We start from the raw sequence: 98,002 nt of genomic DNA on the forward strand, positions 1-98,002 counted from the left end.
GTGGTTGATCGACCCGGACGGTGCCGTGGTGCGTGCCGGCCTCGTCCGCCAGTACGCGGCCCGGCACGGTCTCGGTCAGCTCGACCCACGCATCGCCTATCTCACCGGTGACACACCGCCGCCCGGAGTACGGGCCTTCCGGGTCCTGGAGCGCGGGCGCTACACCGAGAAGGCCCTTCGCCAGACACTCCGGCGGCACGATGTCGGGCGCCTGGAGATCCTGGCCCGTGGTGTCGACGTCGATCCCGATGCGCTCCGCCGGCGCCTGCGGCCCAGCGGGGTCAACGAGGCGAGCGTCGTGCTGACCCGGATTGGCAGTGCTCCCATGGCATTCCTCTGCACGTCGCACCGCATCCCCGCCTGATCCACCGAACCGGCGACACTGACCCGCAGGACACGCCACCACATCCAGACCAGCAACAAGGGGCTTTACGGAGATCCAGCTCCAGCCGCTCCGGTGCCCGCGGGTGTGAAACGCAGTTCCAGGTCTCAACTCGTCGGCCGCACCTCGTCATGGGCGAGGCCCGGATCGTGGCCGAGGCGTTCACCAGACCGCGCCTCCGTCCCCGACCACGATCCGGTCCATGCGCCGCTCGACCAGCGCGGTCGCGGCAGCGAGGGGTAAGGGGTACCCCGTCGCGCCGGCGGGGAGCGCCGTACCCACCACGGCGCCCCGCGGGCCACGGGCTCGCCCGAGCACGTGACACCTCACCCAGCCACCGCGCCGCCGAGCGGGTGGAACATCCGGGCGTCCTGCCTTCCGGCCGGCAGATTGGCTCGCGGACCGGTTGCGCGGGACACCCTCCGCTCCTTCCCGTGGACGGTGATCACGAACCACGGTAGGAAGTGAGAATTGCTCGCAACAGTCGACCGGTCGGGTAAAACGTGAAAATCACTCGTATGGCTGGTGGTATGCGGTGGGCGTCTCCCTGATCCGGTTATCTCTCGCCACGGGCGGTGATCGTCACGGGTATCCCCGGGGTGGTCGGCTCACCCAGGTGAACGGCGGCGACGCGGCGACCGCCGTCCCACGACACCTCGCAGGGCGTGCTGCAGTTCACCGTTGGCGTCGCGGGGAACGCTCCTCGGGGCAGGAAAAGCTCTGTCGGTCCGGCGACCCCCGACTTCGTTCGAAATTCAATTTTTAGTGTCCCGTCGGCGAATCCCCACCGCACCGGCTCGCCGGCGATGGCCCTCGGGTAGGGGCGGGCGAGGTGGTCGGCCAGGGGAGCCCACCCACCTTCGTTGGATTGCTCGTCTCCGGGCTTCGCTGCGCGTCTCGTCGCCGCGTGGCGATGCTCGCTTCGCCCGTCACCGAGCAGTGTCGGATTGCTCGTCTCCGGGCTTCGCTGCGCACCTTGCTGCTGGCGATGCTCGCTTCGCCCGTCACCGAGCGGTGGCGCATAGGGTCCCCACCCGCCGGGATCGTTGGACCAGTAGAGCCACCCGATGCCCATGCGATCCGTCATCGCCGTCACGTCGTCGACGTAGTCGAGCGCCCCCGGGACCGTGGCGTTCAAGCCGAACTCACCGAGGAGCAGAGGAGCATCGAGCCGGCGTGCCACCTCCTGGTTGGCGCGCCGCCACTTCTCGAGGACGGCGCGGGTGAGCGACCTCGTGGCCCCGGTGTAGGGCTGCCCGACGGTGACGAGGATCGGGTACAGGTGCGGCGAGTACACCAGTCGCGACTCGCCGGGCCGGGGATCGTCCAGCGTGCCCAGGGTGGAGGTCCATCCCCAGTTCCCGCCGAGCGCCTGTGGCTCCACCACGATCCACCGGTGTTGGTCGACCTCGCGGATGGCCGCGATGACCTCCTGGTAGAACGGCGTGAGCCGGTGCCGCTCGAACCACGGCCACACGCTCGTGCCCCCGAAAGGTTCGTTGAACAGGTCGTAGGCAAGTATCGCCGGCTCCCGGGCGAACCGCTGTGCCACGTGTCGCCACATGGCGGCGAACCGTTGTCGTAGCTCGGGATGTTTCCCCGTGGTGCCCCAGAAGTGGTCGAAGGCACGGATGACGCCGGGCTCGAGATAGGTCAGTTCCCACGGCTGCCGCGACGTTGCCGGCAGGCCGTCGAAGAAGGTCGCCCACTCCGGTGCGCCGTTGTTGGGCGAGTGCCCGGCGACGGCCGGTCCCCAGGTGTCCTGGTGCATATCGAGAATGACGTGCATTCCCTGCTCGCCGTACCACCGCGCGCGCTCGGCGAGAGCGCTGAGGTACGACTCGTCGTACCGACCGGGTGCCGGCTCGACCTTGGCCCAGAACATCAGCAGCCGCACCGCGTTCGAGCCGAGCCGGTGTGCTTCGGCCGCGATGTCCTCCCGACCCGTCCAGGGCATCGCGTCGACGGATTCCTTGGAGCTGTGACCGTTGTTGAGGCCGTGCAGCACCAGGGCACGACCTTGCTCGTCGGTCAGGTACCGGAACGGGTTCAGCGGCTCGGCACCGGCCTGCTGGCCACCGGGCGGTGCCAGCAGGCCGACGACGAGTGTCAGCGCGAGGAGGACGTTAGTACGCACGGGACGGGATCCAGTCGTTGTAGCCGTAGCCGCTCAGGCGGGGACGGGTTTCCCATGCCCAGCGTTGGGTGGTCCCGCCTTCGCAGGGCGTCAGCACCACGCCGGATCCACGGCCTGCGTTGGCCGTCAGACACAGCTGCGGGCTGGCCGCGGGCCGCAGCTGCCCGCCGTTCACCAGCCACCGCTGGGCCGCTGTCCCGTTGCAGTTCCACAACTGGACCCGTTGTCCTGGTGCGAAGTTCTGGTTGGGGACGTCAATGCACCGGTCATGGCTCAACTCCACGTGCACGGACTGGCGCTGGGCGTCGTACCAGAACGCCTGGTTCCGACCGCCGTGACAGTCCCAGGACAGCAACTTCGTGTGGTTGCGGCTGTTGTAGCCCTCGCCGTCGGCGCACAGACCGGTCGCCGGGTTCCGTAGCTGACGGAACTCCAGCAGCCCCTCGGTGAGGACCGTGCTCCCGGTGCTGGCCGGGTCGAAACACGTGGCCTGTGGCCACTGTGGACGGTTGTGGAAGGCGGCCATGCACTCCGCGAACGCACCGTGCCCGCGGAAGTTGGGGTGGAACGACTGCCGGACCGCGTTCGGGTCGAGTATGTTGCCGTTCTCGATGTGGAGACCGCGGGCCCAGGTGTTGTCGGTGCAGATCTCGTGCCCGTCGAACAGCCGGCTGGCGTCCAGGTACCGAACGCCGGTGTTCTCGGCAGCCTGCCGAATCGCCTGGGCGAACAGCGGTACCGCCTTGTTGCGTGCGAACGCGGCGTCCTTCAGGTAGGCCAGGCAGCCACCCCGGTACCAACCCGGGAAGTCGGGGTTGTCCTCGACGTCGGGACTGGCCGGGCTGGGGTAGCTCATCAGCACGAGTTCGTAGTCGGTGTCGGTGTAGCCGGCATCGCGCATGGTCTGCCGGATACCGCGGATCACCCGCTCCGCACCGGCGCGGGAGTTGGTCACCCGCTCCTGCCAACCGTTGGTGTAGTCCGGCCAGCAGTTGCCCCGGAAGAACACCCGCCGCTGCACGCAGTCGGTCACGACCGGCCCGAACTCGACGCCGTCGTGGTCGTTGGCGCTGACGACGACCCAGACCAGCTTCAGCCTGGTGTTGCGGGCCTTGATGGCGAGGTTGTCGCCCTGGTTGAGCTCGTTGTACTGGCGCTGCCCGCTGCCGTACACGAGGTGGTCGCTGCGCGCACCGGAACAGGCGAGGTTGAGGGTCAGGTCCACCGGGATACCGGTGCGGTGCACGGCGGCGTCCCGCGAGCGGTCGCACCAGTTGTCCGGGCCGTGCGTGCCGGGCTCGTAGTTCCCGGCGCCCTCGCCGGAAATCTCGCTGTCGCCCAGCGTCGTGATCGCGGTCCTGCGTTGCCCGATCGGCCGGATCTCCGGACTCCCGTACAACGCCGTCGCCTCGGCCCGCCGGATCTCCTCCAGGTCCGGGGGAAGAGGCTTGATCGCGGACGGTTCCGTTACGGCCGCGGCGGTCGACGGCACGGTGGCCAGACCGAACGCGGTGAGGGTGAACGTGGTCAGGACGAGGGCGGCACGTAACCACCCGGGTGCACGGTTCGACATGACGGCAGCCCTTCTGTGGCAGGGGGTAGGGCCGAACGTCGAGTGACCGGCATCACTCGACGTTGGTCGAACCGTAACCGGTTTTCGGATAAATCTGAATACGTTTCATGTTCTGCGGGGTGCTGGACCGGTTCGGTGCCCGGTCGCATCGGGCGTCGTCACCCGGAACCACCGGACGGCGACGATCGGAGCGGCGCCTCCGATCTCCCCGGCACCGAGCCCGCATCGGTGCCGCCAACGCCACGATGTTCGGCGCCTGGCGACTTCCGGCCCCGTTGTCGGGCCGGCTGCCGGAACTCCCTGTGCATGGGTGGTGCGGGGTCGGCCGCTGTACGGTCGGCGCGTCCGATCGCCGTCCGGCGGATGGACAGTGAACGACGGGTGGGTGACGTTGGGGGCGTCCTGTCCACAGTGAAGGAGGTCCCATGCGGCGGTTGCTCATCCTTGCCCTCACGGCACTGGGCATGATCGGACTCGGTGGGGTCGGAATGGCCCAGCAGACAGGAACCCCGACCGCACCTCAGGCCGCCCCGGTGAACGTATCGTGCACCGTCGTTTTGGACGGGCCCACCGCGCGCGCCAACTGCGAGAACCGCCTCACCGTTGCCGTGAAGGTCCGGCTACGCGCCAAGTGCAGCGTGGGGGCCGACGCGGTCGGCCCCTGGACCGGCCTGCCGCCCGGAGGCAAGGTTCAGCTCAGCGTTCGCTGTTCCGCCGGGGTCGCGCTCGCCGCGGTGGTGGAGACCCGCCTGTGACGGGCGTGCTTTCCGAACCGAGCCGTAGCGTGATCCGGGCACGACCAGAGCGGATGGTTTGGAGGCGCCCGGTAGCCGTCCAGACGGCGTGAAACCAGACCGGCGACACGGGCAGGCGCTGTACGGACCGATGAGTCCGACGAGCGCCTGCCCGTTGTGCTCACTCCTTGCCGCAGAGGCGGTGGAGCATGAAGTCGCGGAGGGCGTCGAGGTCGGCGTCGAGTGCGACGTCGATTTCCCTGCCCTCGCGCGACAGGGCCGACCGTCGGCGGTCGCCGATCGTCATCCCGCGGGCCGGTCCCGGGCCGCACTCGACTTCCACGAACATTCGCTGGCAGCGCAGGATTCCCGGCTGGACGGCCTCGGCGAGGGCGACCGCGTCGTGCAGCACCAGTGCGTCCCGGCCCAGGGTCGCCTGGTACTGGGCCCGGTAGGGCGCGGTCAACGCGACGAGGCTGGCACCAACGGGTCCGGAGTCGGCCAGCTCGTCCAGCCATGCCGGCTCCACCGCGCAGCGGTAGGTGACGTCGATCGGGACCAGGACGGTGGGGACGTCCTCCTCGACGAGCACGCGCCGCGCGGCCTCCGGGTCGCTCCAGATGTTGAACTCCGCCGTGGAGGAGATGTTGCCGGTGGCCAGGCCGCCGCCCATGATCACCAGCCGGGCGATCTTCGGCTTCAGTTCGGGGTGGCTGGCCAGCAGGAGCGCGATGTTCGTCAGCGGGCCGATCGGTGCGATCACCACCGGCTGGCTCGCGGCCTGCAACACCTCGGCGAGTAACCCGACGGCACGCCGCGGATCGGGCCCGCGGACGGGGAGGGGAAGCAGCGTCGACCGGCCACCGAGACCGTCTTCCCCGTGCACGTGCGATGCTCGGTGCGGTTGCGGGTGCACCAGCGGGCGGTCCGCGCCCGTGGCCACGGGCACGTTCTCCTTGCCGCACAACGCGAGTACTCGGAGCGCGTTCTGGGTCGTCGTGTCCAGGCCGACGTTGCCGAACACCGTGGTGACGGCGGTCAGCTCCACTTCCGGGCTCGCCGCGGCCAGGGCGATGGCGAACGCGTCGTCGATGCCGGGATCGGTGTCGATCACCAGCGGGGTCGGGCTCATCGCGCGAGCACCTCCTCGACCTCGGCGAGTGTGGGCAATGCCGGCTGGGCACCGTGTCGGGTCGCGGTCAGGGCCCCCACGGCGCACGCGCGGCGCAACGCCTCCTCGTCACCGCGACCCTCCAGCAGGCTCAGCACGAGGGCGGCCGTGAACGCGTCGCCCGCGCCGGTGCCGTCGACCGCGTTGACCTTCGGGGGCATCGCCCGGGCGACCTCCCGGCCGTCCCGCAGCAGTACCGCACCCTCGGCGCCGAGGGTGACCGCGACCGTCCTGGCCCTCTTCACCCCGGGCACGCCCTCGTACTCCGCCCGGTTGACCACGATGAGGTCGGCGCGCTCCAGGACGGCGCGGGGTACCGGCCGGGCCGGCGCGGCGTTGAGGGCGAAGAAGCCCGGCGCGTGCTCGGCGGCCGCGACGATGGCCTCTTCGGGCACCTCCAGCACCGTGAGCACGGCGTCGGCGCCGGAGAGCTGGTCGGGGGTGGCCGTGACGTACGCGTTGGCGCCGGGCACGACCACGATGGTGGTGTCCCCGGCGTCGTCGACCTCGATCAGCGCGACGCCGGTCGAGTCGTCCACAGTAGACACGTGATCCAGGTGGACCCCGGCGTCCCGGAGTAGAGCCAGGGCTGGCGCGGCCAGCGGGTCGTCGCCGACGCGGCCGATCAGGGCGACGTCGGCTCCCAGCCGGCGAGCCGCGAGCGCCTGGTTCGCGCCCTTGCCGCCGGGCGCCCGCTCGAACCGGGTCGCGCTCAACGTCTCCCCGGGCCGCGGGAGGGCGTCCACGCCCGCGACGAGGTCGAGGTTCACACTGCCCACGACGGTGATCGAAGGTGCCACGGCCCCAATCCTGCCTCGACCGTCACGCGCCCGCGTGACCTGCCCCGGACTACTACCCAGGGTAGTTTTGCGAATACTTTTTGTGTTTGGCGGTGTTGGCGGGCCGGCCAACACGAACGGTGCTTACAGTTCTGCGACATGACGAGCATGTGGGGGGCTCCGCTCGCGGACCGGTGGTGGTCCTGGCGGCGAGCCCGGCGGGACCCGCAGCGGGTGCGGTTCCTGACCGTGCGGTCCCTGCGGTGGGTGCTGCGGAACCGGGCGTTCACGCCCTGGTACCTGGTCCGGTACTGGCGGCTGTTCTGGTTCCGGCTGAGGAACCCGCACGTGGTCCTGCGGGGCATGGTGTTCCTCGGCAGGCGGGTGGAGATCCACTGCCGGCCGGGATATGGGCGGCTGGAGATCGGCCGTTGGGTGCACATCGGCGACGGCAACGCCATCCGCTGCCACGAGGGGTCGCTCCGCATCGGCGACAAGGTCGTGTTCGGCAAGGACAACACCGTCAACTGCTACCTGGACGTGGAGATCGGCTCGTCGACCCTGGTCGCGGACTGGGTGTACATCTGCGACTTCGACCACGTCACCGCCGACATCAACCGCCCCATCAAGGACCAGGGCATCGTCAAGACGCCGGTCCGCATCGGCCCGGACTGCTGGCTGGGCACGAAGGTGTCGGTGCTGCGCGGTACCCGCGTCGGCCGCGGCTGCGTGCTGGGCGCGCACGCGGTGGTCCGGGGGGACGTCCCCGACTACAGCATCGCCGTCGGCTCACCGGCCCGCGTCGTGCGCAACCGCAAGGCCGACTACGCCGCCGCTGCCGAAGAACGGGCACGCCGCGACGCCGCGGTCGCCGACATGGCTCGCAAGGCTGCGGAGGCCCTGAACAAGACGCTCGATGACTGAGGACTTCGCGACACCACGACACACTCTTTCGGGTGGGACACCCCGTCGGTACCGTCGGTGCGGGTGTCTCGGCGGAAGGTGAGGGTCGGGATGGACGGGCACGACCAGCACATCGGCCGCAGGCTGCGCCAGATCCGCCAGGCACGCGGAAAGTCCCTCGCCGTGGTCGCGGGTCTGGCCGGGATCTCCACCAGCTACCTCTCCCGGCTGGAGACCGGTGAGCGCGCCCTCGACCGCCGATCCCTGATCGTGGCCCTCGCCCGCGCACTCGACGTCGCCCCGACCGAGATCACCAGCGTGGCTATGGTTCCTCCGGGGGAGCTGGATGAGGACGGCTTGGTCAACGACGTCCGCCTCGCTTTGCTGTCGGTGGCCATGGGGGAACCCAGGGGAAAGGCGCTCCAAGTTTCCGCGCTGTCCGCGCGAGTGGATCAGATCATGGCCGCCCAGCGGGACTGTCGGTATGCCGCTGTCGGTGCGGCGCTGCCCGGATTGATTCGGGACCTCCACACGACCCTGAACGCGGGCCGGGACGAGCGAACGGTATCCCGGTTGCTCGTTCTGACCCACATCCAGGGCACTCAGGCGTGGCTGGGAGATGTCGGAGCCGGCCCTGACCTCGCCTGGCAAGCCGTCAGCCTCGCGCAGCAGGCGGCCGAACGGGCCGAGGATCCACTTGCGCGGGCGGTGAGCGCCTTCGGCACGGCGTTCGGGCTGATGAGCGCCGGCGGTTTCGATCTCGCTGCTGCGACGCTGTCGGCCGCCGAACTGGGAACCAACACCTCCGAGGCGATGCAGGTCAAGGGAATGCTCGCATTGACCTCGTCGCTGGTGGCCGCGGCCAGGGGCGACCGTGCCGAACAGGTGACGGCGCTGGAATTCGCGACCGACCTCGCGGAGCGGACCGGGGAGGGAAATGCCCTCTGGTTCGGGTTCGGCCCGAGCAATGTCGGGGTCTGGCGTATGTCCGTGGCGCTGGAAGTGGGAGAACACGCACAGGCCGCCGAGATCGCACGCATGATCAACCCGGCAGACCTGCCGTCACCGACACGGCGATCAGCCTACTGGCGCGAGTACGGGCGTGCGCTCGCCCGGCTCCCGCGACAGCAGGACGCTGCGGTGGTGGCGTTGCGTAAGGCGGAACAGATCTCCCCGGCGCGCGTTCATCGCCACCCGTTCATGCGATCGGTCCTTGCAGAACTGGTCGCAAAGGCCAGGCGCGACGCCCTGGGACGGGAACTACGGGGAATGGCCTATCGCGCCGGCCTTGCTGTCTAACCCGTCCAGGGGACGTTGCCACAGAGGCAAAACTCGGGCACTGATCGTTTCTAGCGTCACCTCCACCTGATCAGAAGTGGAGGTAACCGCCGTGAATCTGCGCGTTTGGCAGCCGGCCCTCGCCGAGCATGCCCGCCGAGCACTGGAAACCGCGGGTTACCCGGTCACTGTCGTCACCGGCGACGGCGCGAATGGCTACCCGCCACGGGCACCGTTCGATCGCGTCATCGCCACTGCCGCGGTCGCCCTCGGCCGTCTGCCGTATGCCTGGATTGCCCAGACCCGAGCCGGAGGACGCATCGTCACGCCGTTGCGCACCGATCTTGCCCGCGGCGGGCCACTGGTGTCGCTCACCGTCCACACAGACGGCACCGCCACCGGCCGATTCGTGGGCCGGCTTGGATTCATGCCGCTCCGCCAGCACCGGCGCGATCGACCCGAGATCCGCGACATCGAGCTCACCCCGGCCGCCGATACGAGTACCACCACCCTGAAGGTGTGGCGCACGGTCGAAACCTGGGACGCACACTGGGCGGTATCCGTGGCCGTGCCCTCCTGCGCCTGGAACCACATCGAACACGACGGGAAACACGAGCTGTGGTTCGTCGATCCCACCGGCCCGAGCTGGGCGGTGGCCAGCTACGACGCCGAGCCGGGTGCCCGAACCGTCCGCCAGCACGGGCCGCGCCGGCTGTGGGACGAGATCGAGACCGCCTACCGGAACTGGTCCGCGCTGGGTAAGCCTGCCTTCGACAGGTACGGGATCACCGTTACTGCGCGAAGTCAGGCGGTTTGGCTCGACGAACCGGACAACATCGTCGCCGAATCGACAGATCCATAGCCGGTCGCCGAGAGGGAAACCGCCGTCAGACGCCGAAGATGTTGCCGGAGGGGATCTTCGGGCGGGCCAGGGTGGGGGCCGGGTGCCGGCGTGCCGACGCGTAGATGGCCGCGGTGTCCTCCGCGATCGTGTCCCAGTCGAAGTCGGTCGCCAATCGCGCCTTGGCCGCGCGGGCCCGCCGCTTGGCCGCCACCGGGTCATCCAGCACCGCCTGCACCGCCGCGGTCAACGCGGGTACGTCCCCGGGCGGGAACGCCAACCCGGTCTCCCCGTCCACCACCAGGTCACCCAGGCCGCCGGCGGTGGAGGCCACCAGCGGCGCGCCCGCGGCCGCCGCCTCCAGGGCGACGATCCCGAACGGCTCGTAGCGGCTGGGCAGCACGACGGCGTCCGCCGCGGCCAGCAGCGCGGCCAACTCGTGGTCCGAGACGTGCCCGGCGAACTTGACCGCCCGCGCGACCCGGTGCCTGCGGGCCTGCTCGGCCAGCCAACCCGACTGGGTGCCCTTGCCCGCCACCACCACGGTCGTGTCCGGGTGCGTGCGCCGCACCCGCGGCAACGCGGCGATGAGGTCCTGGACCCCCTTCTCCCACTCCAGCCGGCCGAAGAACAACAGCAGCGGACCACCCCGGCCGTATCGGCCGCGCGCCTCGGCCACGTCGGCCGCCCGCACCCGCCACCGCCGGGACTCGATGCCGTTGTGCAGCACGCTGATCGCCTCGGCGTCCACCTCGAACAGGTGGGCGACCTCGTCCCGCATCGCCGCCGAGCAGGTGATCAACGCGTCCGCCCGGTTCGCCAACCACCACTCCACGGAGTGAATCTGCTGGTTGAGCGGGTGCGACAGCCATCCGGAGTGCCGGCCGGCCTCGGTGGCGTGGATCGTGGCGACCAGCGGCACCTCGGCGGCGTCCGCCAGCGCGATCGCCGGATGGGTGACCAGCCAGTCGTGCGCGTGCACCACGTCCGGCCGCCACCCGCGCAGCAGGTCCAGCCCGGCCCGCACCATGGCGTGCCCCATGCCCAGCGTCCAGGCCACCAGGTCCCGCTCGAAGGTCAGGTGCGGCGGGTCCTCGGCGACCCGGATCAGCCGGACGCCCTCGACCATCTCGTCCGACTCCGGGTGCGTGCCCGCGTCGCTCCCGGCCGGCTGCCGGCACAGCACGACCACCTCGTGCCCCTGCCGGACGAGCCGCACCGCCAGGGCGTGCACGTGCCGGCCGAGTCCGCCGACCACGACCGGCGGGTACTCCCACGACAGCATCAAGACGCGCATCAGGAACGCCATCCTCGCAGCACAGCCGCAAAGGTTACTCGTGGGTACCTTTCCAGCCCCACCGGAGTGACCTCTTCGCCTGGCGGGGTGATCCCGGGCCCGACCCCGCGACCGGCCGCTCCCGGCCCTGGCGCCGCGTTGCCGGGGGCCGGCCACCGGCCCAGGCTGGTCCCAGACCCGCCAGCCGGGGAGGAACGATGAGCCTCGACGAGCTGCACCAACGCGGACGCAAGACGTTCGCCCACCTCGTGCCGGACGGCGAGGAACGCCTCGACACGATCTTCCGCGCCGCCCCGGCCCTGGGGGAGCTGGCCGTCGGCACCGTCTACGGGCACCTGCACCACCGTCACGTGCTCGACCCGCGGACCCGGGAGGCCGCCGCGCTGGCCGCCACCATCGCCGCCGGATGCACCGAGACACCCCTGCTCCTGCAGGTGCGCATCGGCCTCGCCGCCGGCCTGGCCCCCGCCGAGGTCGTCGAGTTGTTGGTGGCCAGCGCCGCGTACGCCGGCGTCCCCCGGGCGATGCAGGCGCTCGGCCGGGTGGAGGAGGTGCTGGGCGAGGCCGGCACCCCGCTGCCCACCTTCCCGGCGCCCCGCGCGGCGCTCCTCGGACTCCTCGACCGCCTCCGCGCTGGGGACGACGACGCCATCGCCGAGCACCTCGATCCGGAGTTCACCCGCCGCGCCGCCCTGGCGGAGCTGCGCACGCTCGCCAGCACGCCGGCGAGCGTGCAGGTACTCACCACGAGCCCGGCGACGGCGCTGGCCGTCTTCGCCGAGAACGACGACGACCGCCCGCTCGCCGTCGTGCACGCCATGACCCACGCCGGCCGGATCGCCGACCTGGCCTGTCTGAGACCCGGCGGCTGAGCGACCACGGGCGGGGCCAACCGAGGATCGGCCAGCCCCGTCAGAGCAGCCTGGCATCGAGCTGGCCAAACGGGCCGTCCTCCGTGCGCCAGCGGTGCGCCAGCTCCTCGGCCTCGGCCCGCCGGTCCGCCCACAGCAGGTCGGTGAGCCGCTCGAAACGCGTCGCGTGCCGGGCGGCCCGCTCGCGGGCGTAGCCGGCCGCCGAGTCCTTGGTAACCATGAAGGCCCAGTCGCTGGACAACGCCAGCAACGCCTCCCGAGCCACCTGGTCCAACACCGGATCCCGCAACGGGTGCCGGAACTTGTCCACTGTGGACAACAGGCGGCGCTGCACCTGTTCACCGGCCGCCACCAGTTCGGAGACCTGCTCGCCGTCCCACACCCGCCAGTCCTTGCCCGAACCCCAGGACGACGCCGGCAGGTCGACCGGCGCTCCGAGGTGCCCGGCGGCCAGTGCTCCGGCGAGCGTGGTCACCCGCACGCCCGCCGCGGGAAGCGCGGTCAGCACCGCCTCCAGCCACGCCGGCCCCTCGTACCACCAGTGGCCATACAGCTCGGTGTCGTAAGCCGACACCACGAGACCGGGCCGCCCGTGCCGCTCCGCCAGATCCTTCAGCCGCCGCACCACGACGTCGACGAAATCCGCCACGTGACGGCGCAAAGCCGCCTCGGCCAACGCCGGCTCGTACGGTCTCTTCTGCTCCGGCGGCACCTTCCTGCCGGTCACCCGCGCCGGCTTCAGGCCGGAGGGATGGTCGAACGTGTGGAAGTCGCGATATGCGGGGTCACCCGGATAGCTTGTCTTGGGCGACCAGACGCGATAGGTCACCTCCAGGTCGCGGCCGAAGCACACCACGTCGGAGGAGCCGACGGGACGCGCGAAGGCCGTCTCGCCCCGCAACGCCGGCCCATCGACCAGGAAGCGCCGCACGCCCGCGGCGGCATAACCCCGCTCCATGCCGGGCGCGTAGCCACATTCGGGCGCCCAGATCCCGGCCGGGCGCGTCCCCAGCCGCAGCGTGGTGTCGGCCAAGCCGGTGTGCAGGGCGAACGCGCGCACCCGCTCGTCCAGCAACGGTTGGAACGGGTGTGTCGCCGGCCCGCCCAACAGCTCCACGACCCCGGCGTCCACCAAGGGCCGCAACACCGGCGAGAACCCGTGCCGCCACCGCGACTCGAAGCTCTCCAACGCGGCGGTCGCCCGCCGGTGCTCGGCCGCGGCCAGCTCGCGCAACGCGGGCTCCGCCTTCCACCGGCCACCCCAGCGGGTCGCCGCATAGTGCGAGCGCACCTGCCAGGTGCCGAGCCAGTGGTGGAAGGCGCGCAGGCAGTACGGGTCGTCCATCTGCGCCGCCAGCACCGGGGTGACCCCGAGCGTGAGCACGTCGCGTTGGCCCCGGTCGGCCATTCGCTCCAGCAGTCCGACGACGGGCAGGTAGGAGTTCGCCCACGCCTGGTACAGCCACTCCTCGCCGACCGGCCACGAGCCGTGGTGCGCCAGCCAGGGCAGGTGGCTGTGCAGTACCAGGCAGAAGCTGCCCAGGGGCTCGCGGCTCACCGGCGCACCGCCACGGCGACGAGGTCCAGGCTCGCGTCCAGGTCGCGCTCCTCGATCGCGAAGTCGGCGGCGGTCACCGCGGCCACGTCCGCGAGCAGGTCGGCCGGCCAGTCGCCGCCGGCCACCGCGACCGCGACCTGCGCGTCGATCAGCGAGCCGCCGTGCCGCCCGTCCACCTCGCGCAGCCGCGGGCCGTGGTGCAGGCCCGCCAGCCGCTCGACGGTGAAGCCTGCCGCGCGCAGCAGCTCGTCCAGCTCCGCCGGGGAAAGCTCCCTGGTGTGGAACGGGTTGAGCGGCGTGTCCCGGCCCGGGGAGAACGTGATGCGGTTCGGGGTGGTGACCAGCAGCTTGCCGCCGGGACGGAGCACCCGCGCGCACTCCCGCAGGAAACCTTCCTGGTCCCAGAGGTGCTCGATCACCTGGAGGTTGGCCACCACGTCCACGGCGGCGGCAGGAAGCGGCAACTGGGCCAGGTTGCCGCGTACCACGTGCAGCCGGGGGTACCGGCGGGCCACGTGCCGGGCCGTCAGCTCGTCGTAGTCCAGCGCGAGAACGCTGGAGGCAACCGTGGAGATCAACGCGGCGCCGTAGCCCTCACCGCATCCGGCTTCCAGCACGTCGGCCGCCACGCAGTGCGGGAGCAGCGCTTCGTAGGCCGCCTCGTGCCGGCGGAACCAGTAATTCTCCTCGGGAATCCCGGGCACGGTCCGCTCGCCGGTGAGCGGCAGCCCGGGGGCGCTGTCGGCAGCCGGCCCCATCCCCTCGACCTGGGACATCCGGTCGGACACTTCCTCGGGCGACTGCATCGGACGACCTCGACGGTTGACGACACGACATCGGGGGAGCTGCGGCCCCCCGGTGCGGGGAACCTAACCGCCGGGGCCCGGATGGCGTATCACCCAGGTCTCCTGCTGGCAGTGGCCCACCTGGGGAAACAGTACGTGAGTGTGACCGACCTCATCCGCTCGATGCGTCGGCGCCGGGTGACGCACCCGCGTCACCCGGCGCTCCGGCCTGCCGGACTGTGTCATGAGGCCGTTGTCGGGCCCCTGACGTCGGGCCGCCTCGTCAGGCCGCCTTGTACTCCCGGTCGAGCCGGAAGGTGATGCGGATCTCGCCGTCGGGGGTCTCGAAGCCGATCTCCCCGACGCCACCGTCCTTGAAGGACTTGCCGCGGAACTCCTGGACCTCCACGTCGGAGCCGGCCACGACGTCGTCCACGTCGAAGATGGTGGGGTCGTAGTCCCAGATCCGCGCCTTCAGCTGGAAGGGGTACTTGCTGCCCGGGAAGAAGTACGAGGTGACCGAGCGGTCCTCGGCCAGGCCCGGCAACTCCTGCCCCGCGCCGACCCGCACCGGGTTCGCCTCCGAGACGTGCCAGATCGGCTTGCCGTTCAGCGTGATGCCGCCATAGAGCTGGCCGCTGCCGTCGCTGTCCCCGCCCTTGACGACCCTGGCCTTCAGGATCGTCATGCGCCACACCTCGGGCGGATGCGGGTTGTCGCTGCGCTTGCTCGGCGAGTAGGTGAGCTCGGGCCAGTAGGACTCCTGCGTGATCGGCACCTCCCTGGCCGGGCCGAACAGCCGGACCACCACGTCGACCACCGCGTAGGCCGTCAGCCCCAGGTCGACCAGCTCGCCGACCACCGGCACCGCCTGGCTCACCGCGATCGCGGCGAGGACCACGGCGTTGACCGCGACGGTCTCGGCGTCCCGGTGGGCGATCCCGTCGGCCATGCCCAGCACCTGGCCCGCCACGGGAACGATCTCGCTCACCGTCGCCGCCTTGTCCAGCGTCGTGGCGTTCTTCTCCCGGAACACCCGGGCCATGTCCTCGACCCAGGCCACCGTCGCCAGCGGCATGGCCACCGTGGTCGCGGCCCCGTGGATCTCGTGCAGCGCGCCGCGGCTCTTGGCCAGCACACCGCGCACCTCCTCGTGCGCGTGGCCGGTCGTGGTCCGCCTCGGCAGCTCGCGCCGGAGGTCGCCGTCCTGCGCGAGCTTGCTGATCACCTGCTTGGCACGGGTCTCGATCTTCTTGCGGTCGAGCTTGTCGAGGGTCTTGCGCTCGCAGCCCGCCGACCGGCACGGCCGGATGAGCGGCTTCTGCACCCGGTGCGAGATGTCCTCACCCCGCTGGGAGAACAGCCGCACGCCGTAGTCGAAGGTGCTGCCCTGGTACTTCGGCGCGAACTCCATGAACTGCCTGTTGCCCGAGTTCGCGACGGCGTTGTTCAGTCGCTCCGTCACCTGGGACGGGAGCCCGTACTGCTCCAAATTCTTGGTGTCGACCCGGTAGGCCCGATCCGGGACCCGGTCCCGCTCCGCAACCGCGTTGCCGCGGATCCGGTCGTATTCGGCCTTCGGCACGACGAACTGTCGCAGAACCGTGTTGGCGAAGCGCTCGTCCTTGTTGCGGTGCATAAGGAACGACGCGGCACGATAGGTGTCCCCGAAATTGAGGAAGATGTCGCGCTCCTGCGACAGCCGGACCCCGCGGTCCGGGCTGTAGGTCAGGATCTGGTTCGCGCCTTCCTTCGCCTCCACGCGGAACGCCCGGACATAACCGTCCGGAACCCGCATGACCTCCAGCTCCTGCTGGAGCTCCCAGATCCGGTCGTGTTCGGCCTGGGTGAAGGACTCCTTGGCGACGTCCTTGCCCTGCTGCTCGGTCGCGTAGCAGCCGACGTCGCGCTTGCACGCCTCGCTCGGGCCCGTCGGGGCGGCCAGCGCCTGCCCCGACACTGTGCCGACCAGCACCGACGACGCCAGCAGGAGTGCGGCGCCGCGGGCGGCCTTCCATCGATGGGACACGTACCCTCTTCTCTTCCTGTTTCCTTGCAGCGGCTGGTGTTCGAGTCCTGACGTGGCGGGCTCGGTGCGGTCCGGGACCGGGAAACGCCTGGCGTGCCACGGAACGAGTGGCATGCAAGATCCGCTCGCGCGCGTGGATGCCGGCCGAAACGGATAAAACCACAGGAGGGTGACGAAAACGAGGAAAAACGCCATCCAGATACATATCGCATTCTGATGAATGGATCTCGACCAACGTCCGTATTTATTTCCGCTGGTCGACGTCGGTGGAGGTTGGGTGCCCGTGGCGAGATCGCGTCGCCGAACGTGGTGATCCGCTGTCGGGATCTCCCCGGGTGACGCGGGGCAGTGCGACGGCGTCGGCCGTCGGGTGGGGGTCACGCACCCGGCGGTTCCCGGGCGGGTGGACGCCCGGCTGCCCGATGGGCGCTGCTTCACCCATTCGGGGTTATGTGGCGTGCTGCACGGGCTGCGCCCGTTGCTCCGGATGCCGCCGGACGCCGTCCGGGGAGGGGAGCGAGTAGCGTCCGACCCGGGTGAGGACCATCACGCCGTCTGGGCGCTTGCTGATGTTTGCGCCCCCGCTACTGGTCAGTAACATCGGCGTGGTCGACGCCACCGTGCCCTACCGGCGGCGACGTGGCAGGGTCGACGCAATTCGAGGCCCGTGGCCATGCGCCGCAGTCCGCAGGAGGTCGAAGGGGACCCATGAACATCGTCGTCTTGGTCAAGCAGGTGCCCGACACCTATTCCGAGCGCAAGCTGACCGACTCTGACCACACCCTGGACCGGGAGTCCGCGGACGCCGTGCTCGACGAGATCAACGAGCGTGCCGTGGAGGAGGCCCTGCGCATCCAGGAGGCCCACGGCGGCGAGGTGACCGTCGTCTGCATGGGCCCGGACCGCGCCACCGACGCCATCCGCAAGGCGTTGTCGATGGGCGCCGACAAGGCGGTCCACCTGTCCGACGAGGCGTTGCACGGCTCCTGCGCCGTGCAGACCGCCAAGGCCCTGGCCAGGGTCATCGGCACCGTCGGCGAGGTCGACCTGGTCCTGGCCGGCAACGAGGCCACCGACGGTCGCGTCGGCGCGGTGCCGGCGATGGTGGCCGAGGTGCTGGGCCTGCCCGCGCTGACGCACGCCCGCAAGGTGGAGGTCGCCGACGGCACGGTCCGGATCGAGCGGGAGACCGCCGACGAGGGCATCGCCTTCGTCGAGGCCAACCTGCCCGCCGTGGTGAGCGTCTCGGAGAAGATCAACGAGCCGCGTTACCCGTCCTTCAAGGGAATCATGGCCGCGAAGAAGAAGCCGGTCACCACGCTCACCGTGGCCGACGCCGGCATCGACGCGTCCGAGGTCGGGCTGGCCAACGCCACCACCAAGGTGCTCGAGGCCGCGCCCAAGCCCCCGCGTACCGCCGGTGAGAAGGTCGAGGACGCCGGCGACGGCGGCGTGAAGATCGCCGAGTTCCTGGCCGCGCAGAAGCTCGTCTGACGGGGACGGCGAGAGGGAGAGGAAACCAATGTCCGAGGTCCTGGTCCTCGTCGACCACGTCGACGGTGAGGTTAAGAAGGTCACCTTCGAGCTGCTGTCCGCCGCCCGCCGGCTGGGCGAGCCCGCGGCCGTGGTCGTCGGCGCGCCGGGCACCGCCGCGAAGGTCAAGGAGGCGCTGGCCGCGCACGGCGCCGCCAAGGTGTACGTGGCCGAGTCCGAGCAGGCCAGCTCCGTGCTGGTGACGCCCAAGGTGGACGTGCTGGCCGCGCTGGTCGGCAAGGCCGCCCCGGCCGCGGTGCTGGTCGCCGCCAGCAGCGAGGGCAAGGAGGTCGCCGGCCGGCTCGCCGTCCGGCTCGGCTCCGGCCTGCTCAGCGACGTCGTCGACGTCGATGCCGAAGGGGTCGGCACCCAGTCCGTCTTCGGCGGCGGCTACACCGTCCGCTCGCAGGTGACGACCGGCGTCCCGGTGGTCACCGTGCGCCCGGGCGCGATCGAGGTCGAACCGGCCCAGGGCGCGGCCGTCGAGGAGGCGGTCGAGGTGCCCGCGGTCCAGGAGGCCACGGCGGCCCGGGTCACCGGCCGCGAGCCGGTGCAGGGCGGAGACCGCCCCGAGCTGACCGAGGCGACGGTGGTCGTCTCCGGCGGCCGCGGCGTCGGCAGCGCGGAGAACTTCGCCGTGGTGGAGAAGCTGGCCGATGTGCTCGGTGCCGCGGTCGGCGCCTCCCGCGCGGCCGTGGACTCCGGCTACTACCCGCACCAGTTCCAGGTCGGCCAGACCGGTAAGACGGTGGCCCCGCAGCTGTACATCGCGTTGGGCATCTCCGGCGCGATCCAGCACCGCGCGGGCATGCAGACCTCGAAGACGATCATTGCGGTCAACAAGGATCCGGAGGCGCCGATCTTCGAGATCGCCGACTTCGGCGTCGTGGGCGACCTGTTCCAGGTCGCGCCGCAGCTGACCGAGGAGGTCGCCAAGCGCAAGGGCTGACGCCCCGGTAGCCGAGGCAGGCGAAGGCGGCCACGCGCGATGCGCGTGGCCGCCTTCGCCATGTTTGGTCCGGGGAGGACAACGGGACGGGTCGCCCGAACTGTTCGCGGAACCGATCCGACATGGTCTTGTTCCGGCTTCCGGCTTCCGGCTCGCCGGCAGCCGTTCCGCTGTGGGCAGATGCGGCGGGGCTGGCCTGACGGTTCGGTACACGGCGAGTGAACGGCCCGTGGCCTGCGATCCCCTCCGCGCGCCCGGTGAACGGTTCCGGGGCGCCCGCCGGCGTCGTTGGCAGAACGAGCAGTCGGACGGAAACGAAACGACAGGGAACGGAAAGGAAACTGCCGGGATGACCCGATCGAGGGACTTCACTTACGGACCCGGACGGGCTTTCCCCGATGTTGTGCCCAGGGCTTCACCGAGTTTCCACCGAGGCGTCACGGAAAGGGCTTTCGCCCGTACCGCTCGAACCGGTACACCGAGTCCATGACGCAGTCGCAACTGCTCGTAAGCTCCGTGCCACCCGGTGCGGAGGCGCCGGAGGGCGCGGCCCGGTACTCGTTACTGGTCGCCAGGGAGACCGCAGAGGTCGAGGCGGCACAACGCCTGCGGTACCAGGTCTTCGCCGAGGAGATTGGGGCCACGTTGCACACCCGCCGGCCGGGTGTGGACGAGGACGCGTTCGACGAGTTCTGCGACCACCTGGTGGTCCGGGAGGACAACAGCGGGCAGATCGTCGGAACCTACCGGATGTTGCCGCCGGGCCGCGCCACCGAGGCGGGCCGGCTGTACTCGGAGAACGAGTTCGACCTGAGGGCGCTCGCGTCGCTGCGGGCGTCGCTGGTCGAGACGGGACGCTCCTGCGTCCATCCGGACCACCGCACCGGTGCCGTGGTCAGTCTGGTGTGGGCCGGGATAGCGCGGTACATGCTGCTGTCCGGCCACAGCTATCTGGCCGGCTGCGCCTCGGTGCCGTTGCACGACGGCGGCTCGCTGGCCGCCGGAGTCTGGGACCTGGTGCGCCGCAAGCACTACGCGCCCGAGGAGTACCGGGTGCACCCGCTGCGGGAGTGGAGCGTGGACGGTGTGCCGAGGCCGGACCGCAGGGTTCTCCCCCCGCTGCTGAAGGGATACCTGCGGCTGGGGGCGTGGGTGTGCGGCCGGCCGGCGCACGACCCCGACTTCGGCGTCGCCGACCTGTTCGTGCTGCTTTCCCTGGAGCGGGTGGACAAGCGTTATCTCCGGTTTTTCCTCGGGGAGACGGCGTGAGCCATGGCGACGTGGTGGTGCGACGTTGCGCCACCCATCCCTGGATGCCGGTGTCGCCCTGTGGTGACCACTGCCTGGCACCCGACGCGGGGGAGGCCCGCGTTGGTGTCCCGCGCCGGGCATTCCGGTTGACGGTCGTGGCGGCGTTGATGCTCGTGGCCGTCCCGACCGCCGTGGTGTACCCGTTGCTCGGCAACCGGCTGGGCGGCCGGGTCAGCAAGCTGTGGTTCCGGTCGTTACTCAAGGCATTCGGCGTCCGTCTCGTCCTGCGGGGTGACCGCCGGTTCGCCGTGTCCGGCCAGGGGGCGCTGGTGGTGACCAACCACTGTTCCTGGCTGGACATCGTCGCCCTGGGCGCGGTGCAACCGGTGCGGATGCTGGCCAAGACCGACGTCCGGAAGTGGCCGTTGGTCGGGTGGTTCGCGGCCGTTGCCGGCACGGTGTTCGTCGACCGGGAGCGACTCTCCACATTGCCCGTGACCGTGACCGAACTGGCCACGGTGATGCGGGACGGTGGTGTGGTGGGCGTGTTTCCCGAGGGGACCACGTGGTGCGGCGTCGAGTCCGGCCGTTATCGCTCCGCGCCGTTCCAGGCGGCGCGGGACGCCGATGCCGTGGTGCGGCCGGTGGCACTGCGCTACCTCGTCGCCGGTCGGTTCAGCGCCGCGCCGGCCTTCGTCGGTGACTCCACGCTGTGGGACTCGGTGCGGCGGGTCTCCCGGATGCGCGGTCTCACCCTGGAGATCGAGGTGTTGCCGGAGCTTTCGGCCCGATCCGGGGCGAACCGGCGGGACCTGGCGGCACTGGCCGAAACGGCCGTTGCCACCGCCACCTGGCGGGGCAGCGACCGGGGCGACCGACCGGAGCAGTCGCCGGTCGCCGCCTAGCGGATGCGGAATCCGACCGCTCGGCTCCGGGTTTCGCCGGCGCGTTCGCGCGTTCCTCCCCGGCACCAGGAGCATCCGCGGAATGGGCGCCCACCGGCCGGGGGCTTTCGGCTCGCCACTCCGTTAACCATTGGACCTGCAGGCGGGTCGAGGTTGCAGAGTGTCGGGCGTGAGCACCGCTACCGCGCGCGCCAGCGCGCTCTGGGCACCCGACCGCCGTGCCGTCACCGTCGCGCTCGTCCTGCTCATCACCCTCATCGCGTTCGAGGCCCTGAGCCTGGGCACGGTCCTGCCGACGCTGGTGACCGAGCTGCGCGGCGAGGCGTGGTACTCGTGGCCGTTCACCGTGTTCCTGGCGGCCAGCGTGGTGGGCACCGTCCTTTCCGGACGGTCCTGCGACCGCTGGGGCCCGGTGCCCCCGCTGGCCGGCGGTCCGGCGCTGTTCCTGGCCGGCTTGGTGGTGGCCGGCACCGCCGGGACCATGCAGGTGCTGTTGCTCGGTCGGCTGCTGCAGGGACTCGGCGGCGGCGTGATGATCGTGGCGCTCTACGTCATGATCGCCGTCATCTACCCGGAGGAGGACCGCTCGGCCGCCTTCGGGGCGCTGGCCGCGGCGTGGGTGCTGCCCGCGTTGCTCGGCCCGACCGCCGCCGGCCTGCTCACCCAGCACCTCAGCTGGCGTGCCGCGTTCCTCGGGCTGGCCCCGCTGGTGATGGCCGGGATGGTGCTGCTGGTACCGGCGCTGCGGCGTATCGGGCTGCGGCCAGCCGCCGACCCGAGCCCGTCGCGCCCCGGGCTGCCGGTAGCCGCCCTGGGCGCCGCCCTCGGCATCTCCGCGATCACCTGGGCGGCCCAGCACCCGTCGACCACCTCGCTGCTGCTGGCCGTGGCGAGCCTGGTGTTGCTCGCGCCCGCGCTGCGCCGGCTGCTCCCCGCCGGCACGCTCACCGCCCGGCCCGGGCTGCCGGTCACGATCCTGGCCCGGGGCCTGCTGGCCGGCACGTTCGTCGCCGTCGAGGCGTACGTCCCGCTGACGCTCACCTCCGTGCACGGCTTCTCGCCGGCGCTGGCCGGCGCCCCGCTCACCTTCGGGGCGCTGGGCTGGTCGCTGGCGGCCAACTGGCGGGGCCGGCACGCCATGGACCCGCCCGCCCTGATCCGCCGCGGCTTCCTGGTGCTCTCGGTGGCGTTGGCCGGCACCGTCCTCATCGCCCCGGACTGGGGCTGGGCCTGGGCGGCATTGCCGCTGTGGGGGCTGGCCGGAGCCGGCATGGGGCTGGCCATGCCGGCCGTCAGCGTGCGGACGCTCGCGCTGTCCCCGCCCGCCGAGCGGGGGTTCAACTCGGCCGCACTGCAGGTCTGCGACATGCTCAGCGGCACGTTCCTGGTCGGCGTCGGCGGGGTGCTCATCGCCGCGCTGGCCAGCACCACCCACCCCACCGCCGCGGTGGTCCCGCTGGACCTGCTGATGGCCGGGGTGGCGGTGCTCGGGGCGGTGCTCATCGGCCGGCGATGACCCTCCTCACGCCGGTGGCCGACGGCCGCCCGGCGCGTTCCTCGGCACCGAGGGACAGGACTACCCTGGTCGAGCGATGACCTACCTCGACCACGCGGCCACCACGCCGATGCTGCCGGCGGCGGTGGCGGCGACGAGCGCGGCGTTGACCAGCCCGGGCAACGCCTCGTCACTGCACACCTCGGGGCGGCGGGCGCGCCGGGTCGTCGAGGAGGCGCGCGAGGACATCGCCACGGCGCTGGGTGCCCGCCCCTCGGAGGTGGTGTTCACCGGCGGCGGCACGGAGAGCGACAACCTCGCGGTCAAGGGCATCTTCTGGGGACGCCGCGACGCCGACCCGGGGCGCCGGCGGGTGCTGGCCTCGGCGGTCGAGCACCACGCCGTGCTCGACGCGGTGCAGTGGCTGGCCGACCGGGAGGGTGCCGAGGTCACCTGGCTGGAGGTCGACCGGTACGGGCGGGTGCGGCCGGAGGTGTTGCGCGCGGCGATCGAGCGCGACCCGGACTCGGTGGCCCTGGTCACCGTCATGTGGGCCAACAACGAGATCGGCACGGCCAACCCGATCGCCGAGCTGACCAGCCTCGCCCACGAGCACGGCATTCCGTTCCACACCGACGCCGTGCAGGCGGTCGGCTCGTTGCCCGTGGACTTCGCCGCCAGCGGCGCGGACGCGATGACGTTGACCGGGCACAAGCTGGGCGGGCCCTACGGGGCCGGCGTGCTGCTGCTCGGCCGGGACGTCCCCTGCGTGCCGTTGCTGCACGGCGGTGGCCAGGAACGGGAGGTGCGATCCGGAACGCTGGACGTGCCCGGCATCGTGGGGCTGGCCGCGGCCGTGCGCGAGGTGGTGGAGACCCGGCCCGAGCACGCCGCGCGTATGGCCGACCTGCGGGCGGAGCTGGTCCAGGCGGTGTTGTCGGCGGTGCCCGACGCCGTGCTCAACGGCGCGACGGATCCCGCCGGACGGCTCCCGGGTATCGCGCACTTCACCTTTCCCGGTTGCGAGGGGGACAGCCTGCTGATGTTGTTGGACGCCAAGGGAGTCGAGTGCTCGACCGGATCGGCGTGCACCGCGGGTGTCGCGCGGCCGAGCCACGTGTTGCTGGCCATGGGGGTGGACCCGGCGACCGCCCGCGGCTCGCTGCGGTTCTCGCTCGGGCACACCTCCACCCGTGCCGACGTACAGGCGTTGGCCGCCGTGATCGGCCCGGTGGTGGAGCGGGCCCGTAGCGCGGGGCTGGCCGGGCTGCGCCGGTCGGCGGTGGCATCTTCGGAGAGGGCGTGAGCGCCGTGCGCGTGCTGGCGGCGATGAGCGGTGGGGTGGACTCGGCGGTGGCGGCCGCGCGGGCGGTCGAGGCCGGGCACGAGGTGGTCGGCGTCCACCTGGCCCTGTCGGCCAAGCCCGGGACGTTGCGCACGGGCGCGCGGGGCTGCTGCACGATCGAGGACGCCCGGGACGCGCGGCGCGCCGCCGACGTGCTCGAAATCCCGTTCTACGTCTGGGATTTCGCCGAGCGCTTCACCGAGGACGTGGTGGCGGACTTCGTCGCGGAGTACGCGGCGGGCCGCACGCCCAACCCGTGCCTGCGCTGCAACGAGAAGATCAAGTTCGCGGCCCTGCTGGACAAGGCGGTCGCGTTGGGCTTCGACGCCGTCTGCACCGGGCACTACGCGCGGCTGTCCGTCGTCGATGGGCGGCCCCGGCTGGCGCGTAGCGCCGACGACGGCAAGGACCAGTCCTACGTGCTCGCGTCGCTGGCGCCGGAGCAGCTGCGGCACGCCATGTTCCCGCTGGGGGACTCCACGAAGGCGCAGGTGCGGGCGGAAGCCGCGCGGCGCGGGCTGCAGGTGGCGGAGAAGGCGGACAGCCACGACATCTGTTTCATTCCGGACGGGGACACCCGCCGGTTCCTGGCGAACCGGCTCGGTCCACGGCCGGGCAAGCTGGTGGACGACGCGACCGACGAGGTGCTCGGGGAGCACGACGGCGTGCACGGTTTCACCGTCGGCCAACGCAAGGGGCTGGGCGTGGACCGGCCGGCCGCGGACGGCCGGCCCCGTTACGTGCTGGCGCTGGAGCCGGTGTCCGGCACGGTCCGGGTCGGCTCGGCCGACCGGCTGGCGGTGACTCAGATCATCGGTTCCCGCGCGACCTGGCCCTCGGGCAAGGCCCTGGACGGGCCGGTCGAGTGCGTCGCCCAGGTGCGTGCGCACGGGGGAACCGCACCGGCGGTGGCCGAGTGGCTGCCGGACGAGGAGCGACTGGTCGTCCAGCTCCGGGAGCCGCTGCGCGGTGTTGCGCCCGGCCAGGCCGTGGCGCTCTACTGCCCGGACCCGGACGGTGACGTGGTGCTCGGCAGCGCAACCATCACTGCGACGTCCTGACCAGCTTTCTCCGCGGACGGCGGAGAGAAGCGGTGCGGCGCTCCCGGCTGCCTGGCAGGTCTTGGCGTTTCGGTTACCCCTTGTCCCGTAGCCGGAGGGGTTTCGGGTCAACAACCGGTACCGCTGGCCCGGTACTGGCTCCCGCCCGCACCCATCCCCTGGTTGGCGCGGGCGGGAAGCACCGCTGGTCTACTTCCGACAGCCTGCGATCAGGCGGGCTCCCAGTCGGTGTTGGCGCCGCACAGCACCAGACACGGCGACTCCGCATCCAGCTGACCATTCAGCCAGGCGGCGAACGGCGCTGCCGCCGCCGGCTCGACAGCAACACGCAGCTCTTCCCACAGCCGGTCCCGGGCGGTCAGGATCTCCCGATCAGGCACCAGAACCGACCGCACATCGGCTTTGCCCAGGACCGCGAACGGCACCCTGCCGACCCGGGTCGCACCCAGCGCCGAGGCGGCGACCGAGTCCACCGGGGCGTCAACCGGTCCACCAGCGGCCAGTGCCGCGTGCAGGGCACAGCAGTTCTCCGGCTCCACGGCGAACAGCGGCCTGGTTCCGTCCAGCGCCAGCGCGGTTCCGGCGGCCAGCCCGCCACCGCCCACCGCGACCGCCACCGCATCGACGTCCGGCGCGTCGGCGAGGATCTCCAGGGCGGCCGTGCCCTGCCCGGCCACGACGGCCGGATCGTCGTAGGCGTGCACGTAGCGGGCGCCCAGGTCCGCCGCGGCCGCGCGGGCGGCGGACGCGGCCTCCGCGTACGTCTCGCCACCCCGAACCACCTTCGCGCCGATGGCCGCGATGCGCCGGACCTTCCCCTCCGGTGCCGAGCTCGGCACGAACACCGTGGCGGGAATCCCGAGCACGTGTGCCGCGGTGGCGACGGCCAGCCCGTGGTTACCGCCGGACGCGGTCACCACGTCGAGTGGGGGCTCGCCGGACAGCAGGGCGTTGGTCGCGCCGCGCAGCTTGAACGAGCCGGTGCGCTGGAGGTGTTCCAGCTTCACCACGACGGGGCGGCCGTCGATCTCCGCCCGCAGGAGCGGGGTGCGCCGGACGTGGGGGGCGATCCGCGCGGCGGCCCGGTCCACGTCCGGCGTCGACGGGATGACGACGCTGCTGCTCACCTGCCCAGCCTGGCCCGAACCGGGACGTAGGCTGTAGCCAGACTTGCTGGTCAGCAATTAGGAAAGCTAATGGACTCCGGACGCCTGCGGGTGTTGGTCGAGGTGGCGCACGCGGGCTCGATCGCGGCCGCCGCCCAGCGGATGTCCTTCACCCCCTCGGCGCTCTCCCAGCAGCTGGCCAAGTTGGAGCGCGAGGTCGGCGGCCAACTGCTGGAACGCCGCGCGGACGGCGTGCGCCTCACGCGCGCCGGCCGCGTCCTGGTGGAGCACGGGGAACGCGTCCTCGGCGAGCTGCGCGACGCGGAGGACGCGGTGCGTGCGGCGCTGGGAGCACACCCGCAGCGGCTGTCCATCGGAACCTTCGCCTCGGCTGGCCGGATTTTCGTCCCCGGCGTGCTGGCCACGTTGCGGCGCACCCACCCGACCGTCGAGCTGTCCCTGCTCGACCTCGAGCCCCCGGCCGGCTACGGCCTCGTCGCCGCCCGCGAGCTGGATCTGTTGATCACCCATCGTTACCCGGGCGTGTTCCTGCCCGGAGCGCGCGGGCTCCGGCGCAGCAGGCTGCTGACCGACCCACTCCGTTTGGTCCTCCCCGCCGCGCACCCGCTTGCCCAGACGCGGCGGGTGACGCTGGCCGACCTGACCGGGGAGGAATGGATCTGTGGGCAGCGCGGCGTGCCGAACCGGGTGTTCCTCGACGGTCTGGCCGACCAGGCCGGCGTGCGCCTCCATTTTGCCTACGAAACTCACGATTACGTTGTGACCCTGTCACTTCTGGCCGCCGGTGTGGGTGTGGCACTGGTGCCCGACAGTGTCCTGTGGAGTGGGCTACCGGCGGGCGTGGTGGCTCGGGAGCTGGCTGGTGTGCATCCGGCACGGGAGATCTACGTGGTGCACCGTCGCCGCCCGCCCGAGTTGGTCGCGGAAGTTGTGCGGCTACTTCGGAACGCGGCAGCCGGCTGAGGAGTTGATGGAGCGGCGGTACGGAAGCCGCCACCCAGTGTCCGGGCGTTCCGCGCTTCACCACCACGTGGCTGGCGTTGTTCCGCCAGCAACTCCCTGATCGGGGGCGGACCCACAGCAGTGGGCCAACCGACCACATCGGCAAGGACACGGGACCGCCGGACCAGTACGACCTGCACTTCACAGGCATCAAACATCCACAGTGGATCGTCAACGTTCCGCGGACCAAGGGCTCACATTCCGTGACACCCCCGGCGGTGCGTCACAGTTTCGTAAGGCCCGTCGCGGCCAATTCCCCGGGACGCTGGGACATCATCGGGATGTACCGACCGAAGCGGAACAACCGCCGTCGTACCGGTCGATTTGCCGTCGTCGTGTTAGCCCGAACAGGTTCCCCCGATTGCGATCAACGCGGAGAACTCCGCGGGATCCGGTCCCTGTTGAGTATCCCTGCCTGCCGAAGGGAAAACACCGTGTACCACCACCCGCCCGAGCGGACAGCACCAATGATCGACGCGCTCAATCTTCGTTGCCACGGCCTGCCGCGGTTCAGCTGGGGCACCTTCCAGCCGTTGCCGCATTCCTGCATCCACCACGCGTTCGAACAACAGGCGTTCGCGCGGCCGGACTCCATCGCCGCCGAACACCTCGGTGAGACGATCACCTACGGCGAGCTGAACCGGCAGGCGAACCGGCTCGCCACCCGGCTGGCCAGCCACGGCGTCCGACCCGGTGACGACGTGGCGTTGTTCGCTCGGCGGTCCATCCCCATGCTGGTCGGCCTGCTCGCGGCGTTGAAGGTGGGTGCCGCCTACGTGCCCCAGGACGTCGGTGTGGCCCCGCGGAGCCAGCTCCGTCACGTGATCGACACGGCATCGACCACGGTGATCCTGACCCTTTCCGGGCTGCGCGAAAAGATCCCGGCCCCGCACAACAACTCCACGTGTATCGAGATCGATACCGTGATGGCCGAGCCACTCGAGGAGTCCCACGACGTCGACTTCCGGCCCGAACGCCCTCTCCGCGGCTCGGACGCGTGCTATGTGCTGTTCACCTCCGGCACGACAGGGCGGCCGAACGGTGTCGTGGTCACACACGGAAACGTGTGCAACATCCTGCTCACCAAACCTGGCAACCTCGACATGCGACCCGGACGGCGGGTCGGACAGATTCTCAACATCGCGTTCGACATGGCCGCCTGGGAGATTCTTGGTTGCCTGAGCCATGGCGCGACACTCGTCATTCGCGGTGTGGACATTGCCGCCGCCGTGGAACGGGTGGACGTGGTGATCGCGACCCCAACCATCCTCAGCACCATCGACCCGGCGCGGTGCGAGCGGATCAAGGTCGCGGCCGTCGCCGGGGAACCGTGCCCCCGGACGTTGGCCGACCGATGGGCGAGCTTCTGCACGTTCTACAACGCGTGTGGCCCGACCGAGACGACGATCGTGAACACGATGCAGCGCCACGACCCCACGGCCGAACGGCTGACCATCGGACGCCCCACCCCGAACAACAGCGTCTACGTGCTCGACGAGAACCTGTGCCCGTGCGAGGTCGGTGCGGTTGGTGAGATGTGGGCGGGCGGCGACTGCGTCTCGGCGGGATACCTGAAGAACCCGGAGCTCAATGCCGAGCGGTATGCGCCGGATCCCTTCCTCGGCGGGGGACGGCTGATGTTCCGGACCCGGGATCTCGGCCGCTGGACGCCCGAGGGCGAGCTGGAGCACCTGGGCCGGACCGACGACCAGGTCAAGATCCGGGGCTTCCGCGTCGAACTGGACTCGGTTTCGGCCGTCCTGGAGACCGTTCCGGGGTGTACGCGGGCCGCGACGCTCAAGCTGGACAGCCGGACGCTCGTCTCCTTCGTCGCTCCCGGCCACGTCGACCCGGTGCGGGCGAGGCGGGCCGTCGAGTCGGCGTTGCCCTACTACTGCACACCCGCGGCGGTCCACCCGCTGCCCGCACTTCCCAGGACCAGCCGGGGGAAGATCGACAAGTCCCTGCTCCTGGAGTTGGCCCGCGAGCTGCATACCACGAAGGACCTGGCCAGCCCTCGGCCCGGCAGCACGTTCCCGGAGGGGGTCGCGTCGTGAGGATGGCTCCGACTCCCTGGCCGTTGGCGAAGGTCAGTCGGGCGCGGCACGCCCGGGCCGAGATCGACCTGCCGCCACCGACCCCGCTGTGGCGGAGGGTTTTCAAGCACCCGCTTCTGATGCACCACAACCGGCTGATCGTCGGTGTGCTGACTGCGAACCTGGCGTTGCTCTGGTTCAGCCTGGGCGCCGGCGGATGGTGGGCCCGCGACGGCATCGCACTGACGTCGCTGGCCAATGCGGCCCTGGGCAACTTCGCACTGGCCATCCTGATCCGCCAGCAGCACGTGATCAACCTGTTGTTCTGGCTCGCAACCCGGGCCCCGACCAGATGGCCGCTCAGGGTCCGGTGGACCCTGGCCAAGGTCTACCACTTCGGCGGACTGCATGTCGGCGGAGCCCTGTCCGGCACGTTGTGGTTCCTCGCTTTCGTTGCCGCGATGACCTACCACGCGGTGAAGGACCTCGGCGGCGTGGGTGCGGGAACGATCACGGTTTCCTACCTGCTGGTGGGGCTGCTGGTCGCCATCGTGGTGATGGCACTACCGCCGATTCGGGCGGTGTGGCACGACAACTTCGAGCGGATGCACCGTTTCGGTGGTTGGGCGGCACTGCTGCTCTTCTGGTTGCAGACGGCACTGTTCGTCACCGATCAGCAAGGCCGCGCCTCCTCGATCGCCGCCTTGCTGACGTCGCCAGGCATCTGGGTTCTCGCGGTGCTGACCGTGAGTGTCGCCCTGCCCTGGCTACGGTTGCGCAAGGTCGCTGTCGACATCGAGCGCCCGTCATCCCACGTTGCCCTGGCGCGCTTCGACTACGGCGTGACACCGTTCGCCGGCTCATCCACGGCGATCAGTCGTAGCCCGTTGCTCGAATGGCATTCGTTCGCCAACGTGCCCGCACCCGGCAAGTCCGGATACCGGCTGACCATCTCCCGGGCCGGGGACTGGACCGGATCGTTCATTGACGACGCACCCACCCACGTGTGGGTCAAGGGCGTCCCCACTGCGGGCGTCGCCAACATCGAGACGCTGTTCAGGAGGGTGGTCTACGTGGCCACCGGCAGCGGTATCGGGCCGTGCCTGCCGCACCTGCTCGCCGCGGAGGTGCCGGCCCGGCTGGTCTGGTCGACCCGCAGCCCCCGGGCGACCTACGGCGACGCACTCGTCGACGAGATCCTGAAGGCCGAGCCGGGCGCCATCATCTGGGACACCTCGACGCACGGTAAGCCGGACATGGTCCACCTGGCCCATGCCGCCTACTGGTCCTTCGAGGCCGAGGCCGTCATCTGCATCTCGAACAAGAAGCTCACCTGGCAGGTGGTGCATGGCCTCGAGCGTCGTGGCATCCCGGCGTACGGGGCCATCTGGGACTCCTGACCCGTCCGGAGAACAACACGCGGAGGAGAACACGGTGGGCCTGAAGATCACGCGGGAAGGTCGCGTCGTCACCGTCCAACTGCACCGTCCCGAGGTACTGAACGCACTCGACACCGAGCTGATGACCGAGCTGGTCGCGGCCCTGCAACCGCTCGACCGGGATCCGGAGGTCGGCTGTTTCGTCATCACCGGATCCGACCGGGCGTTCGCGGCCGGCGCCGATATCGGGGAGATGGAGCCGAAGTCCGCCGTCGAGATGTTCCAGGAGGACTTCTTCGCGGGCTGGGATGCGTTCGCCGCGCTACGTACCCCGAGGATCGCGGCGGTCTCCGGCCATGCGCTCGGCGGCGGCTGCGAGCTGGCGATGATGTGCGACCTCATCGTCGCCGGGGAGACGGCCAGATTCGGCCAACCCGAGATCAAGCTGGGGGTGATCCCCGGGATGGGAGGGACACAGCGGCTGACCAAGCTGGTCGGCAAGGCCAAGGCGATGGACCTGATCCTCACCGGCCGGCTCATGGACGCGGTGGAGGCGGAACGCTGCGGCCTGGTCGCGCGCGTGGTTCCGGACGAGAACCTCCTGGCGGAGGCGAAGGCCGCGGCCGCGGTCATCGCCTCCTACGGCAAGCACGCGGTCATGGTGGCCAGGGAGGCCGTGGACCGGGCCCTCGAGGTGGGGCTGCGGGAGGGCATCCTCTTCGAGCGACGCACCTTCCACGCCCTGTTCAACACCCGTGACCAGGCGGAGGGGATGCGGGCCTTCCTGGAGAAGAGAACCGCGAAGTTCGTTGGTCATTAGGGGCCTGTGACACAGGCGATGGCGTTGGTGCCGTGGAGACACGCGGCCGGCGTTTCGCGGGGGCTCCGCCGTGACCCTACCGGAGCCACTTGCCCCGGTCGGCCCGGAGGCGTCGCAGGATTGTCCCTTCCCAACGGAAAATAGTTCCTCCCCGCCCGGGCACGGGCGGGGAGGAACCATTGCGTACCGCTCAGGCCGCGGCTTGTGCCGGTTGTCCGGACGCGGCCGGCGCCGCATCCGGTGCAGGGGCCGACGCGGCGTAGCGACGTGCCAGCACGGCGCACGTCATGAGCTGGATCTGGTGGAACAACATCAGCGGCAGCACGATCAACCCGACCGTCTGGGCCGGGAAGAGCACCGACGCCATGGGCACGCCGCTCGCCAGGCTCTTCTTCGAGCCACAGAAGACGATGGCTATCCGGTCTTCCCGGGAGAAGCCCAGCTTGCGCGAGCCCCACGAGGTCGTGACCAGCACGATGGCCAGCAGGACGACGTTGACCGCCAGCAGCCCGACCATGTCGGTCGCGGACAGCTGGTGCCAGATGCCGTTCACCACGCCCTCGCTGAACGCGGCGTACACCACCAACAGGATGGACCCGCGGTCCACCAGGCCCAGCACCTTGCGGTTGTGGGCCAGCCAACCACCGATCCAGCGCCGCGCGAACTGTCCTGCCAGGAACGGCAGCAGCAGCTGGACCACGATGTCCAACACCGCGCTGGGGGAGAACCCGCCCCCGTCGGTGGTCAGCATGAGCGCGACGAGCACCGGGGTGATGAAGATACCGATCAGGTTCGAGAACGAGGCGCTGACGATCGCGGCGGCAACGTTGCCCCGCGCGATCGAGGTGAACGCGATCGACGACTGCACGGTCGAGGGCAGTGCACAGGTGAACATCACGCCGAGGGCGAGCTGCTTCGTGAGGATCCCGGGCACCAGCAGCTGGGAAGCCAGTCCCAGCAACGGGAACAACGCGAACGTGCTCAGGAAGACCACGAGGTGCAGCCGCCAGTGGCGGACGCCCTCCACGACGGCCTCGGTGGACAGGCGGGCGCCGTAGAGGAAGAACAGCAGCGCGATGGCGACGTCGGTCGCGTAGTCGAAGAAGACCGCTCCGTCACCCCTGGCCGGGAGTAACGAGGCGAGGACCACCGTGGCGAGGATGGCGACGATGTAAAGGTCGACGAACTGGCGGACTCCGTTGAGGATCCGGTTCACCGGCTCTCTCTCCTTACTCACCGTGGGTGGGAGGCCCCCGGACCGACTCGGGGCATCGCCCGGAGGGCCTCCCACGGTGTCAGACCCCGACCAGCTCGTCCTTGGGGTGGTGCCGGGAGATGTTCTTCTCCAGCAGTTCCAGCGACTCCTTCACGCCGATGGCGCCGTCGCGCATCTCCGGCAGCCGGCCGTCGGCGCGCTTGAGCTCCAGCAACGCGGTGTCGATCGCGGACTGCGCCGCGAACAGGCACGGAGTGCTGTAGATCGCCACGTTGACGCCGAGCGCCTCCAGCTCCGGAAGCGACAGCCGCGGCGACTTGCCACCCGCGATCTGGTTGAACAGCAGGGGCTTGTCACCGATCACGTCGCGTGCCTTCTTGATCCAGTCGACGCTGCGGACACCGTCGATCAGGACCACGTCGGCCTGGGTGGAGGCCAACGCCTTGGCCCGGCGAAGGATCTCCTCCTCCTCGGTGGCGTCGGTGCGCGCCACGACCACCAGGTCGCGCCGCGTCTCCAGGACCATCTCCAGCTTCTCCAGGTACTCCTCCAGGGGGAGGATCTGCTTGCCGTCGACGTGGCCGCACTTCCGCGGCCGCTTCTGGTCCTCCAGGATCACGCCGGAGGCGCCGATCGCCTCCAGGTTCTCGATCACGTGGCAGGCAACCTCGGGGTCCACGTACCCGTCGTCGATGTCGACCAGCAGGTGCTGCTTGGGGAACGCCAACCGGAGCCGCTGGACGAAGTTGACGATGTCCGGCCAGGCGATGAACCCGATGTCCGGCAGCCCGTAGTAGGAGGCCGCGAACCCGAATCCGGAGACGAAGAACCCGTTGAAGTGCTGGGCCGCCACCGAAGCCGAGAACATGTCAAAGACTCCGATGAGCGGGGTGATGGGAGTGTCGAGGATATCGTTCCGAAGGCTTTGCCCAGGTCGCATGATCAATCCCGTCAGGTCAAGGTGTTTCCTCGGCCATTGAATAATTAAGGGGGGTTGCACGGTCGGGGCGTGCCCCGTCCGTACCGGGGAGAGAAGATCAAACCGGACGTGGAACGTCCGGTTCGGTTCCTTGTGGGGCGGGTGCAGGGGAGCTAGCGCACGTGGCGCTGCCGGACACGACGCCGTGTTCTTGAAAGACCTGCCCTCACACGTGGGCGCGTGGACAGTTCCCTACACCGCCGGTGGTGCCGTGCCACGGCAGTTTCCTCATGTTGGTCACCCGCTTTCCCGCCGCCCTGCCCACCCGTCCATGATTCTTCGGGCAGCGACTTACGACGGACACGAGCGCACGTCGCCCTTGGTGGGCGCCCCGCGGCGTTGCGGAATGCCATGCGCGGTATGGGGTTGGTTTGCCCGACCGGGCACGACGCATGTTTCCGAGGACATGAGCGCTCTGTCAAGGGGTAAAAAGACCTGGTCTCCAGGATGTGGGAAAAATATTACTCAGCGCTGACCGTCGTCGGCCATGGTCGTTACCCAGCGATATTGTCGATCAGCGTCTCCGCCGCTCATCACCCGTTCGAGTGGCGGGCGGGGCCGCTGTCGGAATTCGACGGTTGTGGGGTTTCCGTCTCATTCGGTCGGCGGCGAAACAATGCCAATGTTGCCGGTGGGTTACCGTCAATTAACCGTGTTCGGATCGCGCTAAAAGATGGCGGCTAAATGTATACAACACGTATGTAAGAGAGCGCCCGCCGGCGGCGAGGGCCGGCGGGCGCTCTCCGGTGATGCCGTCGGTCACCAGGTGGCGTGCTCGCGGATCCAGTCCCGCAGGTGGTCCGCCCGCGCCACTCGCTCCAGCCCCATGTGCGGGCACGGCGGGCCGTCACTCTCCACCCCCACCAACGCGAGGTGCCGGCCCCAGCTGGTGAAGTAGGGCGCACCGGAGTCGTACGGGCACGCGCTGGTGGTGGCCTCCGGTCCCGCCGCCCGGGCCAGCAGGTCCTCGCCCTCGGCCGCGACGATCTTCCACCTCCCGTGCTGCAGCCGGTTGCTGCGGTCCTGCGGCCCGGTCACCGCGGCCTTGGTGGCACCCCAGCCGGCCATGTCCACCTCGAGACCGACCGGCACGTCCAACGGGGGAATCAGCAGCGGTGGGACCCGGATCTCCGACACCGGTTCGGCGAGCTTGGCGATGGCGAAGTCGTTCACCGGGGACTGTTCGACCCAGACGACGTCCAGGTCGAACCCGCCCGGCCCGTCCAGGGTGGCCCGGCCGAAGGTGGCGATGGTGCGGTCGTAGCGCGGCTTCCCGGCGACCCGGACCCGGTGCTCGTCGTGGAAGCAGTGGCCGGCCGTGGCGATCCACTGCGGCCGGATCAACGCGCCGGAACAGGCGCTGTCGTACTTCGTGCCGTCCGCGCGCGGGACACCCTTCATGGTCAACGCCACGACGAACGGGTACTTCCCTTCGGGCGCGTCCTCGCCGCCGCTGATGGCGTCGGCCGTGCTGGGCAGTAGCAGGGACGCAACGGCGGTGACGAGCGCCAGCGCGCCCAGCCGCCGAGCTCGCGACCCCGTCCATGACCGGGGGAACGGTCGTGACCTGGCCAAACGTCTACGCAAGGGAACTCCTCGAGGCTCGGTTTCCCCGCCGGTGGGAGCACCGGGGGCAACGACGCTCTCGACCGGGCCGTTCTGCCCGGTCACCCCGGCCACGACTCCCCATCGAGCCTGGTTCAACCGCCCGGTGTAGCCACCCCCGTGGGGGTGAGAAACGGTCCGGTAGCCGTGCGCACCGTGCCGCGACACGGGCCTTTCCGGCAGAAGCGGCAAATTTCGGCAAATTGATCGGTGGTAGGGGATGGTGGCCAGCGGTTTTCCCACCGGTCCGACACCTCAGCGGGGGTGTTGGACCCTTCCCTTGTCTGGAAAGCCCCGCTGTTCCCGCCTCCCGCTTTCTCTGATCAGTTCGCGAATGCCTTGAAGATGTTGGTGAACTCGTACTCGGACTGCGCGATCCCGCTGCAGGTGGGGGAAACCCCGCCGCCCGGACACCGGCCGTTGTCCCGGCCCACCGACCAGAAGCCGATGAAGCCGATGTCGTGGGAGCGGGCGAAGGACACCAGCTTCCGCGCGTGTGCCTGTGTCGTGGTCATACCGCTGTCATTCCGGCCGATCATCGGTGTGATCCCGAGTATTCTCCGGAGCTCGGTGTCGGACTTGTCCGGCCAAACATCGTTCTTCATCTGCCGTAGCGTGGCCTTGGCGGCCGACACCATGGCCTCGCCCCAGTCACCGGTGTAGCCGAAGTTCATCAACATCGGGTTCACCAGGACATCGACGTTGTGTCGTGCGGCACTCTGCAGGATCTGGACCGAGAAGGGGTCGACCCCGAAGTCCTGCCCCTGCACCCGCAGCGTGTAACTGACGGAGGTACCCCGTTCCCGTTGGACGGTGGCGAGTGCCTGGTTCACCAGGTTGGCGGGAATGGCGGCCTCGACGTCGACATCGAGGTGGTTCGAGCCGGTCGCGTCGAGAATCTTCCGGTACGCCTCCGCCAGGGCCGCCGAGCTGCCGCAGACGTTCTCCAGGTAGGGGCCGAGGGCACCGCCGGTGGCGATGACGACGTCACCGCCCATCGCCCGAAGTTGCCGGATCTGGCCGATGATGCGTGGCTCGGTCAGCTCGATGGTTCCGCCCCACTTCGGGTCGCATCCGGCGCTGCTGCCCAGGACGAACGCGAGCGTGAAGTGCTTCTGCCCGGTTGCCCGAGCGACCTCCGGGAGCGTGGGCTCGTCCATGGTGATGTCGATATAGGGCGCGACCCGCGGGGTGCTTGCCCTGGCCGCCGGATCCTGCTCATGCTTCCACGAGAAGTGGTCGCTCGCTACGGAACCGGCCGTGCCGGAGGTCGCTGATTCCGCGCCCGCGGGTGCGGAAGTCAGCAGCGCACTGAAGGGGAACAGGGCTGCCGCCACGGCGACGGCGGCGAACGTGTTGATGGCGGCCCATGTGGTTGTGCTCGACTTCATGGGGTTCTCCACAGTTTCGATGGGCAGGGGAATGCGGAGAGTTGTCACTGCACGGTGACCGAGCGGATCTGGACGTTCCAGTCACCGGCCTGGTTCCTGGGAAGCCACCCGTTGACGATGTCGCCCTGGATCCATTCGCCGATGTCGGCGGCGAAGCAGTGGCCGTAGCCGGGAACGTGGAACCTCGTGCCCACCGGACATGCCGCGCATCCACTGCGCAGAGCCCAGGTCCCGTGGGGTATCCGGGCGCGTTGGTGCCGACTTCGTTGTAGACGAGTCATCGGGCCGCCTTTCGCTCCGGGGCGGGTCCGGAGCGCGGCGCCGGCCGCCACACCCCGGACCCGCGCTCGCCCCCGTCGGGGCGAGCGGCGCGGGAAGCGCGGCGACGTGGCCACGACCGTATGTGGCCTAGACCACTTGGTCAATGGGTCTAGACCTCTTCCGTGCGTTCGGTGCGGGAAGCTGCCGGGGCGGAGTGGCTCGCAAGCGGTGGGCGGTGACGCGGTTCGCGGTGCTGGGTGTCCCGCCTCGGCCGGGGCCGTCCCGATCCGTCCGGCCACCGGTGATAGTCATGGGGCGTGAGTAACGCATCCTGGCCCGCCGACGCCGCCACCGGCATCGGCTCACTGCCCGGCGTCGACCCGCTTGAGGCGGCCCGTGTCGTGGTCGGCGAGCTGCCCCGGCTCCCGCACCTGCCCGAGCTGCCCGCCCGCGGTGTGGGCGCCGACCTGCTCGGCCGGACCGCCGGCCTGCTGGTTGACCTCGCCGTCGAGGTGGTCCCCTCGAGCTACCGGGTCACCGCCCGGCCCGGCGCCGACCACCGCCGCGCGGTCGATCTCCTGCGCGACGACCTCGACGCGTTCGAGGAGGCGCTGCAAACCACGGGTAGCCAACCGGCCGCGGTCAAGGTGCAGGTGGCCGGGCCGTGGACCCTCGCCGCCGGCGTGGAGGTTCCGCGCGGCCACCGCGTCCTCACCGACCCCGGCGCCGTCCGCGACTTCTCCGAGTCGCTGGCCGAAGGACTCGCCACGCACGTCACCGAGGTCGCCCGCCGAACCGGCGTCCCGGTCCTCGTGCAACTCGACGAACCGACCCTGCCCGCCGTGCTCGCCGGATCCCTGCCCACCGCCTCCGGCTACGGCACGGTGCCTGCTGTCGGCGAATCCGACGCCGTCGACGTGCTCCGCCGGATCGTCGAGGTGGCGCGCTCGGCGTCGGACCAGCCGGTGATCGTGCACTGCTGCGCCGCGCAGCCACCACTGCGGCTGCTCCGGCGCGCCGGAGCGGACGCGCTCGCCTTCGATGTTTCCCTGCTTCGCGGCAACCAGCAGTGGGACGAGGTCGGTGAGGTCTGGGACGGCGGCGCGATCCTGTTCCTCGGCCTGGTTCCGGGCGTCGACCCCGAACAGCCACCCACCCTGCGCGAGGCGGCGAAGCCCGTCCTCGAACTGGTCGACCGGCTGGGCTTTCCCCGCTCCCTGCTGGCCGAACGGGCCGTGCCCACGCCGAGTTGCGGCTTGGCCGGCGCGACCCCGGAGTGGTCCCGCCGGGCCATGACGTTGGTCCGTGATCTCGGCAAGGGCTTCGCCGAACCTCCGGAAAGCTGGGGTGGCTCCGACCGCTGAGGAGCACACCACGGGTCCACTGCGGACCGCCGCGTGTCCATGCTCCTCAGCCGAGCAGGACGATTCCCGACCAGGAGACGGCCATCGCCAGCAGCGTCGAGAGCAGCCCGAGGAGCAGGGCACGCGGGCCGGTGCGGACCAACGCCGCCAGGCGAACCCCGCTGCCAAGGCCGAACAACGCACCGGCCAGGAGCAACGTGGTGAGCGTCTTTGCCACGTCCAGTGCGGCGTCGGGAACGGCACCGGTGCTCCGCACCAGGACCATCGCGAGGAAACCGAGCACGAACAACGGAACCAGCGGCGGCCGCCCACCTTCCGCCGCTGCCCGGCGACGGCGCTCCATCATGCTGACCGCCGCCACCAGCGGGGCCAGCAACACGACCCGGCTCAGCTTCACCACGACCGCGGTGGCGACCGCCATCGCGCCCGCCGGGGACGCGGCCGCGACCACCTGTGCCACCTCGTGCACGCTCGCACCGGACCAGCGTCCGAAGTCCGCACCCGCGAGCCCCACCGGACCGGCGAGCAGCGGCAGCGCGACGATGGCCAGGCTGCCGTAGAGGGTGACCAGCGCGATCGCCGTCGCGACGTCCTCCTCGTCCCGCTCGACCACGCCCTCCATCGCCGCGACAGCGGACGCCCCGCAGATCGCAAACCCCGTCCCCACCAGCATCGACAGCCCCCGGGACAGGCCGAGCGCCCGGCCCAGCAGCAGCGTGCCGGCGAACGTGAGGACCACGGTGGCCAGGACGGTGAGCAACGTGCCGGCACCCAACCCCAGCACCTGGGGGACGGCGAGCTGGAGGCCGAGGAACACCACGCCCACGCGCAACAGGCGGCGAGTCGCCCACGCCAGGCCGGGCCGGGTCGCGGCGGGAAGTACCGGCAGGTTGCCCACGACCACGCCCAGCACGATCGCGACGGTCAACGCGCTGATGGCCGGGGCAACCAGGTTGGCCAGCCAGGCCAGCCCCACGGCCAGGACGACGACGGTGATGCCGGGCCACAGCTGCCGGGGTGTGGCGGTGCTGCGGGAACCGACGGTTGTTGCGGTCACGGCAACGACGTTCCGTGATCACCGGGGTGGCCGGTAGCCCGATCTTGCGACTGGGGTCATAACCTCATCGCATGAGTGGGTTGCCGGACCTGGAGTCGCTGCGCCTGCTCGTGCTGGTGGGGGAGCTGGGCAGCATCGGCCGGGCCGCCACCGAGCTGGGCACCACGCAACCGGCGGCCAGCAAGCGGATGGCGTCCCTGGAGCGCCAGCTGCGGCTCGTCCTGGTCGACCGCACCCGTCGCGGCTCCCGGCTCACCCCGGCCGGCCAGGTCGTCTCGGACTGGGCCCGCAAGGTGCTCGACGAGGTCGACGGGCTGCTCACCGGGGCCGAGGCGTTGCGCTCGGAGCGGGACGCGGAGTTGCGGGTCGCGGCCAGCCTCACGGTGGCCGAGCATTTGGCGCCGGGGTGGATCGGCCAGCTGCGCCGCGCCGAGCCCGGCCTCTACGTCGGGCTGCAGGTCACCAACTCCACCGCCGTGCTCGAGCTGGTGCGCTCCGGCGAGGTCGACCTCGGCTTCGTGGAGTCGCCCAACCTGCCCGCCGACCTGTCCTACCGCCGGGTGGCGGCGGACCGGCTCGCGGTCGTGGTGCCGCCCGGTCACCCCTGGGCGCGTCGCCGGCGACCGGTGCGGATGGTGGAGTTGGCGGCCACCCCGCTGGTCGTCCGCGAGCCGGGATCGGGCACCCGGGAAACGCTGGAGAAGGCGTTGGCACGGGCCGGTGGCGGCCCCGCCCAGCCACTGCTGGAGCTCGGTTCGACCACCGCGGTGCGCAGCGCGGTGGTCGCCGGGGTCGGCCCGGCGGTGCTCAGCGTGCTCGCCGTGGGTGCCGACCTGGCGGACGGCCGGCTCGTCGAGGTCTCCGTCGAGGACATCGACCTACGGCGCGCGTTGTGTGCGGTGTGGCCGGGCGGGCGCCGCCTCGTCGGTCCCGCGGCCGCGCTCCTCGACATCGCCCGCCGCGCCGGCCCCTGAGGTACCCCCGCCGGCGGTCGCCCAACAGGTGCCGGCAACCGGCACCGGCAGCACCACGGTTCGCGAGAGAATCCGGCGCCATGTGGAACTTCCTCCGGCGACACCGCGACGCCGAGCAACCACCCGGCCCGGCGGCCGCGGCGCAGCGCTTCTGGCAGCGCTGGGACAAGCTGCTGCCGCAGATCAGCGCCGCACTCGGCGATCACGAGCCGCACCGGGTGGAGAACGAGCTGTGCGAGCTGGTCGCCGAGCTCCATCCGGACCTGCACTTCGCCCTGGAACGCGGGGAGCACGCGATCTACGCGCTCGTGGTCAGCGCCCAGGGCGACCCCGCGCTGCGGCCCTACACCGACGCCTGGATCGCCCTGGCCCCACCGGACAACCCCACCTGGGAGTTCCACGACTCCGTACCACCGGTGCCCGACCCGGCCGAGGTGACGGTCAGCCTCGGCCCGCACCGCCTGCCGCTGGCCGAGGTCCGGGTCGCCGCCCTGGTCGACGAGCCGGCGGGGCTGGTCGACGTCGCCGTGCACCACCCCCGGCTGGCCGACCTCGACGAACGCTCCCGGCAGGCGATGACCTTCCTGCCGCTGGACGCCGCCCTCGGCGAGCGCCTCGCCGCGGACCGGCTGGGCCGGGTGGAGACCGCACTGGCCGAGCCGGCGAGCTCGATCAGCCTGGGCGAGCTGCGGGAGCTGGTGACCGAGGTGGACCGGCGGGCCCGCGGGGCCGGTCCAGGAGCGAGCTGACACGCTCGGTGACGGGTGAAGCGAGCATCGTCAGCAACAAGGTGCGCAGCGAAGCCCGGAGGCCAGCGATCCGACACTGCGCGGTGACGGCGAAGCGACCATCGCCACGCGGCGACGAGACGCGCAGCGAAGCCCGGAGGCGAGCGATCCAACACGGGGACACCATGACCCGCGACTGTCGGGCATGGTGACTAGTCTCAACGGTGTGACCAGCAGCGACGACCTGATCGAGCGGCCGGTGGAGGAGCGGGGGGCCGAGGGACTCGAGGATGTTCCCGCCGATGTCCGGGAGCGGCACGCGGCGCTGGCCGAGGAGATCCGTGGCCACCAGTTCCGCTACTACGTGCGCGACGCGCCCACCATCTCCGATGCCGAGTTCGACATCCTGCTCCGCGATCTGGAGCGGATGGAGGCCGAGCATCCCGCCCTGGTCACCCCGGACTCCCCGACGCAGACCGTCGGCGGCGTGTTCTCCACCGAGTTCAAGCCGGTCAAGCACAAGGAGCGGATGCTCAGCCTGGACAACGCCTTCACCACCGAGGAGTTCCGGGCCTGGGTGGACCGGGTGGAGAAGGAGGTCGGCTCGGCCGCGCACTACCTGTGCGAGCTGAAGATCGACGGCATCGCGATCAACCTGCGCTACGAGAAGGGCCGGCTGGTGCGGGCCGCCACCCGGGGCGACGGCCGCACCGGCGAGGACGTGACGTTGAACATCCGCACCCTCGACGACGTGCCGGAACGGCTCCAGGGCAGCAAGAAGTACCCGGTGCCGGACTCGGTCGAGGTGCGCGGCGAGGTCTTCTTCGTCGTCTCCGAGTTCACCGAGCTGAACGCCAAGCTGGTCGCCGACGGCAAGCCCCCGTTCGCCAACCCGCGCAACGCCGCCGCCGGCTCGGTCCGGCAGAAGGACCCGAAGGTCACCGCCTCCCGCCCGCTGCGGATGATCTGCCACGGCCTGGGCGCCCGTGACGGCTTCGAGCCGACCCGGCAGTCGGAGTCCTACGCCGCGCTCGCGGCGTGGGGGCTGCCAGTGTCCTCGCACACCAAGGTACTGTCCACTGTGGACGAGGTGCTCGAGCACATCGCCTACTGGGGCGAGCATCGGCACGACGCCGAGCACGAGATCGACGGCGTCGTGGTCAAGGTGGACGAGGTGCCGTTGCAGCGCCGCCTCGGCGCCACCTCCCGCGCACCGCGGTGGGCCATCGCCTACAAGTACCCGCCGGAGGAAGCCACCACGACCCTGCTCGACATCCGGGTCAACGTCGGGCGGACGGGACGCGTCACGCCGTACGCGGTCATGGAGCCGGTCAAGGTCGCTGGCTCCACCGTGGCCATGGCGACCCTGCACAACGCCAACGAGGTTGAGCGCAAGGGCGTGCTGATCGGCGACCGGGTGGTCATCCGCAAGGCCGGCGACGTGATCCCCGAGGTGCTGGGACCGGTCGTAGACGCCCGCGACGGTAACGAGCGCGAGTTCCGGATGCCCACCGAATGCCCGGAATGCGGTGCCGAGCTGCGCCCCGAGAAGGAAGGCGACGTCGACATCCGTTGCCCCAACGCGCAGTTCTGCATGGGACAGCGCAGGGAGCGACTCTTCTACCTGGCCGGCCGTAGCGCCTTCGACATCGAGGTGCTCGGCTACGAGGCCGCCACCGCGCTGCTCAACTCCGGCGTCATCGAGAACGAGGCCGACCTGTTCGACCTCGACGCCGACACTGTGCGCCAGGTCGACCTGTTCCGCACCACCGCTGGCGAGCTGTCCCTCAACGGGCAGAAGCTGCTGGCGAACCTGGCCGAGGCCAGGGACCGTCCGTTGTGGCGGGTGCTGGTGGCCCTGTCCATCCGGCACGTCGGCCCGACCGCGGCCCGCGCGCTGGCCCGCGAGTTCGGCTCGGTGGACCGGATCGCCGAGGCGAGCGAGGAGGAGCTGGCCGCGGTGGACGGTGTCGGCCCCCGCATCGCCACCGCCGTGCGGGAGTGGTTCTCCGTCGCGTGGCACCGCGAGGTGGTCGCGAAGTGGCGGGACGCGGGCGTGCGCATGGAGGAGGAGCGCGACGAGTCGATCCCCCGCCACCTGGAGGGCCTGTCGATCGTGGTGACCGGCACGCTGAACGACTTCTCCCGCGACGACGCCAAGGAGGCGATCATGGCGCGGGGCGGGAAGGCGGCCGGCTCGGTGTCGAAGAAGACCGCCTTCGTCGTGGTGGGCGATTCACCCGGTTCCAAATACGACAAGGCCGTCCAGCTGAAGGTGCCCATTCTCGATGAGGATGGTTTCCGGATCCTGTTGGAGCGCGGGCCGGAAGCGGCCTCCGAAGTCGCACGCACGGAGTAATCCGGCCCGGAGCGGGAGACGCCGGGGCCGTTCCCCGGAATGATCGGTAGGGGTGTCACGAACGCCACCTGTCCCACCGCGGGACGGGTACTGCGACAACTGGGGGACGCAGTGGACATGGTCGATGAGGTCCGACCAGCCGCGATCGACAACCGTCACACGGTGCTGATCCGGCCGGCTTTCGCCCGGGAACACGCCGAAATCGGCGCGCTGACCGTCGCCGCCTACCGGGCGGACGGGCAGCTCACCGCACCCTGCCGCGAGGGGGCGCTGCGGGACGCCGCGGCCCGCGCCGCGCAAGCCGAGCTGCTGGTGGCGGTCGGCCCCGGTGGGATGTTGCTCGGCACGGTCACGCTGTGCCGTGCCGACTCACCGTGGGCGGAGATCAGCCGGGCGGGTGAGTGGGAGTTCCGGGCGCTGGCGGTGCATCCGGACGCCCGCGGCCGCGGTGTCGGGCGCGCGCTGGTGCGTGCGGTGCTCGACGAGGCGTTGCGGCGCCACGGGCGGCGGGTGACGTTGCTGACCAAGGACGAGACGAATGCGGCACGCCTGCTGTTCGAGGGGATGGGGTTCCGTCGGCTGCCCGACCGGGACCGCTCCCACGACCTGGGCCTGATCGCGTTCGGCATGGACCTGCCCCTCGCCCCGCCGGGGCTGGGGGTGCGTCCGGCCGTCCGGGACGACTTCGCGGCGATCGGCGCGCTGGTCACCAAGGTCTACGTGGGCGAGGGCTACGTCGGTGAGGCGGTCATCCCGTTGCTCAACGACGTCGACCGCCAGGCCCGCCACACCGAGCTGCTGGTCGCGGTGGAGGAGGGTCACGTGGTCGGGGTGGTCAGCCTGTGCCGGGCGAACAACCTCTACGCCCGGCTGGCCCGTGTGGACGAGGCGGAGCTCCGGTTGCTCGCGGTGGAGCCGACGGCCCGCGGCCGCGGGGTGGGGGAGTCGTTGGTGCGGGCGGCCGTGGAGCGAGCCGCCGGGATCGGGGCGAGCCGGCTGGTGCTCTCCACCCAGCCACGAATGCACGCGGCGCACCGTTTGTTCGCCCGAATGGGTTTCTGTCGGTACCGGGACCGGGACTGGTACACGTCAATCGGCTTACACATGCTTGCGTTCGCGTATCCGCTGTAGCTGCGACGGTGAACGTGACTGCGGAGGTGACGTGCTCCAGCTCTGCCCGAACGGAGGTCGTGGACCCGACGAGCACCCGGCCGTGCCGTCGACCCCGGACCGGCTGGCCGCCGAGGTGGCGGCGGTGACCTCGCTCGGGGTCACGTCGACCCACCTGCACCCGCGGCTGGCCGGCGGCCCGGAGACGATGGACCCGGACGAGGTGGGGGCGGCGGTGGCCGCGGTGCGCGCGGCCGCCCCGGGCGTGGAGGTGGGGGTGACCACCGGCGCCTGGGTGGAGCCCGACCCCACCCGCCGGGTCGCGCACGTGCTGCGGTGGGGCGCGCTCGGCACCGCACGGCCGGATGTGGCCTCGGTGAACGTGCACGAGGACGGCTGGCTGGAGGTGTTGCAGGCGCTGACCGCCGTCGGGATCGGGGTGGAGCTGGGCGTGTGGTCGCCGGCCGACGCCGCGCGGGCGCGCGCCGCCGGTGTGCCGGACGAGGTCCGGCGGATCCTGGTCGAGGCGCAGCCGGCCGAGCCCGGCCGGGCCGTGGCCGAGGCCGGGCGCATCCTGGCCGAGCTCGGCGAGCCGGCCGTCCCGGTGCTGCTGCACGGCGAGGGCGAGGGCTGCTGGGCGGTGCTGGTGGAGGCGGGCCGGCGCGGGTTGGCCACCCGGATCGGACTGGAGGACACGCTGCAACTGCCGGACGGGCGGGTGGCCACCAGCAACGCCGAGCTGGTCGCCACCGCGCGACGGCTTCTCGGCGGGAACCATCGGGGTGGCGTCGCGGGCACGGCCGAGGCCGAAAGTCGCTGAGCCGGCGCCCCCGGCCCGGCCCGGGGGCGCCGCGCAAAGGCAGGGTCGCTCTCAAACGGCCCGGTGATGCCGACCGTTGGCCCCCGCCCTCCGGGCGGGGCAGTCACCGTGGAGTGACGACCTCGGCGAGGTCAATGTCGAGCGAGAACGGTTCCGTGAGCGTGACGTGGGTGGTGGGGTCGGCCGCCACGTATTCCCCGTTCACCAGATGGGAGGCGACGATGACGGGTTCGCCGGCGATCTGCTCCTCGGTGGGATGTTCGATGCGTTCGCACTGCCTGCTCTGCTCGGCGGGAGCCGGTCAGTCCTCGAGGACGACGGACACTATTCCGGCGAGGTGGGCGAGGCGGGCCACCTCCGCGGCACGGAACATCGGTCCGCCCGGCCGGCCGACCAGCAACACCCGCTCCGGGCTGCCCAGCGGGGTGGCGGCCAGCTCGGTGCCCAGCTCCTGCCAGGTCGGCGGCACCCAGTCCTCGTCGCTGTCCAGGATCGTGGCGCGCTCCAGCGGCAGCCACGGTAGGTGCACCGTCCGGGTCTCCGGCGCGGCCATGCTGCCGGCCAGCCGGTGCAGGCCCTCGCCGTTGCGACTGATCACCACCGCCCAGCCGGAGCGGATGATCTTCGGTACGCCCTCGGTGAACACCTCCAGGCCCTTCTCCGGTGCCGCCGCCACCTCCTCGACCAGCTCGAGCTCGCGGTGGGTGTCCAGCACGCCCGCATACGGGCGCACCGCGTCCACCACGACCCCGTCGATCGACTCGGCCGCGGTGATCAGCACGTCCGGCAGTCGCCCGGACGGCAGCTCGACGACCAGGTCGTCGATGGCCATCCCGGGCGCGCGCTCGACGACATCCAGGCTGAGGATGTCCGCGCCGACCTTTCCCAGCGCGGTGGCCACCGCGCCGAGCATCCCGGGACGGTCCGGGAGCTGCACCCGGATCAGGAAGGACACCGGTGAAACGCCTCCCGAGCCCGTGCGCGGGACCTCGCCGCCCGCGCGTGGAACCGGCGGGCGCTGGGCAGGCAGCGCCCGCTGCCGGTGGGGATTCTCGCAGACCCGCCCCGCCGGCCGACCGCCAGTCCGTATTGCGAGACTGTTTGGTTCTGGTTAATCGGGTCCGGAGCGGCCGTAGCCGTGGAAGGCGGTTCCGGCCACCCCGGCGACGCGCCATAGACTCGCCTGGTCAGGTAGACGCCAGACGTGACCAGGGGGTCATCGCCGCAGTGCCCGCCATCTCCCGCGACGAGGTCGCCCACCTCGCCAGGCTAGCCAGGTTGGCCGTCACCGCCGAAGAGCTCGACGTCTTCGCCGGTCAGCTCGACGACATCCTGCAGGCCGTGGCCCGGGTGGGCGAGGTCGCCGCCGACGACATCCCGCCGACCTCGCACGCCGTCCCGCTGACCAACGTGTTCCGCGAGGACGTGGTCCGGCCGGGGCTGAGCCAGCAGCAGGCGCTCTCCGGGGCGCCGCGTGCCGAGGACGGCCGGTTCCGCGTGCCGCGCATCCTGGGGGAGGAGTGATGGCCGATCTGACCAGGCTCACCGCGGCCGAGCTGGCCGGGCGGATACACGCGCGCGAGGTCAGCGCGGTCGAGGTGGCGCAGGCCCACCTGGACCGCATCGCCGCGGTCGACCCCGCCGTGCACGCCTTCCTGCACGTCGACGCCGAGGGCGCGCTGGCCGCGGCCCGTGCGGTGGACGAGACGCTGGCCGCCGGCCGGCCGCCGGCCTCCCCGCTGGCCGGGGTCCCGCTCGCGCTCAAGGACGTGTTCACCACCGAGGGCGTGCCCACCACCTGCGGCTCCAAGATCCTCGATGGCTGGCTGCCGCCCTACGACGCCACGGTGACCCGCCGGCTGAAGCAGGCCGGCATCGTCGTCCTGGGCAAGACCAACATGGACGAGTTCGCCATGGGCTCGTCCACCGAGAACTCCGCCTACGGCCCGACCCGCAACCCGTGGAACCCGGAGCGGATCCCGGGCGGCTCCGGCGGTGGGTCCGCCGCCGCGCTGGCCGCCTTCCAGGCGCCGCTGGCGATCGGCACCGACACCGGCGGGTCGATCCGCCAGCCGGGCGCCGTGACCGGCACGGTCGGGGTCAAGCCCACCTACGGCGGGGTCTCCCGCTACGGCCTGGTCGCCTTCTCGTCCTCGCTGGACCAGGGCGGGCCGTGCGCCCGGACCGTGCTCGACGCCGCGTTGCTGCACGAGGTCATCGGCGGGCACGACCCGCTGGACTCCACCTCGATCGACGCGCCGGTGCCGCCGGTGGTCGCCGCCGCCCGCCAGGGTGCGGCCGGTGACCTGAGCGGCGTGCGGGTCGGCGTGGTCACCGAGCTGGACGGCGAGGGCTACCAGCCCGGCGTGCTGAGCGCCTTCCACGCCGCGGTCGAGCAGCTGCGCGCGCTGGGTGCGGAGGTCGTCAAGGTCTCCTGCCCGCACTTCGACTACGGGCTGTCGGCCTACTACCTGATCGCGCCGAGCGAGTGCTCGTCGAACCTGGCCCGGTTCGACGCGATGCGCTACGGCCTGCGGGAGGGTGACGACGGCACGCACAGCGCCGAGGAGGTCATGACGCTGACCCGGGAGGCCGGCTTCGGCCCGGAGGTCAAGCGCCGGATCATGCTCGGCACCTACGCGTTGTCCGCGGGCTACTACGACGCCTACTACGGGCAGGCCCAGAAGGTTCGCACCCTGATCGCCCGCGACTTCGCCGCCGCGTACGAGAAGGTCGACGTGCTGGTCTCGCCGACGACGCCGACGACCGCGTTCCGCATCGGCGAGAAGGTGGACGACCCGTTGGCGATGTACCGGTCCGACCTGTGCACGATCCCGGCCAACCTGGCCGGGAACGCCGCCATGAGCGTGCCGTGCGGGCTGGCCGAGGAGGACGGCCTGCCGGTCGGCCTGCAGATCATGGCCCCGACCATGCAGGACCACCGGATGTACCGGGTCGCGGCGGCCTACGAGGTGGCGCGGGACGCCGCCGAGGGTGGACCGCTGATCCACCGGGTGCCGGAGCTGCCGGCCACCGTGGGCCGGGGTGTCGAGGAGGTGGCGCGATGAAGAAGGTGAGTTCGGTGCTGGCGCTGGTGGCATCGGTGGCCGGGCTGGCCGGCGTCCTCCGCGAGCTGCGGTCGGCGCGGACCAGGTCGGACAGGCTGATGCAGGCCAACGCGTTGGCCAACCTGCTCGTCGTGATCACCGGTGCCGCGCTGGCCGTGCGCGGCCTGCGGAAGGACTCGGACCAGTGACCGCCACCGCCGAGCTGATGGACTTCGCCGACGTCGTCGAGCGCTTCGACCCGGTGCTCGGCCTGGAGGTCCACGTCGAGCTGTCCACGGCCACGAAGATGTTCTGCGGCTGCGCCAACGCCTTCGGCGCCGAGCCCAACACCCAGGTGTGCCCGACGTGCCTGGGCCTGCCCGGCTCGCTTCCGGTGGTCAACGGCACCGCCGTGGAGTCGGCCATCCGGATCGGGCTCGCGCTCAACTGCGAGATCGCGCAGTGGTGCCGGTTCGCCCGGAAGAACTACTTCTACCCGGACATGCCGAAGAACTTCCAGACCTCGCAGTACGACGAGCCGATCGCCGTCAACGGGCACCTGGACGTCGTGCTCGAGGACGGTGCGGTGTTCCGGGTGGGCATCGAGCGTGCCCACATGGAGGAGGACACCGGCAAGTCGCTGCACGTGGGTGGGGCGACCGGGCGGATCCGCGGCGCCGAGCACTCGCTGCTGGACTACAACCGGGCGGGCGTGCCGCTGATCGAGATCGTCACCAAGCCGATCGTCGGTGCCGGGGAGCGCGCCCCGGAGGTGGCGCGGGCGTACGTGACCGCGCTACGGGACCTGCTGCGTGCCCTGCGCGTCTCGGACGTGCGGATGGACCAGGGTTCGCTGCGGTGCGACGCCAACGTCTCGCTGATGCCCACGGGCAGCACGGAGTTCGGCACGCGCACCGAGACCAAGAACGTGAACTCGCTGCGTTCGGTGGAGCGCGCGGTGCGGTACGAGATGTGCCGGCAGGCCGCGGTGCTCGCCGCGGGCGAGAAGATCGTGCAGGAGACCCGGCATTTCGACGAGGCTACCGGCAGCACATCCCCGGGGCGGCGCAAGGAGACCGCCGAGGACTACCGGTACTTCCCGGAGCCGGACCTGGTGCCCATCGCACCGTCGCGGGAGTGGGTCGAGCAGCTGCGCACGACGCTGCCCGAGCTGCCGTGGGAGCGGCGCAAGCGGGCCCAGGAGCAGTGGGGCCTGTCCGACGCCGAGCTGCGGGACCTGGTCAACGCCGGGGCGCTGGAGCTGGTGGCCGAGACCGTGGAGGCCGGTGCCGCGCCGGGGGAGGCCCGGTCGTGGTGGGTGTCCTACCTGGCGCAGCAGGCGAACACGCGGGGCGTGGAACTGGCGGACCTGCCGATCACGCCGGAGCAGGTGGCGCGGGTGGTCACCCTGGTGGCCGAGGGGACGCTGACGAACAAGTTGGCACGTCAGGTGGTCGACGGCGTGCTCGACGGCGAGGGCGGGCCGGACGAGGTGGTGGAGAAGCGCGGCCTGAAGGTGGTCTCGGACGACTCGGCGCTGCTCGCCGCGGTGGACGAGGCCCTGGCCGCGAACCCGGACGTGGCGGAGAAGATCCGTGGCGGGAAGGTGGCCGCGGCCGGTGCCATCGTCGGTGCGGTCATGAAGGCGACGAAGGGACAGGCGGACGCGAAGCGGGTCCGCGAACTGATCCTCGAACGCTGCGCCCAGTGAGCCGAATGCGGTAGCGGAGGCATACCCGGCACCCGGTCGCTGCCGGGTATGCCTCAGCACGACCTGGAGGCCCGCGTGGCTGCGTTGGAGACACAGGTCCGCGAGCTGGCCGAGCGCGTCACAGTGAGCAGGATGCGGCGGCCGCCCGCGTGCTGGCAGACGGAGCCGACCGGGACGTCACCGAATTTCGCCAAGAGATTCGTGACTTCCGGCAGGCCACCACGGCCAGCTTCAACGCGATGCGCGACGACCTGACCGACCTCCGGCAGCAGATGAATAGCGGGTTCACCGAGCTGCGTGGCAAACTCGACGCGACAGCGGCCAGGATTGATCAGATTACCGGCCTTCTCAACACGTTCATCCCTCAGCAGGGCGGTCAGCAGTCCGGCTCGTAGTCCGCGCCGGTGCTGTCCTCAGCTACCGCTGCGGTGCCCTGGGTAACCACCAGAGCCGAGAGGACGATGGGCCGACCGAGCCGTTGGCCGAGGACGTTCCGCTGACCCGGTACTTCCCCACCCCGGCCGACCAAGCCACCCGGTTGGAGGCGGCGGGTTTCCGGGTTCGACTGCTCCAGTACGTGGATCGCCCCACCCCGCTGGCCAACTGCGCGGCCGGCGCCGCGGACTGGTGGCGAATGATGGGGCCGTCCGTGTTGTCCGCCTACCCCCGGGACCGCGTCGACGAACTGCTGGCCGAGGTCAACAACGTTCTGCGGGAGACCTGGTCGGTTCGGACAAGGTCTGGACAGCGGACTATGTGCGGCTTCGCTTCGTAGCCGAGGTGATCTGAGCGGGCGTGGCGCGTCGGCTGTTCCTGGCTGCGCGGTCACTGCTCGAAGGTCTTGCGGGTTGTCGTGAAACCGGGCTGTACGCCGACGCCTTGCGATACTTTGGGCGGCAGCCGAGGGGAGGTACCCACCCGTGAACAACGACGTTCAGCAGTGGTCGACGCGTGTGCGCTTTCCCGGGATCAGCCCGCGCGCGTACGAACATCCCGCCGACCGGGGCGCAATGGCGACGTTGCGGGCCGTTCCCGGGGCGACCGAGGTGCTCAAGGCGGTGTCCGGCCTGTTCACCGAGCGCGGTGAACGGCTCATGGCACTGGCCTCCAGTATCCGGGTCGGCCCGAAGCAGTACCCGCGAATCGACATTCTGCGCAACGAGTGCGCCGAGTTACTCGACCTACCGCAGGTACCGAAGCTTTACGTCATGCGCAGCCCGGACGCGACCGCCTACACCATCGGCATCGACGAGCCGTTCGTCGTGCTGAGCACGGGCCTGGTCGAGGCGCTCGACACCGAGAGCCTGCGGTTCGTCATCGGGCACGAGATGGGCCACGTGCTCTCCGGTCACGCCGTGCTGCGCACGATCCTTTTGCGGCTGGTCTCGCTGCAGCAGACCGTGGCCTGGGTGCCGCTCGGCGCGCTCGGCCTGCGCGCCGTCATCGCCGCGCTGCGGGAATGGTTCCGCAAGGCGGAGCTGACCTGTGACCGGGCCGGCCTGCTCACCGTCCAGGACCCCTCGGCGGCGCTGCGCGCGCATCTGTACATGGCCGGCGGCACGGACGCCTCCGAGATCGACATCCCCTCCTTCCTCCAGCAGGCGAAGGAGTACGAGGAAGTCGACGACATCCGCGACAGCATCCTCAAGCTGATGACTGTCGAGAACATGAACCACCCGTTCGCCGTCGTCCGCGCCGCGCAACTCCAGCGGTGGGCGGCATCGGAGGAGTACCGGGCGATCCTGGCCGGCAACTACCAGCGCCGGGAGGACGACAACCCCGCGGAGTCGTTGACCGACGACATCGGCTCGGCGGCCAAGTCCTACAGCGACTCGGTGAACAACTCCACCGACCCGTTGCTCAAGATGTTCAGCGACATCGGGAGTGCCGTGTCCGACGCTGCCGGCAAGGTGTGGAGCAAGGTTCGCCCCAACGCGAGCGACAGCGGCCAGTAACCGGCCGACACCGCCGAGCGGAAGGTCTCCCGCGCGACAGGAACCCCTTCCGCCATATTGCAGCGGGTACCTCCCCTGTGATCGGCGAACGGGCGGCGGCGACTCCTGTCGCGCCACCGGGCGAGCAGGGAGAGTGCCTTGTCCCTGGGGGCTGCGGGGCCCGGTGGGCGGCGATCAGCGGTCGGTATCCGACGCCACCCGGTGGGTGGTGCGCGGTGGGGGAACCACGTGTCAGCCGGAAAAATCCCGTTGCTGGCGTCCTGCGAGCTATGTCGTAATTGACTGGTAAGAATAGAAAGTCTGATTAATTCTGGTTCAGAAAGATCTCTTTCGGGACGGGGTACTGATACGAGGAATCTATGAAAGAAGCCCGGGTCTGGCGCGACCCGTCCGTGCCGTGGATTCTCATCCGGGTGGCAGTGCGTGGTGTCATCGGTTGTTCGCGGCTAAGGTGCAGCGTGCACGGGACACGGTCGGGGTGCCACGGGCGCCGTCCCGAAATGGTGGCCGGTGTTTCAGATCCGTTTCGTCATTTGATCACCAGAACCGCCATGACCACGCCGCGGGGGAGCCGTCGTGAGACTGTCGACCATCCGTCATAGCCGAAGCGAGAAGAGCCCGGTGGACACGATGCTGCCGGTCGGTCAACTGCTCACCCTCGGCCTGCAGCACGTGCTGGCCATGTACGCGGGTGCCGTCGCGGTCCCCTTGATCATCGGTTCCGCCCTCGGCCTCTCCCAGGCCGACATCGGCTACCTGGTGAACGCCGACCTCCTGATATGTGGGGTCGCAACGTTGATCCAGTGTCTCGGTGTGTGGCGGTTCGGTGTCCGGATGCCACTGATGCAGGGCTGCTCGTTCGCCGCCCTGACACCGATGGTCCTGATCGGGACCAAGGGGGGTGGCCTGCCCGCGATCTATGGTGCGGTCATCGCGTCGGGCCTGCTGGTGACGTTGCTCGCCCCGTACTTCAGTCGTCTCGTGCGACTCTTCCCGCCGCTGGTCGTGGGGACCATTGCCGTGCTCATCGGTGTCTCGCTGCTTCCGGTCGCCGTCAACTGGGCGGCCGGCGGGTCGGGTGCGGCAGACTTCGGTGCCCCACGCCATCTGGCGCTGGCGCTCGGAGTACTCGCACTCGTGCTCGCCGCGGGCCGCTACCTTCCCGGCTTCTTCGGGAAGAACGCGGTACTGCTGGGAATAGTCCTTGGCACCCTGGTCGCGATCCCGTTGGGCTTCACGAGCTTCTCCTCGGTGCGTGACGCACCACTCATCGGGATCAGTACCCCGTTTCACTTCGGACTGCCAACCTTCTCCCCGGCCGCAATCGTGTCGCTGGTCGTGGTCATGCTCGTGGTGATGACCGAGACCAGCGGCAGCATCCTGACGATCGGGGAAATGGTGGGTAAGCCGGTCGACCGTCGCGTCCTGGCGGACGGCCTGCGCGCCGACGGGTTGTCCACGCTGCTCGGTGGAGTGTTCAACACCTTTCCGTACACCGCCTACGGCCAGAACATCGGCCTACTCGGATTGACCGGGGTACGCAGCCGATACGTGGTTGCGACAGGCGGAGCCATCCTGGTGGTCCTCGGCCTGACACCCGTGCTCGGCCAGATCGTAGCGGCGATCCCACCTGCCGTGCTCGGCGGTGCCGGCCTCGTCATGTTCGGTAGCGTCGCCGCCGGAGGCATCCGCACGTTGTCGCGGGTGTCGTTCACGGGCAACGCCAATCTGCTCGTCGTTGCGGTCGCACTGGGAGTCGGCCTGGCGCCCATCGGTGCACCACACATCTACGATCAGTTTCCGGCGTGGTTCCAGAACGTCATGCAGTCCGGGATCAGCGCCGGTTCCCTGACGGCGGTCCTGCTGAACCTGCTCTTCAACCGTTTCCGTGTGGCGGCCGATGAGCCGGCACCACCCGCCATGGCGCAGGCCGAAGGCAGTGCGACGTGAGGACAGTCATCGAGGGCGCTGCCGTGGTCACCATGGACGGGCGGGGGAGCGAGTACCCGAACGGGCACGTGGTCGTGGACCATAACCGAATCACCGCCGTCGGCGCTGGCCACGCAACACCGGGAGCGGAACCCGGGGTGGTGGTGGACGGGGAAGGTTGCTTGGTCACCCCGGGACTGGTCAACACGCATCACCACCTCTTCCAAGGAGCTACCCGCGGTTACGCGTCGGACAACGCCCTGTTCGACTGGTTGACCGCGCTGTACCCGATGTGGACGGCTCTGGACGAGGACGTGGTGCACGCCGCGGCCATGGTGGGCCTGGCATGGCTGGCACGCTCGGGATGCACCACCGTCGCCGACCACCACTACCTGTTCCCACGGTGCGGTGGGGACATGCTCGGCGCGGTGGTGAACGCCGCACAGCAGGTGGGGATGCGGTTGCACCTCGTGCGCGGGTCGATGGACCGAGGACGGTCGAGGGGTGGACTGCCGCCGGACGAGCTCGTGGAGGACACCGAGACCGCACTGATCGCGAGCGAGTCCGCGATCACCAGGTACCACGATCCCGCGCCGGACGCGCTGGTGCGGGTCGCTCTCGGTCCGTGCTCGCTGGCCACCGCCAGCGCGGACCTGCTGGGCCGGGCGGCGGACCTGGCGCGTCGGAACGGCGTCCAGCTGCACAGCCATCTCGGCGAAACATGGGACGAACGAGAACGGTGCCGCACGGAGTTCGGCCGGACCCCCACCGAACGGTTCGCCGATCTCGGCCTGCTGGGCGGAGATGTCTGGCTGGCACACGGGATCCACCTGTCTCGCACCGATATCGAGCAGTTGGCCGCGAGTGGAACCGGCATCGCTCACTGTCCGAGTTCCAACGCCAGGCTCGGTTCCGGCATCGCCCCGGTACGGGCACTTCTGGACGCCGGTGTCGCCGTTGGGTTGGGTGTGGACGGCGCGGCGTGCAACGAAGCGGCTCGGCTGGGCAACGAGCCCCGGATGGCGCTCTATCTCGCCCGGCTGCGCGACGGGGTGGGTGCCCTCGGTGTCCGCGAGGCGCTGTGGCTGGCGACGATGGGTGGGGCACGGTGCCTTGGCCGATCCGACGAGATCGGCTCGCTGGAGCCGGGCAAGCTCGCCGATCTGGCCCTGTGGCGGGTGGACGGCATCGACCACGCCGGAATCGCGGACCCCGTTGCCGCACTGGTACTGGGCGAGCTGCCCCCGTTGGAGCTGCTGCTCGTTGGCGGACGCCCGCTGGCGCGCTCGGGTCAGCTCGTGACGGTGGAGGAAACGGAGATCGCCCGCAATCTGGCGGCCGCGAGTCACCGTGTGGCGAACCGATGACGGCCCAACATCCCCCGGCAGGCCGGCTGTCCCAGTAGGGGAAATGGTAGCCGATCTTCTTGAGCGCCTCGCGCGCGGACGCCTGCGCCTCGGGAGAGCCTTCCTCGACGCTATTCTCGAGCGTGAGCCGCACGCTGGAGAAGTTCTGTCGTCAGTGACCGGTGAGAAGTGGAGCAGACTGATCACGGCTGACCAAGGAGAAGATCTTCCGAGACCGGGGCGGTGATGGTTTCGGAGGGGGCCCCGGCCGCAATCCGGCCTGTGGCCCTGGTTCGTTATGACGATCGGTCCGCTTGGATGATGACGTTGATCTGAACCTGAACCGTTCGTTCGAGGCGTGCGCCCGCCACGTCCGGCAGGCCACTTTCCCGCAGTCCCTCGCGTACGGCGGCACCGACCGTTTCGGGCAACTGTTGGATGACATCCTCGGGTAGTCCGCCACTGGCCTGCCGGGCGGCCATGACACTCAGTTCTGCCTCGTTGGCACACTCCCGGACAGTCGACGGATCGGAGCCCTCGCCAAAGGCCCTCGGCACCAGCTTGCGGATCCACCGCTTCACCGCGGTAGCTGTCGCGGCCAACACGACCTCGGTCCCGGTCTTGGCGGACTCCTTGACACCCTCGGTGATTCCGGCCGCGGCCGCCACGAGTAGCAGGTACCCGATGCTTACCGCAACGGTGGCCGGATCGAACCGCTTCTGTTCCGGGGGCTGCAGATACGTGAAATCCGAACCCAGCGCGTCCGCCAGCTCCAGCGCCGCGTCGTTGACGTCGAGGTCGGTACTCACGCGCCCTCCTCCGCGTTCGGCCACGGCATCTTGCCCAGCAGCAGATCGCGCACCGCCCTCGGTCGGTGTAGCCCCAGCTCGCCCTCGCGTACGATCAGGTTGACCGTCAAGGTGTCACCACGCTGTTGCGCCTCGCGGATCTGCCGCCGTTCTTCCCGAAGACGTACGTCGCCGAGATCGGCCCACTGGTGGACGAGCCCATCCTGCAGGCGCACGAACAGCTCCTCGGCGGTGGCCTGGACCGCCAGTTCCGCGCTCGACCCCTCGTCCGCGGCGGCACTGGCCAGCAACAAGGCCGCCAAGGCATAGGGTGCGGCGGCGAACAGCAGCTCGCCGAAGGCGTCGCGATCAGGCGGGCCGTCCAGCGCGGTATCGCGTCTGCGTTCTGCCTCCCGGAGCAGGTCTTCGGCGGCACGGAAGACAACTTCCGCATGGCCTTCGCGCAGCGCCTTGCCGCACAGGCCGTAGATGGCCTGCCCCGGGCTCACGCCGAGTTCCAGCATTCCGAACGAGAAGAACCGGGTGAACTCGACGCGCTGCGCCTGTCCCGCGGCGGCGATGGCCGATGGCAGCCGCGCGACGACGAGTAGGGCGGCCGCAGCCGTGCTGCCGAGGCGGCCCTCGTCCCGTCGTCCGTTGGCTTCTCCCTCCAGTCCCTCGGCTGCTGAGAGCGGTACTCCCTCGGGAGACAACAACGCGGTTCTGCGGAATTGGTCGCTCAGTTCCCGCAGCTCCGGATGCGGTTCGTCCAGCACACAGTGGTCGATCGCGTGGGCGGCATTGGCCACGAACCGCCCGCGGCGCAGCGCCACGGGGTGCGGCGGCGGGCCTCCGGTGGCCTCGATCGCCTCAGCCTCGAGGAGCTGTTCGGCGAGGTGACGGTTGAGGCTGAGGAAGCGGTCACGTGCGGGCGTCCTACCCAACCTCACGCGTAGTGTCCGAACCCGGCCTGGCGGTCGGTAGCTGTCGTCGTGATGTCGGCCGGCGCCGTGTTCGTCGAGACAGATGTAGTGCTTCTTGGCGCCGGGACCCAGACCCTTGGTGATCATTCGGACGGTCACGTCCCGGTCGGGAAGGCCGGCAGCCTCCCACGCCTCCCGCACGAGAATGTTCTGCTCCAGGAACTGTGGCTCGGCACCGAGCAACGCCCTACCCAGTAGCACCGCCTCAGCCAGCGCCGCTTGTCCCCGGGGTAGCGGGACCTCTGCCAGACCCATGCCGCCCCCCTGGTGCCCGGTAACCCATCGGCCACAGTAGTGACGTGGGCCACATCCTAGCCGCCAGATCGGGCTTGTGGGGACAAATCGTCGGATTTGTGTGGGGACGGGGGCCAGGATGTCAACGCCGCCGCAAAAAACGACCAGCTCTCGTAATTTGGCACCGGCCGCGGTGGCCCGGCCGATCAGTCCTTGCCACCGCCATTGGGCTTGCGGATGAGCATGAGGACCCGGTCGTCACTGGATACCGTCTTGCCACCGGTCTTGTTGATCGTGCCGGTGAAGGCGTGCGTGCCCTGGGGCGCGAGGTCCAGTGGCGACAGCTGCCCGTAGGTGTCCTGCTCGGCACGCTGCGGCTGCCCACTGACCGAACCGTCGGGGTTGAGCGCGACATTCACCACCGCCGCGTCCCGTTCCAGCGCGATCATCACGCCGTCCTGCCAGGCCGCGCACCCGGCCACCCCGGGCTTGTCCGGCCAGTTCCACGCACCCGCGCCCAACGCTCCCGGACGGACCTTGTAGAGCAGGTCACGATCGGACGCCTGGTCGGTCACCCACGTCGCCTTGCCGTCCCGGGTCGTGCACAGCCCACCGGGTGAGTGCAGGCCGCTGGCCAACACCGGCGAGTCCGCGCTCGGGTTGCCGGCGGCCGGCTTGCCCGTCGCGTCGATGCGGAGCACCTTGCCGGCCAACGACCCGGGGTCGGCTGCGGCCCCGGGGTTGCCGGCATCACCGGTGGCCACCAGCAACGCACCCTGCCGGTCACTGGCCAGCGCGCCACGATTCCCGTTGCCGCCCCTGGGGATTCCGGTGAGGATGGGCTTGGCCTTGTCCCCGGGCGCGAAGCGCACCACCCGGTTGTCCTCGGCCGTCGTCACGTAGGCGTAGACCAGCTGGTCCTCGGCGTAGCTGGGGGACAGGGCCAGGCCCGTGACCCCACCGCCGCCCGCGGTGTCCACAGTGAGGCGGGCGATCTCCACGGGCTCCCGACCCTTGGTGACCCGCAACACCCGACCGTCCCGCTCGGCGGCGAACGCGCTCTCGCCGTCCGGCAGCGACACCACCGCCGAGATCGGGGACAGGCAGGTGGCGATCACCGCGGGGTCGTGGTCCCGGCAGCCGTCCGGCGGGGGGATCGAGGCCGTGGCCTGGTCCTGGCGGCCGGACCCGGAGCGGTCGTCGGACTCCCACGGCAGCCGCGGCTCCGGCCCGGCCTGCGGCGTCAGCGACGGTCGCTCGCGCCAGTCCGCGGCGGGTCGGGAGTCGGGGAACTGGGCGCAACCGGCCAGCAGCACCGTCACGGCACCGGCCAGCAGGGCGAACCGCCCCACCGGTCGAGCCCGCGTCCAGCCACGTCCCCCACCTGCCACGCAGACCACGGTAGGGGTTACCCCGTGAACCCCGGGTGAGCGGCCCCGGCCCACGACGCGGCGAGCGCTGTCCCCGGATCGGTGCGCCCGCGTCGGACGTGCCTGCTCACCGCAACAACCGTCATCGCTCGACCAGGTGAAGATGGTCGGACGGCCACCCCGCGCGCGGGTGGCCAGGCCCCGACCACCGCGAGCGAGGAGCCCTCACGCCCTGGCCAGCTCGTCCCGGGCCGCGGCGAACGCCCGGACGGCGCGCTCCACGTCCTCGGTGGAATGCGCCGCCGACAGCTGCACCCGGATCCGGGCCAGCCCCTTGGGCACCACCGGGTAGGAGAACGCGATCACGTAGATGCCCTTGGCGAGCAGCAGGTCCGCCATCCGACCGGCCTCGGCCGCGTCACCGATCATCACCGGGGTGATCGGGTGGTCGCCGGGCAGGACGTCGAAACCCTGCTCAGCCATCCGGCGCCGGAACAACGCGGTGTTCTCCCGCAGCCGGGCCCGCTGTGTGTCCGAAGTGGACAGTAGGTCGAGCACCTTCAGCGACGCCGCGACGATCGACGGCGCCAGCGAGTTGGAGAACAGGTACGGCCGCGAGCGCTGCCGCAACATCTCCACGATTTCCCCGCGCCCACTTGCGTAACCGCCGCTGGCACCACCCAGCGCCTTGCCGAGTGTGCCGGTGACGATGTCGACCTTGTCCGTCACCCCGAACAGCTCCGGCGTTCCGGCGCCGTTGTGGCCCATGAAGCCCACGGCGTGCGAGTCGTCCACCATCACCAGCGCGTCGTACCGCTCGGCCAGCGCGCAGATCTCGTCCAGCGGAGCGAGGTAGCCGTCCATGGAGAACACGCCGTCGGTGACGACCAGCCGGTACCGGGCGTTCGCGGCCTCCTTGAGGCAACGCTCGAGGTCGGCCATGTCCCGGTTCTTGTACCGGTATCGGGTCGCCTTGCACAGCCGGATGCCGTCGATGATGCTGGCGTGGTTCAGCTCGTCGGAGATCACGGCGTCCACATCGGACAGTAGCGTCTCGAACACGCCGCCGTTGGCGTCGAAGCACGAGCTGTAGAGGATCGTGTCCTCGGTACCCAGGAAGCGGCTGAGCCCCGCCTCGAGTTCCTTGTGCGGCGCCTGGGTGCCGCAGATGAAGCGCACCGACGCCATACCGAAGCCCCACTCGTCCAGCGATGCCTTGGCGGCGGCGATGACCTCGGGGTGGTCGGCCAGCCCGAGGTAGTTGTTGGCGCAGAAGTTCAGCACCTCGTCGCCGCCCACCCGGATCGCGGCCGCCTGGGGGCTGCTGATGACCCGCTCGCCCTTGTACAGCCCCGCGGCACGGATCTCGTCGAGGGCGGTGCGCAGGTCCTCGCGCATCCTGTCGAACACGTCGGCGTTCTCCTTACTCGGTGGGCTCTAGCTGGTGGGCTGGTCGGCGGGCAGGGTGGGCCGTGTCCAGTCGATCACGACCTTGCCGCAGCGCCCGGAGCGGGCCGCGGCGAACGCCTCGGCGTGCTGCTCGAAGCCGAACCGGTTGGTGATCACCGGGCTGATGTCCAGCCCACTCTGCAGCATCACCGACATCGCGTACCAGGTCTCGTACATCTCCCGGCCGTAGATGCCCTTGATCGTCAGCATGTGCGTGACCACCCGGGCCATGTCGATCGGGATGTCCTCGGTGGGCAGGCCGAGCACGGCGATGCGGCCGCCGTGCGTCATGTTGGCGATCATGTCGCGCAGCGCCTCGGGACGGCCGGACATCTCCAGGCCGATGTCGAAGCCCTCCTTCATGTCCAGCTCGCGCTGCGCCCGCCCGATCGGCACGGCACGCACGTCCAGCGCCAGGCTCACCCCGATCTTGCGCGCCAGTTCGAGGCGGTAGTCGCTGACGTCGGTGATGACCACGTGCCGGGCGCCGGCGTGCCGGGCCACCGCGGCGGCCATCAGCCCGATCGGGCCGGCACCGGTGATCAGCACGTCCTCGCCGAGCACGGGGAACGCGAGCGCGGTGTGCACCGCGTTGCCGAACGGGTCGAAGATCGCCGCCACGTCCAGGTCGACCGGCTGCCGGTGCACCCAGACGTTCGATTCGGGCAGCACCACCATCTCGGCGAACGCGCCGTCGGTGTGCACGCCGAGCCCGAGGGTGCGCACGCACAGGTGCCGGCGGCCGGCCATGCAGTTCCGGCAGCTCCCGCACACCAGGTGCCCCTCGCCGCTGACCAGGTCGCCCGGCTCGGCCCTGGTCACCGCCGGGCCGACCGCGACCACCTCGCCGACGAACTCGTGGCCGAGCACCAACGGGGGTCGCACCGTCCCGGCGGCCCAGTCGTCCCAGCTCGCGATGTGCAGATCGGTGCCGCAGATCCCGGTGCGCAGCACCTTGATCAGCACGTCCCGGTCGCCCGGACGAGGGGCCGGGACCTCGGTCAGCTCGAGGCCCGGGCCGGCGGCGGTCTTGACAAGCGCCTTCACACTCTCACTGTCGGCAGGGCCGGGTGTGAAGTCCATCGAGGTTTTCTCGCATGGTGGTTTAGCGCACCTGAACAGGGGCGTGGGGTCCTGGCTGGCCCCACCCGGACCAGTGGTGGGGTCCGATCGCCGTCCGACCGGGCTGTCACCGGCCGGCGTGGCCAGGAGAAATGCTCGTGGGACCATGGATCGGTGATCGACCCCCGCCGGCTGCGCGTGCTGCGGGCCCTGGCCGACCACGGGACCGTCACCGCCGCCGCCAGGGCCCTCTACCTGACGCCATCCGCCGTGTCCCAGCAGCTCACCGCCCTGGAGTCGGAGGTGGGGCAGCCGCTGCTGGAGCGGCGGGGACGGGCGGTGCGGCTGACCGCGGCCGGCGAGATCCTGGCCTCGCACGCCAGCGCCGTGCTCGCCCAGCTGGAACGGGCCGAAGCCGATCTCGCCGCGTGCGCGAGCGGTGCCGTCGGCCGGGTCACCGTGGCCTCGTTCGCCACCGCCATCACCATGGTCGTCGCCCCGGCGATCGCCGCGCTGCGCGAGCGCGCCCCCAAGGTGGAGGTGCTGGTCCGGGACGCCGAGGGGCACGCCAGCCTGCCCCTGCTGCTCGCCGGAGAGGTCGACCTGGCCATCGCCATGGACTATCGGGGCGCGCCGCGCGCCGACGACGAGCGGGTGCTGCGCGCCCCGCTGTACGCCGAGCCGTTCGACGCCGTGCTGCCGGCCGACCACCGGCTCGCGGGCGCGCCCGAGGTCGCCCTGCCCGACCTGGCCGGCGAACCCTGGATCACCCCGTGGCCGGGCAACCCGGTGCAGGACGTGGTGTTGCTGGCCTGCGAGAACGCTGGTTTCGCACCACGGGTGACGCACTCCTCGGACGACTTCCGCGCCATCGCGGCACTCGCCGCGGCCGGGGTGGGCGTGGCTCTCGTGCCCCGCTCGGCGCTGCGCGGGGTCGCGCTGCGGCGGGCGGTCATGCGCCCGGTGGCCGGGCGACCGCCGACGCGGCGGGTCTTCGCCGCGATGCGGCGGGGGAGCGAGCGCCACCCCCTGATCGGGCTGACCCTGGACGCCCTCAAGGACGCGGCCGAGGAACTGCACGCCACCGACCCGAACGGCTCGCCTGATCCGAACGGTTAGAACGGCTAGCGATGGGCTTTGTAGGGTTGGAGCCGTGACGCTCACGGTCCTGGTGCCCTTCGCGCCCGCACAGCCCCTGCTGGAGCAGGTGCCGGGCGTGCGCACGGTGCTCTACACGCCCGGGGCCGCGCCGCCGCCGGAGGCGGACGAGGCCGAGGCGCTCGTCGCCCCGGTCTGGTGGGATGAGAGCGTCCGCGAGCTGATCCCGCGGCTGCCCCGGCTGCGCCTCGTGGTGACCTTCACGTCCGGGGTGGACGCGTGGATCGACGTGTTGCCGGAAGGCGTCGGGATCGCCAACGCGCGCGGCGCGCACGGCGGCGCGACCGCCGAATGGGCGATGGGTGCGTTGCTCGCGGTGTACCGGGAGTTCCCGCGCTTCGTGCAGGCACAGGCCGAAGGTCGGTGGGACCACGTGCAGGCCGACACACTTCAGGACAAGCGGGTGCTCGTCGTGGGCGCTGGTGACATCGCGCAGCGGTTGCGGCGGCAGTTGGTGGCTTTCGACGCCGAGCCCACCCTGGTCGGCCGTACGGCACGGGACGAGGTGCGCGGGACCGACGAGTTGCCCGCGCTTGTTGCCGAGCACGACGCGGTGATCCTTGCGGTGCCGTTGACCGAGGAGACGAATCGTCTCTTCGACGCCGAGCTGCTTGACCGGATGCCCGACGGAGCTGTCTTGGTGAATGCGGCTCGTGGGCCTGTGGTTGACACCGAGGCGCTGTTGGCGGAACTGCGTCGAGGGCGGCTGCGCGCCGCCCTCGACGTCACTGACCCAGAGCCACTTCCGCCGGGCCATCCACTGTGGAGCGCTCCGGGCGTACTCGTCACGCCGCACGTCGGCGGGGACGTGCAGGGCCAGGACATCCGTGCCCTCAAGGTGATCGCGGAACAGCTCGCCGCCTTCGCGGCGGGAAAACGCCCGCCGAACCTCGTCACCCGAAGCTGACCCGTTCCAACCGGAAGTCGAGCAGCTCGGTGTCACCGAGAACCTCGATGCCCGCGATGCCTGGACCAGCCTGCCGGTTTCACGGCGGAGAGGTGTCCGCCGAGCCGGACAGCGTGCTGTTGAGGCTGCAGCCGACAAGCTGGTGGGTTCCGTGCGCCGGAGAGCAGTGGTTGTTCGCGCAAATTATTTGGTCATTGGGGTTACCCGACTGGAGTGCATGGCTCATGGTAGCTATCCGTCCATTGTTGTAGCGGTGTGCTCGGATTGGACGCTGTTCCCGATCCTCGCCCGCTGCTATGGTTTCATTCGCGATTAGCACGGCACGACAAATACCAGGAACGCAACGTGATTATGAGCCCGGCCCGTTGGGGGAGCTGATTGAAAGGTGGACTCCGTGCACCGGGTGCTACGGGCGTCTTTTCCGTCCGGTTTGTCGAGCGCGGGCCGGAAGCACGGAATGATCCGGTACTGCATCGAACGGACGCGCCCGTTCGGTTCAACGAAGTTGCGCCGAACATGGGTGTGCGGCATTGCGTCGGGTCCGAATACTTGCCCGTGTTGGAAAGATGAGATGACGGCGGGAGGGATGCGGATTCATGGTCCCCATTGAAAGATTGTCGAAAGATTGTACGGCTGTTGCCGATTATCGGGGATAGTCACCGGCGCTGCTCTTCGCCTCGAACGTTGCGGCAGGACCGGAAAATGTTCCGGCTTCCGGTGGTACTCGGTGGTCCGGCGGTCCGGCAAGGGTGGTGCCGCGGGCACGGCCAACCGTTGACGCTCCCCGTTCACCTGCATCCGAGTTCACCTTCACCCGAGCGGAAGGTCGGTACCTGCGGGTTCCCGCAGCCCTTCGGCCCGGCGGGTGTGCCCCACTGCCGTCGGGACCATTGTCCTCCCGGGTCGCTGATCCACCCGACGTACCCGATTCCAGGCCCGGTGGAAGAGCGTCGATCCTTCATTGCCGGCACAGCTTTCCCGTGGAGGTAGCCACTCCGGGGGAGGTTGATTGCGCCGACCGGTTGTCAGTAGGCCCGCGACCGGCCGGGCTCGGTCGAATCCTTTCCTTACAAATACCCGTCCTGCCGGAGGCTCTTGCTGTGTACGGCACACGGAGGCCAGCTGTGGTCCAGGTGGGCGCACTGGTCGTCATGCACATCCTGTTCGACACGAAACTGGGAAACCGGTCATGAACCTCGCAATGTCGAATGACGAGCGCGAGAGCTTTCTCGCGGAAACCCGGGTCGGCGTGCTCGGGGTGGTTGATTCCCGCGGCGAGCGCGCGCCACTTCTGGTACCCGTCTGGTACGGCTACCAGCCCGGCGGCGACGTGGTGGTCGAGACCGCACGAGCATCGGTGAAGGCGAAGCTCGTGCTGGCGGCCGGCCGCTTCAGCATTTGCGTCCAGGACGAGTCGCCGCCCTATCGTTACGTCAGCGTCGAAGGACCGGTGGTGGACGTGCAGGATCCGATCGATCCTGCAGCGCGTGCCGCATTGGCCCATCGGTATCTGGATTCGACGACCGCCGCTGACTACCTGGCGGCGAACAAGTACCAGCTGACCGAAGACGTCCTGTTCCGCATGCGTCCGCAGCGGTGGCGGACGGCGGATTTCGCCGCCTTCGCCAAAGAGTTCAGTTAGCCGGTGGCTTGGTGCGACCGCTGACGCCTGCTGCCGTCGGCGGAGCGGCGCCGAGCGGGCATCACAACACAGGAGACGGACCCCGCATGTTGTCCACCCGAGTCGACACCGAGCCCCAGCCCGCAACCATCCGGAACACCGACGTCCCTGCCGATCCTCGCGAACGCGGGGTGCACGAACTGTTCGACGCGCACGCGGTGGCCAGGCCGCGGGCGACCGCCGGTGTGTACCACGGCCGCAGCCTGACCTACGGCGAACTGAAGTCCCGGTCCGACGCCCTCGCCGCGCGCCTGCACCAGGTCGGTGTCCGGTGCGGCGACATGGTCGGGGTGTGCGGTACCCGCGGCCTGGACGCGCTGGTCGCGTTCCTCGGGATCCTCAAGGCGGGCGGTGCCTACGTTCCGCTCGACGACACCATTCCACCGGCACGGCTGCGTGCGATGGCCGAGGACGCCGGTATTCAGGTCGTCGTGACGTTGCCGGGCGCTTCCTGCCGGATTCGTCGGGTACGTACCCGAGTCGACCTCGGTGCGCTGACCGCCGTGCGCGGTGGGTCCTTCCCGTTGCCCGCCACGGGCGGAACGGACTGTGCCTACGTGATGTTCACCTCGGGATCGACCGGCCGGCCCAAGCCAGTGGCGATCCCGCATCGTGGCGTGGTCCGGCTCGCGCTCTCGGACACCGTGACCCAGCGGCCACGGCCGGGGGAGCGGGTCCTGCACGCCTACGGGCTCTCCTCGGACGCCTCGACCATCGAGATCTGGGGTGCCCTCCTCAGCGGTGCCTGCCTGGTGCTGATCGACCGTGCGGACCTGTTGTCCCCACCAGCGTTGGAGGACAGGTTGCGCGCCGAACGCGTCGCGGTGGCATACCTGACCACCGGGGTCTTCCACCACGTGGCGCGGACGCGACCCGAAGCACTGAGAACGCTGCGGTTCGCCTCCGCCGGGGGTGAGGCCATGGACCCGGATCTGACGCGCGCGGTACTGGCCGCCTGTCCGGACACCACGGTGGTCAACTTCTACGGCCCGACCGAGAACACCGTGGTCTCGACCGCACATGTGGTGCGGGAAGTTCCGCGCGACGGCCGTCCCGTCCCGATCGGCCGCCCGATCGACCGGTCCACGTGCTACGTACTCCGTCCCGACGGCGCCTTCGCCGGCCTGGGGGAGGAAGGCGAGTTGGTGGTCGGCGGGGACGGCCTTGCATTGGGTTACCTCGGTGACCCGGCGCTGACCGCGGACCGCTTCGTGGACCACCCGTTCGAACCGGGAGCCCGCCTCTACCGCACCGGTGATCTCGCGGTGTGGCGGGAGGATGGCGAACTGGAGTACCGGGGGAGGGCGGACCGACAGGTCAAGTTGCGCGGTCACCGGATCGAACTGGACGGGATCGAGGCCAGGCTGCGCGCCCACGACTCGGTCGGTGAGGCGGTCGTCGAACTGGACGGGGACACCGTGATCGGCTACGTCACGCCCGCCCGGCCAGGTGAGCTCGTGTCGGTCGACCAGGTGCGGCAGGACCTCGCGGCATGGCTTCCCGCGTCGGCGATACCCGCCCGGTTGGTCGAACTGGCGGGGTTTCCGGTCAACGGCTCCGGCAAGGTCGACCGGCGGAAGCTGCGCACCATGGCCGGCTTCGGATCCGTACCCGCCCGCCCGGACCCGGTTGCCCCGGCGGGTAGGGGAGAACATGCCCTGCAGGCGACACTGGCCGAGGTCTGGCACGTGGTGCTGCGGGTGTTGCCCGCCGGCACCGACAACTTCTTCGACCTCGGTGGCGACTCGCTGTTGGCCGCCGAAGTCGTCACCCGAACCCTGGGCAGGCTCGACATCGATCCGCGGCACGGCAGCGCCCTCGTCCGCAGCCTGCTGCGCCTGCCCACCCTGGCCGGCTTCACCTCGGCCGTCCAAGCCGTGCTGGACACCGACGACAACGGAACCGACGCCACCGGCGTGGACTTCCAGCAAGAGGGCCGACTGGGCTTCGTGGTGCCGGACCGGGAGGGAACCGAGCCACGTTGGGCCGAGCCGAGACACGTCCTGCTCACCGGGGTCACCGGCTTCGTCGGGGCGTTCCTGCTCGACCGGTTGCTGGCCACCACCGGAGCCACCGTGCACTGCCCCGTCCGCGCACGCGACAAGGCGCACGCCACGCGACGTGTCCTGGCCACCCTGGCCCACTACGGACTCCGCCCGGTCGGTGTCGAGAGTCGCCTCGTGTGCTTCCCCGCCGACCTCGCCGCACCCCGGCTCGGCCTGCCCGCCAACGATGCCACCGAGCTCGCCGACTGTCTGGACCTGGTGTTCCATTCCGCGGCCGAGGTCAACTTCATGTATCCGTACCAGTCGCTCCGCGCCTCCAATGTGGATGGCGTGCGGGAGATCGTCCGATTGGTCGCCCGCCGTCGGGTTCCGGTGCACTTCCTGTCCACGATCGCGGTGGTGGCGGGCTTCGGTACCGCGGGTGTACGGCACGTCGGCGAGGATCTCCCGCTGGCGCACGCCGACCGGCTCACCATGGGATACGCCGAAAGCAAATGGGTTGCCGAGCACGTGCTGCAGGAAGCCGCCGACCAGGGAATCCCGGTTGCCGTCTACCGGCCCTACGAGATCACCGGCGACCAGCGGACCGGTGCCTGCAACACCGAGACCGCGATCTGTTCGCTGTTCAGGACCATCGCGGAAATCGGCCTGGCTCCGGACATCCCGTTGCCGATGGACTTCGTCCCCGTGGACTATCTCGCCGACGCCATCGTGCACATCGCCACCCGGCACCCGACCACCCGCCGGACATACCACCTGACCAATCCCCGACCGGCCACCCTGGCCGACATGATCGGACGGATGCGCGTGGCGGGACACCGGATCCACGAGCTTCCCTATCACGACTGGGTGGACGAACTCGTTCGCTACGTCACAGCGAACCCCACCAGTGCGACCGCCCCGTTCGTGTCACTGTGCGTCGACCGCGGGAACAAGGCGGACATCTCCGTCAAGGAAATGTACTTCGAAGGAACCTTCCCCGAGCTGGGCCGCGACAACGTCGAACGCGACCTCGCCGGAAGCGGGCTGCACTGCCCACCCGTCGATGTCGCGCTACTGGACCGTTATCTGGAGTACTTCTTCGCCACCGGCTACATCGAACGGCCCGAGCCGCACCGAGGGTGAACCCCGGCCACGACCACCAGGAGGCACCGCCCCATGCCGGATGAAAGCACGGGAACAAGGGCGGCCGGCCGGGACGGCCGGCGAACGCTGACCGAGATGTACGGGCACGCGTACCTGAAAGCCGAGGAGTCCGGCGGACGCCCGGGGGCGGCTTACCTCATCTACCAACTGCAGAACGGTGTCGCGTTCGCCGAGGACGTCGCGAACTATTTCGCTCCTCCCGAACTGTGGTGGCCCACCGATGTCCTGGCCTGCAAGCAGGTTTCCGGGCGAGTACTCGACATCGGCTGCGGTGCCGGAAGGCACGCGCTGGCCGTGGCGGAGGCGGGACACGAAACAGTTGCGATCGAGCCATCGTCGGTGGCCGTCGCGGTTTCGCGCCGCCGTGGTGTCGATGCGCGGATCGGTGGCCTCGGCCAGTTGCCGGACGACATCGGCACGTTCGACACCTTTCTGCTGGCCGGCGGCGGCCTCCACCTGCTCGGCGTGCTCGACAACGCGCGTGACGCATTGGCGGAGCTCACCAAGATCGCCAATCCTGGCGCCCGGCTCATCGGTACGACCTTACTGCTGGAGGAGGACGAATTCGCCGCTGGTGAGGGGGATCCTGACCCTGGTAGGGCGTTGTACCGGCTGCGGGTCGAGCAGGGCGCCGAGTTCACAGAGTGGAGCGAGTGGGGATACACCGCCGAGGTCCGGCCGGAACGGCTGGCCGAGGTGGTGGCGGGCACGGGCTGGACCATCGCGGAGATCGAGGAGGCCGAGTCCCCGGCCATGCCGGTGTTTCCCGCCCAGACCGGTGCCGGGAAAGCGGGTGAGTCGGTCATCGAGGGCACCGACTCACCGTCCCTGTTTACCACGTACGTCGCCGTGCTCCGGCTGGAAACCCCGTAGCGGCCTACCGCACCGAAAGCAGAGGGCAGCCGCCATGACCACCGAAGACACGCGTGTTGGCGGACAGCCGGCAAACGCCGGCACGTCCCGGCCGGTGACCCGGGACTTCCCCCTCGCCCCACCGGGAACGATGGGACCGCCGCGGGAATATGCCGAGTTGCAGCGTGGCTGCCCGATTGCGCGGGTGCGTACGCCACTGGGTGCCACCGCGTGGTACGTGACGCGGTACGAGGATGTGCGATCGTTGCTCGCGGATCCGCGGCTGATCCGGCCGACCATCAACGTGTGGCCGCCTGCGGAGAGCGCGGACAGCTCCGGGCCCGGTCTTGTCACGATGATGGAGATGGTGGGTCCGCGGCACCGGGCCCTACGTAGAGCGGTGGGGGAGGCGTTCAGCGCCCGCACCGTGCGGAGCCGCGAGGGCCGGATCAGACAACTGGCCGAAAGTATCTTGAACGACTTCGAGAAGGACGGGCCGCCAGCAGATCTGGTGACCGGTTTCGCCGAGTCGTTCCCGTTGCTCGTGATGTGCGAGCTGGTGGGCATCCCATACGAGGAAAGGGACTTTTTCCTGCCGCTTGCGGACGCCGCGCTGGGCGCACTGCTCACCTTGGAGGAGGGACGCCGGGCCACCGACCGGCTGCGGAGCTACATCGCCCAACTAGTTGCGCGCAAGCAAACCGAACCGGCTCGGGATCTGCTCGGCGAACTGCTCCGGCAGCGGGACGACGGTGAGCTGACACAGGACGACCTGATCAGCTTCGGGCTTTCGATGCTCGTCGGCGGCTACCGGACCAGCACGATGTTCATCGCGAACGCCGTGCTGGTGCTGCTGACTCGTATGGAGCATCTTGCTGTCCTGCGCAGTGATCCCGGGCTCCTGCCCAGCGCGGTGGAGGAACTGCTCCGTTTCCTGCCGGTGATGAACGGCTCCGTGGTGCTGCTCGCCAAGGAGGACATTCGGCTGCACGGAACCACGATTCGGGCCGGGGATGCGGTGTTGCCGATCATCCCGGCGGCCAACAGGGACGCCACGGTCTTCCCCGATCCGGACCGCCTCGACCTGCGTCGGGAGCGGAATCCGCATCTGGCCTTCGGGCGGGGTGCGCACAACTGCGTCGGTATCCACCTGGCACGGGTAGAACTGACGGTGGCGCTCGAGGCCCTGCTGGACCGCTTCCCGAACCTGCGCCTTGCCGTTGCCGAACATGAGGTTCCCTGGGAAGACGACTCCCCGAGCAAGTCACCCGTCTCGCTGCCGGTCAGTTGGTGAGCGAAGGTGAGCAAAGACTTTCCACGTGCCCGGAGGTATCGCTGATGCGCGAAGAGCTGGCCGGCGAGCTCGAACCCAGCTCGCAGGATGTTGGTGACGCCATCGAGAAGATCATGGTCCACCTGTTCTCGGCGCAGTTGCTTCGCGCCGGGCTGAAGCTGGGACTACCCGATGCGTTCGGTGACGATCCCGTGGCGCCCGACCAGCTCGCCAGGCGAGTCGGGGCAGATCCTGCCGTACTACACCGGCTGTTGCGGGCACTGGCCAGCATTGGCGTCTTCCAAGCCACTACGGCCGGCCGCTACACCCACAGCCCGCTCTCCAGGATCTTGCAATCTTCCGACGCAGGGCTCCTGCTCGGCCAGGCTGCGACGGTCGATGCCCTGTGGCAGGCGTGGAGCAGCCTCGACACCGCGGTACGGAGCGGGGACGGGCCCTTCCGAGCCCTGCACGGCACCGACTTCTACACCTACCTCAGCGAGTACGACCCGGAACAGTCGGCGACGTTCCACGCCGCGATGAACGAGGCCACCGCCCTGGACAACGACGATGTGGTGGGCGCTCTCGATCTCACTGCGGTTTCCCGGTTGGTGGATGTCGGTGGTGGGCAGGGAGGGTTGCTGCGTGACCTCCTGCGGCACAACCGACACCTGCAGGGCGTGCTGTTCGACACCGAGTCGGTGGTGGGCAATGCCGTTCCCGAGCTGAGCTCGGGGGAACTCGCCGACCGGTGCGAGATCGTGGCCGGTGACGCCCGCGAGACGGTGCCAGCCGGGGCGGAGGCCTATCTACTGCGACTCGTGTTGCACAACTGGGACGACGAGAGCTGCGTGCGGATACTGGCAGCTTGCGCGCGGGCTGCGCGGCCGGGGGCTCGGGTGTTCGTCGTGGAGACGGTGTTGCCCGCAGATCGGCTGCCGTCGGCGACCGAGGCGATGATGGACATGGGCATGTTCGTGACCTTCGGCAGCGGAGAACGCACCGAGGCTGAGTTCGCGAAGCTCTTCGACCGGGCCGGGCTGGCCTACGTCGGCCTGACGCCGACCCCATCCTTCTCCATCCTCGAAGCCCGCGTAGGTAGTGGCGGCTAGGGAGAGGTGATCGCGCGCTTCGCGGGCAGGTTGGAGGACGCGAAGCGGAGGAAGGACGTCCAGGCGGATGGGGTGAAGCGGAGGACCGGGCCATCGGGGTTCTTGGAGTCACGGACAAGGACGAGGTGGCTGCATAACGCCACCTCGACGCAGTCGCTCTGCGCGGCACTACGACTACTCTTCCGCCAGTCCGTGCGAGTGTGCGCCACCTCGACGCAGTTGCTCAGGGCAGAGCTCTTGCTGCTCCTACGGAAGCACGCGACTTCGACACAGTTGGTTTGTGAACTGTAGCTGCTCTTGCACCAGGAGTTCGCTTGCCTCACCTGAGCTCCTTCAACAGCCTTGCGACCAGTGTTCGCGACTCGGCCGCGTCCAGTGCCTGCTCTTCCAAGCTAGTGATGGCGGTGAGGTAGGGCGCCACTTCTGGCTCTTTCTCCAAGAAGTGCTCGCCGGCCTTGGCCTCCAAGAGCACGACTGCTGAAGAGTTACCGTACTCGAAGATCAAGAACGGGCCTTCCACGCCGGTGTGGATCCCGGCAGTAAGGGGGATCACTTGGAGCAGGACGTTGGGTCGATCGGCTGCGTCAAGGAGGTGGCGGAACTGGCGTTCGGCGATGTCCGGTGAAGCCAACAGGCGCCGCAGTACGGCTTCATCGATGACGGCCTGAAGCGATGGAGCCTTGGGCTTCGTGAGGATCGCCTGTCGAGCCATCCTCGCAGCGACACGGGCCTCGATCTCTTCCGGCCGAACAGACGGCCCAGTCGTCCTGAGTACTTGCCTGGCGTACTCGGGAGTTTGCAGTAGGCCGGGAAGCACCGTCGGCTCGAAGTTCCTCAGCCGGGTTGCATCCATCTCCAGCGCGAGCAGTGTGGGAGTTGCCTTGGTGAGTTGGCGCTCGTACGGCTTCCACCATCCCAGCTCATGAGCACGCTCGGCCATGTCGAGCAGTTCGCCGCGCTGGTCGTCCTGCAGCCCGTAGGCGTCCAGTAGGGCGGCGACATCATCGCGCGTGAAGCTCTGCCTGTTGTTCTCGATGCGGCTGACCTTGGCACCTGACATCCCGGCGCGTTCGCCTGCGGCGTCGGTCGTGAGCCCCGTGCTCATACGGAGCCGGCGTAGCTCACTCGCCAGGCGGCGCGCCCGCACACTCGGACCGGGACCACGGGCCATGAGCGCCTCCTCGGGTTCGGGTAGCCGGATGAGATCTTTACCCATCCCGCCCCCAAGCGATCTCTCACCCAATCGTGGATCTTGTCCGACAATGTGATCCAGTCCACTATTTCAGTATCAGGTCACAAATGGGGTTGGGTATGGCTGACGAGGTGGGCGGGATCGAGCGGAGGCTGGTTCCCTTCGAGGACCGGCTGGGCAAGCAGCAACGCTGCTTCGAGGTCTTCGCTATCCCGGAGAACGTCGTGATCGTGGACCAGGACGGCGGGACCCTGCTCATGGCCCGGCAGGATGCCTCCGTCCTGGGTGATGCCCTGAAGCGCTGCGCGATGAGGGCGCTCGTACTGAGCATCCGGGCCCACCGCGACGCCTCCGACGCCGAGCGCGAGTGACGCGAGTCACCTACCCTCGGGGTGTGAGTACGTACGACGAGCCGTCCGAGCCGTCGACGGCACCCAACCCGCCGGCCACGTCGCCGCCCGCCGACACCGCCCGGCACGCCGAGCCCTCGCTCGGCGGGAACGCCGGCGCCGACCTGGGACTGCTGATCCTGCGCCTGGTCCTCGGCGGCGGCTTCATCGCGCACGGCGCGCAGAAGCTCTTCGGCGCCTTCGATGGCCCGGGCATCGACGGCTTCGCCCGGTTCCTGGCCAACCAGGGCTTCCGGCAGACCACGTTCCTGTCCTGGGCCACCGGCCTCACCGAGTTCGTCGGCGGCATCCTGGTCGTGCTCGGCCTGTTCACCCCGCTGGGCGCGGCCGGGATCCTCGGCGTGATGATCAGCAGCACCGTGGTGAAGTGGTCGAGCGGCTATTTCCTGGCCGGCCCGATGACCGGCTTCGAGTTCGACCTCATCCTCGGCGCGGCCGCGGCCGCCCTGGTGCTCGCCGGCCCGGGCCGGGTCGCCGTGGACAACGGGCGGGCATGGTTCCGCCACCCGCTGGGCACCGGCATCCCGCTCCTGCTGGTCGCCGTCGCCGCGGCGGTCCTGGTGCTGATCTTCCTGCGGAACTGACCGGCCCGGAGCCGGCCGGTCACTTCTCGGGGTCGCGCACGGCACCGGTGGCGGCGGAGGTAGCCAGCCGCGCGTAGGCCCGCAGCGCCGCGGTCACCGGCCGCTGCCGGTCGACGGGCTGCCACGGCCGCTCGCTGGCCGCCATCTTCGACCGGCGCTCGGCGAGCACGGCCTCGGGCACCAGCAGCTCCAGCCGCCGCTCCCGGACGTCGATCAGGATCTCGTCGCCGTCCTCCACCAGGCCGATCGTCCCGCCGGCCGCGGCCTCCGGGGAGATGTGCCCGACCGAGATCCCCGACGAGCCGCCGGAGAACCGCCCGTCGGTGATCAACGCGCACACTTTGCCCAGGCCGGCACCCTTGAGGAACGCGGTCGGGTGCAGCATCTCCTGCATCCCCGGCCCACCGGACGGCCCCTCGTAGCGCACCACGAGCACCTCGCCGGGCCGGACCTGCTTGCCCAGGATCACCGACACCGCCTGCTCCTGGCTCTCCACCACCCGGGCCGGACCGCGGAAGTACCACAGCTCCTCGTCGATACCGGCGGTCTTGATGACCGCCCCGTCCTCGGCGAGGTTGCCGTGCAGCACGGCCAAACCACCGTCGGCCGTGTAGGCGTGCTCAACGTCCCGGATGCAGCCCCTCGCCGCATCGGTGTCCAAAGAGGACCACCGGTTCTCCGTGGAGAACGCCTGCGTGGTCCGCACCCCGCCCGGCGCCGCGTGGAACAGCTCGACCGCCCCCTCGGACGGCGCGGCACCGCGGACGTCCCAGGCCGCCAGCCACTCCGTCAGGGACGGGCTGTGCACCGAGTGCACGTTCCGGTTCAGCAACCCGGCGCGGTCCAGCTCCCCGAGGATGGCCGGGATGCCACCGGCGCGGTGCACGTCCTCCATGTGGTAGTCCGAGTTCGGGCTCACCTTGCTCAGGCACGGCACCCGGCGGCTGATCGCGTCGATGTCGGCGAGCGTGAAGCCGACCTCGCCCTCCTGCGCCGCGGCCAGGATGTGCAACACGGTGTTGGTCGAGCCACCCATGGCCACGTCCAGCGCCATGGCGTTCTCGAAAGCCTCGCGGGTCGCGATCGACCGCGGCAGCGCCGACTCGTCGTCCTGCTCGTACCAGCGTCGGGCCAGCTCGACCACGGTCGTCCCGGCGCGCAGGAACAGGTCCCGACGCGCCGCGTGCGTCGCCAGCGTCGACCCGTTGCCGGGCAGCGCCAGGCCCAGCGCCTCGGTGAGGCAGTTCATCGAGTTCGCGGTGAACATGCCCGAGCACGAGCCGCAGGTCGGGCAGGCCGACCGCTCGACGACCGACAGCCCCTCGTCGTCGATCTCGTCGTTGGCCGAGGCCGCGATCGCGGTGATGAGGTCCGTGGGCGCGTGCGCCACCCCGTCCACCACGACCGCCTTGCCGGCCTCCATCGGTCCGCCGGACACGAAGACGGTCGGGATGTTCAGCCGCATGGCCGCGTTCAGCATCCCCGGCGTGATCTTGTCGCAGTTGGAGATGCAGACCAGGGCGTCGGCCTGGTGCGCGTTGGCCATGTACTCCACGGAGTCGGCGATGATCTCGCGCGAGGGCAGCGAGTAGAGCATCCCGCCATGGCCCATGGCGATGCCGTCGTCGACGGCGATGGTGTGGAACTCCCGGGGCACCCCACCCGCCTCGCGGACGGCGCCGGCCACCAGCTCCCCCAGGTCGCGCAGGTGCACGTGCCCCGGCACGAACTGGGTGTAGGAGTTGGCGATCGCCACGATCGGCTTGCCGAAGTCGCCGTCGGTCATGCCGGTGGCACGCCACAGCGCGCGGGCGCCGGCGGCGTTACGGCCGTGGGTGGTGGTGCGGGAGCGCAGCGCGGGCACGGCTCCTCCTGACGAACCTGTGCTGGGAAGGTCCGGCCGCGGTTCGGAGACGACTAGGCGTCGTCGGCGCGGGAACGGGGTCCGCCGTCCGCGTCGGGTTCCCCTGCCACGGCCGGGGTGTCGCCGGCCTCCGGGTTCTCGGAAGCGTCCCCATCCACGGTAGCCGACGACTCACCCTGCTCGGCGATCGGATTCGGCAGCCGCCCGCTCACCGTCGCGAGGAGCGGCAGGTGCCGGGCGCGCACCGAGGGCAACGTCACCTCGGTGCCGTCCCGCAGCACCGCCCGCACCCAGGAACGCTCCGAGACCCGCAGCGACGTCAGCTCCGACCACGGCAGCTCCCGGCGGCCCAGGACCGTGCGCAGCCGGATGCCCTCGACCCCCACGTCCGTACGCACGCGCAGCAACCACACCAGCAGCCCGAGCGGCAGCAGATAGATCGCCTGCAGGCCGGGGGCGCCCCACGCCACCGGCGTCATGCACAGCGCGAGGAAGAACACCCCGAAAATCCCGATCGGGTTGTGCCGGAAGACGGCGCGGGGTGCGGGGCGGGCGACCGTTCCGGGCGCGTCCGCGGACTGCTGGGGCTCTGGGGTGGCGGGCTCGCTCACCCGGCGATGGTCCCATCCGATGGACGGGCATCTGCGGCAGGCCCATCGGGTGGGTGGTCGGGCGCACAACCACCCGGTTGGGTGATCATCTTGCCGGCACGAGCGGAAGAGTCGCAGGTCACAGCGCTGGTTCCGGTCGTGGTCAACCCGCTTCCGGCCCCGGTTGAGCCTGCCCTCCGCGTCCAGATGGTGGGAGGGCCGTCCCGACCCGTTGACGCCGGCTCAACGCCCCGGCTAACGTCCTCACCGTGCTGCGACCGACCCACCTCCTTCTCGTAATTTCCAGGCGCGTCGACGCCTAGGGAATTACGCCGCAGCGTCGACGCGCCTGACCCTCGTACGGCCCTACCTGGGCTGGCGAGGGTTTTTTCGTGTCCGCCACCCCGCCACCGACCCGCGAGGCAGACCCCCATGACCAGCGCATCACCGCGTCAAGCCCCGGTCCCCGCGCCACCGAAGCCGGCCCCGCCCAGCGGCGCTCCCGTGCGGGTGACCGGCGCCCAGTCCCTCGTCCGCTCGCTCGAGGCCGCCGGCTGCGACGTCGTCTTCGGCATCCCCGGCGGCGCGATCATGCCGGCCTACGACGCGTTGCTCGACTCGACCAAGCTCCGCCACGTGCTGGTGCGCCACGAGCAGGGCGCCGGGCACGCCGCCGCGGGGTACGCGCAGGCCACTGGTCGCGTTGGGGTGTGCGTGGCGACCTCCGGTCCCGGCGCCACCAACCTGGTCACCCCGCTGGCCGACGCCTACATGGACTCGGTCCCGGTGGTGGCCATCACCGGCCAGGTCGCCCAGCCGCTGATCGGCACCGACGGCTTCCAGGAAGCCGATATCTGCGGCATCACGATGCCGGTCACCAAGCACAACTTCCTCGTGACCGACCCGGCCGAGATCCCGCGCACCATCGCCGAGGCGTTCCACCTCGCCGCCACCGGCCGGCCGGGCCCGGTGCTGATCGACATTCCCAAGGACGTGCAGAACGCCAGCACGTCCTTCACCTGGCCGCCGGAACTGCGGCTGCCCGGCTACCGGCCCACGACCCGCCCGCACGGCAAGCAGGTCCGGGAGGCCGCGCGGCTCGTCTCCACCGCCAGCCGGCCGGTCCTCTACGTCGGCGGGGGCGTGGCCAAGGCCGGCGCCGCGGCCGAACTGCGGGAGCTGGCCGAGCTCACCGGCATCCCGGTGGTCACCACCCTGATGGCGCGCGGCGCGTTCCCGGACTCGCACCGCCAGCATTTGGGCATGCCCGGAATGCACGGCACGGTCGCGGCGGTGGCGGCCATGCAACGCGCCGACCTGCTGATCGCGCTCGGCGCCCGGTTCGACGACCGCGTCACCGGCCGGCTCGACTCCTTCGCGCCGGACGCCACCGTGGTGCACGCCGACATCGACCCCGCCGAGATCTCCAAGAACCGCAGGGCGGACGTACCGATCGTGGGCGACTGCAAGGAGGTCATCGGTGAGCTGATCGAGGCGGTGCGGGCGGAGCGGAAGCAGGACCGCGTGCCCGACCTGACCGCGTGGTGGGAGCAGCTGGACCACTGGCGCGACACCTTTCCGCTGGGCTACGACTGGCCCAGCGACGGCACGCTCTCGCCGCAGTACGTCATCGAGCGGATCGGCGCGCTCGTCGGGCCGGACGCGGTGTACGCGGCCGGAGTGGGCCAGCACCAGATGTGGGCCGCCCAGTTCGTCCACTACGAGCACCCGCGCACCTTCGTCAACTCCGGAGGGCTGGGCACCATGGGCTTCGCGGTGCCGGGGGCGATGGGCGCCAAGGTCGGGCTGCCCGACAAGCAGGTGTGGGCGATCGACGGTGACGGCTGTTTCCAGATGACCAACCAGGAACTGGCCACCTGCGCCATCGAGAACATTCCCATCAAGGTTGCCGTGATCAACAACGGGAACCTGGGCATGGTCCGGCAGTGGCAGACCCTGTTCTACGACCAGCGGTACTCGCACACCGACCTGGGCACCCACAAGCACCGCATCCCCGACTTCGTCCTGCTCGCCGAGGCACTGGGTTGTGTCGGCCTGCGCGCCGAGACCAAGGACGAGGTCGACGAGGTCGTCACCAAGGCGATGGAGATCGATGACCGGCCGGTGGTCATCGACTTCGTGGTGGGCAAGGACGCCCAGGTGTGGCCGATGGTCGCGGCCGGAACCGGCAATGACGAGATCATGGCCGCCCGCGGCATCCGGCCGCTCTTCGACGAGGACGACTGACCGACGACGAGACGGGTTGCGTTCCCGGCGCCGCGGCCGCGACCGTGCGAGCCGGAAACCGGGAAAAGCCAGAGGAGACCAGGAAACCGGACAGGCGGTGAGCCAGTGCGCCGAGCCGGGAACGTGCACCGTGATGAGTAGGACTGACGAGCATGACTCGAGTAGCACGAGGACCAGCGAGCAGCGAGGACGAGTGAGCCGCCATGGAGTACGGCACGGGATCCGGCTGGTGGGCGGTGCGACGTCGGAAACCCCGACCCACCCGCCCCGCACCGTCCACAACGGACGTCCCGGCCGACGTGTCGCCCGGCCCGGCACCGAACCGGCCCGCACAGCCCCGACAGGAGCACAGCACATGAGCAAACACACGTTGAGCGTGCTGGTGGAGAACAAGCCCGGCGTGCTGGCCCGGGTCGCCGGCCTGTTCTCCCGGCGCGGCTTCAACATCGAGTCGTTGGCGGTGGGACCGACCGAGCACCCCGAGATCTCCCGTATGACCATCGTGGTCTCGGTCGACGAGCTGCCGCTGGAGCAGGTCACCAAGCAACTCAACAAGCTCGTCAACGTCATCAAGATCGTGGAGCTGGAGACGGGATCCTCGGTGCAGCGCGAGCTGCTCCTGGTCAAGGTGCGCGCCGACGCCACCGTGCGCAGCCAGGTCCTGGAGACCGTCCAGCTCTTTCGGGCCAAGGTGGTCGACGTCTCCCCGGAGGCGGTCACCGTCGAGGCCACCGGAACCCAGGACAAGCTCGACGCGTTGTTGCGCATGCTGGAGCCATACGGGATCCGGGAGATGGTCCAGTCCGGAATGGTTGCGATCGGGCGTGGCGCCCGGTCCATCACCGCCACCGCTGTCCGGTAACAGCCGATTCGACCAGAGAAGCAGAGGGAAAGAGCGCAGAATGAGTGCCCAGCCCAAGCCCGCGGAGATTTTCTACGACGACGACGCCGACCTGGGTGTGATCCAGGGCCGCAGGGTGGCGGTGATCGGCTACGGCAGCCAGGGCCACGCGCACGCGTTGAGCCTGCGCGACTCCGGCGTCGACGTCCGGATCGGCCTGCCGGAGGGCTCGAAGTCCCGGGCCAAGGCCGAGGAGGAGGGCCTGCGGGTGGTGACGCCGGCCGAGGCCGCCGCCGAGGCCGACGTGATCATGATCCTCGCGCCCGACCACAAGCAGCGGGACCTGTTCGCCACCGACATCGCGCCGCACCTCTCCGCAGGCGACGCGTTGTTCTTCGGCCACGGGCTCTCGATCCGCTACGGGCTGATCAAGCCGCCGGCCGATGTGGACGTGGCCATGGTGGCGCCGAAGGGACCGGGGCACCTGGTGCGCCGGCAGTTCGTCGACGGCAAGGGCGTGCCGTGCCTGGTCGCCATCGAGCAGGACTCCAGCGGCAACGCCCTCCAGCTCGGGCTGTCCTACGCCAAGGCCATCGGCGGCACCCGCGCCGGCGTCATCCGGACGACCTTCCGTGAGGAGACCGAGACCGACCTGTTCGGTGAGCAGGCGGTGCTGTGCGGCGGTGTCTCCGCGCTGGTGCAGGCCGGTTTCGAGGTCCTCACCGAGGCGGGCTACGCACCGGAGATCGCCTACTTCGAGTGCCTGCACGAGCTGAAGCTGATCGTCGATCTCATGTACGAGGGCGGCATCGCGCGGATGTTCTACTCGGTGTCCGACACCGCCGAGTACGGCGGCTACACCCGGGGCCGGCGGGTCATCGACGACCGGGTCAAGGAGGAGATGCGCCGGATCCTGGCCGAGGTGCAGGACGGCTCCTTCACCAGGGAGCTGGTGGCCGAGATGGACGGTGGCCGGCCGAACTTCACCAAGTACCGCGAGGAGCTCGGTGCGCACGGCATCGAGGAGGTCGGCCGCACGCTGCGCGGCCTGATGTCCTGGGTGGACCGCCCGATCACCGAGACCGCCTGATTCCTGTCGGTCCGCCCGGGGCCGTGACGCCACGGCCCCGGGCGGACCAGCGGGACCGGAGTCGTCCGTCCGCGACGCAAAGCCCTGCCGGGGGCGCGTAACCGGGGCGGAGCCACGTGAGTGCGGTCCCGCACCACGGGGCTCCTACAGGTCACCGAAGGGCTCGAGGTGACGCGAACAACCACGCGCAAACCGCCCGTCAACTGCTCGATACACTGCGGACCACTGCCGGGGCACAGCGCGGTGACCCGACCGCACGCACTCGCCTGATCCAGGAGCGCCCGTGACCAACAGCAGCCGCCCCGTCGTCCTGATCGCCGAGAAGCTCGCGCCGTCGGTGCTCGCGGTTTTCGGCGACGAGGTCGAGGTTCGCCACGTCGACGGCACCGACCGGCCCGCCCTGCTCACCGCGGTGGCCGACGCCGACGCCCTGCTGGTCCGCTCCGCCACCAAGGTCGACGCCGAGGTGCTCGGCGCCGCCAAGCGGCTGAAGGTCGTGGCCCGTGCCGGGGTCGGCCTGGACAACGTCGAGGTACCGGCGGCCACCGAGCGCGGCGTGATGGTCGTCAACGCCCCCACCTCCAACATCGTCTCCGCCGCCGAGCACGCCATGGCGTTGCTGCTCGCGGTGGCGCGCCGGGTGCCCGCCGCCGACCAGACGCTGCGGGGTGGCGAGTGGAAGCGCAGCTCCTTCACCGGCGTCGAGCTGAACGGCAAGACCGTCGGCGTGGTCGGCCTCGGCAAGATCGGCCAGCTCTTCGCCCAGCGCGTCGCCGCCTTCGGCACCACGGTCATCGCCTACGACCCCTACGTCTCGCCGGCCCGCGCCGCGCAGCTCGGCGCCGAGCTGGTAAGCCTGGACGAGCTGTTGGAGCGCGCCGACGCCATCTCCATCCACCTGCCCAAGACCCCCGAGACGCTCGGGCTGATCGGGCCCGAGCAGCTCGCCCGCTGCAAGAAGGGCGTGCTGCTGGTCAACGCCGCCCGCGGTGGCCTGGTGGACGAGGACGCGTTGGCCGAGGCGCTGCGCGGCGGCCAGGTCGGCGGTGCCGGCATCGACGTGTTCCGCACCGAGCCGACCACCGCCAGCCCGCTGTTCGGGCTGCCCAACGTGGTCGTCACCCCGCACCTGGGCGCCTCCACGGCCGAGGCGCAGGACCGCGCCGGCACCGACGTGGCCCGCTCGGTGCTGCTGGCGCTGCGCGGTGAGTTCGTGCCGGACGCGGTGAACGTGCAGAGCGGCGGCGTGGTGAACGAGGAGGTCCGGCCATTCCTGCCGCTCACCCAGAAGCTCGGCATCGTGCTGGCGGCGTTGGTCGGTGGCACGCAGCCCGCGGCCGTCACGGTCGAGGTGCGGGGCGAGCTGTCGACGGAGGATGTCCGTGTTCTCCCGCTGGCGGCGCTGCGAGGCGCGTTCGCCAACGTGGTGGAGGAGCAGGTCACCTTCGTCAACGCGCCACGGCTGGCCGAGGACCTCGGGGTACGGGTCGAGCTGAGGACCGAACCGGAGAGTGGTGACCACCGCAGCCTGGTCACCGTGCGCGCGGCCCTGCCCGACGGCAGCGTGGCCAGCGTCTCCGGGACGCTGACCGGGCCGCGCCAGGTGGAGAAGCTGGTGGAGGTCAACGGCCGGCACTTCGACCTGCGGGCCGAGGGGCACGTGGTGTTGCTGGTCTACCCGGAGCGGCCGGCGGTGATGGGCACCGTGGGCACGCTGCTCGGCGAGGCCGGGGTGAACGTGGAGGCGTGCCAGATCAGCCAGACCACCGACCGGTCCGAGGCCATCATGCTGCTGCGGGTGGACCGGCAGGTCGAGGCGAACGTGCTCGAGCCGATCGGCGCGACGATCGGTGCCCGCGTGGTGCACGACCTCGACTTCTCCTGAACGCCTCGCACCACCGAACGGCGGAGTTTCCCCGCGTCCGAACGGACTTCGGTTTCGTGACGGCGTCCGTTTGGGTCACGCGCACCGCCACCCGGGTTTCGTAGCTTGTGATCATGCGCGCGAGTCCCGGCGGCGTCGGTGTCCTCGCGGCGCGGGTGCTCGCCGTGGCGGCGGTGGTGTTGACCCTGGTCGGCCTGTACGGGATGCCGTGGTGGTCCGACGAGACCTTCCTGGAGTTTCGGCACCATCACCTGCATACGCTCGTCGCGGGCGCCCGGTCGTGTTGGGACGAGGTGTCCGCCAGCTACTACCGGTTCGGCTTTCTGGTGCACACCGGGCTCGTTCTGGTGCCACCGCTGGTGGTCACCCGGCGCGACCGCTGGCACTGGCTGACCGTGGGGACGTTGCTGGCCGCCGGTTGGCAGCTGGCCGGCGTCCGCGCGGCGGCACGGATCGAGCCGGGGTGGGCACCCTCGCTCGGCACGATGGCCGCGTTGCTGGTGGTGGTTGCCTGGTGGCTGGGTCATACCGCCAGCCGGCCCGGAGGCTGGCGGTTGTAGTACGACGTAGACCATTCGGCGGTAGCTACTGCACCGCACCCCACCCCGCGCGACGATCACCGACGTGCGAGATCACTGAAACGGATCACGGTTTCATTCCACCGGGTTCGACCACTCCTTCGGAGTAGCCCGGTGTGCCGGCCATCGGGTTAGGTTCGGCTGCGACAGCGAGGCCGGACCGGGTGCCGCGGAGGGCGGGGCACCGCGCCGGTGCTGCCCGGTCGCGGCGCGACCCGCCGGCGGTCCGGGGAGCGGGGACCGCGGGCCGCGGTCGCCACGCCGGCAACGGTCGGAGACGGTCTCGGGTGAGGACAGCGGTGAGTCGAACCCGAGTGCCGGGGTGGGGGACACAGCGGAGAACGGGCAGGGTTGCGGTACGCGCCGGTGGCGCCGTGCTGGCCGCGGTGCTGGCCGCCGGGGTGACCGGTGCGGGCGTGGCGAGCGGACAGGAAACGGATGACGCGGATCTCGCACCGTCCGTACCACCGGCCGCCGGACTCCCGGCGGCCGCATTATCCGACAAGGTCGTGCCGCGGCTCGCCGGGATACAGGGTCGGGTGACCGCGTTCGTCGAGCTGGAGAGGAAGCCGGCGATCGAGGCGTTCACCGAGCAACGGCGCGAGGGCCGGAGCAAGGACGAGGCCAGGAAGGCCGCCCAGCGCGCCCGGCAGGAAGCCCAGCAGGCCGCCGAGAAGGTCGTGGGGGAGCTGCGTGCCAAGGACGCCGAGACCAGGGAGTCCTACCGGACCAGCAACGCGGTGCCCGGTGTCGTGGTGACCGCCGATGCGGGCAAGGTGCGGGAACTGGCCGGACTGCCTGAGGTGCGCGCCGTGTTCCCGGTGGTGCCCAAGGAGCCGACCAACTCCGGTGCCGTGCAGCTCACAAAGGCGTTGAAGGCGTGGCAGGACACCGGACGCCTCGGCGACAACATACGCATCGGCATCATCGACACCGGTATCGACTACACCCACGCGGACTTCGGTGGCCCGGGTACCAAGGAGGCGTTCGACGCCATCGACCACACGCGGGTCGAAGCGTCCTACTTCCCCACGGCCAAGGTGGTTGGCGGCACCGACCTCGCCGGTGACGATTACGACGCGTCGGGCAAGAGCGGGCCGGAGAACATGAAGCCCAAGCCCGACCCCAACCCCATCGACTGCCACGGCCACGGCACCCACGTCGCCGGCACCGCGGGCGGCTTCGGGGTCAACGCCGACGGCAGCACCTTCACCGGTGACTACCGCACGCTCGACGAGAAGAAGCTGAACGAGATGCGGATCGGGCCGGGCACGGCCCCGAAGGCGTTGTTGTACGCGATCAAGGTGTTCGGTTGCACCGGCTCGACGAACCTGACGTCACAGGCGCTGGACTGGTCGCTGGACCCGGACGGCGACGGTGACTTCAGCGACCGCCTCGACGTGGTGAACCTGTCGCTGGGCAGTGACTTCGGCGCACCGGACGACCCGGACTCGCTGTTCGTGCGCAAGCTCGTCCAGCACGGCGTGCTGCCGGTGATCGCGGCCGGCAACGGTGGCGACCTCTACGACATCGGTGGATCGCCGGGTAGCACGCCGGAGGCGTTGACGGTTGCCAGCTCGCGGGACTCCTTCGTGCTGCGGGACGGCGCCGAGGTGACCGGGCCGGCCGACGTGGCAGGCGTCAAGCCGGGCCAGTACAGCGTGAACTACGTCGGCTACGACGAGCTGGAGCGCACCAAGCCGGTGGTGCCGCTCACGGATGAGTCCAACAAGGACGGTTGCCGGCCGTTCTCCGACGCCGACAAGAAGGCGGTCGCCGGCAGGTATGTCTGGCTGGAGTGGGACGACGACGACACCACCCGGCGTTGCGGATCGACCCCCCGGGCCGACAACGCCGAAGCCGCCGGTGCGGTGGGCGCGATCTTCTCGTCCACCTTGGACAACTTCAACGCCGGTATCGCGGGTAACAAGAACATCCCGGTCTTCCAGTTCACCGGCACGGCCACCAGGGCGCTCCGCCCGGCGGTGTCCGCCGGCACCCTCCAGATCCGGATGTCCGGCGACCTCCGGACGTCGGTGCGCACGTTCGCGCCGGAGATCTCCGACACCCCGAGCACGTTCACCTCGCGCGGGGTCCATCACCGGATCGTCAAGCCGGACGTTGCGGCCCCGGGCGACACCATCGCCTCCGCCCGCTCGGGCAGCGGCAACCGCATCCAGGTGAGTAGCGGTACGTCGATGGCGACCCCGCATGTCGCCGGTGTGGCCGCGCTGATCCGGCAGGTGCATCCGGACTGGTCACCGGAGGAGGTCAAGGCGGCGGTGATGAACACCGCCAACGCCGACGTGCGCACCGGTCCGAATGGGACGGTGTACGCGCCCAACCGCGTCGGGTCCGGTCGGGTCGACGCCAAGACCGCGTTGGACAACCAGGTTCTGGCCATGGTGGCCGACGACCCGGGAGCGGTGAGCCTGTCCTTCGGCACCGTGGAGGCCGGCAAGCCGCTGGCGATCAGCAAGACGGTCAAGGTCGTCAACAAGGGCGTGACGCCCGTGGAGCTGACTCCCGGATTCCAGGCGGCCACCCAGATCCCGGGAGTGCGGTACGAGGTCTCGACCTCGTCCATCCGACTCACCCCGCGTGGGGTCGCCAGGTTCCAGGTGACGTTGCGCATCGAGGATCCGGCCGCGCTGCGCAGGACGATCGACCCCACCGTGGAGCCCAACCAACTCGGTGTCGGGCGGCAGTTCCTCGCCGACGCCTCCGGCCGGCTCGTGCTGACCCCGCGCAACGGTTCGGCGATCCCGCTGCGGATTCCGGTCTACGCCGCACCCAAGCCCGTCGCGCACATCACGGCGGACAACGCGGTGACCTTCCGGGGCCGGGACGACCAGGCCGTGCTCAACATCCGGGGTCGCGGCCTGGACCAGGGCAAGGACGCCCGGGCGTACCGCTCGTTGCTGAGCGTCTTCGAGCTGCAGGGCAAGTCCCCGCGGCTGCCGGTGTGCAGCAAGACGATCACCACCGAATGCACGCGCAACGAGACGGCCAAGGCCGGTGACCTGCGTTATGCCGGAGCGATGTCGACCGCACCGTTGGCCAGGGCCCAGGGCAAGCCGGACGAGGCTCTGTTCGCTTTCGGTATCGCCACCTGGGGACCCTGGTACAACGTGGGCAGCAACACCGTGCCGTTCGTCGACATCGACATCGACGGTGACCGCAAGCCGGAGTACGAAACTTACGTCACCAAGGCGTCCGGCACCGATGTTCTCATCGCCGCGACGGTGGACCTGCGTAAGCCGAAGCCCAGCGGCGGTTTCGAGGTGGTGGACACCCAGCCGGTGAACGGTCAGTTCGGTGGGGTCGACACCAACGTGTTCGACAGCGATGTGATCGCCCTGCCCGTCTCGGTCAAGGCACTGGGCATCGACCCGGCCCGGGAGAGCGCGCGGATCTCCTACACGGTCGGGGTCGCCGGCGTCTACACCGCACCGGGCGACGAGGACGGCGTGATCGACCAGATCGACACCCCGATGTCGTTCGACGTGCTGAAGCCGGGCCTGTGGACCCAGGGCGGCGGGGATCCCGCGCTGTCCTACCTGGCGCGGCCGGGCACCGCGCTGGTGGTCAACCGCGACGCCGGGTCGCTGGCCATGGACCGGGCCGGCGGGCTGCTGGTGCTGCACCACCACAACGCCGGCGGGAAGCGGGCCCAGGAAGTGTCCGTCCGCGGGAACCGGGTGTGGTCCGACGTGGAGCTGGGTGTCGGGCGCCCGGCAGGGGCCTTCTGACCCCCTCGTCGCGCGGGTGCCCGGGTCGGGTTGGTCCGACCCGGGCACCCCCGTCCGCAGGACGGGAGTGACTACGGGGTGGACCGGCCGGAAGCGGTCCGGGATGGACCCCGGGCGCGGTTTGCCCTGCCGCGGCCGGCAGAATGCGCAGACTCGAGGCGCGGGCGGGCCCGCACCGGACGGCGCGGCGGAGTGATGCCGGTGCTACCCGAACGGGTGTCCCGCGGATCGGGAGAGATCAGTGCGGAAGCGTGTCCGCAGTGCCGGCCCCGGCGCGGCTGCGGGTAGCCTTCCGCGGGACGGATGGGTTCCGGTGGCTGGGACCTGCTACCCGGGAGGTGTGTCGATGCGGCTCGCGGTGATCCCAGGTGACGGGATCGGGCCGGAGGTGATCGCCGAGGCGCTCAAGGTGCTCGGCGAGGTCGTACCGGACGCGGAGATCACCCGCTACGACCTTGGCGCGGCCCGGTGGCACGCCACGGGCGAGCTGCTGCCCGAGTCGGTGCTGGCCGAGCTGCGGCAGCACGACGCGATCCTGCTGGGGGCGGTGGGTGACCCGTCGGTGCCGAGCGGGATCCTGGAGCGTGGGCTGCTGCTGCGGCTGCGGTTCGAGCTGGACCACCACGTGAACCTGCGCCCGGCCCGGTTGTACCCGGGGGTGCGCTCGCCGATCGCGGACCCGCCGGAGATCGACATGTTGGTGGTCCGGGAGGGCACCGAGGGCCTGTACGCGGGCAACGGCGGGTTGCTGCGCAAGGACACCCCGCACGAGATCGCCACCGAGGTGTCGATCAACACCTCGTTCGGGGTGGAGCGGGTGGTGCGGGACGCCTTCCAGCGGGCGCAGCACCGCACGCGCAAGCACCTGACGCTGGTGCACAAGACCAACGTGCTGACCCATGCCGGGTCGCTGTGGTCGCGGGTGGTGGAGGAGGTGTCCCTCCAGTATCCGGAGGTGACCGTGGCCTACCAGCACGTGGACGCGACCACGATCCACCTGGTGACCGACCCGGGCCGGTTCGACGTGATCGTGACCGACAACCTGTTCGGCGACATCATCACCGACCTGGCGGCCGCGGTGACCGGTGGGATCGGGCTGGCGGCCTCGGGGAACCTGGACGTCACCCGGCGCAACCCGAGCATGTTCGAGCCGGTGCACGGCAGCGCGCCCGACATCGCCGGGCAGGGCATCGCGGACCCGACGGCGGCGGTGCTGTCGGTGTCGTTGCTGCTGGACCACCTCGGTGAGGTGGAGGCGGCTCGCCGGGTCGAGGCCGCGGTGGCCTTCGACCTGGCCACCCGGGACCACTCGGCGCCGGGCGCGACGTACGCGATCGGTGACCGGCTGGCCGCGCTGGTCTCCTCCAACGCCCGCGCCGAAGCCTGACCCCGCCCGGACCGCGTTCCCACCGTCCCGGCCGGGCGGCTCCGCTCGGGCGCGCGACCCGTCGTCACCCGGGCTGCCGCAACGGACCGGTGCTCCAGGCTCCGTCCCAGGCCGCGCTCCCGGCTTGCCAACCCGATCGCGGGCCGGTGGCCTGCCGGGGGAGCGGGCACCCCTTGAGGAGTTCGTGCAGTCGGTCCGCCGCCGCCCGGCCGAACTCCGCGTCGTTGATGTGCGCGTCCAGCTCGTACAGCTCGACATGGGTCCCGGCCACACCGGTACGCAACTCGTCGAACAACGCCTCGTTGGCATCGGGGTCGTGGAACGGCTGGCCGGGTGCGTCGTAGGCGGACAACCCCCGCCGTGGCACCAGCACCCGCACCGGCCCCCGCGCGGCCGCGAGCTTGGCCGCCATGCGACGCCCCACCTCCGCCGCCTCCCCGACGGTGGTCCGGACGATCGTGACCGTCGGGTTGTGCGAGAAGACGTTCCGGTGCCGCAGGTGGGCCGGGACGGTGTCCGGCGTGGCGAAGTTGACCATGTCCAGCGCGCCGAGGCTGACCACCTGCGGAAGCCCGGCCCGACCGGCCGCCTCCAACCGGTGCGGCCCCGCGGAGAACACCCCGCCCAGCAGGTCGTCGACCAGCTCGCTGGTGGTCATGTCGAGCACCCCGGCCAGCAGGCCGCCGGTGGCCAGCTCCTCCATCGACCGGCCACCGGTGCCGGTCGCGTGGAACACCAGCACCTCGTACCCGAGTTCCTCCAACCGTCGCCGGGCGGCGGTCACGCCGGGCGTGGTGACCCCGAACATCGTCGTGGCGATCACCGGCGGCTTCTCCCGCGTCTCCTCGTCGCGGGCGGCCAGCGCGGCACGGGCCATCCCGGCCACCGCGGCGACCGCGTTGCGCAGGATCGGCTCGGAGATCTGGTTGATGCCGGCGATGTCGGTGACGCTGTAGGTCATCGTCAGGTCGCTGGCCCCGACGAAGGGGCCGCAGTCGGTGGCGGCCACGCTGGACACCAGCACCTTCGGCAGCCCGAGCGGAAGCGCCCGCATCGCGGCGCTGGCGATGACCGTGCCGCACGAGCCGCCCAGGGCGAGTACCCCGTCCACCCGGCCCTCCCGGTACAGCCGGCGCACCACCGCCGTGGCGCCGGCCGCCATCGCGGACACCGCTGTCGTCCGGCTCTGCTCGGCCCGCAGGGTCGCCAGGTCGGCACCTCCGGCGGCGGCCACCTCCGCCCGCCCGATGTCGGGGGTGAGCGCCGGCTCGCCGAGCACCCCGGTGTCGACCAGCACCACCTCGCACCCGGCGGCGCGGGTCCGCTCGGCCAGCCACGCGTACTCGGCGCCCTTGGTGTCGAGGGTGCCGAGCAGGACCACGGTGGGGAGTCCGGTGGCGTCCTCCCGGCCGGTCCCGACGGGCCCCCCGGGAGCAGATCCGATCATGGCGTGCACCCCTCCCACGTCACGTTCCCGGCAGCACCAGGCTGCCGCCCTCCGGGCGGCCGCGCAGCGCAAAACGCGAGGAATCCCTCGAAGATCATTCATGTTCACTGGGCCGGCCCAGCGGCCGGTTCCGGGCCCGTGCGCGGAGTGACCGGTCCGTCCGGGATATGAGATCACTCGTCCGGGAGTTGGTACGAGGCGGTGGGCTGTGGCAGCATCGCCGACGTGGTTCGCTCCAGTGTGATCATCATTCCCTGGCGCGTCGGGTAGTGGCTCCAGCAGCACCCGACGCGCAGACCTCTCGCACCCGCGAGGGGTCTTTTTGTTTTCCCTCCAACTGTTTCCCCTCCGACCTCCCGAACTCCGACCGTCCCAGGGAGACCTAGTGACCGGCCGTACCACCCCCCTCGACACCCCGCTGGGCGACGTGTTCCACGTCTACGACACGACGCTGCGTGACGGAGCCCAGCGCGAGGCCATCTCCTATTCGGTGGCCGACAAGCTCGCCGTGGCCGGGTTGCTCGACACACTGGGCGTCGGCTTCATCGAGGGTGGCTGGCCAGGTGCGCTGCCCAAGGACACCGAGTTCTTCGCCCGCGCCGCCGCCGGCGAGCTCGAGCTACGGCACGCCGTGCTGGTGGCGTTCGGCGCGACCCGGCGGCCGGGCGGCACCGCCGAGGCCGATCCCCAGGTGCGCGCCCTGCTGGACTCGCAGGCCCCGGTCGTCACGCTGGTCGCCAAGTCCGACCGGCGGCACATCGAGCGCGCGTTGCGCACCGATGTCGCCGAGGCCGCGGCCATGGTCGCCGACACGGTGCGGTTCCTGGTCGGTGCGGGACGCCGGGTCTTCCTCGACGCCGAGCACTTCTTCGACGGCTACGCCATCGACCCCGACTGCGCCCTGCGCGTCCTGCAGGCCGGCGTGGATGCCGGTGCCGACGTCGCCGTGCTGTGCGACACCAACGGCGGCCAGCTCCCGCTCCAGCTCGCCGAGACGGTGACCGAGGTGGTGGCGCGCACCGGCTTCCGGGTCGGCATCCACTGCCAGGACGACACCGCCTGCGCCGTCGCCAACACGGTCGCCGCCGTCCAGGCCGGAGCCACGCACGTGCAGTGCACGGCCAACGGCTACGGGGAACGCACCGGCAATGCCGACCTGTTCGCCGTCGTCGGCAACCTGGTGACCAAGCTGGGCATGCCCGTGCTGCCGGAGAAGTCCCTTCCCGAACTCACCCGCGTCTCGCACGCCCTTGCCGAGATCGCGAACATCGCACCCGACACCCACCAGGCATACGTCGGGTCGGCGGCCTTCGCCCACAAGGCGGGGTTGCACGCGAGCGCGATCAAGGTGGACCCGGAGCTGTACAACCACATCGACCCGGCCACCGTCGGCAACGGGATGCGGGTTCTCGTCACGGAAATGGCCGGTCGGGCCAGCCTGGAGCTGAAGGGGCGTGAGCTCGGGCTGGACCTGACCGGTCGCGAGGCCGAAGTCGGCCGGGCGGTGCGCCGGGTGAAGGAGCTGGAGGCGCGCGGGTGGTCGTTCGAGGCGGCGGACGCCTCGCTGGAGCTGCTGCTGCGTCGCGAGCTGGGCGAACCGTCCGGAGTGGACGAACCGCCGTTCCGCCTGGAGTCCTACCGGGTCGTGTTGGACCACGGCGTCGACGGGACGGTCATCGCCGAGGCCACGGTCCGGGTGCACGTCCACGGGCAGCGGGTCATCGCGACCGCGGAGGGCAACGGCCCCGTGCACGCCCTCGACGCCGCGTTGCGCAAGGCCCTGCGGCCCCACCTTCCGTGGCTGGGCAGCGTGGAGCTGGCCGACTACAAGGTCCGTATCCTCACCGAGCACCCAGGCACCGACGCGGTCACCCGGGTGCTCGTGCAGTCCCGCGACGGCGAGCGCGAGTGGACCACCGTGGGCGTGCACGGCAACATCGTCGAAGCGAGCTGGCTGGCGCTCTGCGACGCCTTGGTGCACAAGGCGCTCACGGCGCAGGAACCGGTGAGCTGAGCCGGACCCCTCCACCTTTCCTCGAGCGCGGGGCGGCCCAAGCCCGAACCCGGATCTCGTTGCTTGCGGCACCCGGCTACCGGGCCATGCCGCATGACCCGGGGCTCTACCCGGGCCCTGCCGCGTAGCCGGCAACGTGTCCCGGCACGGACCCTCGCCAACGACCTGCGCTGCTGGCGCGTGTCCTGGTGCCCACAGAGAGAAGTGGTCGCGGCCGGTGCCGGCGAAGCGGCCACCACGTCCGTTCTGGCCCCGGTTGTCAACGCTGAGTGAGGGGACGGACACTCGCCGAGAACCGCCTGTTCGTGGGATCAATCGGTTCTATCCTGAATTTGGCTCGGTAGCTTCACGTGAGTGTGAAGGGAGATGAGCCATGACGACGCATCCCGGTATCGAACAGCATCCGGACCTCGTCGCGATGCGGGAACGCTACGACCGGGCGGCGGAGACCCCACAGGCACAGGCGGTGGACAGCCTGACCTTCCTTGCCGGCCTGTACCTCGCGATCTCCCCGTGGGTTCTGGAGTTCCACGGCTCCACGACGTTGGCGGTGAGCAACCTGGTTACCGGTGTCGCCCTGGCGGTGCTGGCACTGGGTTACGCCACCATGTACGACCGGATGCACCGGATGGCCTGGGTGGCACCGGCCATCGGGATCTGGACGATCGTCTCGCCCTGGGCCGTGCTGGGGACGGGAGCGACGGTGAGCATGGTGCTCAGCAACGTCATCACCGGTGGTCTGGTGGTGCTGCTCGGCATCGGCGTCGCCGTTCTCGGCCTGGCCGGTCGGGCGCGCCAGCGGGCTGAAGCGTGATTGGTTAGCACGGTCACGGCCGCGCTTCACAGCGCTGCCGCCCTTGGGGACGGCCGTAAGGTTCCGTGCCCCAAGGGTCGCTGACCTTTCACGAGGCCAAGGCGCTCGGGGGTGACGTCCCGCCAGCGCACACGCTGGCGGGAGGGAGGTGTTTGTGCCCAAATGCGCGCGCGATTGATCCCGCGTTCTCCGGCACCCCAACACAGCCGCGAACCCCTGCCGCCCTGAAGGATCGTCGTGGATTGTGCGGTTTGGACCGAATCGTCACGAGAGAAGAGGCCGCAGTCCGTGCCGGCTGAGGATCGGATTGACCGGCTGGAAGAGCGTCACGCACCCGATCCTCGGGTCGCCGGAGTAGTCGGTGACGATGCCCTGTGCCTGGTCGCCGGAGACAACCAGCGCCCCGGGCTCGGGCGCACACAGGTCGGTCCGCGTCAGGTAGTGCCTGCTCTGCCCGTGCCTGACCACCGTGCCCTTCTGCTGGATGCGACCGCATTGCAGGCCGAGGACATGCGTCCGGGAGCAGGCACTGGCGCCGACCGGTGCCTCTGTTGTCCCCTTGAGCGACCAGCGGTCGTTGGTCTGCTTCCATCGTTCGGTATCCACCCGGACAAGGACGTATGTGGGGCTGTCCGGATCGTGGGCCACCACCTCGCCGACCGGAGTCCCACCCGCGGTGACCTTGGTGCCCGTGACGCCACAGTGCCCTGAGCTCAGGAGAAACCTGGGGGTTCCCCACCGGGCGGCATGCAGGCTCACCAGGCAGCGGACCCCCTCGAAGTCCAGCATCGTCCCGAGCGGCAGCGGCCGCTTCTCGGTGGCGCCAGCGCTCGCCGTGGGGGCGGCGAACGTGATCGCGAGGAGGAATACCGAGACTCGGGCGAGCAGGCGGCCGAGGCGAGCCACGTCCGGGCGGCGTCGGCACGGGAAAGGAGATCTTCGTCCCCGACCGATGCGTCCGGAATGGACGGAACCGGCCGCGGAGACAGCCCGGACCCGCGTCGCGGGCGGCCGGGAAAGTTCGTCGGTCATGGCGCGTCCTTCCGCGGCGGCGGGGACGCCTCGACGGTAGGTCGGGTGTGCAATGGCGCACAGCGACCGGGCGGGGCGACCCCGCTGGTCCGCGCGGACCAGGGTGCGCGGCCGGAAGCCGCCACCGGTTACCGTTTGTCGCGGAACCGCCCGCTGGTCACGGAGGATCGTTCGTGCGAATCGCCCGTATCGCCCACCCCGAAGGCGTTGCTTTTGCCGTCGTGGAAGGTGAGCCCGACGCACCGCAGCAGCTGTTCGCGGCGGAGATCTCCGAGCACCCCTTCGGCCCCGTCAGCTTCACCGGCCGGCGGTGGCCGCTGGCCGATGTCCGGTTGCTGGCACCGATCCTGCCCACGAAGGTGGTCTGCGTCGGCAAGAACTACGCCGACCACGCGCGGGAGATGGGCGGTGCGCCCCCCGCCGACCCGGTGATCTTCCTCAAGCCATCCACCGCCGTGGTGGGTCCGCACGCCGCGATCAGGCTGCCGGCCGACTCGTCCCGGGTGGACTACGAGGGTGAGCTGGCCGCCGTCATCGGCCGGCCGTGCAAGGACGTTCCCGCCGAGCGTGCCGCCGCGGCCATCCTCGGCTACACCATCGCCAATGATGTCACCGCCCGCGACCAGCAGCAGGCCGACGGCCAGTGGACCCGGGCCAAGGGCCACGATACGTTCTGCCCGCTGGGCCCATGGATCGAGACCACCCTGGACCCAACCGACCTCGCCCTGCGCACCGAGCTGGACGGTGAGGTGCGGCAGGACGCCCGCACCTCCCTGCTGCTGCACGACGTCCCGAAGCTGGTCGAGTTCGTCTCTCGCGTGATGACGTTGCTACCCGGCGACGTCATCCTCACCGGCACGCCGGCCGGTGTTGGCCCGATGCAGCCGGGACAGACCGTGTCGATCACCGTCGAGGGCATCGGCACGCTCACCAACCCGGTCGAGGCCAAGTAGCGCCGAGTAGCGCTGAGGCGGGGAAACGGACGCGGGCGCGTGTACTGCCCGCGTCAGTGACATGTCCGCGGCCCGGTCCTCCCCGTCGACCCGGTCATCGGTGGTTGCTCAACGGTCGAGCCGGATATCCTCGCGGCGGGCCCAGGCGGGGGCGTGCTCCGGGAGCAGGCCGATCCCGACCAGGTAGGCGGGGATTACCTGCAGTCGTGGGAAACGTCGCGCGAGTCGGACGAGGCGTGGCTCGCGGTCGCCGGATCCGATCCGCGGCAGCTGGCCGGAGATAGCAGGGCCGAGCAATGCCGCGTGTGCCAGGCGTTGCAGGCCCTGGGTGACTGTGGTCGGTGCCCAGCGCCGCACCTGCACGCGGGCGAGGTCGCGACGGCGCACCCGGTGGTTCCGCAACGGCTCGGCAAGGATGCGCGCTGCGGCCACGGCGTCCTGAATGGCCAGGTTGATCCCGACACCGCCGACCGGGGACATCGCGTGCGCGGCGTCGCCGAGGCACAGCACACCGTCGTCGAACCAGCGCCGCAGCCGGTTCAACCGGACGTTCAACAGCTTCACGTCGTCCCACGAGCGCACGGCGTCGGTCCGGTCGGCCAGCCACGGGACGAAGCTCGCCACCCGGTCCCGGAACGCCTCGATGCCCTCGGCCCGCAAGCGCGCGTCCGTGCCTTTCCGGATCAGGAAGGCGCACTGGAAGTAGTCGCCGCGGTCGATGAGGGCCATGCCGCCGCCACCGCCGAACCGGCCGACAGCGCCCGCAGCATCGTTCTCGTGCCGGGGGAGGCAGAACCACCAGACATCCATCGGCACGCCGAACTCCCGTGGTCGCAGCCCGGTGGCGACGGCGACCACGGAGTTGCGGCCGTCGCAGGCGAGGACCAGTTCCGCGCGCAGGACCCCGGACGTGCCGTCCGCGGTCCGGTAACGAACGCCGGACACCCGGCCCCGTTCTGACAGCAGTCCGGTGACCTCGGTGTTCATCCGGAGGGAGAAGGTGCGCTCCCGCCGCCCGGCGTCGGCCAGCAGGTCGAGAAAGTCCCACTGCGGCACGAGTGCGATGTGCCGGTGCGGACCGGGCAGCCGGCGGAAGTCGCCGAGTTGTGCCGTGCCGCTGTCCAATTGGACCTGGGCGGCCTCGATGAGCCGGTGCGGCACCCGCGCGAACTCCGCGCCGAGCCCCAGCTCGTCGAGCAGGGTCAGGGTCGAGGCGTGCACGGTGTCGCCGCGGAAGTCGCGCAGGAAGTCCGCGTGCTTCTCCAACACCGTGACCTCGACACCCGCCCGGGCCAACAGCAGGCCCGCGACCATTCCGGCAGGTCCGCCCCCAACCACGCACACCCCGGTGCGCTCCGCCATGTCGGCCATGGCCCCTCCCTTTTCAACGGAGGTTGAATAAGGTCAGCATGCGCCGTTGACGCCGCGACGTCAAGGCCGGCCGGCACGGATACCCTGGTCACGTCATGAGCACGCCAGCAGCCAGCAGCCAGGTCCGGGTCCGCTTCTGCCCCTCGCCGACCGGGACACCGCACGTAGGACTGATCCGTACGGCCCTGTTCAACTGGGCTCACGCCCGCCACACCGGCGGCGTCTTCGTCTTCCGCATCGAGGACACCGACGCCGCCCGGGACTCCGAGGAGTCCTACGCCGCGCTGCTCGACGCGCTGCGGTGGCTGGGCCTGGACTGGGACGAGGGCCCCGATGTGGGCGGCCCGCACGCACCCTACCGGCAGAGCCAGCGCCGCGAGATCTACACCGAGATCATCGGCAAGCTCGTTGACGCCGGCGAGGTCTACGAGTCGTTCTCCACGCCGGAGGAGGTCGAGGCACGGCATCGCGCCGCCGGCCGCGACCCCAAGCTCGGCTACGACAACTTCGACCGCACGCTCACCGGGGAACAGCAGGCGACGTTCCGCGCCGAGGGCCGTGAGCCGGTGCTGCGGCTGCGCATGCCGGACACGGACATCACCTTCTCCGACCTGATCCGGGGCGAGATCACGTTCAAGGCGGGCAGCGTGCCCGACCCTGTCCTGGTGCGCGCCAACGGCGACCCGCTCTACACCTTCGTCAACCCGGTCGACGACGCGTTGATGCGGATCACCCACGTGCTCCGGGGCGAGGACCTGCTGCCCTCCACACCGCGGCAGATCGCGCTGTACCAGGCGCTGCACCGCGTCGGCGTGGCCGAGCACATCCCCCACTTCGGACACCTGCCCTACGTGATGGGTGAGGGCAACCGGAAGCTGTCCAAGCGGGACCCGCAGTCCAACCTGTTCAACTACCGCGAGCGCGGGTTCCTGCCCGAGGGCCTGCTCAACTACCTGGCCCTGCTCGGCTGGTCCATCGCCGACGACCGGGACATCTTCACCGTCGACGAGATGGTGCGGGCATTCGACATCACCCGCGTCAGCGCCAACCCGGCCCGCTTCGACCTGAAGAAGGCCGAGGCCGTCAACGCCACCCACCTGCGCGCGTTGCCCCCGGCCGAGTTCGTTGCGCGCGCGATCCCGTACCTGCAGGCGGCCGGGGTGCTGCCGCCGGAGGTCGACGAGGAGAAGCGTGCCGTGCTGACCGCGGTCGCGCCGCTGGTCCAGGAGCGGTGCATCGTGCTGTCCGATGCGGCCAACATGGTCGGCTTCCTGTTCGCCGACGAGGAAACGTTCGAGCCCGAGCCGGAGTCGGCCGCCAAGGCGTTGGGCGCCGATGCCCAGCCCGTGTTGCAGGCCGCCGTGGACACGCTCGGGTCGGTTGCGGAGTGGACGGCCGCCGGCATCGAGGGCGCGCTCAAGGAGGCGCTCGTGGACGGTCTGGGGCTCAAGCCCCGCAAGGCGTTCGCGCCCGTGCGCGTCGCGGTGACCGGACGTACGGTTTCCCCGCCGCTGTACGAGTCCATGGAGTTGCTCGGTCGCGAGCGGACGATGGGACGCCTCCGCCGGGCCCGCGACCGGGTGGCCGCAGGCGCTTGACCGTGCAAGAGCAGGCAGTATCACCTTCTCAGCCGAATCGGATGCCACACGCCCGCGACTAACCTCACGGGGTGACATCTCCTTTCACTTCCGACATTGTTGACAGATCCGGACGGGTCCGCGCCGTTTGTCTGGACGTCGACGACACGCTCGTCGATTACCTGCGAACGGCGCGGACCGCTTTGGCGGCCCTGATTGGTCGTGACGACGCGTGGCCGATATGGGAACGCGCTAATGCCGAGCACTTCGCGCGGTTGCTGACCGGGCAGGTCGACTACGAAACCATGCGCCGGGACCGCGCGCGGACGTTCTACGCCGACCTGGGCGAGCTGCTGGACGAGAGCGAGATCGCGGAGCGGGAGGCTCGGCGGCGGGCCGCCATGGAACGCTCCTGGCGGTTGTACCCCGACACCCTGCCCTGCCTGGAATGGCTGCGGTCGGCGGGGGTGCGCGTCGCCGCGATCACCAACGCCTCCGGCGCGCACCAGCGGGCGAAGCTGAGCATGCTCGGCATCGCCGAGTTCTTCGACGAGGTGGTGATCGCCGGGGAGCTGGGGGCGGCCAAGCCGGACCCGGCGATTTTCCGTGCCGCAGCACTGGCTCTGGGGGTTCCGGTGGCGGCGACGGTGCACGTGGGGGACCGGCTCGACCTGGACGCGGTGGGGGCGTGCGACGCGGGGATGCGGGGAGTGTGGCTCGACCGGGGCGCCGAGCCGGTCGCCGTACCACCCGGGGTGTCGGTCATCACGTCGCTGGACCAGTTACCCGGGTTGCTGGCGCTCGAGCTCGCGCCGCCGCTGTCGATGGCCGCCCCCGCCGCGGCCGCCGTGGCATGACATCCCGACCCCCGGGCCGGTGCCGGGACACCGGAGCGTGGTGCCCGGACACCTCCGACGTCGGCAACCCGGCGTTCGCCCGGTGTTCGTCCAGCTAGAGCGGTTGATGGGGGGCCGATTAGGTGCTGGGCCGGGGCGTGGGCTAGTATTCTTCCCCGTCGGGCGGACAGCGGACGACAAGCCCGGACGGTGTCCGCCGCGATGGGGTATGGTGTAATTGGCAGCACGACGGATTCTGGCTCCGTTAGTCTAGGTTCGAGTCCTGGTACCCCAGCTCCGCGCCCACCAGAAAGCCAATAAAGGCGCTCGGTGAGTAAGGAAAACAAACAAACATTGCACGGCCCCGTCGTCTAGCGGCCTAGGACGCCGCCCTCTCAAGGCGGTAGCGCGGGTTCAAATCCC

The 98,002-nt window shown here is 70.3% G+C and carries 82 protein-coding genes and 1 tRNA gene (1 of these 83 running past the window's edge); 54 read left to right on the plus strand and 29 right to left on the minus strand.

The annotated features are described in order from the left end of the window. Nucleotides 1-364, plus strand: the final stretch of a protein-coding gene (locus tag IEY55_RS01865; RefSeq protein ID WP_189053135.1) for a class I SAM-dependent methyltransferase. It extends 821 nt beyond the left edge of the window; 364 of the gene's 1,185 nt are visible here — the last part of the coding sequence; the start codon falls outside the window, past its left edge; it ends in the stop codon at nt 362-364. Between the two features lie 180 nt (nt 365-544). Here IEY55_RS01865 and IEY55_RS01870 read toward each other — a convergent pair whose 3' ends face one another. From IEY55_RS01870 to IEY55_RS01880, 3 genes are all read right to left on the minus strand, one after another. Next, nucleotides 545-700 (minus strand): hypothetical protein, encoded by a 156-nt coding sequence (locus IEY55_RS01870; RefSeq protein ID WP_189053137.1) that lies wholly within the window; start codon nt 698-700, stop codon nt 545-547. A gap of 238 nt (nt 701-938) precedes the next feature. Then, nucleotides 939-2,519 (minus strand): cellulase family glycosylhydrolase, encoded by a 1,581-nt coding sequence (locus IEY55_RS01875; protein WP_189053139.1) that lies wholly within the window; start codon nt 2,517-2,519, stop codon nt 939-941. Next, the gene (locus IEY55_RS01880; protein ID WP_189053141.1) at nt 2,509-4,092 is read right to left on the minus strand and encodes a ricin-type beta-trefoil lectin domain protein; all 1,584 of its coding nucleotides are present in this window, start codon (nt 4,090-4,092) and stop codon (nt 2,509-2,511) included. Before IEY55_RS01880 ends, IEY55_RS01875 begins: the two co-directional genes overlap by 11 nt. 425 nt (nt 4,093-4,517) lie before the next feature. On the opposite strand from IEY55_RS01880, the gene IEY55_RS01885 reads away from it, so the two are divergent. Then, a complete protein-coding gene (locus IEY55_RS01885; RefSeq protein WP_189053143.1) occupies nt 4,518-4,847 on the plus strand; it encodes a hypothetical protein in 330 nt (109 codons plus the stop codon). Nucleotides 4,848-5,007: 160 nt separating this feature from the next. Here IEY55_RS01885 and IEY55_RS01890 read toward each other — a convergent pair whose 3' ends face one another. After that, on the minus strand, nt 5,008-5,958 hold the full coding sequence (locus IEY55_RS01890) for a nucleoside hydrolase (protein ID WP_189053145.1): 951 nt from the start codon (nt 5,956-5,958) through the stop codon (nt 5,008-5,010). Beyond that, nucleotides 5,955-6,797, minus strand: coding sequence for a ribokinase (locus tag IEY55_RS01895; protein WP_189053147.1), 843 nt, complete (start codon nt 6,795-6,797; stop codon nt 5,955-5,957). Before IEY55_RS01895 ends, IEY55_RS01890 begins: the two co-directional genes overlap by 4 nt. A 138-nt stretch (nt 6,798-6,935) precedes the next feature. Between IEY55_RS01895 and IEY55_RS01900 the strand changes: the two genes are divergently transcribed. The 3 genes from IEY55_RS01900 (at nt 6,936) to IEY55_RS01910 (ending at nt 9,819) form a co-directional block, all read left to right on the plus strand. Beyond that, nucleotides 6,936-7,700, plus strand: coding sequence for an acyltransferase (locus IEY55_RS01900; RefSeq protein ID WP_189053149.1), 765 nt, complete (start codon nt 6,936-6,938; stop codon nt 7,698-7,700). 90 nt (nt 7,701-7,790) lie between these two features. Then, nucleotides 7,791-8,978, plus strand: coding sequence for a helix-turn-helix domain-containing protein (locus IEY55_RS01905; protein WP_189053151.1), 1,188 nt, complete (start codon nt 7,791-7,793; stop codon nt 8,976-8,978). 91 nt (nt 8,979-9,069) lie between these two features. Further along, nucleotides 9,070-9,819 carry a protein-L-isoaspartate O-methyltransferase family protein gene (locus tag IEY55_RS01910; protein ID WP_189053152.1) on the plus strand — a complete coding sequence of 250 codons (750 nt, stop codon included), beginning with the start codon at nt 9,070-9,072 and terminating at the stop codon, nt 9,817-9,819. 25 nt (nt 9,820-9,844) lie between these two features. Here the strand turns inward: IEY55_RS01910 and IEY55_RS01915 are convergent, their stop codons facing one another. Beyond that, nucleotides 9,845-11,095: a glycosyltransferase family 4 protein gene (locus IEY55_RS01915; RefSeq protein ID WP_189053154.1), complete on the minus strand. Its 1,251-nt coding sequence runs from the start codon at nt 11,093-11,095 to the stop codon at nt 9,845-9,847. A 197-nt stretch (nt 11,096-11,292) separates the two neighbouring features. Here IEY55_RS01915 and IEY55_RS01920 point away from each other — a divergent pair, with 197 nt between their 5' ends. Further along, nucleotides 11,293-11,967, plus strand: coding sequence for a carboxymuconolactone decarboxylase family protein (locus IEY55_RS01920; RefSeq protein WP_189053156.1), 675 nt, complete (start codon nt 11,293-11,295; stop codon nt 11,965-11,967). A gap of 40 nt (nt 11,968-12,007) precedes the next feature. Here IEY55_RS01920 and IEY55_RS01925 read toward each other — a convergent pair whose 3' ends face one another. From IEY55_RS01925 to IEY55_RS01935, 3 genes are all read right to left on the minus strand, one after another. Further along, on the minus strand, nt 12,008-13,525 hold the full coding sequence (locus IEY55_RS01925; protein WP_189053158.1) for a 1,4-alpha-glucan branching protein domain-containing protein: 1,518 nt from the start codon (nt 13,523-13,525) through the stop codon (nt 12,008-12,010). Beyond that, nucleotides 13,522-14,283 carry a class I SAM-dependent methyltransferase gene (locus IEY55_RS01930; RefSeq protein WP_189053352.1) on the minus strand — a complete coding sequence of 254 codons (762 nt, stop codon included), beginning with the start codon at nt 14,281-14,283 and terminating at the stop codon, nt 13,522-13,524. Before IEY55_RS01930 ends, IEY55_RS01925 begins: the two co-directional genes overlap by 4 nt. Nucleotides 14,284-14,593: 310 nt before the next feature. Further along, a complete protein-coding gene (locus tag IEY55_RS01935; protein WP_189053160.1) occupies nt 14,594-16,339 on the minus strand; it encodes a hypothetical protein in 1,746 nt (581 codons plus the stop codon). Nucleotides 16,340-17,047: 708 nt separating this feature from the next. On the opposite strand from IEY55_RS01935, the gene IEY55_RS01940 reads away from it, so the two are divergent. The 7 genes from IEY55_RS01940 (at nt 17,048) to mnmA (ending at nt 24,878) form a co-directional block, all read left to right on the plus strand. After that, nucleotides 17,048-17,833 carry an electron transfer flavoprotein subunit beta/FixA family protein gene (locus IEY55_RS01940; protein ID WP_189053162.1) on the plus strand — a complete coding sequence of 262 codons (786 nt, stop codon included), beginning with the start codon at nt 17,048-17,050 and terminating at the stop codon, nt 17,831-17,833. Between the two features lie 28 nt (nt 17,834-17,861). After that, entirely contained in the window at nt 17,862-18,821 is a 960-nt protein-coding gene (locus tag IEY55_RS01945) for an electron transfer flavoprotein subunit alpha/FixB family protein (protein ID WP_189053164.1), read from the plus strand. A gap of 486 nt (nt 18,822-19,307) precedes the next feature. Further along, nucleotides 19,308-20,090, plus strand: a complete 783-nt coding sequence (locus tag IEY55_RS01950) for a GNAT family N-acetyltransferase (RefSeq protein WP_189053166.1) — start codon at nt 19,308-19,310, stop codon at nt 20,088-20,090. Then, complete coding sequence (locus IEY55_RS01955) at nt 20,087-20,977, plus strand: lysophospholipid acyltransferase family protein (RefSeq protein ID WP_229685851.1); 891 nt, start codon at nt 20,087-20,089, stop codon at nt 20,975-20,977. Before IEY55_RS01950 ends, IEY55_RS01955 begins: the two co-directional genes overlap by 4 nt. Before the next feature lie 169 nt (nt 20,978-21,146). Next, complete coding sequence (locus IEY55_RS01960) at nt 21,147-22,493, plus strand: MFS transporter (protein ID WP_189053168.1); 1,347 nt, start codon at nt 21,147-21,149, stop codon at nt 22,491-22,493. A gap of 76 nt (nt 22,494-22,569) precedes the next feature. Next, nucleotides 22,570-23,778 (plus strand): cysteine desulfurase family protein, encoded by a 1,209-nt coding sequence (locus IEY55_RS01965; RefSeq protein ID WP_189053169.1) that lies wholly within the window; start codon nt 22,570-22,572, stop codon nt 23,776-23,778. A 5-nt stretch (nt 23,779-23,783) separates the two neighbouring features. After that, nucleotides 23,784-24,878: a tRNA 2-thiouridine(34) synthase MnmA gene (mnmA, locus tag IEY55_RS01970; protein WP_189053356.1), complete on the plus strand. Its 1,095-nt coding sequence runs from the start codon at nt 23,784-23,786 to the stop codon at nt 24,876-24,878. Nucleotides 24,879-25,087: 209 nt separating this feature from the next. On the opposite strand, the gene IEY55_RS01975 is transcribed toward mnmA, so the two are convergent. Next, nucleotides 25,088-26,005, minus strand: a complete 918-nt coding sequence (locus IEY55_RS01975) for a serine/threonine dehydratase (RefSeq protein WP_189053171.1) — start codon at nt 26,003-26,005, stop codon at nt 25,088-25,090. 69 nt (nt 26,006-26,074) lie between these two features. Here IEY55_RS01975 and IEY55_RS01980 point away from each other — a divergent pair, with 69 nt between their 5' ends. The 4 genes from IEY55_RS01980 to IEY55_RS01995 all read left to right on the plus strand — a co-directional run bounded on the left by IEY55_RS01980 (nt 26,075) and on the right by IEY55_RS01995 (nt 31,242). Next, entirely contained in the window at nt 26,075-26,968 is an 894-nt protein-coding gene (locus IEY55_RS01980) for a LysR family transcriptional regulator (RefSeq protein ID WP_189053173.1), read from the plus strand. 473 nt (nt 26,969-27,441) lie between these two features. Beyond that, nucleotides 27,442-29,064 carry an amino acid adenylation domain-containing protein gene (locus IEY55_RS01985; protein WP_229685853.1) on the plus strand — a complete coding sequence of 541 codons (1,623 nt, stop codon included), beginning with the start codon at nt 27,442-27,444 and terminating at the stop codon, nt 29,062-29,064. A gap of 2 nt (nt 29,065-29,066) precedes the next feature. Continuing rightward, the gene (locus IEY55_RS01990; protein ID WP_189053175.1) at nt 29,067-30,443 is read left to right on the plus strand and encodes an FNR domain-containing protein; all 1,377 of its coding nucleotides are present in this window, start codon (nt 29,067-29,069) and stop codon (nt 30,441-30,443) included. A 34-nt stretch (nt 30,444-30,477) separates the two neighbouring features. Further along, nucleotides 30,478-31,242 (plus strand): enoyl-CoA hydratase-related protein, encoded by a 765-nt coding sequence (locus IEY55_RS01995; RefSeq protein ID WP_229685854.1) that lies wholly within the window; start codon nt 30,478-30,480, stop codon nt 31,240-31,242. Nucleotides 31,243-31,432: 190 nt separating this feature from the next. Here the strand turns inward: IEY55_RS01995 and IEY55_RS02000 are convergent, their stop codons facing one another. From IEY55_RS02000 to IEY55_RS02020, 5 genes are all read right to left on the minus strand, one after another. Next, a complete protein-coding gene (locus tag IEY55_RS02000) occupies nt 31,433-32,458 on the minus strand; it encodes a bile acid:sodium symporter family protein (RefSeq protein ID WP_229685856.1) in 1,026 nt (341 codons plus the stop codon). Nucleotides 32,459-32,537: 79 nt separating this feature from the next. Beyond that, nucleotides 32,538-33,398 carry an isocitrate lyase/PEP mutase family protein gene (locus IEY55_RS02005; RefSeq protein WP_189053181.1) on the minus strand — a complete coding sequence of 287 codons (861 nt, stop codon included), beginning with the start codon at nt 33,396-33,398 and terminating at the stop codon, nt 32,538-32,540. A 798-nt stretch (nt 33,399-34,196) separates the two neighbouring features. Next, complete coding sequence (locus IEY55_RS02010) at nt 34,197-35,024, minus strand: S1 family peptidase (protein WP_229685860.1); 828 nt, start codon at nt 35,022-35,024, stop codon at nt 34,197-34,199. 341 nt (nt 35,025-35,365) lie between these two features. Further along, the gene (locus tag IEY55_RS02015; protein WP_189053183.1) at nt 35,366-36,433 is read right to left on the minus strand and encodes a chitinase; all 1,068 of its coding nucleotides are present in this window, start codon (nt 36,431-36,433) and stop codon (nt 35,366-35,368) included. A gap of 44 nt (nt 36,434-36,477) precedes the next feature. Next, the gene (locus IEY55_RS02020) at nt 36,478-36,627 is read right to left on the minus strand and encodes a hypothetical protein (RefSeq protein ID WP_189053185.1); all 150 of its coding nucleotides are present in this window, start codon (nt 36,625-36,627) and stop codon (nt 36,478-36,480) included. 384 nt (nt 36,628-37,011) lie between these two features. Here IEY55_RS02020 and IEY55_RS02025 point away from each other — a divergent pair, with 384 nt between their 5' ends. Then, complete coding sequence (locus tag IEY55_RS02025; RefSeq protein WP_189053187.1) at nt 37,012-38,058, plus strand: methionine synthase; 1,047 nt, start codon at nt 37,012-37,014, stop codon at nt 38,056-38,058. A 46-nt stretch (nt 38,059-38,104) separates the two neighbouring features. Here the strand turns inward: IEY55_RS02025 and IEY55_RS02030 are convergent, their stop codons facing one another. Continuing rightward, entirely contained in the window at nt 38,105-39,115 is a 1,011-nt protein-coding gene (locus tag IEY55_RS02030; RefSeq protein WP_373289949.1) for a YeiH family protein, read from the minus strand. Between the two features lie 71 nt (nt 39,116-39,186). Here IEY55_RS02030 and IEY55_RS02035 point away from each other — a divergent pair, with 71 nt between their 5' ends. The 5 genes from IEY55_RS02035 to IEY55_RS02060 all read left to right on the plus strand — a co-directional run bounded on the left by IEY55_RS02035 (nt 39,187) and on the right by IEY55_RS02060 (nt 45,106). Then, nucleotides 39,187-40,089, plus strand: a complete 903-nt coding sequence (locus IEY55_RS02035; RefSeq protein WP_189053189.1) for a LysR family transcriptional regulator — start codon at nt 39,187-39,189, stop codon at nt 40,087-40,089. 80 nt (nt 40,090-40,169) lie between these two features. Continuing rightward, nucleotides 40,170-40,838, plus strand: a complete 669-nt coding sequence (locus IEY55_RS02040; protein WP_189053191.1) for a baseplate J/gp47 family protein — start codon at nt 40,170-40,172, stop codon at nt 40,836-40,838. Between the two features lie 184 nt (nt 40,839-41,022). Next, nucleotides 41,023-43,176 carry an NAD-dependent DNA ligase LigA gene (gene ligA / locus IEY55_RS02045; protein ID WP_189053193.1) on the plus strand — a complete coding sequence of 718 codons (2,154 nt, stop codon included), beginning with the start codon at nt 41,023-41,025 and terminating at the stop codon, nt 43,174-43,176. A gap of 117 nt (nt 43,177-43,293) precedes the next feature. Then, a complete protein-coding gene (locus IEY55_RS31850; protein ID WP_229685863.1) occupies nt 43,294-44,307 on the plus strand; it encodes a GNAT family N-acetyltransferase in 1,014 nt (337 codons plus the stop codon). Nucleotides 44,308-44,338: 31 nt separating this feature from the next. Beyond that, nucleotides 44,339-45,106 (plus strand): 3-keto-5-aminohexanoate cleavage protein, encoded by a 768-nt coding sequence (locus IEY55_RS02060; RefSeq protein ID WP_189053195.1) that lies wholly within the window; start codon nt 44,339-44,341, stop codon nt 45,104-45,106. A gap of 301 nt (nt 45,107-45,407) precedes the next feature. Here the strand turns inward: IEY55_RS02060 and IEY55_RS02065 are convergent, their stop codons facing one another. Then, nucleotides 45,408-46,061, minus strand: coding sequence for an ACT domain-containing protein (locus tag IEY55_RS02065; RefSeq protein WP_189053197.1), 654 nt, complete (start codon nt 46,059-46,061; stop codon nt 45,408-45,410). 272 nt (nt 46,062-46,333) lie between these two features. On the opposite strand from IEY55_RS02065, the gene gatC reads away from it, so the two are divergent. From gatC to IEY55_RS02110, 9 genes are all read left to right on the plus strand, one after another. Further along, nucleotides 46,334-46,630 (plus strand): Asp-tRNA(Asn)/Glu-tRNA(Gln) amidotransferase subunit GatC, encoded by a 297-nt coding sequence (gene gatC, locus IEY55_RS02070; protein WP_189053199.1) that lies wholly within the window; start codon nt 46,334-46,336, stop codon nt 46,628-46,630. Then, nucleotides 46,630-48,174, plus strand: coding sequence for an Asp-tRNA(Asn)/Glu-tRNA(Gln) amidotransferase subunit GatA (gene gatA, locus IEY55_RS02075; protein ID WP_189053201.1), 1,545 nt, complete (start codon nt 46,630-46,632; stop codon nt 48,172-48,174). The genes gatC and gatA overlap by 1 nt, the downstream gene beginning before the upstream one ends. After that, nucleotides 48,171-48,362 carry a hypothetical protein gene (locus IEY55_RS02080; protein WP_189053203.1) on the plus strand — a complete coding sequence of 64 codons (192 nt, stop codon included), beginning with the start codon at nt 48,171-48,173 and terminating at the stop codon, nt 48,360-48,362. The genes gatA and IEY55_RS02080 overlap by 4 nt, the downstream gene beginning before the upstream one ends. Further along, nucleotides 48,359-49,864, plus strand: coding sequence for an Asp-tRNA(Asn)/Glu-tRNA(Gln) amidotransferase subunit GatB (gene gatB / locus IEY55_RS02085; protein ID WP_189053206.1), 1,506 nt, complete (start codon nt 48,359-48,361; stop codon nt 49,862-49,864). The genes IEY55_RS02080 and gatB overlap by 4 nt, the downstream gene beginning before the upstream one ends. A gap of 149 nt (nt 49,865-50,013) precedes the next feature. Continuing rightward, a complete protein-coding gene (locus tag IEY55_RS02090) occupies nt 50,014-50,259 on the plus strand; it encodes a permease (RefSeq protein WP_229685865.1) in 246 nt (81 codons plus the stop codon). Between the two features lie 83 nt (nt 50,260-50,342). Continuing rightward, the gene (locus tag IEY55_RS02095; RefSeq protein WP_189053208.1) at nt 50,343-50,639 is read left to right on the plus strand and encodes a hypothetical protein; all 297 of its coding nucleotides are present in this window, start codon (nt 50,343-50,345) and stop codon (nt 50,637-50,639) included. Nucleotides 50,640-50,784: 145 nt separating this feature from the next. After that, complete coding sequence (locus IEY55_RS02100) at nt 50,785-51,819, plus strand: M48 family metallopeptidase (RefSeq protein ID WP_229685867.1); 1,035 nt, start codon at nt 50,785-50,787, stop codon at nt 51,817-51,819. A 576-nt stretch (nt 51,820-52,395) separates the two neighbouring features. Then, entirely contained in the window at nt 52,396-53,769 is a 1,374-nt protein-coding gene (locus IEY55_RS02105; RefSeq protein WP_229685869.1) for a nucleobase:cation symporter-2 family protein, read from the plus strand. After that, on the plus strand, nt 53,766-55,115 hold the full coding sequence (locus IEY55_RS02110) for an 8-oxoguanine deaminase (RefSeq protein ID WP_189053209.1): 1,350 nt from the start codon (nt 53,766-53,768) through the stop codon (nt 55,113-55,115). The genes IEY55_RS02105 and IEY55_RS02110 overlap by 4 nt, the downstream gene beginning before the upstream one ends. A gap of 275 nt (nt 55,116-55,390) precedes the next feature. Here IEY55_RS02110 and IEY55_RS02115 read toward each other — a convergent pair whose 3' ends face one another. From IEY55_RS02115 to tdh, 5 genes are all read right to left on the minus strand, one after another. Further along, a complete protein-coding gene (locus tag IEY55_RS02115; protein WP_189053211.1) occupies nt 55,391-55,903 on the minus strand; it encodes a hypothetical protein in 513 nt (170 codons plus the stop codon). Further along, on the minus strand, nt 55,900-57,120 hold the full coding sequence (locus IEY55_RS02120) for a hypothetical protein (RefSeq protein ID WP_189053213.1): 1,221 nt from the start codon (nt 57,118-57,120) through the stop codon (nt 55,900-55,902). The genes IEY55_RS02115 and IEY55_RS02120 overlap by 4 nt, the downstream gene beginning before the upstream one ends. A gap of 185 nt (nt 57,121-57,305) precedes the next feature. Then, nucleotides 57,306-58,490, minus strand: coding sequence for a PQQ-dependent sugar dehydrogenase (locus IEY55_RS02125; RefSeq protein WP_229685870.1), 1,185 nt, complete (start codon nt 58,488-58,490; stop codon nt 57,306-57,308). Nucleotides 58,491-58,694: 204 nt separating this feature from the next. Beyond that, nucleotides 58,695-59,867 carry a glycine C-acetyltransferase gene (locus tag IEY55_RS02130; RefSeq protein ID WP_444543280.1) on the minus strand — a complete coding sequence of 391 codons (1,173 nt, stop codon included), beginning with the start codon at nt 59,865-59,867 and terminating at the stop codon, nt 58,695-58,697. Nucleotides 59,868-59,906: 39 nt separating this feature from the next. Then, on the minus strand, nt 59,907-60,965 hold the full coding sequence (tdh, locus tag IEY55_RS02135; protein WP_189053217.1) for an L-threonine 3-dehydrogenase: 1,059 nt from the start codon (nt 60,963-60,965) through the stop codon (nt 59,907-59,909). A 189-nt stretch (nt 60,966-61,154) separates the two neighbouring features. Between tdh and IEY55_RS02140 the strand changes: the two genes are divergently transcribed. The 7 genes from IEY55_RS02140 (at nt 61,155) to IEY55_RS02170 (ending at nt 71,115) form a co-directional block, all read left to right on the plus strand. Continuing rightward, nucleotides 61,155-62,099, plus strand: coding sequence for a LysR family transcriptional regulator (locus tag IEY55_RS02140; protein ID WP_189053218.1), 945 nt, complete (start codon nt 61,155-61,157; stop codon nt 62,097-62,099). Between the two features lie 34 nt (nt 62,100-62,133). Continuing rightward, nucleotides 62,134-63,045 carry a 2-hydroxyacid dehydrogenase gene (locus IEY55_RS02145; protein ID WP_189053221.1) on the plus strand — a complete coding sequence of 304 codons (912 nt, stop codon included), beginning with the start codon at nt 62,134-62,136 and terminating at the stop codon, nt 63,043-63,045. A 1,189-nt stretch (nt 63,046-64,234) separates the two neighbouring features. Beyond that, nucleotides 64,235-64,687, plus strand: a complete 453-nt coding sequence (locus IEY55_RS02150; RefSeq protein ID WP_189053222.1) for a pyridoxamine 5'-phosphate oxidase family protein — start codon at nt 64,235-64,237, stop codon at nt 64,685-64,687. Nucleotides 64,688-64,773: 86 nt separating this feature from the next. Further along, nucleotides 64,774-67,857, plus strand: coding sequence for an amino acid adenylation domain-containing protein (locus tag IEY55_RS02155; RefSeq protein WP_189053224.1), 3,084 nt, complete (start codon nt 64,774-64,776; stop codon nt 67,855-67,857). A 33-nt stretch (nt 67,858-67,890) separates the two neighbouring features. Continuing rightward, nucleotides 67,891-68,751 (plus strand): class I SAM-dependent methyltransferase, encoded by an 861-nt coding sequence (locus IEY55_RS02160; RefSeq protein WP_189053226.1) that lies wholly within the window; start codon nt 67,891-67,893, stop codon nt 68,749-68,751. Nucleotides 68,752-68,785: 34 nt separating this feature from the next. Then, nucleotides 68,786-70,024, plus strand: coding sequence for a cytochrome P450 (locus tag IEY55_RS02165; RefSeq protein ID WP_189053228.1), 1,239 nt, complete (start codon nt 68,786-68,788; stop codon nt 70,022-70,024). Nucleotides 70,025-70,068: 44 nt separating this feature from the next. Then, entirely contained in the window at nt 70,069-71,115 is a 1,047-nt protein-coding gene (locus IEY55_RS02170) for a methyltransferase (protein ID WP_189053230.1), read from the plus strand. Here IEY55_RS02170 and IEY55_RS31855 read toward each other — a convergent pair. Then, nucleotides 71,112-71,438, minus strand: a complete 327-nt coding sequence (locus IEY55_RS31855; RefSeq protein ID WP_189053232.1) for a DUF397 domain-containing protein — start codon at nt 71,436-71,438, stop codon at nt 71,112-71,114. The two genes, IEY55_RS02170 and IEY55_RS31855, sit on opposite strands and share 4 nt — an antisense overlap. Then, nucleotides 71,435-72,331: a helix-turn-helix domain-containing protein gene (locus IEY55_RS02180; protein ID WP_308424704.1), complete on the minus strand. Its 897-nt coding sequence runs from the start codon at nt 72,329-72,331 to the stop codon at nt 71,435-71,437. Before IEY55_RS02180 ends, IEY55_RS31855 begins: the two co-directional genes overlap by 4 nt. Before the next feature lie 95 nt (nt 72,332-72,426). On the opposite strand from IEY55_RS02180, the gene IEY55_RS02185 reads away from it, so the two are divergent. Next, on the plus strand, nt 72,427-72,678 hold the full coding sequence (locus IEY55_RS02185; protein WP_189053236.1) for a hypothetical protein: 252 nt from the start codon (nt 72,427-72,429) through the stop codon (nt 72,676-72,678). Between the two features lie 23 nt (nt 72,679-72,701). Next, nucleotides 72,702-73,301: a DoxX family protein gene (locus tag IEY55_RS02190; RefSeq protein WP_189053238.1), complete on the plus strand. Its 600-nt coding sequence runs from the start codon at nt 72,702-72,704 to the stop codon at nt 73,299-73,301. Nucleotides 73,302-73,320: 19 nt separating this feature from the next. On the opposite strand, the gene ilvD is transcribed toward IEY55_RS02190, so the two are convergent. Together ilvD and IEY55_RS02200 are read right to left on the minus strand one after the other, a co-directional pair. Further along, nucleotides 73,321-75,165 (minus strand): dihydroxy-acid dehydratase, encoded by a 1,845-nt coding sequence (ilvD, locus tag IEY55_RS02195; protein ID WP_189053240.1) that lies wholly within the window; start codon nt 75,163-75,165, stop codon nt 73,321-73,323. Between the two features lie 53 nt (nt 75,166-75,218). Further along, a complete protein-coding gene (locus IEY55_RS02200) occupies nt 75,219-75,776 on the minus strand; it encodes a PH domain-containing protein (protein WP_229685872.1) in 558 nt (185 codons plus the stop codon). Nucleotides 75,777-76,187: 411 nt separating this feature from the next. Between IEY55_RS02200 and IEY55_RS02205 the strand changes: the two genes are divergently transcribed. The 7 genes from IEY55_RS02205 (at nt 76,188) to IEY55_RS02235 (ending at nt 87,535) form a co-directional block, all read left to right on the plus strand. Next, nucleotides 76,188-78,002 carry an acetolactate synthase large subunit gene (locus tag IEY55_RS02205; RefSeq protein WP_189053241.1) on the plus strand — a complete coding sequence of 605 codons (1,815 nt, stop codon included), beginning with the start codon at nt 76,188-76,190 and terminating at the stop codon, nt 78,000-78,002. 355 nt (nt 78,003-78,357) lie between these two features. Further along, entirely contained in the window at nt 78,358-78,864 is a 507-nt protein-coding gene (gene ilvN, locus IEY55_RS02210) for an acetolactate synthase small subunit (RefSeq protein WP_189053244.1), read from the plus strand. Nucleotides 78,865-78,904: 40 nt separating this feature from the next. Next, complete coding sequence (gene ilvC, locus IEY55_RS02215) at nt 78,905-79,933, plus strand: ketol-acid reductoisomerase (protein ID WP_189053245.1); 1,029 nt, start codon at nt 78,905-78,907, stop codon at nt 79,931-79,933. Between the two features lie 283 nt (nt 79,934-80,216). Beyond that, on the plus strand, nt 80,217-81,818 hold the full coding sequence (gene serA, locus IEY55_RS02220) for a phosphoglycerate dehydrogenase (protein ID WP_189053247.1): 1,602 nt from the start codon (nt 80,217-80,219) through the stop codon (nt 81,816-81,818). Between the two features lie 113 nt (nt 81,819-81,931). Further along, nucleotides 81,932-82,378, plus strand: coding sequence for a hypothetical protein (locus IEY55_RS02225; RefSeq protein WP_189053249.1), 447 nt, complete (start codon nt 81,932-81,934; stop codon nt 82,376-82,378). A gap of 317 nt (nt 82,379-82,695) precedes the next feature. Further along, on the plus strand, nt 82,696-86,148 hold the full coding sequence (locus IEY55_RS02230) for a S8 family peptidase (RefSeq protein ID WP_373289950.1): 3,453 nt from the start codon (nt 82,696-82,698) through the stop codon (nt 86,146-86,148). Between the two features lie 346 nt (nt 86,149-86,494). Continuing rightward, nucleotides 86,495-87,535: a 3-isopropylmalate dehydrogenase gene (locus tag IEY55_RS02235; RefSeq protein WP_189053251.1), complete on the plus strand. Its 1,041-nt coding sequence runs from the start codon at nt 86,495-86,497 to the stop codon at nt 87,533-87,535. A gap of 64 nt (nt 87,536-87,599) precedes the next feature. On the opposite strand, the gene IEY55_RS02240 is transcribed toward IEY55_RS02235, so the two are convergent. Beyond that, nucleotides 87,600-88,982: a Tm-1-like ATP-binding domain-containing protein gene (locus tag IEY55_RS02240; RefSeq protein WP_189053253.1), complete on the minus strand. Its 1,383-nt coding sequence runs from the start codon at nt 88,980-88,982 to the stop codon at nt 87,600-87,602. A 385-nt stretch (nt 88,983-89,367) separates the two neighbouring features. Here IEY55_RS02240 and cimA point away from each other — a divergent pair, with 385 nt between their 5' ends. Both cimA and IEY55_RS02250 read left to right on the plus strand, forming a co-directional pair. Next, entirely contained in the window at nt 89,368-90,996 is a 1,629-nt protein-coding gene (gene cimA / locus IEY55_RS02245; protein WP_189053255.1) for a citramalate synthase, read from the plus strand. A 373-nt stretch (nt 90,997-91,369) separates the two neighbouring features. Beyond that, complete coding sequence (locus IEY55_RS02250) at nt 91,370-91,810, plus strand: SPW repeat protein (RefSeq protein ID WP_189053257.1); 441 nt, start codon at nt 91,370-91,372, stop codon at nt 91,808-91,810. A gap of 264 nt (nt 91,811-92,074) precedes the next feature. On the opposite strand, the gene IEY55_RS02255 is transcribed toward IEY55_RS02250, so the two are convergent. Continuing rightward, nucleotides 92,075-92,716: a S1 family peptidase gene (locus IEY55_RS02255; protein WP_189053259.1), complete on the minus strand. Its 642-nt coding sequence runs from the start codon at nt 92,714-92,716 to the stop codon at nt 92,075-92,077. Between the two features lie 299 nt (nt 92,717-93,015). On the opposite strand from IEY55_RS02255, the gene IEY55_RS02260 reads away from it, so the two are divergent. Further along, nucleotides 93,016-93,795: a fumarylacetoacetate hydrolase family protein gene (locus tag IEY55_RS02260; protein ID WP_189053261.1), complete on the plus strand. Its 780-nt coding sequence runs from the start codon at nt 93,016-93,018 to the stop codon at nt 93,793-93,795. Nucleotides 93,796-93,903: 108 nt separating this feature from the next. On the opposite strand, the gene IEY55_RS02265 is transcribed toward IEY55_RS02260, so the two are convergent. Then, nucleotides 93,904-95,157 carry an FAD-dependent oxidoreductase gene (locus IEY55_RS02265; RefSeq protein WP_189053376.1) on the minus strand — a complete coding sequence of 418 codons (1,254 nt, stop codon included), beginning with the start codon at nt 95,155-95,157 and terminating at the stop codon, nt 93,904-93,906. A 104-nt stretch (nt 95,158-95,261) separates the two neighbouring features. On the opposite strand from IEY55_RS02265, the gene gltX reads away from it, so the two are divergent. The 3 genes from gltX to IEY55_RS02280 all read left to right on the plus strand — a co-directional run bounded on the left by gltX (nt 95,262) and on the right by IEY55_RS02280 (nt 97,874). Beyond that, nucleotides 95,262-96,764: a glutamate--tRNA ligase gene (gene gltX / locus IEY55_RS02270; RefSeq protein WP_189053263.1), complete on the plus strand. Its 1,503-nt coding sequence runs from the start codon at nt 95,262-95,264 to the stop codon at nt 96,762-96,764. Nucleotides 96,765-96,835: 71 nt separating this feature from the next. Then, entirely contained in the window at nt 96,836-97,600 is a 765-nt protein-coding gene (locus IEY55_RS02275) for an HAD family hydrolase (protein ID WP_229685874.1), read from the plus strand. A 202-nt stretch (nt 97,601-97,802) separates the two neighbouring features. Further along, nucleotides 97,803-97,874: transfer RNA gene (locus tag IEY55_RS02280), tRNA-Gln, on the plus strand. The last annotated feature ends 128 nt before the right edge of the window (nt 97,875-98,002 follow it).

The organism is Longimycelium tulufanense (assembly GCF_014645795.1).
In the GTDB taxonomy this organism is placed as follows: Bacteria; Actinomycetota; Actinomycetes; order Mycobacteriales; family Pseudonocardiaceae; genus Longimycelium; species Longimycelium tulufanense.

What these genes read in the sequence shown, in the direction of transcription:
- IEY55_RS01880 (WP_189053141.1), bottom strand. Translation starts at nt 4,092, where the DNA reads ATGTCGAACCGTGCACCCGGGTGGTTACGTGCCGCCCTCGTCCTGACC.
- IEY55_RS01885 (WP_189053143.1), top strand. Translation starts at nt 4,518, where the DNA reads ATGCGGCGGTTGCTCATCCTTGCCCTCACGGCACTGGGCATGATCGGA.
- IEY55_RS01890 (WP_189053145.1), bottom strand. Translation starts at nt 5,958, where the DNA reads ATGAGCCCGACCCCGCTGGTGATCGACACCGATCCCGGCATCGACGAC.
- IEY55_RS01900 (WP_189053149.1), top strand. Translation starts at nt 6,936, where the DNA reads ATGACGAGCATGTGGGGGGCTCCGCTCGCGGACCGGTGGTGGTCCTGG.
- IEY55_RS01905 (WP_189053151.1), top strand. Translation starts at nt 7,791, where the DNA reads ATGGACGGGCACGACCAGCACATCGGCCGCAGGCTGCGCCAGATCCGC.
- IEY55_RS01915 (WP_189053154.1), bottom strand. Translation starts at nt 11,095, where the DNA reads ATGCGCGTCTTGATGCTGTCGTGGGAGTACCCGCCGGTCGTGGTCGGC.
- IEY55_RS01920 (WP_189053156.1), top strand. Translation starts at nt 11,293, where the DNA reads ATGAGCCTCGACGAGCTGCACCAACGCGGACGCAAGACGTTCGCCCAC.
- IEY55_RS01930 (WP_189053352.1), bottom strand. Translation starts at nt 14,283, where the DNA reads ATGGGGCCGGCTGCCGACAGCGCCCCCGGGCTGCCGCTCACCGGCGAG.
- IEY55_RS01940 (WP_189053162.1), top strand. Translation starts at nt 17,048, where the DNA reads ATGAACATCGTCGTCTTGGTCAAGCAGGTGCCCGACACCTATTCCGAG.
- IEY55_RS01945 (WP_189053164.1), top strand. Translation starts at nt 17,862, where the DNA reads ATGTCCGAGGTCCTGGTCCTCGTCGACCACGTCGACGGTGAGGTTAAG.
- IEY55_RS01950 (WP_189053166.1), top strand. Translation starts at nt 19,308, where the DNA reads ATGACGCAGTCGCAACTGCTCGTAAGCTCCGTGCCACCCGGTGCGGAG.
- IEY55_RS01965 (WP_189053169.1), top strand. Translation starts at nt 22,570, where the DNA reads ATGACCTACCTCGACCACGCGGCCACCACGCCGATGCTGCCGGCGGCG.
- IEY55_RS01980 (WP_189053173.1), top strand. Translation starts at nt 26,075, where the DNA reads ATGGACTCCGGACGCCTGCGGGTGTTGGTCGAGGTGGCGCACGCGGGC.
- IEY55_RS01990 (WP_189053175.1), top strand. Translation starts at nt 29,067, where the DNA reads ATGGCTCCGACTCCCTGGCCGTTGGCGAAGGTCAGTCGGGCGCGGCAC.
- IEY55_RS02005 (WP_189053181.1), bottom strand. Translation starts at nt 33,398, where the DNA reads ATGCGACCTGGGCAAAGCCTTCGGAACGATATCCTCGACACTCCCATC.
- IEY55_RS02015 (WP_189053183.1), bottom strand. Translation starts at nt 36,433, where the DNA reads ATGAAGTCGAGCACAACCACATGGGCCGCCATCAACACGTTCGCCGCC.
- IEY55_RS02035 (WP_189053189.1), top strand. Translation starts at nt 39,187, where the DNA reads ATGAGTGGGTTGCCGGACCTGGAGTCGCTGCGCCTGCTCGTGCTGGTG.
- IEY55_RS02040 (WP_189053191.1), top strand. Translation starts at nt 40,170, where the DNA reads ATGTGGAACTTCCTCCGGCGACACCGCGACGCCGAGCAACCACCCGGC.
- ligA (WP_189053193.1), top strand. Translation starts at nt 41,023, where the DNA reads ATGGTGACTAGTCTCAACGGTGTGACCAGCAGCGACGACCTGATCGAG.
- IEY55_RS31850 (WP_229685863.1), top strand. Translation starts at nt 43,294, where the DNA reads ATGGTCGATGAGGTCCGACCAGCCGCGATCGACAACCGTCACACGGTG.
- gatA (WP_189053201.1), top strand. Translation starts at nt 46,630, where the DNA reads ATGGCCGATCTGACCAGGCTCACCGCGGCCGAGCTGGCCGGGCGGATA.
- IEY55_RS02080 (WP_189053203.1), top strand. Translation starts at nt 48,171, where the DNA reads ATGAAGAAGGTGAGTTCGGTGCTGGCGCTGGTGGCATCGGTGGCCGGG.
- IEY55_RS02120 (WP_189053213.1), bottom strand. Translation starts at nt 57,120, where the DNA reads ATGGGTCTGGCAGAGGTCCCGCTACCCCGGGGACAAGCGGCGCTGGCT.
- IEY55_RS02130 (WP_444543280.1), bottom strand. Translation starts at nt 59,867, where the DNA reads ATGCGCGAGGACCTGCGCACCGCCCTCGACGAGATCCGTGCCGCGGGG.
- IEY55_RS02150 (WP_189053222.1), top strand. Translation starts at nt 64,235, where the DNA reads ATGAACCTCGCAATGTCGAATGACGAGCGCGAGAGCTTTCTCGCGGAA.
- IEY55_RS02155 (WP_189053224.1), top strand. Translation starts at nt 64,774, where the DNA reads ATGTTGTCCACCCGAGTCGACACCGAGCCCCAGCCCGCAACCATCCGG.
- IEY55_RS02160 (WP_189053226.1), top strand. Translation starts at nt 67,891, where the DNA reads ATGCCGGATGAAAGCACGGGAACAAGGGCGGCCGGCCGGGACGGCCGG.
- IEY55_RS02165 (WP_189053228.1), top strand. Translation starts at nt 68,786, where the DNA reads ATGACCACCGAAGACACGCGTGTTGGCGGACAGCCGGCAAACGCCGGC.
- IEY55_RS02170 (WP_189053230.1), top strand. Translation starts at nt 70,069, where the DNA reads ATGCGCGAAGAGCTGGCCGGCGAGCTCGAACCCAGCTCGCAGGATGTT.
- IEY55_RS02180 (WP_308424704.1), bottom strand. Translation starts at nt 72,331, where the DNA reads ATGGGTAAAGATCTCATCCGGCTACCCGAACCCGAGGAGGCGCTCATG.
- IEY55_RS02185 (WP_189053236.1), top strand. Translation starts at nt 72,427, where the DNA reads ATGGCTGACGAGGTGGGCGGGATCGAGCGGAGGCTGGTTCCCTTCGAG.
- IEY55_RS02205 (WP_189053241.1), top strand. Translation starts at nt 76,188, where the DNA reads ATGACCAGCGCATCACCGCGTCAAGCCCCGGTCCCCGCGCCACCGAAG.
- ilvN (WP_189053244.1), top strand. Translation starts at nt 78,358, where the DNA reads ATGAGCAAACACACGTTGAGCGTGCTGGTGGAGAACAAGCCCGGCGTG.
- ilvC (WP_189053245.1), top strand. Translation starts at nt 78,905, where the DNA reads ATGAGTGCCCAGCCCAAGCCCGCGGAGATTTTCTACGACGACGACGCC.
- IEY55_RS02225 (WP_189053249.1), top strand. Translation starts at nt 81,932, where the DNA reads ATGCGCGCGAGTCCCGGCGGCGTCGGTGTCCTCGCGGCGCGGGTGCTC.
- IEY55_RS02235 (WP_189053251.1), top strand. Translation starts at nt 86,495, where the DNA reads ATGCGGCTCGCGGTGATCCCAGGTGACGGGATCGGGCCGGAGGTGATC.
- IEY55_RS02240 (WP_189053253.1), bottom strand. Translation starts at nt 88,982, where the DNA reads ATGATCGGATCTGCTCCCGGGGGGCCCGTCGGGACCGGCCGGGAGGAC.
- IEY55_RS02250 (WP_189053257.1), top strand. Translation starts at nt 91,370, where the DNA reads ATGACGACGCATCCCGGTATCGAACAGCATCCGGACCTCGTCGCGATG.
- IEY55_RS02265 (WP_189053376.1), bottom strand. Translation starts at nt 95,157, where the DNA reads ATGGCGGAGCGCACCGGGGTGTGCGTGGTTGGGGGCGGACCTGCCGGA.
- gltX (WP_189053263.1), top strand. Translation starts at nt 95,262, where the DNA reads ATGAGCACGCCAGCAGCCAGCAGCCAGGTCCGGGTCCGCTTCTGCCCC.